General features: G+C 64.3%; 99 protein-coding genes and 5 pseudogenes (2 of these 104 running past the window's edge). 64 read left to right on the forward strand and 40 right to left on the reverse strand.

Features of this window, described 5'->3' with window-relative positions:
* A protein-coding gene (locus ABT392_RS10615; RefSeq protein WP_334275817.1) for a hypothetical protein crosses the window boundary here: on the reverse strand, positions 1–89 show its 5' end (the start). The gene continues 139 nt to the left of window position 1, outside the view; only the first 89 of its 228 coding nucleotides appear in the window; the start codon lies at positions 87–89; its stop codon lies off the left edge, out of view.
* A 33-nt stretch (positions 90–122) separates the two neighbouring features.
* The gene (locus ABT392_RS10620; protein WP_334275818.1) at positions 123–698 is read right to left on the reverse strand and encodes a 2'-5' RNA ligase family protein; all 576 of its coding nucleotides are present in this window, start codon (positions 696–698) and stop codon (positions 123–125) included.
* Positions 699–824: 126 nt separating this feature from the next.
* Between ABT392_RS10620 and ABT392_RS10625 the strand changes: the two genes are divergently transcribed.
* A complete protein-coding gene (locus ABT392_RS10625; RefSeq protein ID WP_334275819.1) occupies positions 825–2,072 on the forward strand; it encodes a nucleoside recognition domain-containing protein in 1,248 nt (415 codons plus the stop codon).
* Positions 2,073–2,086: 14 nt separating this feature from the next.
* Here the strand turns inward: ABT392_RS10625 and ABT392_RS10630 are convergent, their stop codons facing one another.
* Both ABT392_RS10630 and ABT392_RS10635 read right to left on the reverse strand, forming a co-directional pair.
* On the reverse strand, positions 2,087–2,650 hold the full coding sequence (locus ABT392_RS10630; protein WP_334275820.1) for a 2'-5' RNA ligase family protein: 564 nt from the start codon (positions 2,648–2,650) through the stop codon (positions 2,087–2,089).
* 365 nt (positions 2,651–3,015) lie between these two features.
* Positions 3,016–3,879: pseudogene (locus ABT392_RS10635) on the reverse strand (ISL3 family transposase).
* 34 nt (positions 3,880–3,913) lie between these two features.
* On the opposite strand from ABT392_RS10635, the gene ABT392_RS10640 reads away from it, so the two are divergent.
* The 7 genes and pseudogenes from ABT392_RS10640 (at position 3,914) to ABT392_RS10670 (ending at position 12,442) form a co-directional block, all read left to right on the forward strand.
* On the forward strand, positions 3,914–4,891 hold the full coding sequence (locus ABT392_RS10640; RefSeq protein ID WP_334275821.1) for a diguanylate cyclase domain-containing protein: 978 nt from the start codon (positions 3,914–3,916) through the stop codon (positions 4,889–4,891).
* 165 nt (positions 4,892–5,056) lie between these two features.
* The gene (locus tag ABT392_RS10645; RefSeq protein ID WP_395385788.1) at positions 5,057–6,154 is read left to right on the forward strand and encodes an ABC transporter substrate-binding protein; all 1,098 of its coding nucleotides are present in this window, start codon (positions 5,057–5,059) and stop codon (positions 6,152–6,154) included.
* A 13-nt stretch (positions 6,155–6,167) separates the two neighbouring features.
* Entirely contained in the window at positions 6,168–8,135 is a 1,968-nt protein-coding gene (locus ABT392_RS10650; protein WP_395385787.1) for a sensor histidine kinase, read from the forward strand.
* 40 nt (positions 8,136–8,175) lie between these two features.
* A complete protein-coding gene (locus ABT392_RS10655) occupies positions 8,176–8,952 on the forward strand; it encodes a hypothetical protein (protein ID WP_464970972.1) in 777 nt (258 codons plus the stop codon).
* Positions 8,953–9,003: 51 nt separating this feature from the next.
* Positions 9,004–9,150 (forward strand): annotated as a pseudogene (locus tag ABT392_RS10660) (IS3 family transposase); the annotation flags it as partial.
* A 707-nt stretch (positions 9,151–9,857) separates the two neighbouring features.
* Positions 9,858–11,768: a type IV pili methyl-accepting chemotaxis transducer N-terminal domain-containing protein gene (locus tag ABT392_RS10665; protein WP_395385784.1), complete on the forward strand. Its 1,911-nt coding sequence runs from the start codon at positions 9,858–9,860 to the stop codon at positions 11,766–11,768.
* Positions 11,765–12,442 (forward strand): response regulator, encoded by a 678-nt coding sequence (locus ABT392_RS10670; RefSeq protein WP_334275826.1) that lies wholly within the window; start codon positions 11,765–11,767, stop codon positions 12,440–12,442. Before ABT392_RS10665 ends, ABT392_RS10670 begins: the two co-directional genes overlap by 4 nt.
* A 319-nt stretch (positions 12,443–12,761) precedes the next feature.
* Here the strand turns inward: ABT392_RS10670 and ABT392_RS10675 are convergent, their stop codons facing one another.
* Complete coding sequence (locus ABT392_RS10675; protein ID WP_334275827.1) at positions 12,762–13,610, reverse strand: Crp/Fnr family transcriptional regulator; 849 nt, start codon at positions 13,608–13,610, stop codon at positions 12,762–12,764.
* Between the two features lie 251 nt (positions 13,611–13,861).
* Between ABT392_RS10675 and ABT392_RS10680 the strand changes: the two genes are divergently transcribed.
* From ABT392_RS10680 to ABT392_RS10715, 8 genes are read left to right on the forward strand one after another with little or no spacing between them, the layout of a single operon-like run.
* Positions 13,862–15,160: an MFS transporter gene (locus tag ABT392_RS10680; RefSeq protein WP_334275828.1), complete on the forward strand. Its 1,299-nt coding sequence runs from the start codon at positions 13,862–13,864 to the stop codon at positions 15,158–15,160.
* A 29-nt stretch (positions 15,161–15,189) separates the two neighbouring features.
* Entirely contained in the window at positions 15,190–16,842 is a 1,653-nt protein-coding gene (locus tag ABT392_RS10685) for an MFS transporter (protein ID WP_334275829.1), read from the forward strand.
* Between the two features lie 26 nt (positions 16,843–16,868).
* Positions 16,869–20,651, forward strand: coding sequence for a nitrate reductase subunit alpha (locus ABT392_RS10690; protein WP_334275830.1), 3,783 nt, complete (start codon positions 16,869–16,871; stop codon positions 20,649–20,651).
* Positions 20,648–22,171, forward strand: coding sequence for a nitrate reductase subunit beta (narH, locus tag ABT392_RS10695; protein WP_334275832.1), 1,524 nt, complete (start codon positions 20,648–20,650; stop codon positions 22,169–22,171). Before ABT392_RS10690 ends, narH begins: the two co-directional genes overlap by 4 nt.
* An 8-nt stretch (positions 22,172–22,179) precedes the next feature.
* Positions 22,180–22,884: a nitrate reductase molybdenum cofactor assembly chaperone gene (narJ, locus tag ABT392_RS10700; RefSeq protein ID WP_395385782.1), complete on the forward strand. Its 705-nt coding sequence runs from the start codon at positions 22,180–22,182 to the stop codon at positions 22,882–22,884.
* Entirely contained in the window at positions 22,881–23,600 is a 720-nt protein-coding gene (gene narI / locus ABT392_RS10705; protein WP_334275834.1) for a respiratory nitrate reductase subunit gamma, read from the forward strand. Before narJ ends, narI begins: the two co-directional genes overlap by 4 nt.
* Positions 23,601–23,619: 19 nt before the next feature.
* Positions 23,620–24,486: a peptidylprolyl isomerase gene (locus ABT392_RS10710; protein ID WP_395385781.1), complete on the forward strand. Its 867-nt coding sequence runs from the start codon at positions 23,620–23,622 to the stop codon at positions 24,484–24,486.
* Positions 24,487–24,497: 11 nt separating this feature from the next.
* Positions 24,498–25,202, forward strand: coding sequence for a carbonic anhydrase (locus ABT392_RS10715; RefSeq protein WP_334275836.1), 705 nt, complete (start codon positions 24,498–24,500; stop codon positions 25,200–25,202).
* 413 nt (positions 25,203–25,615) lie between these two features.
* Here ABT392_RS10715 and ABT392_RS10720 read toward each other — a convergent pair whose 3' ends face one another.
* From ABT392_RS10720 to ABT392_RS10735, 4 genes are read right to left on the reverse strand one after another with little or no spacing between them, the layout of a single operon-like run.
* Positions 25,616–26,323: an ABC transporter ATP-binding protein gene (locus ABT392_RS10720; RefSeq protein ID WP_334275837.1), complete on the reverse strand. Its 708-nt coding sequence runs from the start codon at positions 26,321–26,323 to the stop codon at positions 25,616–25,618.
* Between the two features lie 11 nt (positions 26,324–26,334).
* Complete coding sequence (locus ABT392_RS10725; RefSeq protein WP_395385780.1) at positions 26,335–27,549, reverse strand: ABC transporter permease; 1,215 nt, start codon at positions 27,547–27,549, stop codon at positions 26,335–26,337.
* Entirely contained in the window at positions 27,546–28,736 is a 1,191-nt protein-coding gene (locus ABT392_RS10730; protein WP_334275839.1) for an efflux RND transporter periplasmic adaptor subunit, read from the reverse strand. Before ABT392_RS10730 ends, ABT392_RS10725 begins: the two co-directional genes overlap by 4 nt.
* Positions 28,733–29,332: a TetR/AcrR family transcriptional regulator gene (locus tag ABT392_RS10735; protein ID WP_334275840.1), complete on the reverse strand. Its 600-nt coding sequence runs from the start codon at positions 29,330–29,332 to the stop codon at positions 28,733–28,735. Before ABT392_RS10735 ends, ABT392_RS10730 begins: the two co-directional genes overlap by 4 nt.
* A gap of 290 nt (positions 29,333–29,622) precedes the next feature.
* Here ABT392_RS10735 and ubiU point away from each other — a divergent pair, with 290 nt between their 5' ends.
* Genes ubiU through ABT392_RS10765 form a run of 6 tightly spaced genes read left to right on the forward strand, consistent with a single transcriptional unit; the run spans position 29,623 to position 36,500 of the window.
* On the forward strand, positions 29,623–30,642 hold the full coding sequence (gene ubiU, locus ABT392_RS10740; RefSeq protein WP_334275841.1) for a ubiquinone anaerobic biosynthesis protein UbiU: 1,020 nt from the start codon (positions 29,623–29,625) through the stop codon (positions 30,640–30,642).
* Positions 30,643–30,653: 11 nt separating this feature from the next.
* On the forward strand, positions 30,654–31,589 hold the full coding sequence (locus tag ABT392_RS10745) for a U32 family peptidase (protein ID WP_334275842.1): 936 nt from the start codon (positions 30,654–30,656) through the stop codon (positions 31,587–31,589).
* Complete coding sequence (gene ubiT, locus ABT392_RS10750; protein ID WP_334275843.1) at positions 31,582–32,028, forward strand: ubiquinone anaerobic biosynthesis accessory factor UbiT; 447 nt, start codon at positions 31,582–31,584, stop codon at positions 32,026–32,028. The genes ABT392_RS10745 and ubiT overlap by 8 nt, the downstream gene beginning before the upstream one ends.
* 29 nt (positions 32,029–32,057) lie before the next feature.
* Entirely contained in the window at positions 32,058–33,194 is a 1,137-nt protein-coding gene (locus tag ABT392_RS10755) for a DUF1513 domain-containing protein (protein WP_334275844.1), read from the forward strand.
* Between the two features lie 11 nt (positions 33,195–33,205).
* A complete protein-coding gene (gene ipdC / locus ABT392_RS10760; protein WP_334275846.1) occupies positions 33,206–34,840 on the forward strand; it encodes an indolepyruvate/phenylpyruvate decarboxylase in 1,635 nt (544 codons plus the stop codon).
* Positions 34,803–36,500 (forward strand): methyl-accepting chemotaxis protein, encoded by a 1,698-nt coding sequence (locus ABT392_RS10765; protein WP_395385777.1) that lies wholly within the window; start codon positions 34,803–34,805, stop codon positions 36,498–36,500. The genes ipdC and ABT392_RS10765 overlap by 38 nt, the downstream gene beginning before the upstream one ends.
* 329 nt (positions 36,501–36,829) lie before the next feature.
* On the opposite strand, the gene ABT392_RS10770 is transcribed toward ABT392_RS10765, so the two are convergent.
* From ABT392_RS10770 to ABT392_RS10785, 4 genes are all read right to left on the reverse strand, one after another.
* Positions 36,830–37,552, reverse strand: coding sequence for an anaerobic ribonucleoside-triphosphate reductase activating protein (locus ABT392_RS10770; protein WP_334275848.1), 723 nt, complete (start codon positions 37,550–37,552; stop codon positions 36,830–36,832).
* Between the two features lie 20 nt (positions 37,553–37,572).
* Positions 37,573–37,767 carry an anaerobic ribonucleoside-triphosphate reductase gene (nrdD, locus tag ABT392_RS10775; protein ID WP_334275849.1) on the reverse strand — a complete coding sequence of 65 codons (195 nt, stop codon included), beginning with the start codon at positions 37,765–37,767 and terminating at the stop codon, positions 37,573–37,575.
* Positions 37,768–37,826: 59 nt separating this feature from the next.
* Positions 37,827–39,857, reverse strand: a complete 2,031-nt coding sequence (locus ABT392_RS10780) for a ribonucleoside triphosphate reductase (RefSeq protein ID WP_464970973.1) — start codon at positions 39,855–39,857, stop codon at positions 37,827–37,829.
* 665 nt (positions 39,858–40,522) lie between these two features.
* On the reverse strand, positions 40,523–40,915 hold the full coding sequence (locus ABT392_RS10785; protein ID WP_334275851.1) for a ribonucleotide reductase subunit alpha: 393 nt from the start codon (positions 40,913–40,915) through the stop codon (positions 40,523–40,525).
* 166 nt (positions 40,916–41,081) lie between these two features.
* On the opposite strand from ABT392_RS10785, the gene ABT392_RS10790 reads away from it, so the two are divergent.
* The 10 genes and pseudogenes from ABT392_RS10790 (at position 41,082) to ABT392_RS10835 (ending at position 50,095) form a co-directional block, all read left to right on the forward strand.
* Complete coding sequence (locus ABT392_RS10790) at positions 41,082–41,507, forward strand: c-type cytochrome (RefSeq protein ID WP_395385775.1); 426 nt, start codon at positions 41,082–41,084, stop codon at positions 41,505–41,507.
* Between the two features lie 7 nt (positions 41,508–41,514).
* Positions 41,515–42,942: a cbb3-type cytochrome c oxidase subunit I gene (locus ABT392_RS10795; protein ID WP_334275853.1), complete on the forward strand. Its 1,428-nt coding sequence runs from the start codon at positions 41,515–41,517 to the stop codon at positions 42,940–42,942.
* Positions 42,939–43,745 carry a CbbQ/NirQ/NorQ/GpvN family protein gene (locus ABT392_RS10800; RefSeq protein WP_334275854.1) on the forward strand — a complete coding sequence of 269 codons (807 nt, stop codon included), beginning with the start codon at positions 42,939–42,941 and terminating at the stop codon, positions 43,743–43,745. The genes ABT392_RS10795 and ABT392_RS10800 overlap by 4 nt, the downstream gene beginning before the upstream one ends.
* On the forward strand, positions 43,738–44,727 hold the full coding sequence (locus ABT392_RS10805; RefSeq protein WP_334275855.1) for a 4Fe-4S binding protein: 990 nt from the start codon (positions 43,738–43,740) through the stop codon (positions 44,725–44,727). Before ABT392_RS10800 ends, ABT392_RS10805 begins: the two co-directional genes overlap by 8 nt.
* Before the next feature lies 1 nt (position 44,728).
* Complete coding sequence (locus ABT392_RS10810; RefSeq protein WP_395385774.1) at positions 44,729–46,567, forward strand: nitric oxide reductase activation protein NorD; 1,839 nt, start codon at positions 44,729–44,731, stop codon at positions 46,565–46,567.
* An 86-nt stretch (positions 46,568–46,653) separates the two neighbouring features.
* On the forward strand, positions 46,654–46,995 hold the full coding sequence (locus tag ABT392_RS10815) for a hypothetical protein (RefSeq protein ID WP_334275857.1): 342 nt from the start codon (positions 46,654–46,656) through the stop codon (positions 46,993–46,995).
* 91 nt (positions 46,996–47,086) lie between these two features.
* Positions 47,087–47,790: pseudogene (locus tag ABT392_RS10820) on the forward strand (Crp/Fnr family transcriptional regulator).
* A 169-nt stretch (positions 47,791–47,959) separates the two neighbouring features.
* Positions 47,960–48,670 carry a Crp/Fnr family transcriptional regulator gene (locus ABT392_RS10825; protein ID WP_334275858.1) on the forward strand — a complete coding sequence of 237 codons (711 nt, stop codon included), beginning with the start codon at positions 47,960–47,962 and terminating at the stop codon, positions 48,668–48,670.
* Positions 48,671–48,916: 246 nt separating this feature from the next.
* Complete coding sequence (locus tag ABT392_RS10830; RefSeq protein WP_464970974.1) at positions 48,917–49,672, forward strand: TonB-dependent receptor plug domain-containing protein; 756 nt, start codon at positions 48,917–48,919, stop codon at positions 49,670–49,672.
* An 18-nt stretch (positions 49,673–49,690) separates the two neighbouring features.
* A complete protein-coding gene (locus ABT392_RS10835; protein ID WP_334275861.1) occupies positions 49,691–50,095 on the forward strand; it encodes a SirB2 family protein in 405 nt (134 codons plus the stop codon).
* 206 nt (positions 50,096–50,301) lie between these two features.
* Here the strand turns inward: ABT392_RS10835 and ABT392_RS10840 are convergent, their stop codons facing one another.
* Positions 50,302–50,721 (reverse strand): putative zinc-binding protein, encoded by a 420-nt coding sequence (locus tag ABT392_RS10840; RefSeq protein WP_334276472.1) that lies wholly within the window; start codon positions 50,719–50,721, stop codon positions 50,302–50,304.
* Between the two features lie 154 nt (positions 50,722–50,875).
* Between ABT392_RS10840 and ABT392_RS10845 the strand changes: the two genes are divergently transcribed.
* Genes ABT392_RS10845 through ABT392_RS10875 form a run of 7 tightly spaced genes read left to right on the forward strand, consistent with a single transcriptional unit; the run spans position 50,876 to position 56,859 of the window.
* A complete protein-coding gene (locus ABT392_RS10845) occupies positions 50,876–51,133 on the forward strand; it encodes a DUF2249 domain-containing protein (RefSeq protein ID WP_395385772.1) in 258 nt (85 codons plus the stop codon).
* Between the two features lie 15 nt (positions 51,134–51,148).
* A complete protein-coding gene (locus ABT392_RS10850) occupies positions 51,149–52,342 on the forward strand; it encodes an NnrS family protein (RefSeq protein ID WP_334275863.1) in 1,194 nt (397 codons plus the stop codon).
* Between the two features lie 29 nt (positions 52,343–52,371).
* Positions 52,372–52,854, forward strand: coding sequence for an RrF2 family transcriptional regulator (locus ABT392_RS10855; protein WP_334275864.1), 483 nt, complete (start codon positions 52,372–52,374; stop codon positions 52,852–52,854).
* Between the two features lie 5 nt (positions 52,855–52,859).
* Complete coding sequence (gene ccoG / locus ABT392_RS10860) at positions 52,860–54,266, forward strand: cytochrome c oxidase accessory protein CcoG (RefSeq protein ID WP_334275865.1); 1,407 nt, start codon at positions 52,860–52,862, stop codon at positions 54,264–54,266.
* Positions 54,267–54,270: 4 nt separating this feature from the next.
* Positions 54,271–55,458, forward strand: a complete 1,188-nt coding sequence (locus tag ABT392_RS10865) for an NnrS family protein (RefSeq protein ID WP_395385771.1) — start codon at positions 54,271–54,273, stop codon at positions 55,456–55,458.
* Positions 55,459–55,462: 4 nt separating this feature from the next.
* A complete protein-coding gene (locus ABT392_RS10870; protein ID WP_334275867.1) occupies positions 55,463–55,792 on the forward strand; it encodes a metal-sulfur cluster assembly factor in 330 nt (109 codons plus the stop codon).
* Entirely contained in the window at positions 55,789–56,859 is a 1,071-nt protein-coding gene (locus ABT392_RS10875) for a hypothetical protein (RefSeq protein WP_334275868.1), read from the forward strand. Before ABT392_RS10870 ends, ABT392_RS10875 begins: the two co-directional genes overlap by 4 nt.
* On the opposite strand, the gene ABT392_RS10880 is transcribed toward ABT392_RS10875, so the two are convergent.
* Positions 56,821–57,825: an FAD:protein FMN transferase gene (locus ABT392_RS10880; protein ID WP_334275869.1), complete on the reverse strand. Its 1,005-nt coding sequence runs from the start codon at positions 57,823–57,825 to the stop codon at positions 56,821–56,823. The two genes, ABT392_RS10875 and ABT392_RS10880, sit on opposite strands and share 39 nt — an antisense overlap.
* A 16-nt stretch (positions 57,826–57,841) precedes the next feature.
* Complete coding sequence (locus ABT392_RS10885) at positions 57,842–58,231, reverse strand: c-type cytochrome (RefSeq protein WP_334276473.1); 390 nt, start codon at positions 58,229–58,231, stop codon at positions 57,842–57,844.
* Between the two features lie 567 nt (positions 58,232–58,798).
* Between ABT392_RS10885 and nosZ the strand changes: the two genes are divergently transcribed.
* Genes nosZ through ABT392_RS10920 form a run of 7 tightly spaced genes read left to right on the forward strand, consistent with a single transcriptional unit; the run spans position 58,799 to position 67,594 of the window.
* A complete protein-coding gene (gene nosZ, locus ABT392_RS10890) occupies positions 58,799–60,730 on the forward strand; it encodes a TAT-dependent nitrous-oxide reductase (protein WP_334275870.1) in 1,932 nt (643 codons plus the stop codon).
* A gap of 55 nt (positions 60,731–60,785) precedes the next feature.
* Entirely contained in the window at positions 60,786–63,422 is a 2,637-nt protein-coding gene (locus tag ABT392_RS10895; protein ID WP_334275871.1) for a 4Fe-4S binding protein, read from the forward strand.
* Complete coding sequence (locus ABT392_RS10900) at positions 63,419–64,684, forward strand: nitrous oxide reductase family maturation protein NosD (protein WP_334275872.1); 1,266 nt, start codon at positions 63,419–63,421, stop codon at positions 64,682–64,684. The genes ABT392_RS10895 and ABT392_RS10900 overlap by 4 nt, the downstream gene beginning before the upstream one ends.
* On the forward strand, positions 64,665–65,609 hold the full coding sequence (locus ABT392_RS10905) for an ABC transporter ATP-binding protein (RefSeq protein WP_334275873.1): 945 nt from the start codon (positions 64,665–64,667) through the stop codon (positions 65,607–65,609). The genes ABT392_RS10900 and ABT392_RS10905 overlap by 20 nt, the downstream gene beginning before the upstream one ends.
* Positions 65,606–66,433 carry an ABC transporter permease gene (locus tag ABT392_RS10910; protein WP_334275874.1) on the forward strand — a complete coding sequence of 276 codons (828 nt, stop codon included), beginning with the start codon at positions 65,606–65,608 and terminating at the stop codon, positions 66,431–66,433. Before ABT392_RS10905 ends, ABT392_RS10910 begins: the two co-directional genes overlap by 4 nt.
* The gene (locus ABT392_RS10915; RefSeq protein WP_334275875.1) at positions 66,430–66,969 is read left to right on the forward strand and encodes a nitrous oxide reductase accessory protein NosL; all 540 of its coding nucleotides are present in this window, start codon (positions 66,430–66,432) and stop codon (positions 66,967–66,969) included. The genes ABT392_RS10910 and ABT392_RS10915 overlap by 4 nt, the downstream gene beginning before the upstream one ends.
* Positions 66,970–66,982: 13 nt before the next feature.
* Positions 66,983–67,594 carry a nitrous oxide reductase accessory protein NosL gene (locus ABT392_RS10920; RefSeq protein WP_334275876.1) on the forward strand — a complete coding sequence of 204 codons (612 nt, stop codon included), beginning with the start codon at positions 66,983–66,985 and terminating at the stop codon, positions 67,592–67,594.
* 142 nt (positions 67,595–67,736) lie between these two features.
* Here the strand turns inward: ABT392_RS10920 and ABT392_RS10925 are convergent.
* The 8 genes and pseudogenes from ABT392_RS10925 to ABT392_RS10960 form a co-directional block, all read right to left on the reverse strand.
* Positions 67,737–68,595 (reverse strand): IS5 family transposase gene (locus ABT392_RS10925; protein WP_334275877.1). Its coding sequence is split into 2 segments (ribosomal slippage): positions 67,737–68,190 and positions 68,189–68,595, totalling 861 coding nucleotides; the frame shifts between segments, so codons are not numbered across the junction.
* A gap of 100 nt (positions 68,596–68,695) precedes the next feature.
* Positions 68,696–68,896 (reverse strand): annotated as a pseudogene (locus ABT392_RS10930) (aminotransferase class III-fold pyridoxal phosphate-dependent enzyme); the annotation flags it as partial.
* Positions 68,893–70,323 (reverse strand): NAD(P)/FAD-dependent oxidoreductase, encoded by a 1,431-nt coding sequence (locus tag ABT392_RS10935; protein ID WP_334275878.1) that lies wholly within the window; start codon positions 70,321–70,323, stop codon positions 68,893–68,895. The gene ABT392_RS10935 and the pseudogene ABT392_RS10930, both read right to left, overlap by 4 nt.
* A gap of 17 nt (positions 70,324–70,340) precedes the next feature.
* Positions 70,341–70,682, reverse strand: coding sequence for a cupin domain-containing protein (locus ABT392_RS10940; RefSeq protein ID WP_334275879.1), 342 nt, complete (start codon positions 70,680–70,682; stop codon positions 70,341–70,343).
* Positions 70,683–70,708: 26 nt separating this feature from the next.
* A complete protein-coding gene (locus ABT392_RS10945) occupies positions 70,709–72,124 on the reverse strand; it encodes an aldehyde dehydrogenase family protein (RefSeq protein WP_334275880.1) in 1,416 nt (471 codons plus the stop codon).
* The gene (gene speB / locus ABT392_RS10950) at positions 72,121–73,080 is read right to left on the reverse strand and encodes an agmatinase (RefSeq protein ID WP_334275881.1); all 960 of its coding nucleotides are present in this window, start codon (positions 73,078–73,080) and stop codon (positions 72,121–72,123) included. The genes ABT392_RS10945 and speB overlap by 4 nt, the downstream gene beginning before the upstream one ends.
* Positions 73,073–74,566 (reverse strand): purine-cytosine permease family protein, encoded by a 1,494-nt coding sequence (locus ABT392_RS10955; RefSeq protein ID WP_334275882.1) that lies wholly within the window; start codon positions 74,564–74,566, stop codon positions 73,073–73,075. Before ABT392_RS10955 ends, speB begins: the two co-directional genes overlap by 8 nt.
* Positions 74,567–74,571: 5 nt before the next feature.
* Positions 74,572–76,989, reverse strand: a complete 2,418-nt coding sequence (locus ABT392_RS10960) for a TonB-dependent receptor (protein WP_334275883.1) — start codon at positions 76,987–76,989, stop codon at positions 74,572–74,574.
* A 149-nt stretch (positions 76,990–77,138) separates the two neighbouring features.
* Here ABT392_RS10960 and ABT392_RS10965 point away from each other — a divergent pair, with 149 nt between their 5' ends.
* Positions 77,139–78,059 (forward strand): LysR family transcriptional regulator, encoded by a 921-nt coding sequence (locus tag ABT392_RS10965; protein ID WP_334275884.1) that lies wholly within the window; start codon positions 77,139–77,141, stop codon positions 78,057–78,059.
* A gap of 295 nt (positions 78,060–78,354) precedes the next feature.
* Positions 78,355–79,641, forward strand: a complete 1,287-nt coding sequence (locus tag ABT392_RS10970) for a serine hydrolase domain-containing protein (RefSeq protein ID WP_334275885.1) — start codon at positions 78,355–78,357, stop codon at positions 79,639–79,641.
* A gap of 277 nt (positions 79,642–79,918) precedes the next feature.
* Here ABT392_RS10970 and ABT392_RS10975 read toward each other — a convergent pair whose 3' ends face one another.
* Positions 79,919–80,086, reverse strand: coding sequence for a hypothetical protein (locus ABT392_RS10975; protein ID WP_334276496.1), 168 nt, complete (start codon positions 80,084–80,086; stop codon positions 79,919–79,921).
* A gap of 248 nt (positions 80,087–80,334) precedes the next feature.
* On the opposite strand from ABT392_RS10975, the gene hemP reads away from it, so the two are divergent.
* The 7 genes from hemP to ABT392_RS11010 all read left to right on the forward strand — a co-directional run bounded on the left by hemP (position 80,335) and on the right by ABT392_RS11010 (position 87,241).
* On the forward strand, positions 80,335–80,472 hold the full coding sequence (hemP, locus tag ABT392_RS10980; RefSeq protein WP_282823787.1) for a hemin uptake protein HemP: 138 nt from the start codon (positions 80,335–80,337) through the stop codon (positions 80,470–80,472).
* Between the two features lie 78 nt (positions 80,473–80,550).
* Complete coding sequence (locus ABT392_RS10985; protein WP_334275886.1) at positions 80,551–82,749, forward strand: TonB-dependent hemoglobin/transferrin/lactoferrin family receptor; 2,199 nt, start codon at positions 80,551–80,553, stop codon at positions 82,747–82,749.
* Positions 82,750–82,769: 20 nt separating this feature from the next.
* The gene (locus ABT392_RS10990) at positions 82,770–83,876 is read left to right on the forward strand and encodes a hemin-degrading factor (protein WP_334275887.1); all 1,107 of its coding nucleotides are present in this window, start codon (positions 82,770–82,772) and stop codon (positions 83,874–83,876) included.
* Positions 83,870–84,724: a heme/hemin ABC transporter substrate-binding protein gene (locus tag ABT392_RS10995; protein ID WP_334275888.1), complete on the forward strand. Its 855-nt coding sequence runs from the start codon at positions 83,870–83,872 to the stop codon at positions 84,722–84,724. The genes ABT392_RS10990 and ABT392_RS10995 overlap by 7 nt, the downstream gene beginning before the upstream one ends.
* Complete coding sequence (locus ABT392_RS11000) at positions 84,721–85,794, forward strand: FecCD family ABC transporter permease (RefSeq protein ID WP_334275889.1); 1,074 nt, start codon at positions 84,721–84,723, stop codon at positions 85,792–85,794. The genes ABT392_RS10995 and ABT392_RS11000 overlap by 4 nt, the downstream gene beginning before the upstream one ends.
* On the forward strand, positions 85,794–86,597 hold the full coding sequence (locus tag ABT392_RS11005) for an ATP-binding cassette domain-containing protein (RefSeq protein ID WP_334275890.1): 804 nt from the start codon (positions 85,794–85,796) through the stop codon (positions 86,595–86,597). The genes ABT392_RS11000 and ABT392_RS11005 overlap by 1 nt, the downstream gene beginning before the upstream one ends.
* The gene (locus ABT392_RS11010; protein ID WP_395385764.1) at positions 86,597–87,241 is read left to right on the forward strand and encodes an energy transducer TonB; all 645 of its coding nucleotides are present in this window, start codon (positions 86,597–86,599) and stop codon (positions 87,239–87,241) included. Before ABT392_RS11005 ends, ABT392_RS11010 begins: the two co-directional genes overlap by 1 nt.
* A 254-nt stretch (positions 87,242–87,495) precedes the next feature.
* Here the strand turns inward: ABT392_RS11010 and ABT392_RS11015 are convergent, their stop codons facing one another.
* Both ABT392_RS11015 and sucA read right to left on the reverse strand, forming a co-directional pair.
* The gene (locus ABT392_RS11015) at positions 87,496–89,799 is read right to left on the reverse strand and encodes a TonB-dependent receptor plug domain-containing protein (RefSeq protein WP_334275892.1); all 2,304 of its coding nucleotides are present in this window, start codon (positions 89,797–89,799) and stop codon (positions 87,496–87,498) included.
* 633 nt (positions 89,800–90,432) lie between these two features.
* Positions 90,433–90,957 (reverse strand): annotated as a pseudogene (sucA, locus tag ABT392_RS11020) (2-oxoglutarate dehydrogenase E1 component); the annotation flags it as partial.
* Positions 90,958–91,092: 135 nt separating this feature from the next.
* On the opposite strand from sucA, the gene ABT392_RS11025 reads away from it, so the two are divergent.
* Complete coding sequence (locus ABT392_RS11025; RefSeq protein ID WP_334275893.1) at positions 91,093–91,323, forward strand: helix-turn-helix transcriptional regulator; 231 nt, start codon at positions 91,093–91,095, stop codon at positions 91,321–91,323.
* A gap of 92 nt (positions 91,324–91,415) precedes the next feature.
* On the opposite strand, the gene ABT392_RS11030 is transcribed toward ABT392_RS11025, so the two are convergent.
* Entirely contained in the window at positions 91,416–92,234 is an 819-nt protein-coding gene (locus tag ABT392_RS11030; RefSeq protein ID WP_334275894.1) for an NYN domain-containing protein, read from the reverse strand.
* A gap of 136 nt (positions 92,235–92,370) precedes the next feature.
* A complete protein-coding gene (locus ABT392_RS11035) occupies positions 92,371–93,408 on the reverse strand; it encodes a hypothetical protein (protein ID WP_334275895.1) in 1,038 nt (345 codons plus the stop codon).
* Between the two features lie 301 nt (positions 93,409–93,709).
* On the opposite strand from ABT392_RS11035, the gene ABT392_RS11040 reads away from it, so the two are divergent.
* The 5 genes from ABT392_RS11040 (at position 93,710) to ABT392_RS11060 (ending at position 99,516) form a co-directional block, all read left to right on the forward strand.
* Positions 93,710–93,844, forward strand: a complete 135-nt coding sequence (locus tag ABT392_RS11040; RefSeq protein ID WP_334275896.1) for a rubrivinodin family lasso peptide — start codon at positions 93,710–93,712, stop codon at positions 93,842–93,844.
* 109 nt (positions 93,845–93,953) lie between these two features.
* Positions 93,954–94,682: a lasso peptide biosynthesis B2 protein gene (locus tag ABT392_RS11045; RefSeq protein WP_334275897.1), complete on the forward strand. Its 729-nt coding sequence runs from the start codon at positions 93,954–93,956 to the stop codon at positions 94,680–94,682.
* Positions 94,683–94,698: 16 nt separating this feature from the next.
* Entirely contained in the window at positions 94,699–96,495 is a 1,797-nt protein-coding gene (locus ABT392_RS11050) for an asparagine synthase C-terminal domain-containing protein (RefSeq protein ID WP_334275898.1), read from the forward strand.
* Between the two features lie 30 nt (positions 96,496–96,525).
* Entirely contained in the window at positions 96,526–98,352 is a 1,827-nt protein-coding gene (locus ABT392_RS11055) for an ABC transporter ATP-binding protein (RefSeq protein ID WP_334275899.1), read from the forward strand.
* Positions 98,353–98,613: 261 nt separating this feature from the next.
* Complete coding sequence (locus ABT392_RS11060; protein ID WP_334275900.1) at positions 98,614–99,516, forward strand: LysR family transcriptional regulator; 903 nt, start codon at positions 98,614–98,616, stop codon at positions 99,514–99,516.
* Here ABT392_RS11060 and ABT392_RS11065 read toward each other — a convergent pair.
* The gene (locus tag ABT392_RS11065) at positions 99,502–100,200 is read right to left on the reverse strand and encodes a glutathione S-transferase family protein (protein WP_334275902.1); all 699 of its coding nucleotides are present in this window, start codon (positions 100,198–100,200) and stop codon (positions 99,502–99,504) included. The genes ABT392_RS11060 and ABT392_RS11065 overlap by 15 nt on opposite strands.
* A gap of 360 nt (positions 100,201–100,560) precedes the next feature.
* On the opposite strand from ABT392_RS11065, the gene ABT392_RS11070 reads away from it, so the two are divergent.
* Both ABT392_RS11070 and ABT392_RS11075 read left to right on the forward strand, forming a co-directional pair.
* A complete protein-coding gene (locus tag ABT392_RS11070) occupies positions 100,561–101,157 on the forward strand; it encodes a DUF6088 family protein (protein ID WP_334275903.1) in 597 nt (198 codons plus the stop codon).
* A complete protein-coding gene (locus ABT392_RS11075; RefSeq protein WP_334275904.1) occupies positions 101,150–102,172 on the forward strand; it encodes a nucleotidyl transferase AbiEii/AbiGii toxin family protein in 1,023 nt (340 codons plus the stop codon). The genes ABT392_RS11070 and ABT392_RS11075 overlap by 8 nt, the downstream gene beginning before the upstream one ends.
* Positions 102,173–102,208: 36 nt before the next feature.
* Here ABT392_RS11075 and ABT392_RS11080 read toward each other — a convergent pair whose 3' ends face one another.
* The 5 genes from ABT392_RS11080 to ABT392_RS11100 form a co-directional block, all read right to left on the reverse strand.
* Positions 102,209–104,620, reverse strand: a complete 2,412-nt coding sequence (locus ABT392_RS11080) for an alpha/beta hydrolase family protein (RefSeq protein WP_334275905.1) — start codon at positions 104,618–104,620, stop codon at positions 102,209–102,211.
* Between the two features lie 101 nt (positions 104,621–104,721).
* Positions 104,722–107,748 carry a TonB-dependent receptor gene (locus ABT392_RS11085; RefSeq protein ID WP_334275906.1) on the reverse strand — a complete coding sequence of 1,009 codons (3,027 nt, stop codon included), beginning with the start codon at positions 107,746–107,748 and terminating at the stop codon, positions 104,722–104,724.
* Positions 107,749–107,821: 73 nt separating this feature from the next.
* Positions 107,822–108,889 (reverse strand): FecR family protein, encoded by a 1,068-nt coding sequence (locus ABT392_RS11090; RefSeq protein ID WP_334275907.1) that lies wholly within the window; start codon positions 108,887–108,889, stop codon positions 107,822–107,824.
* Between the two features lie 16 nt (positions 108,890–108,905).
* Complete coding sequence (locus tag ABT392_RS11095; protein ID WP_334275908.1) at positions 108,906–109,406, reverse strand: RNA polymerase sigma factor; 501 nt, start codon at positions 109,404–109,406, stop codon at positions 108,906–108,908.
* A gap of 443 nt (positions 109,407–109,849) precedes the next feature.
* A complete protein-coding gene (locus tag ABT392_RS11100; protein WP_334275909.1) occupies positions 109,850–110,092 on the reverse strand; it encodes a hypothetical protein in 243 nt (80 codons plus the stop codon).
* Between ABT392_RS11100 and ABT392_RS11105 the strand changes: the two genes are divergently transcribed.
* Entirely contained in the window at positions 110,091–110,876 is a 786-nt protein-coding gene (locus tag ABT392_RS11105; RefSeq protein ID WP_464970975.1) for a helix-turn-helix domain-containing protein, read from the forward strand. The genes ABT392_RS11100 and ABT392_RS11105 overlap by 2 nt on opposite strands.
* 129 nt (positions 110,877–111,005) lie before the next feature.
* Here ABT392_RS11105 and ABT392_RS11110 read toward each other — a convergent pair whose 3' ends face one another.
* From ABT392_RS11110 to ABT392_RS11130, 5 genes are all read right to left on the reverse strand, one after another.
* Positions 111,006–111,350 carry a DUF3223 domain-containing protein gene (locus tag ABT392_RS11110; RefSeq protein ID WP_464970976.1) on the reverse strand — a complete coding sequence of 115 codons (345 nt, stop codon included), beginning with the start codon at positions 111,348–111,350 and terminating at the stop codon, positions 111,006–111,008.
* 11 nt (positions 111,351–111,361) lie between these two features.
* The gene (locus ABT392_RS11115) at positions 111,362–113,416 is read right to left on the reverse strand and encodes an AAA family ATPase (RefSeq protein ID WP_395385762.1); all 2,055 of its coding nucleotides are present in this window, start codon (positions 113,414–113,416) and stop codon (positions 111,362–111,364) included.
* Complete coding sequence (locus ABT392_RS11120; RefSeq protein ID WP_395385761.1) at positions 113,413–113,883, reverse strand: hypothetical protein; 471 nt, start codon at positions 113,881–113,883, stop codon at positions 113,413–113,415. Before ABT392_RS11120 ends, ABT392_RS11115 begins: the two co-directional genes overlap by 4 nt.
* Entirely contained in the window at positions 113,876–114,802 is a 927-nt protein-coding gene (locus tag ABT392_RS11125; RefSeq protein ID WP_395385760.1) for a hypothetical protein, read from the reverse strand. The genes ABT392_RS11120 and ABT392_RS11125 overlap by 8 nt, the downstream gene beginning before the upstream one ends.
* 517 nt (positions 114,803–115,319) lie before the next feature.
* A protein-coding gene (locus ABT392_RS11130; protein ID WP_395386833.1) for a FecR family protein crosses the window boundary here: on the reverse strand, positions 115,320–115,343 show its 3' end. 699 nt of this gene lie beyond the right edge of the window; the window shows 24 of its 723 coding nt (coding positions 700–723); its start codon lies beyond the right edge, outside the window; the stop codon is at positions 115,320–115,322.

The following is a 115,343-nucleotide window of genomic DNA, read 5'->3' on the forward strand; positions in this document are numbered from 1 at the left end:
GGCAGCAACTGTTTGGCCTGGTTCTTCATCACAAACATGGCCACCGCAAACGCGATGACCAGGCCCAGAATGCTGAAAGCTGCGCGCATGGTTCTTGGTCCTTTGAATGGCAGTGATTGGATTCAGGCATGCAGGGGCCAGCGGCCCAGCACCACCTGCCTGGTCTGGCCGATCAGCCGGTCGATCAGCATGAACTCGGTGGCCGTCCAGCGCAAAGGCTCGATTGCCCGCAGCTCAATCAGCGCATCATCGTAGAGCAGGGTCAGGTGGGGCGTGAACCGGCCTTGCAATCCGGTGATGCCAGCCGACTGCAGGTGCACGCCCAGGCTGCGGTGAAATGCACGCAGCGGCTCCAGGGGCTCGCCCGCCAGCAGGGCCAGTGGGTTGTTCCTGCGGTTGGTGCGGCCGAAGCTGAGCAGCGCATCCAGGCAGATCGGCACCGCCGGCGCATGCACAGCCTGCGCAGCTTCCAGCAGGCGATGGACCAGGTCCGCCGGGAAGCTCTCGAAGTCACCGACGTGATGCAAGCTGATGTGAAGATGCTCGGCCAGGAGCGGTCGCCCCTTGAGCCCCAGCTCCTTGCGCAGGCCATCAAGTCGCCGGCTGACGGCCGCGACCGTGGCTGCATCCGGCCGCAGGGCGAAGAACAGACGGTCAGTGGGCCTGGCCGGCTTTGCTGCTGCAGGTGGGGCGGACATCGGCCGAGCCTAGCGCATGAGCTGTGGTGATGGCCAGACATCTGTTGGCGATGGGGCAGCGCCACCCAGCCTTGCCGCCAGCCTGAATAATCGCGGCTTCGCCGCTCCCCTCCACTCGGAACCGCCATGGTGCTCAACTACATCTGGATCGCCTTCTTTCTGGCCGGCTTCGGCGTGGCGCTGATACGCCTGATGCAGGGCGATCTGATGATCTTCAGCCAGGTGCTCAGCGGCATCTTCGACACCGCCAAGACGGGCTTCGACATCTCGCTGGGCCTGGTGGGCGTGATGAGCCTGTGGCTGGGCATCATGAAGATCGGCGAGAACGCCGGCGTGATCCAGCTGTTCGCGCGCGCCATCAGCCCGTTCTTCTCGCGCATCTTCCCCGAGGTGCCCAAGGGCCACCCGGCGGGCGGCTCGATGGTGATGAATTTTTCCGCCAACATGCTTGGCCTGGACAACGCGGCCACGCCGCTGGGCCTCAAGGCCATGAAGGAACTGCAGGAGATCAACCCGCAGAAGGACACGGCAAGCAACGCGATGATCATGTTCCTGGTGCTGAACACCGCGGGCATCACCTTGATCCCGACCTCGGTGATCGCGATCCGCCAGACCATCGCCATCGACCAGCACATCGTGGGCTTCAATGCGGCCGACATCTTCCTGCCCACGTTGATCGGCACCTTCATCAGCTTCGTGGCCGGCCTGGTAGCGGTGGCCTGGGTGCAGAAGATCAAGCTCACCAGCGCGCCAATGCTGGCCTTCTTCGGCGGCTTCAGCGCGCTGATGGCTGCGCTGTGGGGCTGGCTGCACAACTATCCCGCAGAGCAGATGTCGCGCTACATCGGGCTGCTGGGCAGCCTGGTGATCATGAGCATCATCGTCGCCTTCATTGCCGTGGGCGCCTGGCGGCGCATCAACGTCTATGAGAGCTTCGTCGAAGGTGCCAAGGAAGGCTTTGGTGTAGCGATCCAGATCATTCCCTACCTGGTGGCCATCCTGGTGGCGATCTCGGTGTTCCGCACAACCGGCGGCATGGACTACGTGGTGGGTGCCATCGCCTGGTGCGTGGGTGCCGTCGGCCTCCCGACCGACTTCGTGCCCGCCCTGCCCGTGGGCCTGATGAAGACACTTTCAGGCAGCGGCGCACGCGGCCTGATGGTCGACGTGATGAAGACCTATGGCGTCGACTCCTTCCAGGGCAAGCTGGCCGCCATCATCCAGGGCTCGACCGAGACGACCTTCTATGTGCTGGCGGTCTATTTCGGCAGCGTCAACATCAAGAAGACCCGCTATGCGCTGACCTGCGGCCTGATAGCCGACATGGTGGGCCTGGTGGGCGCCATCGTCGTCGGCTACTGGTTCTTCAAGTAGGCCGGCTCACTTGCTCATTGCTGGGCCAGGGGCCAGCGGCCCAGCACCTCATGCTCGGCAGTACCGAGCCGGGTGTTCACCAGCACGAACTCGTCAGCCGCCCAGCGGATCGGCTCGACAGGCTGCTGCTCGACCGCAATGGCGTCATGAAGCAGCGTCAGGTGCGGCGTGAAGCTGGCGTAGCGATACAGGTCCACGGCCTTGAGCGCCGCGGACAGTTGGCCGTGGAATGCCTTCAGCGCGGCCAGGCCTGCGCCGCCGGCCAGCAGCACACAGGGCTGGTTCTTGACGGTGCGGCGCTTGAAGCTCGCCGCCTGGTCCAGCGTGATCTCGAAGGCTGGCGCCGCGACGGTCGCAGCGGCAGCCATGGCCTTGTCAGCAAGCGCTGTCGGAAAGCGCACGAAATCGCCCAGGTGATGCAGCGTGATATGTAGGTCCTCGGCCTTCAGGGGCTGGCCCAGCAGGCCCTGCTCGGCCCGCAGGCGCTCACACGCGGCCTGGATGCTCGCCAGAGCTGCTGCGTCGGGGCGCAAGGCAAAGAACAGTCGATCGGTGAATTTGTCGGGGCGTTGTGACATGTCGAATCATTCCCACTCGATTGTCAAGTCCGCAGCCCCGCCTAGGCTTGGCGCGGGTCCAGGTGTCGAGAACGACTCGGCGTACCGTCGCGCGTGCCGTCAAGCCCGAGCGCCTTGGTTCCAAGATTCGGTCTCGCCATCGAGGTGCCTGCAAAGGGATTGCACGATCATCTTTGCAAGACATCACTGTGAAGCCCAAATTGAGAGAAAACTGCGGCCGCCCCTTCGGGCGACGACGGTATCAGACAAGGCTCGGGCCCAAGCGCTGACGGTATCACACAAGGGCACTTCCAAGGGGTTAGCGGTATCTACTCGGCAGCCCCCCCACCGCTTGGCAGTGGGGGGCGATCAGGGAAATTCACGGTTTATAGCCGATCTCCGGGGAAGGCAGCTCGCATCTTGAGGAAGAAGAAGGCGTCATCCCTGTAGCCGTAGGCCATGCGCTTGATGACCGTGATCTTGTTGTTGATGCCCTCGACAAGTTTGGTGCCCAGAATCCAGCGGCAGTGCGACAGGATGCCCGGCAGGTAAGCTTTGATGTTGCGAGCAGAGGTCTTGAGTGGGGCAATGTGGCTGTGCAAGGTACGGCTGTACCACTGCTTCCAGAAGCGTTCGCCGTGGCCGCTGTGGCGGTAGGTCCAGAGCGCCTTGAGGTCGTCCTTCATCACCTAGACGACGAACAGGGCGCGGTTGTTGGCAAGCAGCTCTCGTAGCTGGACCTGGTCTTCAGGCCGCGTGATGTTCTCGGGGTTGCTAGCCCGTAGCCCGCGAGAGGTCTTGACCAGCTCGCGGGCCGGGTTGTCATGGTGAAGCTGGTTGGCCTCGTCGGCACGAACTCGGTTAGTCACATGCCGGCCGTACTTGGCCATGACGTGGAAAAGGTCATAGACGATCTTGGCGGCCGGGCATTGCGCGCTCACCTCCTGTGCGTAGCCCTCATTTATGTTCATGGCCACGGCCTGCATGGATGCACGCCCGGTAGGGCCCAAAAGTTCGAAGAAGGGCCGCACATTCTGACGCCCTAAGCCCAGGCCGAGCCAGAGCACGCGCTTGGCCCAGCGGTTGATCTCGTTGACTACCAGGTTGAAGTCCTGATACATCGTGAACGACCAGAAGGCCTCGACCTTGGGGAACTGGTCCTTGCGTATGTACAGCTCGTACTTGCCTGCGCTGTTCAGGCGCTCGCCATGCTGGTCCACCGAAGCCCAAAGGTACCACTGGCAAATCATCGGGGTGCTGGTGGCAATGCTCCTGGAGTCCGTCTTGATCGCGGCGCTGATACATGCCCTGCGCACCAGCAAGAAGTCCCGCCAGCAATTGGCTGTCGAGCGCGACGTGCTGGACTTGCGGGTCCGAGAGCGCACCGTGCATTTGTCGGAAGCCATGGACTTCAGCGAGACCATTGTGCGAGCGTCTCCCTTGCCCATCGGGGTGTATGCCGAGGACGGCCAATGCGTGCGGGCCAACGAGGCTTATGCCACGCTGGTCGGAGGGACGCTCAAGTCCTTGCTGGCGCAAAACTTCGAGACGACCGCCTCCTGGAAAACATCTGGACTGCTGGCGACCTGCCATCGTGCATTGCAAAGCGGTCAACCCCAGCAACTGGAGCTGAATACTGTCACCACCTTTGGCAAGGAAGTCTGGCTGGATTGCCACATACTACCGACCATGCTGAATGGGAAAAGGCATGTGCTGGTGCAGTTCGTCGACCTGACCGAGCGCAAGAACCTGGAAAGCGACCTGCGCAACCTGGCATTTCAGGATCCTCTGACACGTATCCCCAACCGGCGCCTCCTGCTGGACCGCCTTGAACATGCCGTCCGTATGACCAAGCGACAGAACAGCCACGGTGCGCTGGTCTTCATCGACCTCAACAAGTTCAAGCAACTCAACGATACACACGGCCACGACGTGGGCGACCTGTTGCTGGTGGAAGTGGCCAAGCGCCTTCGCCAATTGGTACGGGACAGCGACACCGTGGCTCGGCTCGGTGGCGACGAATTTGTGGCGCTGTTTGAAGGTCTGGCCGCTGACCCGGCGCTGGCTCGGCAGCAGGCAGCCCGGATAGAGGCCAAGGTCCAGGCCGCATTGAATCAGGACTATGTGCTTGGCGACATCCACCACAAGGGTTCCGCCAGTCTAGGTACGGTTCTGTTCCAGGGCGACGCAGATGATGCTGACATGCTGCTCAGGAAGGCCGACAGTGCCATGTACTTCAACAAAAGAGGCCGGCCGGCTTAGCCGTTGGCGTCCGACACATCAAGAGGCTGAATGCACAGACATCACCTACAGCGGCTGCCTGCTTCAGCCAGTACCCGGCGGGCCCAAGGTCTGGCGGACGCGAAATGAAGATGCTAACTTCACGCCTCACAGAGATCGCTGAGCAGTCTTTCCCGAGGAACACTCATGAATGACACCACTGAACCGCAGCATTGGACCAAGGTGCTGAAGGCGCTTCTGCTCTTGATGCTGTCTTTTGCCCTGACCACCGCGGGAGCGGAGGAGTACTACGAGCGCTACGACTTGCGCCCGCAACCCGGTGTCATCCGCTTGGCTGTCCAACCGATGGCCTATCCGCTGGCCTTCATCAGCTCGGTCATGCAGCGCGACCGGATACTCGGCGGTGAACTCGACAAGGCGCAGTTGAAGCTGCAGGTGTTTGCTTTCCGCAAAGGCAATGACATTGTTCAGGTCGCCAGCGAAAGTGCCTTCGACATGGCCTTTGTCGGTGACATGCCGACGGTGAACCTGGCCGTCAGGATGCCCATCGCCATCGGCGGTCTGGGCAAGCGCAATTTTTCTTCGGTCATCTCGCGCGACTACGCTCGGCTGGAAGAGTTGCGTGGCCACAAGCTGGGTTACTCACCCGGCTCGTCTTCCCATCTGGTGCTGATGCATGGTCTTCGCTCGGCGAAACTCAGCGAGCGTGACGTGGAGTTGGTCGCGCTGGATCCCGCGCAGATGCCGGACGCGCTGGAAAGCGGTGCGGTCGATGCATTCTCCGCTTGGGAGCCGACGCCGTCGATTGCGCTGGCGCGCAATCCCAGGAATCGTGCCATCTTCAAGGGCATGAGCACCGACTGGGTGGTGCTGCGGCGCTCACTGACCACGAGTTCGCCCGCAGTTGCGCAATCCCTGATCGCAGCCTATGTCCGCGCCATCAATTGGATGCGCAGGTCGAAGTCCAATCTTGAACACGCAGCCAGCTGGGTTCTGCAGGACGGCCAAGCTTTCACGGGCGCCAAGTCAGCCATTACGGCGGAGCGGGCCATGGAAATTGCTCGCAAGGATCTGCTCGATGTGCCTGGTGCGCCGGCGACGCCGCCGCTGGTCGATGGTGCTCCGCCCCTGTCGCGCGAATTCGCCTTCCTGAAGGATATCGGGCGGATCGCGTCGGATCGCGACGACAAGCCCTTGCGTGAAGCATTTGCCTACCAGGGCCTGACGCAGGTGCAGGCTGACCCGAAGCGCTTCAGCCTGTTCCGCTTTGACTATGCCCGTTGACGGGCAGCGACATATGCAGATTCGCCTTCGCCTGCACATCTACTTCGGCGTGATCTCGCTGGCCGCGGCGGTCACGTTTGTCGTGTTGTGGATGTATGGCATTCCGCCACTGAACATTGACGGGATTCAGTCGGCCGAACACCGCCGGGCCGTGGCATCGCTTGAGAACCTTGTCGACAAGTCCCGGGATGCGTTTGAGAAGTGGTTTGTCGAGCGTCGGCGTGAACTGCAGCTCGTCGTTCGTGACGAAGCCTTTTCGAGACACGCGGGCGCCGCAAATGAGCACGACGATCGCAGCCGCTCTGCACATCGTGCGGCGCTTCAGCGGCGACTGGGCATGATTCAGGAGGTCAATCCCGGTGCGTATGACTACCTCTACGTGCTGGATCGACAAGGCAAGGTGCTCGCCGCATCGGACGCCGCCATCTTGACAGGCTCAGCCCTCGTTCAGTCTCACGAAGCCATCCACAAGGATGCGCTGCAGCCCGGTCTGACCGAGTTCGTGTACCTGATCCAACAGGCCGGTGAGCCGGTGTTGGTGGTCAGCAATCAAGTGCAAGGCCGCGATGCCGATGGGCTTCCGGACGGGGAGGTTCTGGCGGTCGTCGTTGCCGGGATCAGCTTGCGGGCACATCTCACGGACGAGGGAGGGGCAACAGAGCGGACCCAAGGCCATGGCGGAGCGCTGATGTTTGTAGGGCCGGATCGCAGGGTGCTGGGCAGCCCAGCGTCAGGATCCGGAGCTGCTGCGCTCGAGAAGGTCGTAAACCATGTGGACCCAGGCTCCGAAGGTTTCAAGGTGATCCCTATTGGCGATGGTCGCGAGATGCTGATGGCCTTCCGCCACCTGCACCTTGGCGCGTCGGAAGGTCTCAGCATGGTGGCGCTGCGAGACTCCGATGAAGCCCTGGCGTCGATACGCGCCACGTTTGCCCGCCTACTTGGACTGGGAATCATCTTCTTCCTGGCGGTAACTTCGCTGGTCGCCCTGGCTGCACGCTATATCGCACGAAGCGAGCACGCCATCCGGGAGTTGAACGCAACGCTAGAACAGCGGGTTCAGGACCGTACCAAGGAGCTCAACCAGGCCAACACCAAGCTTCTTGAGACGCTGGTGAATCTCGAGCGGGCCCGCGACGATCTGGTGCAAAGCGAAAAGCTGGCCAGTCTGGGCGCCTTGGTGGCGGGCGTGTCACATGAGCTGGGAACGCCCGTCGGCAATGCGGTTCTGGTTGCCAGTACGCTGAAGGATCGCTCGCTGGCGTTTGCACAAGAATCTCCTGGCAATCTGACGCGTGCTGCTCTGAAGGACTATCTCAATCTGAACGTCGACGGCCTGACGATGCTGGTGGCGAATCTGCAGCGCACCGTGGAGCTGATCAACAACTTCAAGCAGTTGGCCATGGACCAGACCTCGGACCAACGCCGCAAGTTCGCCTTGATGTCACTGGCGCAAGAGGTCCTGACGGCGATGAGGCCAAGGTTGAAGGTGCTCCCCTATCAATTGGTACTCGACATTCCTGACGACTTGGAAATGGACAGCTACCCCGGTCCGCTGTCGCGCATCATCATCAACTTCATCAACAACTCCCTGCTGCACGGCTTCGAGGGCCGCTCCGCCGGCACCATGAAGCTGAGCGCAACGCTCATAGGGTTGGACCAAGTCGAAATCCGCTTTGAGGATGACGGCATAGGCATGCAAGAGCACGTGGCCAAACGTGCCTTCGATCCCTTCTTCACCACCAAGCTGGGTCAGGGCGGCAACGGCCTCGGCCTCAACATTGTGTACACCGTGACGACGACCATATTGGCGGGTCGGGTTGAACTGCAAACAGCCGTGGGCGGAGGCGCGTGTTTTTGCCTGACCCTGCCGCGCGTTGCGCCTGTTGTCCAACAAAGTGGGCAGGACCGCACCGTCAAACTGAGCGACAACTCGGGTGGCGAAAGTCTTGAGCGACTTGCATGCGTTCCCGAGGAGTGAGACCTTGCCCAGGACTGAACCGACCCCTCAAACGCGCGCCGTGACCACACTTCGCGACGCAGCTATATGTGCCAGCCTCATGGCCCTCTGCCAGACTGCTTTTTCTCAAGCCGACGTGCCACGGGTCTGGCGGGTCTGTGTGGGCGATCAACCTGTCCCCCCCTATGTACTCAATGACCCCAAGCACCTCGGCCGCGCGGAGCGCCTGCTTGTCGAGGCTGGCCGCTCAATCGGGATGAACGTCATGTTGCAGCGCTATCCGAACAAGCGCTGCCGTGCGTCCCTCAGTTCAGGCGACTCAGACATGACATTGGGCGGCCCTACGCCTGAGAATCTGGCCGAATGGCGCTTTCCCATGAAGGCTGGCATCCCTGACCCAGACCAAGCCGTCGCCCACATCAACCTGATTTGGGTGCGACGCTCGGACAGCCAACTGGACTGGGATGGCAAACAATTGACCGGGGCACCAGCCGGCAAAGCGCTGGTCGTCGGTACCCGCGCTGGACAACTTCTGGCGACCAATGCCCTCCGCCATCTGTCGGTCCAGGTAGACGATACCGCCCACACTCCCAAGCAGTTGCTGCGCAAGCTGGTAGGAAATCGCGTCGATCTGGTCCTGGGTCTGCAGGAAGAACTGGAGGTGGCGCTCGCCGACCCCGAAGTCCAGTCTTCAGTCGTGCTGCCGCGCGCGCTGCGGCGCAATGACTACTTCGCGGTGATCTCGCAGCTTCATCTTTCTGCCAACTTCGCTACTGCCGAACGTCTGTGGGCAGCAATGGGCAGGATGCGAAATTTGCCCGAATTCCAGCGCGACTGAGTCGAGTCGTGCGAGTGAGCTGCTCCCTCCCTGCCGTACCAGCGCAAAAGATACCCGGCGGCGGTGAGGACCGACAACGGGCCGGAGCTCACCTGCCGGGCCTTCATTGCCTGGGCCCAAGCCCATAGCGTGCGGCACATCCTGATTCAGCCTGGGAGACCCATGCAGAACGGATCCGTCGAGAACAAAATTGGCGAGGCTTGGCATCGATTGGTTCGTCGCAGAACGCGCCCTGAGCCACAAGCTGAAGGGCGTGGAAGGCATCTACGATCGCCATGACTACTACTTCGAACGACTGTCCGCGCTACAGGCCTGGGCTGACTTGCTTGCCGCGCTGGCCGGAGGGACGAAGGCCAAGGAGCTCATCGGCCCAAGCAAACGCCACAGGGATGCGCCATAGAAGCGATGCCGCGTCTTGCTCGAGGCCCCTGGTTTGCAATCCCCCTCAAGGCCCCGTCGTCTTGCTGGAAAACCTGAGGAGCTCCGCGACAGCCCCGTCCAAGCTTGCGCCAGCTTGCCTTCGCCGAGCTGTGCCAAATGCGCTGCGAAGTTAGAGGTTCAGACTGCGGCTGCGGCTGCGGCTGCGTGCGGCGTGCATGTGCGCACGTGCCCCGCCGCGCCGATGAGTTAGGCTGAATGGCGCTTTGCGGTGGCGGGCGTACGCCGCAGTCACATCGCCTGAACCGTCGTTGTTTGCTAGTGAAGCTATGTCCGACGCGGTGTGAGGCACGGTATGCAGGTATCGCGCCGACCAAATCGTGCAGCGTTTTCCGGAGCTAACTGCGTGACATCAACGCAGCAAGCGCTTGTCGGGCGCAAATCTGCGCGCGTATTGGATAGCCAGCATGAGTCGAGGCACGTTGCTACCAAGCCGCCCGCCCCCTTCGTGAGAATAAGATTGAACTATGAGCTACTACCACCTCCGCAGCCTCGTAGGGAAGCTGGCCTTGATACAGACCGGCTTCCTCGTGGTTGCCCTGGCCTCGATCGCCTTCACGCTATGGGTGTCATGGCAGCTGGAGGGCGGCGCTGGCGCGATCAACGAGGCCGGGCGCATGCGCATGCTGAGCTATCGCATGGTGCTGTCGCACGCTGATGCCACGCCCGCCGCCTTGCAGCGCGATTTGCAGGAGTTCGACGCGATGGTGCATCGCTTGCGCGTCGGCGATTCGCAGCGGCCCCTGTTCGTGCCAGACACCGAGGAATGCAGCGAGCGGCTGCTCGATGTGGAGCAGAATTGGCCCACATTGCGTGCTGCGCTGCAGGCTCCGGGACCTGGACTGCGGCCCCAGGTCGACAGCTTCGTGGCCACCATCGATCAGCTGGTGGGCGCCATCGAACGCACCATCGCCGCACGCACTGCCATCCTGGGAGGCTTGTGTTTCAGCCTGGTAGTGCTGGTGGTGGCGGCCTCGGTGGTGTTTGTCTCGGGCACCTATGTCTGGATCGTCCAGCCGCTGCAGCGCCTGCGCGATGGCCTGCTGCAGATGGCAGCCGGCAAGCTTGGGGTGCGGGTCGACGAAACCAGTTCGGTGGTCGAGTTCAGCAGCCTGGCCGAAGGCTTCAACCAGATGGCGGTTGCCTTGGACGAGGCCCATCAGAACCTCGAAGGCAAGGTGCGGGACAAGACTGCCCATTTGGCCCAGCAGAACGAGCGGCTGGAAGCGCTGTTTGACGTGGCACTGATGGCGGGGCAGGCGGATGCCAGCCTCGAATCGATGTCGCACTCCTTTGCGGCCAAGGTGGCGCGCATCGCACGGGCCGACGCCAGCGCCGTGCGCCTGGCCGCGCAGGACGAGGAGCGTTGGCTGCTGATGGGCCAGAACCGCATGCCCCAATCCATGATCGACGCCGAGCGCTGCCTGCGCAAGGGCGACTGCGCCTGCGGCAACGCCACACCCGGCGCGCCTGGCGCCCGGGTCATCACCATCCGCAGCCTTGAAACCCCGAAGCTGAGGCACTGCGAAGCGGCAGGCTACCAAAGCATCATTTCGGTGCCGATGCGGACCGGTAGCCGCTTGCTCGGCGAGGTGGAACTGTTCTTCTACAGCGAGCGCAGCCTGGTCGAGGCTGAGCGCCTGCTTCTGGATGCGCTGGTGGGCCAGTTCGCTATCCAGGTCGACAACGTGCGGCTCGCCGCGCGCGACCGCGAGATGGCGGTGTCCGAAGAGCGCAATCTGCTGGCGCAGGAGCTGCACGATTCGATCGCCCAGGTGCTGGCCTTCCTGAAGATCCAGGTGCAGCTGCTGCGCGGCGCCTTGGCCCGGCAGCGGCCCGAGGAAGTGGCGCGCAGCCTCGACGAGATCGATGCGGGCGTGAAGGAGTGCTACACCAACGTGCGCGAGTTGCTGGTGCACTTCCGCACCCGGCCGGGGCATGAAGACATCGAGCATGCGCTGCGCAGCACGCTGGCCAAGTTCGAGCGTCAGAGCGGCTTGAGCACCCATCTGCGCTTGCAGGGCGATGGCCTGCCCCTGCCGCCCGATCATCAGGTGCAGGTGCTGCACATCATCCAGGAGGCCTTGTCCAATGTCCGCAAACATGCCGAGGCCGACCATGTCAGCGTCAGCGTTGATCAGCTGCCGCGCTGGCGCTTCGAAGTGCGCGATAACGGGCGCGGCATCGAGCCTGCCGATGTCGGCAGCGGGCAGACCCATGTGGGCCTGCAGATCATGCAGGAGCGTGCCCAGCGCATTGGTGCCCAACTGCAGGTCAGCCGCGCGCCGGAGGGCGGTACCCTTGTCAGCCTGACGCTACCCCTGCTGAGTTCACTGCAGGCCACAGAACCGACATTGCAAAGTGCCCAGTACTCATGAAAGAGCTCATCACCATCCTGGTCGTCGATGACCACACGCTGTTTCGCCGCGGCCTGATTTCCTTGCTGGGACAGGAGGACGGCGTCAAGGTGGTGGGCGAGGCAGCCGATGGCAGCGATGCGCTGCGTATCGCCGAGGCGCTGCAGCCCGATCTGATCCTGCTGGACAACCACATGCCCGGCGTCACCGGCGTGGCGCTGCTGCCGGCGCTGCGCCAGGTGGTGCCGGCGTCGCGGGTGCTGATGCTGACCGTCAGCGAGAACGAGGAAGACCTCAGCGCGGCGCTGCGCAATGGCGCCCAGGGCTATCTGCTGAAGACCATCGACGGCGAGGACCTGGCCGCGGCGCTGATACGCACGATGCGCGGCGAGTCGGTGGTCAGCCCGGAGATGAGCCACAAGCTGCTGAACGCGCTGCGCAATGCCGGCGGCGCGGCCAGCCCGGCCAAGCCGGAGCCGGAGCCGGAGCCAGACAAGGACGCCCCGCAGCTGTCACCCCGCGAGATTGACATCCTCAAGCAGCTGACGCGCGGCGCCAGCAACAAGGAGATCGCCCGCATTCTGGGCATCGCCGAGCCCACGGTAAAGATTCATGTGCAGCACATCCTGCGCAAGCTCAATCTGAGCTCACGCGTGCAGGCCGCCGTCTGGGGCAACGAGCAGGGCATGGGCTGACTTCCAGGCGGGTTTCGGAATTCCCAGACGAGGCAAACGAGCCACCCTTCCGCCAGCTGCTAAGCGAAGTCCGGTCGCCGGAGCTGGCCCATGCCCTGCGCTTGCAAGCGCATAGGCCGGCCACTGCCAACTCCCGATCAGCTGCTGGGTCGGGCTGACCCAATCGAAAGGTGTGCGGCGCACTGCCCCCACTTGTTGCTCCGTAGCGGTGCGTCTGGATCTCATCCGCAATTGACCCGTGAACGCTTGCGCTGAGCGCCAAAAAAAAACGCGCTACCGACGCGAGACCCGATCAAGGCACTGGCGGCGCCTCTGCTCCTCAGCGCATATAGCGAGGCGGCTCGCGCTCGGCGAGCTCGCGCATCTCGCCAACGTTTGTGAGGCACATCCGGTAGCCGTCCATCTCGAGCAGCCCTTGCTCCTGCAGCTGGCGCAAGCAGCGGGAAAGTGTTTCCGGCGTGATGCCCAGCTGCGAGGCGAGATCCTTCTTTTGCTGTCGCAGCAGGAACTGCTGGCCGTGGTCGCAACCCTGAGCCTGGCAACAGTCCAACAGCCAGGCAGCCAGGCGCGCACGTGTGTCCTTGGTCAGCAGCGCCTGCTTCTGCAAGGTTGCGCCACGCGCCTGGGCCGCCACGCAAGCCAGCAGCACGCGCACCAGCGCTGCATCGTTGAGGCAGTGCCCCACCACCTCCTCGACTGGAAACTCATGCACCCTCACGGGGGTCAATGCGAGCGCGGTCTCTGGATGGCTTTCTCCCATCCAGGCGCTTGACACGTCGATCCATTCGCCCGCGCTCAGGCCCTGACTCTGCCACCAACGGCCGCCAGCGTCTCGCTTGCCCAGGCTGATACGCCCGCGCACCAGCAACCAAAGGCTGCTCGCCGGCAAGCCGCCGGCGGACAGCACCTGACTTCGCGCCCGGTAGCGATGTCCCTGCCCCAAGGCTGCCATCTCGGCCACCGACCAGTCGCTGAGCGCATAGGGTCGGCATGCTGACGCGATGGCCTCGCGCACGCTTCCGCGATACGCATTGATGGGCGGTGCCGGGGCCGGCGTCGGCTCCCCGCGCACCATCCACTCCGGCGGCGGCGCTGGCGGCGACGTCAACAGCGTAAGTGGCGCGGCTCGAGCAGCACTGCGTGGCAATTCGAAGGCTTGAGCGGTCATGTGGGCACCCCAATAGGTGTTACGGAATGCGCGCTGATGGCGCATGCAGAAGGCCGCAGTCGAACATCGCGGAGTCCTGTGTGGATTTGATCTGCAACAAACTCCTGCGCATCAAACGCCTGAATAGTTCTTTGGTACTAGTCAAGCTGTGGCGAGCTAGTTCTTTTGCCGCGCGGCCTGCAGGTCCAGAAGAGGATGTTGCGCGGGCGGCTAACTTCCTAAAGTAAACGCATCAACAACGGAGTGCGTTCATGAGCGCCAACAACCCAACAACGACAAACGGCTCGAGTTCCGGCAAGGCCCTCTCGGTGCTGATCGTCAGCACCCTGGCCTTCACTGTGTGCTTCATGGTGTGGATGATGTTCGGCGTGATCGGCATCCCGATCAAGAAGCAGCTGGGCCTCAATGCCACCGAGTTCGGCCTGCTCACCGCCACGCCGGTGCTGACCGGCTCGCTGATCCGCGTGCCACTGGGCATCTGGACCGACAAGTACGGCGGCCGCATCGTGTTCTTCGCGCTGATGCTGGCCTGCGTCATTCCGATCTGGATGATGAGCTACGCCACCGCCTACTGGCACTTTCTGGTGATCGGCCTGTTCGTTGGCCTGGCCGGCGGCAGCTTCTCGGTGGGCACACCTTATGTGGCGCGCTGGTTCCCGAAGAGTCGCCAGGGCTTCGCGATGGGTGTGTTCGGCGCCGGCAACTCGGGTGCGGCGGTCAACAAGTTCGTCGCCCCCGGGCTGGTGGTGGCTTTCGGTTGGACCATGGTGCCGCATGTCTATGCCGCAGTGCTGCTGGGCACTGCCATCCTGTTCTGGTTCTTCAGCCACTCGGATGACAAGCATCTGGTGGTCAGCAATGCGAGCTTCATGAGCCAGCTGCAGGCGTTGAAGGACCCCAAGGTGCTGAAGTACTGCCAGTACTACAGCATCGTGTTCGGCGGCTATGTGGCGCTTAGCCTGTGGATGGTGCAGTACTACGTCGGCGAGTACGGCCTGGACATTCGCGTGGCCGCGCTGCTGGCGGCTTGCTTCTCGCTGCCCGGCGGCGTGCTGCGCGCGATCGGCGGCTGGATGAGCGACAAGTACGGCGCACACAGCGTCACCTGGTGGGTGATGTGGGTGAGCTGGATCTGCCTGTTCCTGCTGTCCTACCCGCAGACCGACTTCACCGTGATGACGGTTAACGGCGCCAAGACCTTCCACATCGGCTTGAATGTCTATGCCTTCACCGGCCTGATGTTCATCCTCGGCATCGCCTGGGCCTTCGGCAAGGCCAGCGTCTTCAAGTACATCAGCGACGACTATGGCCAGAACATCGGCGCCATCAGCGGCATCGTCGGCCTGGCCGGCGGACTGGGCGGCTTCGTGCTGCCCATCATGTTTGGCGCCCTGATGGACCTCACCGGCGTGCGTTCCAGCGCTTTCATGCTGATGTACGGCGTGGTCTGGGTCTCGCTGATCTGGATGTACTGGACCGAAGTCCGCAAGACCCACGTGATGGGCAAGGAAGCGCCTGAAGGCCCCTTCAGCCGCTCCTTCCAGCGCTGAACAACGCAACTCAACCGGAGTTTTCACTCATGAATACCAGCACCGCCGGCGCCCGCACGTCCGGCCCGCAAGGCGCCGGCGATATCGCCGACTGGCGCCCCGAGGACGAGCAGTTCTGGGAAAACACTGGCAAGAAGATCGCCTACCGCAATCTATGGATCTCGATACCCGCCCTGCTGTGCGGCTTCGCGGTCTGGGGCATGTGGGGCATCATCACCGTGCAGATGCTCAACCTGGGCTTTCCCTTCAGCCAGGCCGAGTTGTTCACGCTCACGGCCATCGCCGGCATTTCGGGTGCGACCATGCGCATTCCGGCCAGCTTCCTGATCCGCATGGCTGGCGGCCGCAACACCATCTTCCTGACCACGGCCATGCTGCTGGCACCGGCCATCGGTACAGGCTTCGCGCTGCAGCACCCCGAGTGGCCGCTATGGGTATTTCAGCTGATGGCACTCTGGTCAGGCGTGGGCGGCGGCAACTTCGCTTCGTCGATGTCCAACATCAGTACCTTCTTTCCGAAGCGTCTGCAGGGCACGGCGCTGGGGCTGAACGCGGGCCTGGGCAACTTCGGCGTGACGACCATGCAAATCGTCATTCCTCTTGTGATGACGGTCGGACTGTTCGGCGCGCTGGGCGGTGAGTCGAAGTCACTCTTGAAGGACAGCGGCTGGATCTTCGGCAAGATTGCCGCCGGAACGCCCACGTGGATTCAAAACGCTGGCTTCGCATGGGTGCTTTCGCTGGTGCCCTTGTCCATCCTTTGCTGGTTCGGCATGAACAACCTGAAGACGGTGACGGCCGCCGCCGGTTCACCGATCAGCGCTTTCCTGAAGATCGTCTACCTCTACTCGCTGGCCTTCATCCCGTCGATCGGGATGCTCTACCTCTACCTGCCAGCACCCACGGGCCTGGGCCTGCTGAACATGTGGGTGGCGATCCCACTGGACATCATCGCTGCACTGCTGGTGATGAAGCTGGCTGCCTTCGGCACGATGAAGGAAAACGTCGCCAAGCAGTTCGAGATTTTTCGCAACAAGCACACCTGGGCAATGACGGCGCTCTACGTCGTGACCTTTGGCAGCTTTATCGGATTTTCGATGGCCCTGCCGCTGGCGATCACGGTGATCTTCGGCTTCATCCACGCGCCTGACGCAGCCGGCGTGATGCAGCACACGGTCAAGAATCCCCACGCGCCATCGGCCCTGACCTACGCCTGGATCGGGCCCTTCGTGGGCGCTGCAGTGCGGCCCATCGGCGGTTGGATTTCCGACAAGGTCGGCGGGTCCATCGTGACCCAGATCATCTCGGCCATCATGGTGTTCGCCTCGGCAGCCGTGGGCTACGTGATGATGCAGGCCTACGGCTCGGCCACACCCGAACAACACTTCCCGCTGTTCATGGGCCTGTTCGTTCTGCTGTTTGCCGCCAGCGGCATCGGCAACGGCTCAACCTTTCGCAGCGTCGGTTTCATCTTCGACCGCCAGCAAGCTGGCCCGGTGCTGGGCTGGACCTCGGCAGTGGCTGCCTACGGCGCCTTCATCGCACCGGTGCTCATCGGCCAGCAAATCAAAGCCGGCACACCTCAATTCGCCTTCTACGGCTTCGCGGTCTTCTACGCCGTGTGCCTGATCCTGAACTGGTGGTTCTATCTGCGTGCCAATGCGTACGTGAAGAATCCCTGATACCCGAGAAGACAAGGAAGCAAACCATGAGTCACTTTCTCGACCGCCTGAGCTACTTCGCTCAACCGAAAGAGGACTTCGCCGACGGCCACGGCCGCACCACGGGCGAAGACCGAACCTGGGAAGACGCGTACCGGGCCCGCTGGGCACACGACAAGATCGTGCGCTCCACCCACGGCACCAACTGCACGGGCTCCTGCTCGTGGAAGATCTATGTGAAGGGTGGCATCGTCACCTGGGAAACCCAGCAGACCGACTATCCGCGCACCCGCCCGGACCTGCCCAACCATGAGCCGCGTGGCTGTGCCCGCGGGGCCAGCTACAGCTGGTATCTCTACAGTGCCAATCGCGTCAAGTACCCGATGGTGCGTGGCTCGCTGCTCAAGCACTGGCGCGCCGCGCGCGCTGTGACCAAGACGCCGGTGGACGCCTGGGCAAACATCGTCGAGAACACGGAGCAGCGCCGCGAATGGCAGCAGGACCGCGGCCTGGGCGGCTTTGTGCGCTCCAGCTGGGACGAGGTCAACGAGATCATCGCCAGCGCCAATATCTACACCGTCAAGAAGCATGGGCCGGATCGCGTGATCGGCTTCTCGCCGATTCCGGCCATGTCGATGATCAGCTATGCCGCCGGCAGCCGTTACCTGAGTTTGCTCGGCGGCGTCTGCATGAGCTTCTACGACTGGTACTGCGACCTGCCGCCGGCCAGCCCGCAGATCTGGGGCGAGCAGACCGACGTGCCCGAGAGCGCCGATTGGTACAACAGTAACTACATCATCGCCTGGGGCTCCAACGTGCCGCAGACGCGCACACCGGACGCGCACTTCTTCACCGAGGTGCGCTACAAGGGCGCCAAGACGGTGGCGATCACGCCCGACTACGCCGAGATCTCCAAGCTGGCCGACATCTGGATGCACCCCAAGCAGGGCACCGATGCGGCGATCGCGATGGCCATGGGCCATGTGATCCTGAAGGAGTTCTACTTCGACAAGCGGTCCACGTATTTCGACGACTACGCGCGCCGCTACACCGACCTGCCGCTGCTGGTGAAGCTGAAGAAGCAGACCACACCGGACGGCCGCGCTCTGCTGGTGCCTGACCGCTATCTGCGCGCCAGCGACTTCGGCGGCAAGCTGGGCCAGGACAACAACCCCGAGTGGAAGACCGTGGCCTTCGATGCCAGCGGCAAGGTGGTGCTACCGAACGGCTCGATCGGCTTCCGCTGGGGCGCGGGCGAGCGCCCCGACCTGGGCAAATGGAATCTGGAGTCCAAGGAAGCGATCCACGACGGCGATGTGAAGCTCAAGCTCTCGGTGCTCGAAGATGGTGCCCAGGCACATCAGGTGGACGAAGTGGGCTTCCCCTACTTCGGCGGAATCGACACACCGAACTTCAAGAGCAACAAGCAGCAAGACGTGATCTCGCGCCGGGTGCCGACTGTCAGCCTCAAGCTGGGCAAGCATGAAGACGCCGAGGAAGTGCTGGTGGCCACCGTGTTTGACCTGCAGGTGGCGCAGTACGGCATCAGCCGTGGTCTGGGCGATGACGCGCCGAACAGCTACGACGACAACAAGCCCTACACCCCGGCCTGGGCCGAGAGCATCACCGGTGTGAAGCGCGAGCAGATCATCACCGTGGCGCGCCAGTTCGCCGACAACGCCGACAAGACGCATGGAAAGTCCATGGTGATCATCGGTGCGGCGATGAACCACTGGTACCACGCCGACATGAACTACCGCGGCATCATCAATATGCTGATGATGTGCGGCTGCATCGGCCAATCGGGTGGCGGCTGGGCGCATTACGTGGGCCAGGAGAAGCTGCGCCCGCAGACCGGCTGGACAGCGCTGGCCTTTGCGCTGGACTGGATCCGCCCGCCGCGCCAGATGAACTCCACCAGCTTCTTCTACGCCCACACCGACCAGTGGCGCTACGAGAAGCTGGACGTCGCCGAGGTGCTCTCGCCCCTGGCCGACAAGGCCCAGTTCGGTGGCAGCCTGATCGACTACAACGTGCGCGCCGAGCGCATGGGCTGGCTGCCTTCGGCGCCGCAGCTGCAGACCAACCCGATGCAGGTGGTCAAGGACGCACAGGCCGCCGGCATGGACGCCAAGGACTATGCGGTCAAGGGCCTCAAGGACGGCTCGCTGCGCATGAGTTGCGAAGACCCGGACCACCCGGCCAACTGGCCGCGCAATATGTTCGTCTGGCGCTCCAACATCCTGGGCAGTTCGGGCAAGGGACATGAGTACTTCCTCAAGCACCTGCTGGGCACCACCAATGGCGTGCAGGGCAAGGACCTCGGCAAGGACGACGCCAAGCCGCAGGAAGTGGAATGGCACGACAAGGCGCCGGAAGGAAAGCTGGACCTGCTGGTGACGCTGGACTTCCGCATGAGCACCACCTGTCTGTACTCGGACATCGTGCTGCCCACCGCCACCTGGTACGAGAAGAACGACCTCAACACCAGCGATATGCATCCCTTCATCCACCCGCTATCCACGGCGGTGGATCCGGCCTGGCAGGCGCGCAGCGATTGGGAGATCTACAAGGGCTTCGCCAAGAAATTCAGCGAGCTGTGTGTCGGCCATCTCGGTGTCGAAAAGGAGATCGTGCTGACGCCGCTGATGCACGACAGCCCGGCCGAGCTGGCCCAGCCCTTCGGCGTGTCCGAATGGAAGAAGGGTGAGTGCGAGCTGATCCCCGGCAAGACCGCGCCGCAGATCGCGGTGGTCGAGCGCGACTACCCCAACCTCTACAAACGCTTCACCGCCCTTGGCCCCTTGATGAACAAGGTGGGCAATGGCGGCAAGGGCATCGGCTGGGACACCAAGACCGAGGTCGAGCAACTTGGCGACTTGAACGGCCTGGTGCGTGACGAAGGCGTCACGCAAGGCATGCCCAAGATCGAGACGGACATTGACGCGACCGAAGTGGTGCTGCAACTGGCTCCCGAGACAAACGGCCACGTGGCCGTGAAGGCCTGGGAGGCTCTGGGCAAGCAGACCGGGCGGGACCATACCCATCTGGCGCTTCACCGCGAGGACGAGAAGATCCGCTTCCGCGACATCCAGTCGCAGCCGCGCAAGATCATCAGCTCGCCGACCTGGTCAGGTCTGGAGAGCGAGAAGGTCTCGTACAACGCCGGCTACACCAATGTGCATGAACTGATTCCATGGCGCACGCTGACGGGCCGCCAGCAGTTCTACCAGGACCACCCCTGGATGCAGGCCTTCGGCGAGGGCTTCAGCAGCTACCGCCCGCCGGTGGACTTGAAGACCCTGGTCGAGGTGCAGGGCATCAAGAGCAATGGCAACAAGGAGATCGCGCTCAACTTCATCACGCCGCACCAGAAGTGGGGCATCCACAGCACCTACAGCGACAACCTGATGATGCTGACGCTGAATCGTGGCGGCTCGGTGATCTGGCTCAGCGAGGACGACGCGGCCAAGGCCGGCATTGTCGACAACGACTGGGTCGAGCTGTTCAACGCCAACGGCGCCATTGCGGCCCGCGCGGTGGTGAGCCAGCGGGTCAATCCGGGCATGGTGATGATGTATCACTCGCAGGAGAAGATCATCAACACCCCGGGATCCGAGATCACCGGCACGCGCGGCGGCATCCACAACTCGGTGACCCGCATCGTCACCAAGCCCACGCACATGATCGGTGGCTACGCGCAGCTGAGCTACGGCTTCAACTACTACGGCACCATCGGCACCAACCGCGACGAGTTCGTGCTGGTGCGCAAGATGGCCAAAGTGGATTGGATGGATGAGGAAAGCGCAAATCAAGGAGCACACGCATGAAAGTCCGCGCGCAAATCGGCATGGTGCTGAACTTGGACAAGTGCATCGGCTGCCACACTTGTTCAGTCACCTGCAAGAACGTCTGGACCAACCGTCCGGGCATGGAATACGCTTGGTTCAACAACGTCGAGTCCAAACCCGGCATCGGCTATCCCAAGGAGTGGGAGAACCAGGACAAGTGGCATGGTGGCTGGATCCGCAAGGCCAATGGTGAGATTGAGCCGCGGCAGGGGGGCAAGTGGAAGCTGTTGATGCGCATCTTCGCCAACCCTCACCTCCCGCAGATCGACGACTACTACGAGCCCTTCACCTTCGACTACGACCATCTGCAGTCTGCGCCGAAATCCAAGGCCGCACCCACTGCGCGACCGCGCAGCCTGATCACTGGCCAGCGCATGCAGAAGATCGAGTGGGGCCCGAACTGGGAAGAGATCCTGGGCGGCGAGTTCGCCAAGCGCAGCAAGGATGCGAACTTCGAGAACGTCCAAAAGGACATCTACGGTCAGTTCGAAAACACTTTCATGATGTACCTGCCCAGGCTGTGCGAACACTGTCTGAATCCGGCGTGCGTGGCATCGTGCCCCTCGGGCTCGATCTACAAGCGCGAGGAAGACGGCATCGTGCTGATCGACCAGGACAAGTGCCGCGGCTGGCGCATGTGCGTCTCGGGCTGCCCCTACAAGAAGATCTATTACAACTGGCAGAGCGGCAAGGCCGAGAAGTGCATCTTCTGCTATCCGCGCATCGAGGCCGGCCAGCCGACCGTGTGCTCGGAAACCTGCGTCGGTCGCATCCGCTATCTGGGCGTGCTGCTGTATGACGCCGACCGCATCCAGGAGGCCGCCAGCGTCAAGGACGACAAGGACCTCTATCAGGCCCAGCTTGACATCTTCCTTGATCCGAACGACCCGCGCGTAATCGAGCAGGCCCGCAGGGATGGTATTCCTGAAGCCTGGCTGGAGTCGGCCCGCAAGAGCCCGGTCTACAAGATGGCGGTGGACTGGAAGGTGGCCCTGCCGCTGCACCCCGAGTACCGCACGCTGCCGATGGTCTGGTATGTGCCGCCGCTGTCGCCGATCAGCTCGGCCGCCAACGCCGGCCATATCGGCGTGAACGGCCAGATCCCGGACGTCAAGCAGCTGCGCATCCCCGTGCAGTACCTGGCGAACATGCTCACCGCCGGCGACGTGAAGCCGGTGGAGCGGGCGCTGGAGCGCATGCTGGCGATGCGCGCCTACCAGCGCGGCAAGCATGTGGACGGCGTCGAGGACAAGACGGTGCTGGACCAGGTGGGTCTCTTGAAGAACGAAGTCGAGGACATGTACCAGACCATGGCCATCGCCAACTACGAGGACCGCTTCGTCATCCCGACCACGCACCGCGAATACGCCGAAAACGCCTACGACCTGCGCGGCGGCTGCGGCTTCAGCTTCGGCAACGGTTGCTCGGACGGGCAGACCGAGACCAGCCTGTTCGGCGGCGCCAAGAAGCGCACCATCCCGATCAAGACCACGGTCTGAGGAGAATCATGATGAGTTCAAAGAACCACCCGATCTCGCTCAGTTGCCGCGTGCTGGCGCGCCTGCTCGACTATCCCAGCGACGAAATGCTGGCTGTGCTGCCCGAGTTGCGCGAAGCCCTGCACCAGGAAAGCGCATTGAGCCCGGCGCGGCTGGCCGAACTGGATGCACTGGCTGCAGTGCTCGCACGCGGCGAGAGTTACGCGGTGCAGGCTCGTTATGTCGAGAGCTTCGACCGCGGCCGTGCCACCAGCCTGCACATGTTCGAGCATGTGCACGGCGACTCGCGCGAGCGAGGGCCTGCCTTGGTTGACCTGGCCAAGACCTACGAGCAGGCGGGCGTCTTCTTCGATGCGAAGGAGCTGCCCGACTACCTGCCTGTGGTGCTGGAGTTCGCCTCCACGCAGCCGCCGGCAGTGGCGCGCGAATTTCTGGCCGAGATGGCGCACATCCTCAATGCCATCCACAGCGCCTTGATCAAGCGCGACAACCTGCCCTATGCCGCTGCCATCGGTGCGGTGCTGGAGCTGGCCGGCGAGAAACCGCAGGCCGTCAGCATCACCGTTGACGAGCCGCTGGACGAGGCTTGGCTCGAGCCTGCCGCCTTCGACGGCTGCTCCAGCAAGGGCCAGAGCAAGCCCGGCGCGCCGCAGCCCATCTACATTGTCAGGAAGACCGCGTCTTCCGCAGCTTCCCAAGGAGTGCGTCCATGAACTCGCTCAATTTTGCCTTGTTCGGTCTCTATCCCTACATCTGCCTGGCCGTGTTCCTGCTCGGCAGCTTGATCCGCTTCGACCGCGACCAGTACAGCTGGAAGAGCGACTCCTCGCAGCTGCTGCGCGCCGGCTCGCTGCGCTGGGGTTCCAACCTGTTCCACGTCGGCATCCTGGTGCTGTTCTTCGGCCATACCGTCGGCATGCTGACGCCGCACTTCGTTTACGAGCCCTTCATGAGCGCCGGCGCCAAGCAGCTGATGGCGATGATTGTGGGCGGCGTCGCTGGCGTGTTGGGCTTCATCGGTGTCAGCCTGCTGCTGCACCGTCGCCTGTCGGACGAGCGCATCCGCCGCAACTCAAAGACTAGCGACATCGTGCTGCTGCTGCTGCTGTGGCTGCAGCTGGCCCTGGGCCTGGCCACCATCCCGCTGTCGGCCCAGCATCTGGACGGCGGCATGATGATGAAGCTGGCCGAGTGGGCGCAGCGCATCGTCACCTTCCGCGGTGGCGCGGTGGAACTGCTGGCGGAAGCCGGCTGGATCTTCAAGCTGCACATGTTCCTGGGCATGAGCATCTTCCTGGTCTTCCCCTTCACCCGTCTGGTGCATGTGTGGAGCGGCTTCGGCACGTTGGCCTACATCGTCCGCCCCTACCAGATGGTGCGCAGCCGGCGAATCAATCTGCCCGCCAATCACACGCAATCGCAACGCTAAGAAAAAAAAGGAGCTCATCATGGGACAACAAGGTGGATGCGGAAGCGGCAGTTGCGGTTGCGGCGGATCGAGCCAAAGCAGCGACACCGCCACAGCGCTGATGGAGGAGGCTGCTGCCTCAGTGCTCGCGACAGTCAACGGCGTGCCTCTGCACGGCGCTGGCGAGTCGCCCGACCCTGAAGCGCTGCGACAGCGCGCCTACAGCGAGTTGCTCCGCCAGACTGCGCAGCGCTCAGGGCTTCTGGCGGTGGGCGACCTGCCGGCGCTGGATGGCGTGCTCAGCGAAGCGGCCTCCCAGGCCATTGAAAAGCTGTTGGCCAGGGAGTTGCAGCTACCCCAAGCTGACGACGCCGCCTGCCAGCGCTTCTATGAAGCGCATGCGGCACGCTATCAACTGGGCGAGCGCACGCTGGCCAGCCACATCCTGTTCGCCGTCACGCCCGGCGTAGACGTGGACGCCCTGCGTCGCAGAGCCGAAGGACTGCTGGTGAGCCTGCGCTGCGGCAGCAGCGAAGACTTCGCACGCGCTGCCGCTGAGCAGTCGAACTGCCCCAGCGGCGCCGAAGGCGGCGCCCTGGGCTGGCTGGGCCGCGAGGACTGCGCGCCGGAATTCGCCGCCGCGCTGTTTGCTCAAGACGAGGCGAATGCGCATGTGGGCGTGCTGCCGCGCCTGATCAGCACCCGCTTCGGCTTCCACATCGTCCGGGTCGACGAACGCCAACCCGGTGTGCAGCAGCCCTTCGAAGCGGTGCGTGGCGCGATTGCCCAGACGCTGGCCCAGCAGGCTTATGTGACGGCGCTGCGCCAGTACCTCAATCTGCTGGCCGGTGCAGCCAAGATCGAAGGCTTGGCGCTCGAAGGCGCCGACTCGCCGCTGCTGCAGTAACCGAGGCCGCAATGCCCGACGAACTGCTGTCCCGCCTGCGGCGTTTCAATACGGACTTCTTCCCGCAATACCAGGACCGTTTCAAAGACCTCGTCGAGCAGGGACAGCACCCAACCACCCTCTTCATCGGCTGCTCGGACTCACGCCTGGTTCCATACATGCTCACGGGCGCCGGCCCAGGGGAGTTGTTCCTGGTGCGTAATGTCGCGGCTTTCGTGCCCCCGTACGATGGCTCGGCCGGCCACCACGGCACGGCAGCCGCAATCGAATATGCGGTGCTGGCGCTGAATGTGCAGCACATCATCGTCTGCGGCCACAGCCATTGTGGCGGCATCCGTGCTCTCTATGGCGAGGTGCCTGACGAAGCCAGCAACCTGAAGGCCTGGCTGGAACTGGGCCGGGAGGCCTGCCTGCCCGTGCAGCTCAGCGACGAAGCGCTACACCGCACGGAAGAGCGCTCGGTTGTGCTGCAACTCGAACGCCTGATGGACTATCCGATGGTGCGCTCGCGCGTCGAACGCGGAGAGTTGGCCCTGCACGGCTGGCACTATGTGATCGAGGCCGGAGAGGTGAACGTCTTCGACGTGCATCAGGGTCGCTTCGTACCGGCATCAAGTTCAGAGCACAGCGGAACAGGCCCGTACAGCCTGACTCCGGTGCACGATGGCGTGAGTCCGATCTTCAACGAAATTGACGAGGCATGGCGCCCCCGATAGAAGTCGATTTCTTGGAACCGGACCATCACAGATGGCCTGCCAGGTTCTCGCTCTCACACAACCTTGGCAGGAACTCAAGCTGGCTATCATCGTGTCCGGACGTCCGTCGCTAACGTGCGGTCCTCGGCTAAGCTCCGGGCCGTCGAGGAACCGCCTGGGAGACATATGCGGCCTAAGCAAGAGCCCTGAACCATTTGGCCACCTGGTATGGTCAGCCGCGTCTACTTCCAACCGGTCTCGGCCGCCGTCGCGCCACGCCTAGAGGCTTGCGTTGTAGGCTGGTTCAACGCAGGCGCCCATGCCCGACAACAGATCAAAGCGCACGGTCTGCGGTTTTCACTCGCAGCTTTTACTTGCAGGTCTCGCTAGGACGTCTCCACGCGCGATATTTGGGCTCATCAGGGCAATCCTGATCAAAGGCTCAGCCCTTGCCCAGCCTCTTCGTCAGTTCGGCCGTCCCGGATTTGATAAATCCGCTTGAAGGTGGGGATGATCTTCTCATCGTGCGTCACCACGATGATGGCGGTATGGAACTGCGTCGCCATCTGGTTGAGGATGCGAGTAACCGCCAAGGCCCGCTCACTGTCCAGAGGAGCCGTGGGCTCATCAGCGAGGATCACCGGCGGCCGGTTGGCCAGAGCCCGCGCGATCGACACACGCTGCTGTTCGCCGCCCGATAGTTCGGACGGTTGCGCCTTGGCGCGGTGCCCAACATCCAGCGCCACAAGCAGTTCGAGTGCTCGCGCGCGAGCCTCACTGTTCGAGCAACCAGCCAGCATCGGCAACAGGGCAACGTTGTCGGTGACGTCCAGGAACGGAATCAAGTAAGGTGCTTGAAACACGAAGCCGATACTGTCGCGGCGCAACGCTCGAAGGTCGGGGATCTTCCAGCCATGGTCATAAATGGTCTGCCCGCCCAGGATCATGCGCCCCCCCGTCGGCTCGATGACGGCGCCCAGGCATTTCAGCAGGGTGCTCTTGCCCGAGCCCGAGGGGCCGATCAGTCCCACGACCTCGCCGGGCGCTACGACCATATTGACGTCTTTCAGCGCGTCAACCGCCGTGTCGCCTTCACCGTAACGCTTGCGCAGACCTTCTATGCGGATGCCGGTTTCGCTCACATTGGCCCCTTTCACCCGCCGATGGCCGCAGCCGGATCGACCTTGAGCGCCGCGCGGATCGCCAGCGTGCTGGCCAGCGCGCAGATCACCATCACCGCGCCGAACCCGAGCAGTGCATCGTTCACTTCTAGCAGCACATACTTTGGGAAGATGGGCGCCCAGAACGTGGCGGACACCTTGCCGACGACGAAACCGATCAGGCCCAGCCCAAGTGCCTGCTGCAGGATCATGCCGGCGATGGTTCGGTTGCGGGTGCCGATGAGCTTGAGCACCGCGATTTCGCGGATCTTTCCCAAGGTCATCGTGTAAATGATGAAGGCAACGATCGCTGCACTGACGATGGCCAAAATGACCAGGAACATACCGATCTGCTTCGCCGAGGTGGCGATCAGCTTTGCGACCAGGATCTCCTCCATCTGCACGCGCGTGTAAGCCTCCAGATGCTTCCAGCGCCGGATCGGCTCGGCCACGGTCTGCGCTGACACACCCGGCTGGACTTGCACCAGTACCGTGTTGACATTGCGATTGGCGACCTGCGAGGCCTGGATCGCCTCAAGCAGCCCGGGCACCCCCGGCCGATTCAGCGCCGGGTTTGCAGCGGTGCGGGCGCGGTCGTTCAGGATAGCGTCGTTGTCCTTCAGGAACTGTGCCTCCTGGGCATCCTTGAGCGGGATGAAAACCATGGGGTCACCGCCCGACGACACCATGCGCTGCGTCAGACCCACCACCATGTAGTCGTGGCGTCGGATCCGGATGAGCTGACCCAGCTTGTAGCCGGTCCGCACGTCGACCACTGCCTCGTAATGGCCGCGCGTGATGTGGCGGCCGGCCACCAGGTAGCCGGGCTCCCCCGGTTGGCCCGGCTCGAACCCGACAATCATCGCGCGCACCTCTCGGGCTTCGACGCGCATTGGGCTTGCGCCTTCGCGCACCTGCATCGTCAAGTAGGTGACATTTGCGGCTCGCGCCACGCCCGGTAGGCCCAGCACACTGCGCACCACGTCATCGCGCAAGCTCGACGACTCCGCGTATGGCCCTTGCGTGCCCTGCTGCACCACCCAAAGATCGGCTCCGCTGTTGTCGAGTAATGCACGTGCGTCATCGACCATGCCACGGTAGACCCCTGCCATTGTCAACGTCACGCCGATCAGCAGCCCCAGGCCGACCCCTGTAAGCACGAACTTTCCCCAGGAGTGGAGTATGTCGCGGCCGGCCAAGCTGATCATGGCGTGCTGCCGCGGAGCTGATCGACGACCTTGACGCGAGTGCTCTGTGTGAGCGTCTTCTCGCTGTGGACGACCACCTCGTCACCAGCCTTGAGGCCTTCAAGCACCTGCACTCGCCCATCAAGGCTGGTCAATCCAAGACGCACAGGCGTGAACTTCGGCTGGCTGCCCTCAAGTCGCCACACACCGACCTGATCGGCTCGGCGTTGAATCGCAGGATTCGGCAGCAACAAGGTTTCGGCTGTGGCAGGCAGCGTCAAGGTGACCTCGGCCATCTCGCCGGCAGACAGACCGCGAGGTAGTGTGTCCAGCGACACCAAGGCCACGCGCTCTTCAGTAACGCTGTCGCTGCTGCTCTCGACTCTGGCCACTTTGCCGGACAGGCGCGTCGACGGATCGGAGCGCAGCACGACCCACGCCGGCAGCTCAGTGCGCAGACCAGCCGAGCGCCCCTGGTCCAGCCGTACCCGAATCCAGAGGGACGAGGGCTCGATGAGACGCAAAACGGCCTGTCCAGCAACCACGGTCGATCCCACCTCGGCGTCACGACTGACTACGACGCCTTGTGCAGGCGCGAGCAATCGCACGTTCTCGCGCTGCTGACGCAGGGCGGCGCGTTCTGCCGCCAGACGCTGGGTGTCCTGGCGCGCGGCGGCCAGGTTCGCGTCAGCGGCTGCCGACGCAGCTTCGGCCGAGGCTTGCTCCTGCTGCTTGGCCTCGACAGCGCCAGCGCTCATGAAGTTCTGTGCGCCTAGTTCGACAGAACGGCGAGCCATCACAGTCGCGAGCTCGCTGCGTGCCTGAGCGTCGTGTCGCTGCGCTTGCGCCGCAGCGACCACGTGCGCTGCACGTGCGATCGACGCGTCCAAGGCCTTGACGCGCTCTTCTAGGTCAACCGGATCCATCTCGGCCAGTAGTTGGCCCGCCTCGACCGCATCACCGACATCGACCAGTACCTTGCTGACCCGTCCAGCCGTGGTCGGGCCGATCAGGTAAGCGCGGCGAGCCTCAACAGTGCCGATGCCAAATAGAGATGGCGACAGGCTGCCGGCGGTGACATGGTTCACTGTCACGCGGACAGGCGCCAATGGGCCTGATCGCATGACCACATAGCCGAGTGCAGCGATGAGAATCACCCCCAGCAGGCTCAGACCGAGCCGGCGCGACCAGTTTGATGGAAACTTCATGCCGCCGCCTGAATGCCGCGAAGGTACAGGTTGAACACAGCTTCAGCTTGCGCCTTCATCACTGAAGCTTTGCCCGCCAGCATCGATTGCATGACCAGACCTTGGACGATGCCAACAAAGAGCGTAGAGGCGGCTTCAGAGTCCAGCCTCGTCGGCAACGCTCCCGACTTCTTTCCTGCATTGAAATGCTCTAGCAGCAGCTGTCGATAGGCCTGCAGCAGCGCCCTGACTTCCGCTTTTATGGGAGAGTCTGCGGGCCGCTGCAGCTCGTGAAAAATGACCCTAGGGACGCCGGGATGGGCGATCACGAATGCCACGTGGGCATGGAACGCCGCTTCGAGAGCGAGCGCGCCCGGGCATGTTGCCCGCACGGCTTGCTCCAGCTCAAGCAGCAAATGCTCGCGCACCCACTTCATTGCCGCCAGCCAGATCGCGTCCTTGGTCGGGAAATGCTTGAACAAGGCGCCCTGCGTGACACCAACGGCGCTGGCAATGTCACCGGTGGTGATTGCCGCTGGACTGATGTCCCGGGCGAGATTCAACGCAGCCATGACGATTTCCGCCTGGCGCTGCTCGGTGGGCAATCTGGTCTGCATGTTGAGGGCTTTCGCTGACTACGTATGTAAGTAATCCAATACTTACCATGATACACGTTTACGTTTCTCTGTGCGCAGTGATTTCAGGAATTGAAGCAACGGGTAGTGCACGCTGGGCCGCAGTGCGGCAATCCACCGCAAGCCAAACCTCACCAGTCCAAAAAGATGGCCGCAGTCGTCAGGACCGATCAGTCACAGCGCCCCAAGGGCCTGCGTCTTTGCGTCAAGGCAAAACCATGCCATTGACTCAGTTCTAGATTACGACGCTTCGCTGGCCATCCACTGGGCTCATGTCAACTATCGAATCGGTTCCACACCTCGTTTGCCCGGCAGGGTCTCTGCGCGCCCTGAAGCTCGCTGTAGATGCCGGGGCAGATGCCGTTTACCTCGGGCTAAAGAACGCCACCAATGCCCGCAACTTTGCAGGCCTGAACTTTGATGATGCGCAGGTTCGCGAGGGCGTTGCGTATGCCCACGCCCGTGGCCGACAGGTGCTGATGGCACTTAACACCTACGCCGATGCGCGCGACGAAAGTCCCTGGAAGCAGGCGGTGGATGCTGCCGCCACGCTGGGTGCCGATGCCTTGATCGTGGCAGACACCGCTGTGATGGCGTACGCGCGGGACGAGCACCCGGGGCTGCGCTTGCATCTCTCCGTTCAAGCTTCAGCGACCAGCTACGAGGCCATTGAGTACTACCGCCAGCGCTACGGCATCCAACGCGCGGTGCTGCCGCGCGTGCTGACGCTGCAACAGGTGCAGCACGTCATACGCAACACGACGGTGGAAATCGAGGTCTTCGGCTTTGGCAGCCTGTGTGTCATGGTGGAAGGGCGCTGCGCCCTCTCCTCCTACGCGACCGGCCAGTCACCCAATACCGCGGGTGTGTGCTCACCACCCTCGGAAGTGCAGTGGCGTGATACAGCATCTGGTGTGGAGGCGCGTCTGGGCGGCGTGTTGATCGACCGCTATGGCCCGGAGGAAGGCCGCGCCTACCCGACCCTTTGCAAGGGGCGCTTCGATGTAGGCACTGCACTGAAGCACGATTACGCGCTCGAAGAGCCGACCAGTTTGAACACCCTGGCGCTCCTGCCACAACTTGCAGCCAGCGGCGTGAAGGCCATCAAGATCGAAGGTAGGCAGCGCAGCCCCAGCTATGTGGCCAGCGTGACGAGGGTCTGGCGTCAAGCCCTGGACAGCTTGGCCGAAGGCAACCGTTTTGTCGTGGCGCCGGCATGGCAAAGCGAACTTGCGCGCTGGGCCGAAGGCCAGCAGCACACCCTGGGCGCCTATGACCGGCCCTGGAGATGAAAGACCAGCACATGAAAACCACCCACCCGATCACACTCACGGTTGGTCCCCTGCAGTACTGGTGGCCACGCCAGCAACTGACGCAGTTCTACGCCGAGCTGGCTGAAGGCCCGGCCCAGACCATAGTGCTGGGCGAGGTGACCTGTTCGCGCCGCAATGAGTTCAGCTTCAACGATTGGCTGGCCCTGGGCCGCGACTTGCAGGCCTGCGGGAAGACCGTGCGCCTGGCAACCATGCCCCTGCTGATGAGCGAGGCCGAGTTGCGCACGCTGCGCCGCAGCGTAGAACAAGAGGAGTTCGAGATCGAGGCTGGCGATGCTGCAGCCTTGCAGGCATGGAGCCGACTCCCTATCACTCAGAGACGGCCACTGGTTCTGGGTCCGCACCTCAATATTTATAGCGCGAGCGCGCTGCAGGAGCATCTGACGGAGCACGGCATCAGCGCCTGGGTACCAGCCATGGAGCTCTCGCTGGACGCCATCGCTCGCATCAATCCGCCGGGACTCGGGCAGACAGTTCCGACCGAGGTTTTTGGCTTCGGCCGTATGCCCCTGGCGTTTTCAGCACGCTGTTTCACCGCGCGCCACCACCGACTGAGCAAGGACCAATGCGAGTTCCGATGTCGGGACGATGCCGATGGCCTGCTGCTGCGCACCGGCGAGGGGCAGCCATTTCTTGCACTCAACGGGATTGCGACACAGTCCGCGACGATGCAATGTCTGATCGCGCAAGGGCCAGAACTGCGCAACGCAGGCGTTACTCGCCTACGGCTCTCACCTTGCAGCCGGGGCTTTGCCGAGGTGCTGCAGCAGTTCGACGCGGTATTCAATCAAGGCGCTTGCGCCGCCGCCACCTTGGAGCAGCTGCAGGCGCTGCCACTGCCTGGCGCCCTGGTTCATGGATTCGCCCAACGTCAACCTGGCATGCTGGAGGTCGCCCATGTCTGAAACCTCTGCTGTGCGGCGTTTGCTGGCGACGGCACGCTCTCTGGTTCGGCGCCTGCCCGCGGAGCCCCCCTCCTTTCTGGCTGCGCGTGCGCTGGACCAGCTGCTATGGCCACGTCTGGACGCAGCACAACGCCAGGCCCTGCAGGGCCGTGTCGTCGAGCTGGAGTTGATCGAGCCAGGGCTGCGGCTGAGGCTCCGGCTCGGGCCACAAGGATTTCGAGTCGCACGGGCCAGGGACGGCACCACAGCGCTTACCTTGCGTGCACGCAGCGAGGCCATCTGGCGCCTGCTGCGAGGTCAGGAGGACGCAGACCGCCTTTTCTTCGAACGCGCCCTCGTGATGGAGGGCGACACTGAGTATGGGCTGATCCTCAAGAACACACTGGATGCGATCGGCCCCCTCATCAAGGACTGGCCGGCAAGCGGCCTGCACCAGTAATCAGGCGACAGATGCAAAGACGTGTTTTCATGAGCGCACTGACTGCGCTGAGCTCGACCCTTACCCCGGCTCAAAGCCGGGCTTCCAGCATCTCAGAGGCGTCATCCCAGGATCTGGCCCTGGCATGGCGCAGCGGCAGCGCCCTGAGCGACAGCCAGCCTGACGCAGGCAGTGCCGATCATGTGGGACTGGTCAGGCTGGACTGGCAAGCCAAGCAGATCAGCTTGCTGCGAGCCCTGCGCGTGCCAGGCCGTGCCCATGGCCTGGTGGCTGACCGCCGCGGCGGCTTCTACGCTGTGGCGACGCGGCCTGGCACCTGGCTCATTCATGTCGATGCGGACGCCAATCGTCCCCCGCGATTGCTGAACCCAATCAGTGACGAGTCCTCGTCGCGAACCCTGAACGGTCACCTGCTTCTCAGCGCTGACGGACGCTGGATCTACAGCACGGAGACTGATGCGCGTAGCGGTCTAGGCTGGATTGTCCGGCGCGACGCGCAAAGCCTGCGTTGCGAGGAGGCATGGCCCAGTCATGGCATGGACCCGCACCATCTGCTGCTGGATGAGACGGACGCCAGCCTGCTGGTAGCCAACGGAGGCATCCCGCGCGATGCGGCCGGACGCAAGCATTCACTGGACGTGATGGACCCAAGTCTGGTGCGGCTGAGTACCGAGGATGGGCGCCTGCTCGGCCGCTGGCAGCTGCCCGACAAGCGGCTGAGCCTGCGCCACATGGCCTGGTCGCGGGGCGGCGAACGCCGCCTGCTGGGCATCGGCTTGCAGGCCGAGCACGACAGCACCGAGGCGCGCCGCTCGGCGCCGCTGCTGGCGGTTTTCAATGGCCAGCAGCTCAGCCTGCCGAGTTGGGCTGCTGATGGTGCGGGCTATGCCGGAGACATCGCCGCTGGCCCAGGCGGCAGCTTTCTGCTCAGTGCACAGAAGGCCGGCCGCGGCTTGCTGTGGCATCCAGACGCACCGACCGATCTGCTTCGTTTGGCCGAATTGCGCGAAGTCTGCGCGCTGGTCAGCTGGTGCAGTCAAGCCGGCGAAACCGGCCTGCTGATGGCGGCGGCCTCTGGCATTGCGCGCTGGCAAGGCAGCGGCGCACGCATGCTGGCCTGGCCCGTTGCCATGGCACCCGACAACCATGCAGCGCTGATCCTGTGAGTGACAAACCGATGAGCACTGCGATGAACCTGACCCAGCAACTGCTGCTGGCCCTGAAGGCACGTGGCGCCACTGAGGTCTTCGGCATTCCCGGCGACTTCGCACTGCCACTGTTCGGCGCGATCGAGAAGGCCGCCATCCTGCCCCTTCACACGCTCTCGCACGAGCCAGGCCTGGGCTTTGCGGCAGACGCTGCAGCTCGAGTTGGCGGCGGGCTGGGCGTGGCTGCAGTCACTTATGGCGCCGGTGCGTTGAATATGATCAATCCCGTCGCCAGCGCTTACGCCGAGCGGGTGCCGCTGGTGGTGATATCGGGGGCGCCGGCCGCCCATGAGGCAGCCAGCGGCTTGCTGCTGCACCACCAGGTGAAGACCCTGGACTCGCAGTGGCGGCTTTTCGAGGAGGTGACAGTGGACCGAGCGCGGCTCGACGATCCCGCTACCGCTCCAGCCTTGATTGCACGGGTACTGGACAGCGCGCTCCACCGCTGCGGCCCGGTGTATCTGGAGATTCCGCGCGACTGCCCCGAGCGCGAATGCGGCCCGGTGCCGGAAGTGGCGCCGGTGCTCGTGGACCGCGAACGACTGGACGCCTGCGCTGACGAGTTGCTGGCGCGGCTGCGCCAGGCGTACCGACCGATGCTGCTGGTTGGTGTAGAAATTCGCCGCTTCGGCATCGAAGCTCAGGTGGCTGAACTGGCGCTCCGGCTGGAAATTCCCGTGGCCACCACGCTGATGGGCCGCGGCCTGCTGAACGGCTCGGGCTGCCGTCTGGCCGGCACCTATCTGGGCCTGGCCGGCGATGCGGCATTGACTGAGCAGGTCGAAAGCTCAGACGCGCTGGTGCTGCTGGGCGCTATCGTCAGTGATACCAATTTCGCAGTTTCAGCCAGACGCATCGACTTCCGCCATGCGATCCGGGTCTGGCAGGGTCAGGTCGAGATGGGTCACCATATCTACCCAGAAGTGCCGATCTCTGCACTGGTCGAAGCCCTGCTTCAGCGGCTCCCGACCCGAGCACCCAAGCCCGAGTCAACCCCGACGCCATTTGCCATTGCGCTGCCGGCGCCTGAGGAGCCGGTGACACCAGCGGCGATCGCCGCCGCTGCCAATGCGCTGATGCTCGCCCATGGGAGCATGCCTGTCGCCTGCGACGTGGGTGACTGCCTTTTCACGGCGCTGGACTTGCTGCCCACCGACCTGATCGCACCTGGCTACTACGCCACCATGGGATACGGTGTGCCCGCAGCGTTGGGCCTGCAGGTAGCTACCGGTCGACGCCCCCTGGTGCTGGTGGGCGACGGCGCCTTTCAGATGACGGGCTGGGAGCTGGGCAACGCGAGGCGCCTGCGCTGCGATCCCATCGTGCTGCTGCTCAACAACGCGAGCTGGGAGATGCTGCGCACCTTCCAGCCCGAGGGCGGGTACCACGACCGCGGCGACTGGAACTTCGCCTCGATGGCCTCCGGCATGGGAGGCACCGGCTACCGGGTCGAGACAGTGGGCCAGCTGCAAGAAGCCCTGTTCTGGGCCCAGGCACGGCGCGGGAGCTTCCAGCTGATCGATATCCGGCTGGCACCCGGTGTGCTTTCGCCTAAGTTGCAGCGCTTTGTGGCAGCAGTCAAACGTCTGTCGATGCCGACTTGAGCTCTTTCAAGGGACAGGTCTGGCTGGCCGTGGTCCAGCGCAAGCACACTCCCTATACGACCTAACGCGGCAAGAGAGCTGCGTCACCTGCCAGCCGCCTAACAGGGAGAAGCAGATGCCAACAGTTGAGAACTTGACGATCGGTGCCCGGCTGACGCTGGGTTTTTCTGCTGTGATCGCACTCCTGCTGCTGATCGCGGTCATGGGCAGTCTGGGTGCGCGAAGCATTGCGCAAAGTGGCAGCCATATCTACGAAGACCGCGCGGTGCCGCTGCAGCACCTGGCCCGGGTCAACTCGTTGATGTTGCAGAACCGCGTTTTGGTTGCCGAAATGATGGCAGAACCGGCCAGCTTGAGCGGGCTGGACTCGAGGCTGCGCGCGAACATTGAGCAGGTCGCAGCGGCCTGGAAGTCCTACGCCGCTTCGACCATGACCGCCCAGGAATCTACGATGGCAGACGCTTTCCTCGCGGTGCGGACTCGCTATGTGAAGGATGGGCTGCTGACGGTGCGTGACGCTGTGAGGGACAGGTCCATGGACATCGCTGCACGTACCTACAAGTCGGTGGTCGTGCCGATGGGCGCCGATGCCCAGCAGGGTGTCGACGGACTGATCAAGCTGCAGATCGACGAGGCGGCCAAGGAGTACACCGAATCCCGGCAGCAGGAGCGTCAGGTGTTGATGCTGAACATCGTGGGCACACTCGTCGCCATTGCGCTGGGCGCTTGGCTAGCCTGGCAAGTGAGTCGCTCCATCACTGGCCCGATTCGCCAGGCCCTGGGCTTGGCAGAGCAGGTCGCCGCCGGTGATCTGAGCGCCAGCATACGGGCCAGCGGCCGCAACGAGATGGCTCAATTGCTGCAAGCCTTGGGTCGCATGACCGAGAACCTGCGCGTCATCGTGAGCCAGGTGCGAGACAGCAGCGAGAGCATCAGCACCGGATCCAGCGAGATCGCGACAGGCAACGCCGACCTCAGCGCTCGCACCGAGAGTCAGGCCAGCAATCTGCAGCAGACCGCTGCGACGATGGAGGAACTCTCCAGCACCGTGCGCAACAACGCACAGACAGCCGCCCAGGCACAGCAACTGGCTGGCGGAGCCAGCCAAGCCGCGAACCGTGGCGGCGAGGTGATGAACGAGCTCGTGAGCAGCATGCACGCGATCTCAGTGTCGTCGAACAAGATCGTCGAGATTATCGGTGTCATTGACAGCATCGCCTTCCAGACCAATATCCTGGCGCTGAACGCAGCGGTGGAGGCTGCGCGCGCCGGCGAACAGGGCCGCGGCTTTGCCGTGGTGGCCGGCGAAGTCCGCAGCCTGGCTCAACGCAGCGCCGAGGCGGCCCGCGAGATCAAGAGTCTGATCGGCAATAGTCAGCGCCAGGTCGAGGACGGCAACCGGCTCGCCGAGCATGCCGGCGGCGCTATGCAGAACATCGTGGCCGAGGTTCAGCGGGTCAGCACGTTGATCAGTGAGATCGCCAGCGCCAGCAGCGAGCAGTCGCGCGGCATAAGCCAGGTCGGCGAAGCAGTTGGCCAGCTTGATCAGGTAACACAGCAGAACGCAGCGCTGGTGGAGCAAAGCGCTGCCGCAGCCGAAAGCCTTCGCAACCAGGCGCAGCAACTGACTGAGCTTGTCGCGAGCTTCAAGCTGCGTTGATTCAGCAGCCCACAGCTCCACACCATTACACGCGGCTCTTCGGTCTGTGCGATGCAACACATGCTGCACTGATCAGTAGGCGCTTCTTGAGCGAGCATCGATGCTGCCGAACACGAGCGGCCATCTGATCTACCGGCTTCGGCTTGCTGGAGCCTGTAGCGCCCGTCAACAGCAAAGGCGGCAAGATGGCGACGGCTCGGACGAACGGAGAATTTTCGTCGTCCGCTGACTGTGCAAATTGGGCACGCGGAGAAGGGAATTGATGTGTGCAGCAGCAAGGCGGAGTGAACGCGAGGCCACCACAAATGGTGGGCATAAACCCCGCGCGCTCACGCCACCGCCGCTGGTCGCAAGACCAGACTGGGAACGTGCACCTTGAGCAGATCCAGCAGCCACGACAGCCTGTCGAAGCTTGACGTCAGATGTTGGGCCGGCTGCCAATGCTGTGTCGCCCGGGCTTCCTGCAGCACCCAGTGCTTCACGCCCCGGGCGGCCAACTGGGTTCCGGTCCTCAGCAGCTGAGGTTCATCGATCCACTCTGGGTGATAGGTCGTGCGGCACTCATAGCTGAGGCCTGTGCGGTGATGCGCTTCCACAATCAGGTCCAGGCACTGCAGCACGGGCCGATGGGCGCCTTTGGCCCCCGTCACCCGGCTGTAGCTGCCTTGGGCATCGAGCGAAGCCTTCAGGTCCAGCCCGACCCAATCGAGCAAGGGCAGGATCTGCTTCAGCTTGGCCGGATAGATGCCAGCAGTATGCAGTCCTGTCGCGAAACCCAGATTGCGCACCTGCTCAAGCGCGCTCGCTAGGCTCCTATCGATCAGAGGTTCTCCGCCGCTGAACACGACGCCGTCGAGCAGGCCCCGACGACGTTTCAACCATGCCAACAGTGTGCCGCCATCAAGCTTGGCTGCCGATCGCTGCTGCAAGTCCTCGTTGTGGCAGTACGTGCAGCGCCAGGGGCACCCCTGCACGAACACCACAGCAGCCAGATGTCCCGGCCAATCCGACGTGCTGAACGGCGTCAGCCCGCCTACGCAAAGATCCTTCATCTGGCTGCCCTTCCCTGTGCTCAGCGTCCCGCAGGCACACGCGACTCCTCGAAGTGCAGCCGCTCGCGAAACTCACCTTGCTTTCCTGTGTTGAAGGAACTGACCGGGCGGTGATATCCCATAACCCGCGTCCATACCTCGCAGCGCTGCCGCTCCTCATCGCGCAACAGCGGAGACTGGACTTGATTGAAGGACTGGTTCTGTTGTCGTTGCATGGTGCTTGGCCTCCTTGGGCCTGGTTGTGGAGAGTAGAGATCGGGGAATGTGAGGTTCTTCAGGCGCAGGCAGCTTCGCTGCAGGCCAGCAACTCACCGTCGCATCTGGGGCAAAACTCGTGATGCCCGCTCAGATAGCCATGCTTGGGGCAGATCGAAAAAGTTGGCGTGACAGTGATGTAGGGCAGGCGGAAGCTCGACAAGGACCGGCGCACCAGTTCGCGGCAGGCCGCGCTGCTTGACACCGCCTCGTTCATGTACAGGTGCAGCACGGTGCCTCCCGTGTACTTGCGCTGCAACTCGTCCTGGCGCTCCAGCGCCTCGAAGGGATCATCGGTAAAGCCCACCGGCAGTTGCGAGCTGTTCGTGTAGTAGGGCTGCTCTGGTGTTCCCGCCTGCAGGATTCCTGGGAAGCGCTTGCGGTCTTCCTTCGCGAAGCGGTAAGTCGTTCCTTCCGCCGGCGTTGCCTCCAGGTTGTAGAGATGCCCGGTCTGTTCCTGGAACTCCACCATGCGCGCACGGACATGGTCCAGCAAACGCACCGCCATGGCATGGCCGGCTGGCGTCGTGATGTTCTCCCGGTCCGCGCTGAAGTTGCGGAGCATCTCGTTGACGCCGTTGACTCCCAGCGTCGAAAAGTGGTTGCGCAGAGTTCCCAGGTAGCGCCTCGTGTAGGGGAACAATCCCTCATCGATCAGACGTTGGATCACCTTGCGCTTGATCTCCAAACTGTCGCGCCCTAGTTCCAGTAGGCGATCCAGTGCGGCCAGCAGTCCAGACTCATCACCGGCGTGCAGATGGCCCAGGCGCGCGCAGTTGACAGTCACCACCCCCAGGGATCCGGTCTGCTCGGCAGAGCCGAAAAGGCCATTGCCCCGTTTGAGCAACTCGCGCAGGTCGAGCTGAAGCCGGCAACACATCGAGCGCACCATATTCGGCTGCAGCTCGGAGTTCAGGAAGTTCTGGAAATACGGCAATCCGTAGCGCGCCGTCATCTCGAAAAGAGCCTGCGAGTTGGGACTGTCCCAATCGAAGTCCCGGGTGATGTTGTAGGTGGGGATCGGAAAAGTAAAGGCGCGCCCCTTGGCATCCCCGGCCATCATCACGTCGATGTAAGCACGGTTGATCAGGTCCATCTCGACCTGTAGATCGCCGTAGCAAAACGGCATCTCCCGCCCGCCGATCATCGGCACCTGCTCTCGCAGGTCGTCCGGACAAGTCCAGTCGAAGGTCAGATTGGTGAACGGCGTCTGCGTGCCCCACCGCGAAGGGACGTTGAGGTTGTAGATCAGCTCCTGCATCGCCTGGCGGACCTGCGCGTAGCCCAGAGCATCCTTGCGCACATAGGGCGCCAGATAGGTGTCGAAGCTGGAGAAGGCCTGTGCGCCCGCCCACTCGTTTTGCAAGGTGCCGAGGAAATTGACGATCTGCCCGACCGCGCTGCTCAGATGTTGGGGCGGGCCGGCTTCAACTTTTCCGGGAACACCGTTCAGCCCCTCGTTTAGCAGCGTACGCAAGGACCAGCCGGCGCAGTAGCCACTCAGCATGTCGAGGTCATGGATGTGGATGTCGGCCTCCCGGTGGGCCTGGCCGATCTCAGGCGGGTAGACCTGGTCCAGCCAGTAATTGGCCACAACCTTTCCGGATACGTTCAGAATCAGCCCGCCCAGGCTCCACCCCTGGTTGGCATTGGCCTTGATGCGCCAATCCTGCTGACCCAGGTACTCGTCCATCGTCGCCTGCACATCGACCAGGGTCTGCCGAGCCTTGCGCAGGCTGCGGTGCTGTTCCCGGTAGACGGCATAGGCGCGAAGTGTCCGGCGGTACCCGGCGTCGAACAGCGCCGCCTCAACCAGATCCTGCACCGCCTCGACAGACGGCCTGCAGATCTGCTGTGCGGCAAGCGAAGGCAAGACCTGCTCGTAGGTGAGGCGCCGCGCGCCGCCAGCGTCGAGTTCATCGCAAGCAGCACCCGCCCGGACAAGAGCCTGAACGATCTTCTCGGGATCGAACGCCAGCTCACGCCCATTGCGCTTGCTGATCAAGGAAGGCAGTCCAGGCAATGAATCGGTCTGAGCAGGGATTTTCATGGACATGTTGTGTCTGCCGCTGCGGCGGCGTCTGGGCAAAGAAGGGTAGGTCTCTGATGCGCGCACATGGCACTTCTCTTCAGCGGCAAGCCGAATGAAACACACACATTTAGTGTTTCGATTCGATGTCGGACACTATATGTAGTGCCAGGAGGCGAATACCGAAAGACTGCTCAGAGTTTGCGCCGGCGCAAACCCGGTGCGCTGCCAGCTGAAAACACCGATGCGGGAGACGACATTGCGCGAGCATCGTTCTGAACTGACCCAGGACAAGTCCCACATCAAGGCCAGAAGTGCTCCACGACATATGGCGTTAGGGCATGACGGGTTGTTCGAGGCTCGGCTGCGTTCAACAGGCCGGCATGCAAGCCGCTCGACGCGCTCGCTGAATAGCGCAGACCTCAGCGCAGGAGTCGCCTATCACCGCGTCGTGCAGGGTGACCCGACCGGTGGCTGAAACGCGGAATTCGGCCAGTACCGCGGGCGCGACTGCGCTGCAGCGGGAACACCTGGCCGACACAGGGCAGCCCCCCTGAGGCCCCTCTGGCGGTGTAGCGTCTCAGCCAACGCCGAGTCGTAGCGCCAAGCAGACCATGCCGAAGGAGACGCCCGAAAACGCCTGCTTGCCCCAAGGCCCTGGGGCGCAGCGGCTCAAGTCGGCCGCATCAGCGAAGCATCACTGCCTGCCCTTCGCGATTGAAGACGGCCAAACTTTGCACTTGCCCGACACGGACCGACTCAACCAGTTTGCGCAGCGCCGTGTCGACTTCACGCGCCTCGGCTGCGGCAGCAATTGCCCCAGCAAAAACCAGCACCCAGGCTTGCGCCATGGTGTCAGCTTCGCCGGCCAGAGATGCAAAGTCGGACAGCTCCGTCACGCACTTGTCGACGCACATCAGAGGAGTAATCTCGCCGCCGGCTCCCTGCTCGAAGGCTGCGCGCTCGGCTTGGCTGGCCTCCTCGCCAAGGCTTGCGCCAACAAAAACCATCAGCAGACGCTGAGGCTCCGCTTGCTGGCGAGCAGCCAGCAAGAGTTCATCAAATGAGGAAATGTTCATGCAGATCAGTGTACGAGGGAGCAGTCCCCGAGCGCAGTTCTGCAGCGTAGCCGCCACGCAGGGGATCCCAAGCGACGCAAAACTTGGATTTCTTATACAGCTTCAAGGAAATTCCCGAGCGTTTCCCTAGGCTGTCGGCATCCCAATCTATCCCCGGAGGATGACCATGAGCCGAGGCTTCACCAGCCAGATGGCGCGCAATATTTTCTACGGTGGCACGGCATTCTTCGTGTTGCTGTTTGCCGTGTTGATCTTCGACACCGAGCAACGCATCCCGGCGCGCTCGAAGTCGGGCGACATCACCCCGGCCGTCGTGCGCGGCAAACACATCTGGGAAACCCGCAACTGCATCGGTTGCCACACGCTGCTGGGCGAAGGGGCGTATTTCGCCCCCGAACTGGGCAATGTCTACACGCGCCGCGGCCCGGACTTCATCAAGGCATGGATGAAGGCCCAACCCACCCAGGCACCAGGCCGGCGCCAGATGCCCCAGTTCCATCTGACGGATGCCCAGCTTGACGACATGGTCGAGTTCCTGAAATGGACCAACGGCGTGGACACCGAGAAGTGGCCGCCCAATATCGAGGGGTAAGCACGAAATGAAAACCGCTACGCTCAAATTCAAGTCGCAGTCCGTCGCTCGCCTGTATTTCATCGGCGCGATCGGGTTGTTCATCGGTCAGATCGTGTTCGGCATCACGCTGGGCCTGCAATACCTGATCGGCGATCTGTTCTTCCCCTACATCCCCTTCAACATCGCCCGCATGGTGCACACGAACCTGCTGATCGTGTGGCTGCTGATGGGCTTCATGGGCTCGGCCTACTACCTGGTGCCAGAGGAGGCCGAGACCGAGCTTTACAGCCCCAAACTGGCGATCGCGCTGTTCTGGATCTTCCTGGCCGCTGGCGCAGCCACCATCCTGGGTTATCTGCTGGTGCCCTACGCCACCCTGGCGCAAGCCACCGGCAATGACATCCTCGCCACCATGGGCCGCGAGTTCCTCGAACAGCCGCTACCTACCAAGCTAGGCATCGTGGTGGTGGCGTTGGCCTTCCTGTTCAACATCAGCATGACGGTGCTCAAAGGCCGCAAGACTGCGATCACCCTGGTGCTGCTGATGGGCTTGTGGGGCCTGGCGTTGATGTTCCTGTTCAGCTTCGTCAACCCCAGCAATCTGGTGCGCGACAAGATGTACTGGTGGTTCGTCGTTCACCTCTGGGTGGAAGGCACCTGGGAGCTGATCATGGGCGCGCTGCTGGCCTTCGTGCTGGTGAAGACCACCGGCGTGGACCGCGAGGTGATCGACAAGTGGCTGTATCTGATCATCACGATGGCCCTGGTCACCGGCATCCTGGGCACTGGCCATCACTTCTTCTTCATCGGCCTGCCGGGCTACTGGCAGTGGGTGGGCAGCGTGTTCAGCGCGATGGAGCCCATACCCTTCTTCATGATGACCTTGTTCGCCTTCAACATGGTGCAGCGTCGCAAGCGCGAACATCCCAACCAGGCAGCAGTGCTGTGGGCAGTGGGCTGTGCGGTGATGGGCTTCCTGGGCGCGGGCCTGTGGGGCTTCATCCACACGCTGAGCCCGGTGAACTACTACACCCACGGCAGCCAGATTACAGCGGCACACGGCCACCTGGCTTTCTACGGCGCCTATGTGCTGGTCGTGATCGCAGTGATCAGCTATGCCATGCCCATCCTGCGCGGTCGCGAGGCCAATTCCAAGCGCGCCCAGGCCTGGGAAATGTGGAGTTTCTGGATCATGAGCATCGGCATGGCCGTGATGGTGCTGGCACTGACCGGCGCCGGCATCCTGCAGGTCTGGCTGCAACGCATCCCCACCGAAGGCGCAATGGGCTTCATGGCCACGCAAGACCAACTGCGTTTCTTCTATTGGGTGCGGGTCGCCGGCGGCGTGATGTTCCTGGCCGGACTGCTGACCTATCTGGCCGCCTTCTTCGTTGGCCCTGGCCGCGATGAGGACGAGCGGATTGCCGGCAACGCAGCGCTGAGGACGGCATGAACATGCTGGCCCAGGCCTGCGAGACGGCACCGTTCTACGCGGCCCAGGGCCGCGAGTGCGAACTGTTCGCGCAGGCCCATGCGGCGCGGCTGCCACTGCTGATCAAGGGCCCGACCGGCTGCGGCAAGACGCGGCTGGTCGAGCACATGGCGGCGCGGCTGAACCGTCCGCTGATCACAGTCAGCTGCCACGACGACCTCAGCGCCGCCGATCTGGTGGGCCGCCACCTGATCGCCGGCGGCGACACACGCTGGTGCGATGGCCCGCTGACCCGGGCGGTGCGCGAAGGCGCGATCTGCTATCTGGACGAGGTCGTGGAAGCGCGCAAGGACACCACCGTGGTGCTGCACCCGCTGGCCGACGACCGTCGTGTCCTGCCCATCGAGCGGACCGGCGAGCAGATCGCCGCCGCGCCAGGTTTCATGCTGGTGATCAGCTACAACCCTGGCTACCAGAACCTGCTCAAAGGCTTGAAGCCCAGCACGCGCCAGCGCTTCGTGGCGCTCGCGCTGGACTACCCGACGCCCGAGATCGAGGCCCGCATCGTGCAGGCCGAGAGCGGCTGCACGGCTGACATGGCCGCGCAGCTGGTATGGCTGGCGCAGGCGCTGCGCCGCCTAACCGACCACGATCTGGAAGAAAGCGCCAGCACCCGGTTGCTGGTCATGGCTGCTCGCCTGGCAGTGGCAGGCCTGCCGCTGGCTGATGCGGTGCAGGCCGCGGTGATCGCCGCTCTGAGCGACGACGGCGAGACCGTGGCCGCCCTGGCCGAGGTGGCGGCCGCGGTGCTCGGCCATGCCTGATCCGGCCCGCGCTGCCCTGTTCCAGCGCAACGACGCGCTGCCACTGGCGCGTCTGCAGCGCCAGCGGCGCCTCGCGCAGGCGGCCTTCTTCGCCTTGTTCCTCCTGGCACCGGCGCTGAACCTGCTGCGCTTCGATCTCACCGAGACACAGCTCTGGGTGTTGGGCCTGCGCTGGAGTCTGGGGATCGACGCGCTGGCGCAGCATCAAGTCACGCCCACCGAGGCCGCGCTGGCGCTGATCATGCGCGGCATCCTTCCAGCGCTTGCGCTGGTGGGCGGCTTTCTCTATGTCGCCTGGCGCTGGGGCCGGCTCTACTGCGGCTGGCTGTGCCCGCATTTCTCGCTGGTGGAAGGCTTGAACGCGCTGCTGCACAAGGCCAGCGGCCGCTTCAGCCTGTGGGACCGGCAGCGCACGCTGCGCCCGGGCGAGGCGCCCGATGCGCGCTGGTGGCCGCTGTTCTTCATCAGCTGCGCCTTCTTCGGCTTCCTGTGGTCGATCACGCTGCTCACCTATCTGCTGCCGCCGGTGCGGGTCTGGAGTCATCTGCTGAGCGCCTCGCTGACGCCGGCCGAGGCCCGCTTCATCCTGATCGCTGGCGGCGTCTTCACTGCCGAGCTGCTGTTGGCGCGACATCTGTTCTGCCGCTTCGGCTGCGCGGTCGGCCTGTTCCAGAGTTTGGCCTGGATGGCCAACCCCAAGGCCTTGGTGGTGGCATTCGACCGCCGCCGCGCGCGCGACTGCCGCGGCTGCGAGACCGAGCAGGCCCCGCAAGGCAGCGCCTGCGACGTGGCCTGCCCGATGCGCTTGAACCCGCGCAACATCAAACGCATGATGTTCTCCTGCGTGCAGTGCGGCCAATGCGTGACCGAGTGCGAAAGCTCGCATGCCGCGCGGCCCACGCCAGGCGTCAACCTGGAATGGAAAGTCGGCCTGGAGGCAGTGCGCGAGACGCTGCGCCAACGCCGCGAGGAGCAGCGCTGAGATGGAAGAGTGGATCGGCGAACGCTGGCATCGCTTCATCACGCGCGTGGCTGACTCCAGCCATGCGCAGGCCGCCGTCACGCTGGCCGAGGTCGAGCGAAGCGCCGGCCTGCTGTTCCGCGCCGCTGGCGGGCCGCCGGGGGTGCGCCTGGTGCCGGCCGGTGCAGCCCGCAGCGGTGGCACACGCGACTGGCTGCAACGCCTGGCCGGCAGCGGACTGCGCGCGGAGCGCCCGCAGCTCGATGCCGACACGCTGGCCCTGCCGCCGCGCATTGCCGTGCACGCCGAGCTGCAGCTCAACCGCGATCTGTATCTTTGGCTGGCCGCACTGGCCGCCGCCTACCAGCCCAGCCACGGCTGGATCGCCGACAACCTGGCCGCCAGCGCGCGTGCGTTGCAGCGCTGTCCCGGCCTGCGTCCGCGCTGGGAGCGCCTGCGACATGCCGAACTGGCACTACGGCCAGCGCCGCGCAGCGGCCGGCCGCTGGACGCCGCCGAAGCCGCAGTTCATGCGGCACTGCGCGACGGAGATCAAGCGCCGCCGGAAGCTGCCCGTGCCGACCCAGTCAACGTGGCGACAGTCTGGATGTGGCTGGAGGCCGTGAACACACCGGCCGCAGCAAGCGCTGGCAAGCGCAGCGATAGCCAGGCCTCGCAGCGCGCAACGGCGGCTGCCAACGGTGGTGCCACCCGCAGACGCAGCCGACAGGCAGATCCCGACGCGCAGCTGCGCGCGCCACTGCTGCTGGCTTCCAAGCTGGAATCCATCATGACCTGGAGCGAGCGTGCCTCGCTGGACCGCGGCGAGGACGACGAGGACGACGGCAATGCCAGCCGCGCCGCCGACGACATGGAGCGCCTGACCCTCAGCCGCAAGGGCCAGACTGGCGCCTCGCGCATCAAGTTCGACCTCGACCTGCCCAGCGCCGCACAGGACGATGTGCCCTTGGGTGCACCGCTGGCGCTGCCCGAATGGGACTGGAAGCGCAAGCGACTGCTGCCCGCGTACTGCGCCGTGCACACCTTGCAGGCGCGCCCTGGCACCCTGTTCGAGCCGCCGCCGGCCTTGCGCGCGACCGCCCGGCGCATGCGGCGCCGCCTCGAGGTGCTGCGCGCCGCACCGCAATGGCAGCGCGGCTGCACCGACGGCGAGGCGCTGGACCTGGATGCGTGGGTGCGCCACGCCTGCGGCAGCCAGGGCGACCGCCGCGGCGCCGAGCCGGCGGTGTTCGCGCGCCGTGCCCGCGGCGAACGCCAGCTGGCCAGCCTGCTGCTGGCCGATCTGTCGCTGTCCACTGACGCCTACTGCAGCAACGAGCAGCGCGTGATCGATGTGATCCGCGAAGCGCTCTATGTGTTCGGCGAGGCGCTGGACGGCTGCGGCGATGCCTTCGAGATGCTGGGCTTCTCTTCGGTACGGCGCAGCCATGTGCGATTGCAGCTGCTCAAGGCCTTCGACGAGCGCTGGAGCGCGGCGGCGCAGGCCCGCGTGGGCGCCATCAAGCCCGGCTATTACACACGCATGGGCGCCGCCCTGCGCGCTGCTACCGAGCGCCTGGCGCAGCGCCCAGAGCGCCAGCGCCTGCTGCTGATCCTGACCGACGGCAAGCCCAACGACCTGGACGTCTACGAAGGTCGCTGGGGCATCGAGGACACGCGTCACGCCGTGGCGCAGGCACGTGAGGCCGGGCTCACGCCTTTCTGCCTGAGCATCGACGAAGAGGCACATGCCTACCTGCCGCACTTGTTCGGCCGCCAAGGCTGGGCCCAGGTGCGCCAGCCCACCCAGCTGCCACAGCGGCTGACGGCGCTCTACGCCCAATTGGCGCGCCAGGGCTGAACCGGCGTCGCGAGACTCTCCACCCTGCTCACACATTTGGCACGGTGGAGCGCCCCTGCGACAAGAGAACGGAAGGACGTCCATCCATGCGCTCGATGTTCAGCGGCGGAGACATGCGCCTCACCCCCGCCGATGTGGACGCGCCTGACGAACCCCTGCCCTGTCCGAAGACTGCTGTGATGGGTGTGCAGCACGTGATCGAGAGGTTCAGCGACACCCGCCATGCCGACTCGGACACCCGCGCCAATCCAGGCCGGGCGCTGGGCGGCATCGGCACCGCCACCTTCGGCACCATCCTGCGGTGGGTCTTGCTCGGCCGAGACGTATTGCGGCCGAAGCAAGCGCCAGGTGCGCGGAATTCCCTCTCCTCCCCAGGAGATTCATGCTCCACACCATATCAGGGGCAGCCTGAACTGCTGCACCCTTGATCGGCTTCGGACTTAACCGGAGTCAAGGCAGCACAGACGCAAGATCGACACAATCGCAGCAGGCCGTCCCCTGGGCGGTGGAGCCTTTCCAATGGACGCCCGCAGCTTTGACCTTCCTCGCTATCTCTCGGTACTGCCGCTGTTCATCGATCTGTCGCCTACGGAGTTGGAGCGCTTGTCCGGCGGTTGCCGGCTCTTGCGGGTGGCGCGCGGCGAAACCATCTTCCGCGTCGGCGAGCCTTGCGAGGAGTTCCATGTCACGGTGACGGGGCAAGTCAAGCTCTATGCGATCTCACCCGCCGGGCAGGAGAAGGTGATCGAATTGGTCGCTCCCGGCCACAGCTTCGCCGAAGCGCTGATGTTCACCGGCAAGCCCTACATCATCAATGCACAGGCCCTGACCGACACGCTGCTGCTGAGTGTCAGCAAGCAGGCCGTGCTGACCGAGATTGCGCACGACCCGCGCTTCGCGCTGCGTATGCTGGCCGGCATCTCCAGGCGCCTCCACGGCCTGGTGCATGACGTTGAGGCCTACGCGCTGCACAGCGGCGTGCAACGCGTCATCGGCTACCTGCTTCGTGACCAACAGGCTGAGGATTGCGTCAGCGGCGAGGTGATAACGGTTTCACTACCTGTCAGCAAGGCCACGCTGGCCTCGCGCCTGAGCCTGACGCCGGAATACTTCTCCCGAGTGCTGCACGAACTGGAGGCCGCACGCCTGATCGAGATCGACAGCGCGACATCCGCATTCTCGATGTGCAAGGCCTGTCACACTACCCTGCACGTCCTGTATAGCTGCCGTGACGCTGAGCCTGCGGCCCGGCTTCGTTCGAACGGACGAGGGTAGATCCTGTCGACATAGTTCTCTCGAACTAGTCGCCGCTCAGGCTTGATGCTAGTCAAACTCGCTGGCGCCGCTGGCCGAAGAATCGCGCTCTCAAGAAGTTTCCCGGGAGAGCGCACCATGACAACCACTTTCGATCTCGTCCGCTATCTTTCCGTGCTGCCGCTGTTCAGCGAGTTGCCGGCGCAGGACCGTGAGCGCATCGCCCGTGACGGCTGCAGCCTACAGCGCCTGGAACGCGGCGAAATGCTGTTCGCGGCCGGCGACCGCTGTGACGCCTTCCATCTGGTCGTCACCGGCCACCTGAAGGTCTACTCGGTGGCTGACAACGGCGCAGAAAAGGTGTTTGAGCTGGCCGGTCCGGGACAGCCCATCGCCGAGCTGTGCGTCTTCAATGAGCACAGCCACGGCTTGAATGTGCAGGCGCTGACGCCTGCCCTGCTGGTGCGTGTGCCCAAGACCGCCGTCACCGCGCTGGTACTGAAGCATCCAGCCTTTGCACTGCGGATGCTGGCCGGGGCTTCGCAGCGCATGCAGGGGCTGTTGCGGGACGTGGAATCCTATTGCCTGCACAGCGGGCTGCGACGCGTGGTGGGCTATTTGCTTGATCAAGCGGACGAAGTCCCCTCGAAATGCAGCAGCGGCAGGCCGCTGACGGTTTCCCTGCCAGTGAGCAAGGCGGCCATCGCGGCCCGTCTTTCGCTGACGCCAGAGTATTTTTCCCGGGTGCTGCGTGAGCTGGATGAGGCGGGCCTTATCCGGGTGGACAAGCGCGACATCCACATCCCGGACACACGCCGGCTGGCGCATTACTCGCAGGCTGAGGCTTGAATCAAGGCTCCAGCAACAGCCATCGCCGGGTGTCGAGGCGCTGCCGCCTTTGACCCTCACCGAAGACCAAAACCCGCACACCATCCGGCGTGAACTGCAGTCGCGCCGACAGCGCATCGGCTGCTGGCACCCTGGCGATAAGCCGGCGTGCGTCCAGATGAATCAACACGGCATCCGCTCCCTGCTGCGCCACCAGCCAGGGTTGCCCTTCGACCAGCTGCGCAGCGCTCAGCGGCAGGTCCAGCGGTGTGCGTCGGCACCCAGCTGAGCCCACGCTTGTATGCCGTCTGGCGCGCTGCGCCCGGCTGGACGCTCAAAGGTGGCTACAGCACAGGATTCAAGCCCCCGACACTCAAGCAGATCACGCCCGGTTTCACTGAGGACGAAGGTCCCTACACCTATGTCTCCAACCCCGCGTTGCGCCCCGAGAGCAATCGCTCGGCCGAGCTGGGCCTGGCCTGGGACAGTCGCGACGCTGGCGTGCAGGCCATGCTGTTCGACAACCGCGTGGAGGACTTGGTTCTTTCCACGCTGATCGGCAGCGCCGGCACGCGCCAGACCCTGCGCTTTGACAATGTTGAGCATGCCCGCCTGCGCGGGCTGGAGCTCGGCGTGCGCCACAGTCTGGGCACAGGCTTCGCGTTGCAGCTGAACTACCAGTATCTTGACGCGCGCGACGGCGCCGGGCTGCGGCTGGAGAAGCGCCCTCGCCACAGCCTGGGCGCCAGCCTCGACTGGGTGCATGGCGCCTGGCGTGCCAGCCTGCGCGCCGACCATTCGGCCGGCATGGTCTTGACCACGGGTGTCACCGGACAAGCGCCGCAGCGGGTGCCGGACATCACAGTAGCCGCCTTCAGCGTCGGCTATGCGATGAGCCCCAAACTCGACCTGGACTTCGGCGCCAGCAATCTGGGTAACCTTGACCTGGCCCAACGTTCCGCGCTCTACACCTGGAGTGAGGCGCCTCGCACCTGGCGCTTGGCGCTGCGCGGGCGCTTCTGATGCTGAGATGATCGGATCATGAGCCCGACCCTGCTGGACCATTACATGACGCTCCGCAACAGTCATATCGGGCTGGTCAGCGCCAGCGGTGCGCTGTTTGCCGCTCGCGGCTTGGGCGTGCTGGCTGGCGCAACTTGGCCGATGGCTGCCTGGGTGCGGCGCCTGAGCGTGGCCATCGACGTGTTGCTTCTCGCAGCTGGCCTCACTCTCTGGACGATGCTGGGACTGAACCCGGCGCGAGAGCACTGGCTAGGCACCAAGCTGGTCCTGCTGCTGCTCTATATCGTGCTGGGCTCGCTTGCGCTCAAACGTGGCCGTACGCGCAGGCACAAGGCACTGTTCTTCGTACTGGCGCTGGTTTTGTTCGGCTTCATGGTCACGGTCGCGCTCAAGCACAGCCCAGCGGGCCTGCTGGCAGCTTAGGGCAACGCTGAAAAAGTCCCTCGCGCACTGCGCATCCCTGCTTTGGGCGATCTGCTGCGTTGCAAATTCTCGCCGTAGCCGCAAGCTACGTCTGCGGTTCGTGCCTTGCAGCTCATCCCGAACCAGGGCGCGCCCTATCGCGGGGACTTGTTCAGCGTCGCCTTAGAGCACCGCTGTGGCTCTGCACCTGAAGTCAGCGCCCAGGCTCAGACCGCGCTTTGACTGCTTCGATCAGAGCAAGGCGCTGGCGCAACAAGCGACACAGCGATGTCAGCTACCCTCTGAAACAGTTGGTCCGCTTGCCCGGCATCGAAATCTGCGTGGTAGTGCTTGCGCACACCCATTTCATGCAGGCGCAAATGCTGGCTCGGTGTCAGTCCTTGCGCGCCGAGACAGGCGCGGGTGCAGGCCAGCACACACCCGTCCAGCGCCAGAATCTTCCTGCCGGATTCGGCCGCTTCGCGCGCCTTTCGGACCAAGTTCGGCACGCCGCCGCCGACCCCGGCAATGCAGGACATCTCCGCCAGCCCGGCGCGGTCCAGGCGCACCGCCAAGTGATTCGCGAGTTGCGCGGCATCTGAACATCCAGAGCAGCTGTAGACCAGCGGAATGACAGAAGTCTTCATTCCCGCATGCTCCACTGCGCGGGCGAGCATGGGCTTGAACCAGATCAAAAGCTGCATATAAAAAGTTGCATTTACCGGTCAAGCACCCCACAATAGCTTCATCTTACATACACCTTTAGAGTGAAGCATGAACACAGCCCAGATGCCCCACGGGATGCCCCTGATCGATGTGCGCCTGATCGCACCCCGCGAACGCCACGCCCGCATCTTCGCGACCTTCGAACAGCTGCCGGTGGGTGGCTGGATCGATTTGCTGAGCGACCATGAGCCGCTGCCGCTTAAGGCACAGTTTCAGGCGCAATGGACCGGGCAGTTCGACTGGGAGGTGATGCAAGCCGGACCTCTCGAATGGCGCACCCGAATCGGCCGTCGCCCGCAGGCAAAAACCTGCTGCGGCAGTTGCGGCGGCTGAGCACTGGACCCCGCCATGAACAGCCTCTTCATTCCCTTGCAGGAGCCTCGCCCCAGTGCGCAGGGCGGTATCGCGCTGTGGCAACTGGGTTTTCGGCCTTTTTATCTGCTGGCGGCCACGCTAGCACTGCTGACGGTGCCGCTGTGGGCGCTGCAATTTTCCGGACTTCTAGACCGCGCCTGGCTGCGCGGCGCCGTGTGGCACGGACACGAGATGGTGTTCGGCTACGCGCTTGCCGTGATCATCGGCTTTCTGTTCACTGCCGGGCGCAACTGGTCGGGGCAGCCCACGCCCACCGGGCGTCCGCTGATGGCGCTTGCCGCGTTGTGGATTGCCGCGCGCGTCCTGGTTCTGACGCCGTATGCCGAGGCAGCGGCACTGCTCAACGTGGCCGTGCCGTGGCTCGCGGCCTGGGGCTTGTGGCGCGCGCTGCGCGCTGGTGGCAACCGGCGCAACTATTTCTTTGTCGCTCTCCTGCTGATGATGGGCGCGGCCAGTGGTGCGCTGCACCTGAGCTTGCTGGGCTGGTTGCCGACGGCGCCGGGATCGTTCCTGCCACTGGCGCTGGACATCGTGCTCTTCATGGTGGCGGTGATGGCTGGCCGGGTGGTGCCGATGTTCTCCAACAACGGAGTGCCGGGCATGCAGGCGCAGCGTGAGCCGCTAGTCGAGAAAGCGGCCTTGGGCAGCGTGCTGCTGCTGATGCTGCTGGACGGTCTTGGCATCGATGGCGTTCCTCTGTGTATCGTCCTGCCGCTGGCGTTCGGCGCCCATCTGCTGCGCTGGTGGCTGTGGCAACCGTGGAAGAGCCTGCGCAACCCGCTGGTATGGGTGTTGCATGCCGCGTATCTGTGGCTACCGATCCATCTGGCGCTACGTACCGCCGCCAGCCTAGGCTGGATCGTTGCCGGCCCCGCCACACATGCTCTGACGGTCGGCGTGATCGGCCTGATAACGCTCGGCATGATCACCCGCACTGCATTGGGTCATACCGGCCGGCCGCTCAAGGCTGGGCCTTTCGAGCAGGCAGCATTTCTGGCGATGTTGGGAGCCGCCCTGGTGCGCGTGTTCTTGCCATTGGCCATCCCTTCAGCGCTGATGCTAAGCGTGCAGATGTCGGCTGCGCTATGGAGCTTGGCCTTCGCCTTGTACCTGTGGCGGTATACACCGATACTGCTGCGCCCGCGTGCCGATGGACTGCCGGGATAGCCACTGGTCCAGCAAGCAAGGAAATCGCGATGCGACTGACTACGATGACTGACTATGCGCTGCGCCTGCTGATCTACCTGGGACAGCATCCTGAGCGCCTGTGCACAACCGCCGAGGTGGCGCAAGCCTATGGCATCTCAGAGGCGCACCTGACCAAGATCACCCACCAACTGGGGCTGGGCGGCTGGATCAACACAGTGCGAGGCAAAGGTGGCGGAATGAAGCTCGCGTTGCCGCCCGAGGACATCATGCTCGGAGAACTGGTTCGTGCCGTGGAGCCTGATTTCTACTTGGTCGAGTGCCTGGGCCAGAACAACGCCTGCGCCATTACCGGCGCCTGCGCGCTGACCGGCGTATTCAACGACGCGCTGGCTGCCTTTCTTGAACAACTTGACCGACACAGCTTGGCTGACATGCTGCGACCTCGGCGCGCGGCTGCAACGCGCGGCAAGGTGATCGCACTACCGAAGAATGGGCAGCGTGCCACGCCCAAGCGCAGTCTAGAAGCCTGATCTCCATGCCTCCTGATTCCGCCTCGGCCGCCCGCCAGGTCAGCTCTCTCTACGCCGCCGAGGCCAAGGTCTACCCGCGCTCGGTCAGTGGACGTTTCACCAATTGGCGCTGGGCCATGGTCTGGATCACCCAGCTGTTCTTCTATGGCATGCCCTGGCTGCAGTGGAACGGCCGCCAAGCCTTGCTTTTCGATCTGGAAGCACAGCGCTTCTACGTGCTCGGCCTGGTGCTGTATCCACAGGACTTCATCTTCCTTGCTGCACTGCTGGTGCTCAGTGCGCTGGCGCTGTTCTTCTTCACCGCGCTTGCCGGCCGGCTGTGGTGCGGCTACAGCTGCCCACAGACTGCGTATACCGAGCTGTTCCTGTGGATCGAACGCCATACCGAAGGCGATCGCCAAGCCCGCATCAAGCTCGATGCTGCCCCCTGGAGCGCAGCCAAGCTGGTCCGCAAGAGCGCCAAACATGGTGCCTGGATCGGATTGGCGCTAGTCACCGGTTTCAGCTTCGTCGGCTATTTCACGCCAATCCGAACGCTGGCATCAAGCCTGCCCACCCTCGGCCCCTGGGAGCTGTTCTGGGTGCTGTTCTACGCTGGCGCAACCTACGGCAATGCCGGCTGGCTGCGTGAGCAGATGTGCAAGTACATCTGCCCTTACGCGCGTTTCCAGAGCGCGCTGATCGACGCCGACTCGCTGATCATCAGCTACGACGCCCGGCGCGGAGAACCGCGCGGCGCCCGCTCCAAGAAGAGTGCCGAGTTGCTCGCACAGGGCACGGGCGACTGCATCGACTGCACGCTCTGTGTGCAAGTCTGCCCGACCGGCATCGACATCCGCAAGGGGCTGCAGAATGAATGCATCGGCTGTGCCGCTTGCATTGACGTGTGTGACCAGGTGATGGACAAGATCAGCGCGCCGCGCGGCCTGATTCGCTACGCCACAGAAAACGGCGTGGCCGGCGGCTGGACACGAGCACAGATGATGCGCAGGGCGCTGCGGCCGCGCGTGCTGATCTACGGCTCAGCACTCGCGGCCATGCTGATGGCTTTCGGCTGGACTCTGACGCACCGGCAGGACCTGGTGATCGATGTGATCAAGGACCGAAACACGCTGGCACGCCAGGTAGGCGACGGCGAAACTGAAAACGTCTACCGACTGCAACTGATCAACCGCACGGAGCGGCCGCTGCGCCTCACACTGAGCGCCAGCGGCCTTCCGGGTCTGCAGTTGCAGACAGTCGGCACGGTGACAGTGCCTCCGGCAGCCATTGTGGCGCTGCCGGTGCAGTTGCGCCTGCCTCACAGCCCGGCGCTGGCGTCGGGTGCTCACGAAGTGCGGCTGCAAGCCCGTAACCAAGAGCAACTCAACACCACGTTCGAAGCCAAGGCGAGCTTCTACCTGCCGCACTAGCACCATGCGTGCGGATCCTCTGATCGCACCACACCGTCCGCTCTTTCTAGTCGGCGGCCTTTTGTGGGTAAGCAGTACGGTATGGTGGATGGTGCAGCTATGGGAGCCGACCTCTACGCCACTGGACGTCACGATCTTGCACGGCTTGCTGATGGGTTTGAGCTTCATGCCCTGCTTCATCGCCGGCTTTTGCTTCACGACGGTACCGCGTTGGCTGGGCTTGCCCCCGGTGGACGCACGCCGACTGAGCGCCAGCGTCACGGCACTCCTGCTGGGCTGGCTGCTGGTGCTGGCGGCGGCTGGCCCGCTGGCGAGCATGACGCTGCTGACCTGGGGGCTCGCGTTGGCAGCCCTGGGCTTGGCCGGACTCTCCGGCCAACTGCTGGGCCTGTGTCGCCGGGGCGCAGCTGGTGATGCTCATCATGCCTATGCCGTGACGTCCGGCCTGGCCGTGTGCGCCCTGGCCTTGGCACTGGCAGCGGCCGGCGCAGCGCTGATGCAGCCACTGTTGATTCGCCAGGCTGCGCGCCTGGGCCTGTGGTTCGGTGTCGCCACGGTGTTTGCCGTCGCCTTGCAACGACTGAGTCCCTTCCTGCACCAGCAGGGCAAGCGCGCACCGTGGCTGTTGATACTACTGCTGCTGGGAATTTGGCTCCGCGGTGGGCTGGATCTGGCAGCGCCCTGGCTCGCCGCGCCGCCGGCGTGGATGACCATGCCAGCGGCACTGGCCTGCATGGGCCTCGCGGCTGTGCTGCTGAAGGCAAGCCTGCGTCGAGAGCTGGCTGCTGCACTAAGGACACCGCTGCTGGCCCAGTTGCATCTGGGAATCCTGTGGCTGGCCCTGAGCTTCGCACTGGAAGCCGCGGCGCTGCTGCTGACCAGCTTTGGCCAGGCCGGTCGGCTGGGACTGCTGCCACTGCACGCGCTGAGCCTGGGCTTCATGGGAACCACGCTGCTGGCTATGGTCAGCCGGGTCAGCGCCGTCCAGCACGGCCGAAGCATTGCGGTGGATGCGCTGCTGTGGGCCCTGCAGTGCCTGCTGCAGGCCTCGACGCTCGCCCGCATGCTCGGGGCCATGGCCCCCGAGATGCTGGGGCCAGCGGCCGGCGGATTCGCGCTGCTCGCGGTGGGATGGACCCTACGCTACGGCCCCTGGCTGCTGCGCGGCCGAACGAAACCAGCAAAGGACTGAAATCATGAACGAGATGGCGCTGAGTGCATTGCACATCGAGGCCATGCGGGCGCTCGGCCAGGTGGCCGATCCAGAGATTGGAGAAAGCATCGTGGCGCTGGGCCTGGTGGAGCGCTTGACACTGACCCCGGGCCGGGCAGAGCTGATCCTGCTGCCCACAAGCGCCACTTGCCCGATGGCCGACCAGCTGATCGACGATGCTGGCTGCGCGCTGGAGCGCCTGTGCCCCGCCGGCTGGGTCATTGAGGTCGACATGGACTGGGACGGCATCTGGACGCCAGAGCGCATGACGCCTGAGTTGCGCGCCCGCTTCGGATGGACGGGTAGGCCATGAATATCTCGGCGCGTCCACCGCGACTGGCGCTGGCCGGCTGCGCCTTACTCGCCGTGCTGAACCTCATATGCGGTCTGGGCGGCGGCCTGCAGCGCCTGGGCAGCCTCAGCATCGAAGGTCCACTGGCCCGCCAGGCCCTGCTGATGCATGGAGCGCTGATGATGGCCGGCTTCTTTGGAAGCGTGATTGCACTGGAACGGGTGGCGGCGCTGCGACGCGGACTCTGGGTTCCGCTCACAGCCTCGCTGGGGGGGGTGCTGGCCCTGTCAGGAGCTTGGCTGCCGGCACAGATCGCCTGGGTTGTCAGCGCGACTGGCTTGTGCGGGCTGTATCTGTGGGCCGGTCACACGCGCGCCTGGTCGTTGCCCCTGGCGGTGGAAGCCAGCGGCGCGCTGGCGCTGCTGGGCGCAGCACTGACCCTGAAGTGGGGAGAGCTCGAGGCGGCGCGCTGGGGCTGGAGCCTGTTCCTGGTTCTGACCATCGCCGGCGAGCGCCGCGAGCTGATGCGCTTCATCGCACTGCCTGCCTGGGCTAGCCGGGCCTTCCTTCTGGGCTGGGCTTCGTTCGCGACCTTGCCGCTGCTGCTGTGGCTGGCGCCGGAGCACGCAGCGAAGCTGGGCTGGAGTCTGTTGGGTCTGCTCGGTTTGTGGCTGCTGCGCTTCGATCTGGCGCGCCTGCAGTGGCGCGCGCCCGGCTGGGCTGGGCACACGGCAATCTGTCTGTTGGTCGGCTATGGCTGGCTGCTGGCGGCTGCTGGTGCCGGTCTGGCAAACCTTGGCATCGCCTGGCATCTGCTGTGGCTGGGCTTCGTGTTCGCGATGGTGTTCGGCCATGCGCCCCTGATGCTGCCACCTCTGGCCGGGCTGCGGCCCCGGCACAGCCCTTGGGCCTTGCTAGCGCTGGGCATCATGGGCCTGAGCCTGGCCCTGCGCACAATGGCGACGCTGCGCGGCTGGCCGTCCGCCTTGGCTCTCGCCGGCGCCGGCCATGCCTTGGCACTGCTGGTCTTCGGACTGACTATGGCGCGTCTATGCCGACGCCAGCCGGCCGCGCAAGCCTGGCGATAGCCACAGGCCCTGCGGGCCAGCCAGCATGGCCTCTACGCCCGGCATGGCCGCCAACCAACGCCTTGCCATCGGCGCGCCTGCCACCATCATGGCTGCGCCCCAGCCATTGACAGCCTCGACATCCCGCGCCACCAGCGCCAGGCCTTGCAGGCCCTGGCTAGGCTGGCCGTTGCGCGGGTCCAGGATGTGGTGGTAGCGACGACCGCCCAGGTCAAAGCCGCGCTCGTAATCGCCAGAGGCCGCAACCACGCCGCCGGACAGGCTCAGCACACCCAGCAACTGAGCCGGCTCGCGCGGGTCGCGCAGACCGATGCGCCAGTCGCGCCCCTGCAGCTGGCCGCTGCACAGCACATCACCACCGCCGTTGATCAGGGCGTCGCGAATACCCATGGACTGCAGGGAGCGAAGCCCGGCCTGCAGAATCGGAAGCTTGGCGATGCCGCCCAGATCCAGACGCATGCCGGGACGGCGCAGGCGCGCGCTCAAGGTCGCGCTATCGAGCTGCAGATCGCGGTAGTCCACCAGGCGCTGCTGACGCCGCAAGGCGCTGGCTTCGGCCATGTGCGCCTGCCCCGGCTCAAAACCCCAGTCGGCATAGGCGCCGACCGTGAGGTCGAAATGTCCTTCGCTGTCACGCGCCAGCTGCTGTCCGGCCAGCAAGACCTGCATCAACTCCGGCGCCACTGGCACGGCCGCAGTTCCAGCGGCGCGCGCCAAAGCTGACACCTGGCTGGCGCTGCGATAGCGGCTCATCATCTCGCTCTGGCGCAGCATCTCGCGCCAAGCCGCGCCAAGCGCCTGGCGGCGCAGGTCAGCATCGGGGTGCGAGACGGTGATGTCAACCTGGGTGCCCAGCAGCGGTGCCGAGGCGCGCTGCACGGATCCGCCGTTGGCCATCACCTGGCGCGGCAGCAATGCCACCGCCAGCAGGCCGAGGACCAGCGGCCGACGCCGCAACATCATCATCTGCCCGCTCATGACATCAGCGCGACAGCGCCACCATGTGGTCGACTGCGGCCTTGACTTCATCGTCGCTGAGCGTGGCGCCGCCGCCGCGCGCAGGCATCATGCCCTTAGCGCCGGTGAAGCCCTCGATCGCGTGCTTGTAGAGCACATCGTTGCCTTGGGCAAAGCGCGGACCCCAGTCGGCCTTGTCACCCGGCTTTGGGGCTCCGGCCACGCCAGCAGCGTGGCACATGGCGCAAGTCTTGCCATAGACGCTCTTGCCCAGCGCGTTTTCGGCCACTGGAGCCGGCGCGGGCACTGCTGCCGCGACCGGCGCGGGCGTCGCCGTCGGGGCAGATTCCTGTTTTCCACAGGCGGCAAGACCCAGCAAGGCCAGGCCAAGGAAAGTGGTGCTGATGATCTTCATGTGGGAACTGACGCTCAGTTGAAACATGCGCGGATTCTGCGAGCTAGCGAACTCCTGCACCAGCACATTGTTATATCAACGATACATATTATTGGATTAATTGCGAATCTTGAACTGCTTCAAGGACAGCTTCACCGTCGGTAGCGAGGATGCGCCCGTCTCCTGCCCTTGCACTCCAGTTCCCAACATGCGCACCCTACAGCTATCGCACTTGCGCAGACCTTGTGTCTGCCGCTGGCTGCTTGGCTGCCTGCTGTTGAGCTGGTGCTTGGCTTATGCCGCGCCGCTGATCCATCCCGCGGCGCTGGACTTGGTCTGCAGCAGCGCGGGCGGCCTGCGTCTGGTCGATCTGTCGACCGGCGAGGAAGCCTCCTCGTCCATGCCCGACTGCGCACTCTGCCTCACAGGCGGGGGCCCGCCTCCAGCCTCAGCTTGGCTGCCAGATTTCATTCCGCCGGGCCCGCCCACGCTGGGCCTTAGACAGCGATTCACCCTCACCGTTGCCAGCGCCGCGCCGCCGCCAGCGCGCGCGCCCCCCCTGTTCTCTGAAATTTTCCCCCGAGAGGTATGACCATGAAAGAAGACAAGAAGACCGTCATCGACACCGTGCCCGCAGGCATGGCCCGCCGCCGCTTCATCAACACCGCAGCACTGACCGGCCTGACGCTGGGGGTTGCAGCCTGCGCAGAGAAGAAGCCCGAAGCTGGCGCGCCAGCGGCAGCCGGCTCGGCACCCGCCGCGGCACACGGAGCGAATAGCACGCACCTGAAACCTGGTGAGCTGGACAGCTATTACGGCCTGTGGAGCGGTGGTCATACCGGTGACATGCGCGTTCTCGGTCTGCCCTCCGGCCGCGAGCTGCTGCGTATCCCCTGCTTCGTTCCCGATGCACTGGTGGGCTGGGGCCACACCAACGAGTCGAAGAAGATCATGGGCACCAAGGCCGACGGCTCGCTGCGCTACTCAGTCGGCGACACCCACCACACGCACGCCTCCTACAAGGACGGTAACTACGACGGCCGCTACGCCTGGATCAACGACAAGATCAACAGCCGCATCGCCCGTATCCGTTTGGACTACTTCGTCTGCGACAAGATCACGCAACTGCCCAATGTGCAGGGCTTCCACGGCATCTTCCCGGACAAGCGCGACCCGGTCGATCCGGCGATCAACTACACCACGCGTGTGTTCTGCGGTGGCGAGTTCGGTATCCCGCTGCCCAACGCAGGCACTGAGGATTCGAGCAAGTACCGCTCACTGTTCAGCTGCGTCGATGCGGAGACCATGCAGGTGCGCTGGCAAGTGCTGATCGACGGCAACTGCGACCTGGTAGCGACTTCCTATGACGGCAAGCTGGCAGCGTCGAACCAGTACAACACCGAGATGGGTGCCAAGTACGAGGACATGATGTCCGCCGAGCGCGACGCCTGCATCTTCTTCAACATCGCGCGCATCGAAGAAGCAGTGAAGGCCGGCAAGTTCAAGACCTTCGGCAACTCCAAGGTGCCGGTGGTGGACGGAACCCATGAAGCCAACAAGGATCCGAAGAGCGCCCTGACTGCCTATGTGTCGGTGCCCAAGAATCCGCACGGCGTCAACGCCAGCCCGGACCAGAAGTATTTCATCTGCGCCGGCAAGCTATCACCCACCGCTACGGTGATTGAGCTGGCCAAGGTGCTGGAGTGGTTCGACGGCAAGCTCGAGAAGATCGACGGCGCGATCGCCGCCGAAGTCGAGATCGGCCTGGGCCCCCTGCACACGGCCTTCGACGGCCGCGGCAACGCCTACACCACGCTGTTCCTCGACAGCCAGATCGTCAAGTGGAACGTCGAAAAGGCGATCGCCTTCCACAAGGGCGACAAGAACGCCAAATACGTCGTCGATCGTCTGGACGTGCAATATCAGCCGGGCCACATCAACGGCTCGCAGTCCGAGACCATCGCCGCCGACGGCAAGTATCTGGCGGTGGGCTGCAAGTTCTCCAAGGACCGCTTCTTGCCCGTGGGTCCGCTGCACGCTGAGAACGAGCAGATCATCGACATGTCGGGCGAGAAGATGGTGCTGCTGGCCGACCACCCGGTGCGTGGCGAGCCGCATGACTTCATCATCTTCAAGCGCGATCTGGTCAAGCCCAAGCAGGTCTATGCACTGGACGACTTCCCGAACGCGGTGAAGGATCCGAAGGAATCCGGCGTGGTCCGCAACGGCAAGAAGGTCACCGTGAAGATGACTTCGCAGGCGCCAGCCTTCTCGCTGCGCGAGTTCAAGGTCAAGAAGGGCGACGAGGTCACGCTGATCCTGACCAATCTGGACAAGATCGAGGACTTGACGCACGGCTTCGCCATTCCGAACCACGACGTCAACTTCATCGTCAATCCGCAGGAGACGGCCTCGGTCACCTTCACAGCCGGTGAACCCGGCGTGTACTGGTGCTACTGCACGCACTTCTGCCATGCACTGCACCTTGAGATGCGCACTCGCATGATTGTGGAAGCCTGATGAGGGAGCGGCCGCGTCCCGTTTCGAGCACGGGGCGCGGTCCGAGGACATAACAATGCCGGTAGTTCGACAGTTCGCGGCCAGCCTTCGGGTCTTGGCCGCGCTTTTTCTTGCACTGCTGCTGCAAATAGGCGCGCAGTCCGCGATGGCCCAGGCCTACGAGGCCCATCTGCCAGCCGACCTGGCCACTGCCGCCGATCTGTGCGCGCTGGTGCCCTGCGCCGAGGTCTTTCCCGGCGCCAGCAGTTTTTCGCCGCGCAAAGGGCAACCGCCCTATGTCGAGGCCTATGGCGCGGCCGATCCGCAGCAGCCCGGCAAGAAGCAGTTGCTCGGCTATGTGATGCTGTCCACCGACATCACCGACACGCCGGCCTACTCCGGCAAGCCAGTGGTGACTCTGATCGGCATGGATGTGCGTGGGCGCTATGTGGGCGTCAAGGTGCTCAAGCATTCTGAGCCCATCCTTCTGCTGGGCATTCCCGAGTCCACGCTGATCAAGTTCAACAACCAATACCTCGGCAAGTCAGTCACCGACCAGATTGAGGTGGGGCCTTCGCGCCCGGACGAGAACGTGCTGGGCGTCGACGCCATCTCGGGCGCCACCGTCACCGTGATCGCGCAGAATCAGGTGATGCAGCTCTCCGGCGCCGCCGTGGCGCGCCAGGTCGGCATCATCGAACCGACCCGCCGCGATGCCGCGCGCTTCGCGAGCAGTGGCCGCCACTACCGTTGGGACGAACTGGTGCAGGTCGGCGCCGTGCAGCAACTGCGCGTGATGCCGGAGCAGCTTGGCCTTGAGCGCAGCACCGAGCCCTTCATCGAGCTGTGGTTCGGCGACCTCAACCATCCGGACCTGGGCGAAAGCCTGCTGGGCAAGAGTGGCTTCGCCACGCTGCGCTCGCGCCTGAAAGAGGGCGAGCAGGCGCTCTTCGTGCTGCGCAGCGCCGGTGCCGAGTCCTTCAAGGGCTCGGGTTTCGTGCGCGGCGGCATCTACGACCGAGTGCAGGTCAAACAGGGTGCAGATGCCTTCACCTTCCGCGACCTGGACGCCTACAACCTCTACGGACTGGAAGCAGAGGGGGCTCCGGCCTACACCGAGTCGGCGATCTTCGTGATCCGGTCTGACGCCTTCTCAGCCGCCTATCCATGGAAGCTGGCGTTTTTGGGCAACCGGGTGGATCGCGCCACGGGACAGCGCAGCTTCGCAGTGTTCGAGAGCAAATACTGGCTGCCAGGCGCATGGCTGGAGGGCGACCGCCCGCAGGTGATCGAGCCTGATGCCCCCTGGGTGCGCATCTGGAAGAGCCGCGCGCTGGAGATCGCGTTGTTCAGCGCGCTGCTGATCGCCGTGACGGTGGTCTACGCGCTGCGCGAGCGCCTCACGCGCCTCTCAACCCACAAGAACAAGTGGCCGGTCAACGCCTTCAAGTACAGCGCCTGGGCACTGTCCATCGTCTTCGTCGGCTTCGGCGTGATGGCCCAGCCCTCGATCACCCAGGTGCTGACCTGGTTCCACAGCCTGCTGTTCCAGTGGACCTGGTCCTTGTTCCTCAGCGACCCCTTCATCTTCGTCTTCTGGATCTTCATCATCGTCACGGTGTTCCTGTTCGGCCGTGGCCTGTTCTGCGGCTGGATGTGCCCTTTCGGCTCACTGTCGGAGGCGATCTTCAAGATCGCCCGAAAGATCGGCCTCAAGCGCTGGCAGAAGCCGGTGCCGCAGGCGCTACACGACAGGCTCAAATGGCTGAAGTACGCCATCTTCCTGGGTCTGCTGGCGGTCTCGATGTTCGACATGGGCCGCGCCGAGATCCTGGCCGAGGTCGAGCCCTTCAAGACCACATTCCTGGTGGGCATCGGCAACCGGGCCTGGCCCTATGGCCTGTTTGTCGCGCTGATCCTGGGCCTGTCGATCTTCATCGAGCGCCCCTACTGCAAGTACATCTGCCCGCTGGGCGCTTCGCTGGCCATGCCCAGCACCTTCCGCTGGTTCGGCCTGAGGCGCAAGCAGGACTGCAACAGCTGCAAGGCCTGCGCGGTCGGCTGCGGCGCCCAGGCGATTGACGCCGCCGGCCGCATCGACCATCGCGAATGCCTGCACTGTCTGGACTGCATGGTGCTGTACACCGACCAGATGGGCTGCCCGCCGCTGGCCAAGGAGCGCAAGCGCCGCGAACGCGACGGGCTGCTGATCACGCCCATCGGCCGTGACGGCTACTTCATCCCGATCGACGCCGTGCCGGCCGTCAGCGCCAAGGCGGCACAAGGGCCGGACCCGCGCATGCCGACTGAGCCTGCAGCGCCGTATCACAAGGCCGGCCGCAGCGGCCTGGGCTGGCTGCTTCTGGAACTGCGCGACCATCTGCTGCCCTGGAGCCGCGAAGGTTGGCAGTCACAGCGCGCGCTGCAGATCGCAGGCATTTCACTGGCTCTGGCAGCCACGCTCGCCTGGCTGCTGGCTGCCAGCGGTCGCCTGTCGTCCGCTGCCATCATCGGCTGGTGGTTCGGATGGAGCGCCTACGAGGTGCTGATCCGCATGAACGGCCGCCGCTATGTGAAGGACGGCCCCTGGTGGCGCGCCAACTACCGGGTGGCCGGCTGGATGGACATGATCAGCTACGTCGCGTTCAAGAACCTGCTGATCGGCGCCGTGCTCTTCCTGACGCTGAAGGCCCTGGGGCGGTTGGTCGCATGAGAAGACGCATCGCCATTGTGCTGTGCCTGCTGCTGGCCGGCCCCGGCTGGGCCGCCACCTGGCGCGTCATGCCTGGCGAGGACCTGCAGGCTGCGGTGACGCGCGCGGCCGCCGGCGATGTGGTGGAAGTCGAGCGAGGCTTTTACGACACCAATCTGCACATCGCCAAGCCACTCACGCTGCGCGGCCGAGGCCGGCCCACCCTCAGTGGCGGCCAGCGCGGCGACACGATACGCGTGGCCGCACCCGACGTGACCATCGAAGGCCTGATCGTGCGCGACTCCGGCCACGGCCTGAAGGAGCAGCACGCTGGCATCTACATCCAGCCCGGCAGCCACCGCGCCGTGGTGCGCCACTGCGACCTGGTCTACAACCTGTTCGGCCTGTGGATCGAGAAGGCCGACGACGTGCGCATCGAGAACAACCTGATCACCGGCCTGCGCGACGTGAATTCCTCGCAGCGCGGCAACGGCATTCAGCTCTACAACACCCGCGGCGCTCGAATCAGCGGCAACAACGTCAGCTTCGTGCGCGACGCACTCTATGTGGACGTGTCCCACCACGCGGAGTTCCGTCGCAACAAGCTGCACCACAGCCGGTACGGCACGCACTACATGAACTCCTACTACAACCTGTGGGAGGACAACGACAGCTACAACAACCGCGGCGGGCTGGCGCTGATGGAGGTGCGCGACAACATCGTTCGCAACAACCGAACCTGGGGCAATTCGGACCACGGCATCATGCTGCGCACGCTGCAGGACTCGGTGATCGAAGGCAATGTCGTCGCTGGCAACAACCGCGGTTTCTTCATCTACGACGTCGAGTACGCGACCTTGCGTGGCAACCTGGTGGTGGACAACCATGTCGGCGTCCACCTGTCGGCCGGCTCCACGCGCAATACCGTGCAGAGCAACGACTTCATCGCCAACCGCGAGCAGGTGCGCTATGTGGGCGCACGTGACGAGCGCTGGGGCGCTAGCAAGCCCGGCAAGGGCAATCACTGGAGCAACTACCTGGGCTGGGACCGGGACGGCGACGGCGTCGGCGACCTGCCCTACGAAGCCAACGATCTGGTGGACCGCCTGCAGTGGCGACACCCCTCGGTCAAGCTGCTGCTGGGCAGCCCGGCGGTGCAGGCACTGCGACTGCTCGGCCAGCAATTCCCGGTGCTGCGCGTACCGAGCGTCGTGGACGCCCATCCGGCCATGCTGCCGCAACACAAGAACTGGAGCGAATGGCGTGACAAGCAATTCCGCTGATGCCCTGTACCTCGAGGGTGTCACCAAGCAATACGGCAGCGCACGCGCGCCGCTGCTGGCACTGGACGGCGTGGACCTGCGCGTGCCGCGAGGCCAGCTGTTCGGTCTGATCGGCCACAACGGTGCCGGCAAGAGCACGCTGTTCAAGCTGGTCTTGGGCCTGATCACGCCCAGCAGTGGGAGCCTTCGCGTCAACGGCTGCGAAGTCGGTGGTCGCGACTTCCGCGAGGCGCGCCGCAGCATCGGCTATCTGCCTGAGAACCTGGTGCTCTACGACAACCTCAGCGGCCTGGAGACGCTGCAGTTTTTCGCTCGCCTCAAAGGCGCCCCCGCCAGCCAGTGTGAGCCGCTGTTGGCGCGCGTCGGCCTGCGCAGCGCTGCACGCCGCGCGGTGCGCGAATACTCCAAGGGCATGCGCCAGCGCCTGGGCTTTGCCCAAGCCTTGTTAGGCAGCCCACGCCTGCTGCTGCTCGATGAGCCCACCACCGGCCTGGACCCCAGCGCCATCCGTGACTTCTACGCCCAACTCGACGCGCTGCGCGCCGAGGGCGTGACGATGGTGATCAGCTCCCACATCCTGGCCGAGCTTCAACAGCGCATCGACGCGCTGGCGATGCTGGGCAACGGCCGCGTGCTGGCCTTGGGCAGCGTGCAGGATCTTCGCGAACGTTCGGGCATGCCGCTGACCGTACTCGTCAGCGCTCCACCCGAGAAGCTGGACGCCCTGGCGCAATCGATCCCGACCGCCTTGCCCGGCTCCGATCTCCGGCTGGAACGGCGCGGCCCCGTCGAGTTGCTGGTGCGCTGCCCGCGCCAGCACAAGATGCCGCTGCTCGCCTTGCTGGCGCCAGCCGGCCTGCACGATCTGCAGATCAAGGAACCCACATTGGAAGACGTGTACTTCGACCTCAGGGAGGCCTCATGAGCGGGCGCGTGCAACTCAGCCAGATCACGGCCCTGGGCACCAAGGAGTTCCGCGACCGCCTGCGCAATCGCTGGGTGCTGGCGGTGGCGCTGGTGTTTACGCTGTTCTCGCTGGCCATCACCTATTTCGGCGCAGCTGCCCAGGGCCAGATCGGGCCACGATCGATCGAGTTGACCATCGCCAGCCTGGTGTCCCTGGTGATCTACCTGATCCCGCTGATCGCGCTTCTGCTGGGCTTCGACGCCATCGTCGGAGAGCGCGAGCGTGGCTCGCTGGACCTGCTGCTGGCGCTGCCAATTACGCGACTGGAACTGCTGCTGGGCAAGTACCTTGGTCTGGCTGCGGCACTGACGCTGTCAACGCTGGCTGGATTTGCGCTGGTGGCCGTGCTGCTGTTCCAGCGCTTCGGAAGTGCCGGGGTCTACCACTACGCCGGCTTCGTGCTGAGCTCGGTGTTGCTGGGCCTGGCCTTCCTGAGCCTGGCCCTGCTGCTGTCGGTGCTGGCACGCGACCGCACCCGCGCCTCGGGCCTGGCCATCGCGCTTTGGTTTGCGATGGTGCTGGTGTTTGACCTGCTGCTGCTGGGCCTGCTGGTAGCCAGCGGCGGCGCGTTGGGTGGCGATAGCTTCGCCTACCTGCTGTTGCTCAATCCCGCGGATGTATTCCGCATCCTCAATGTGTTTTCGCTGGACGATGTGCGCCGCCTCTACGGTCTGGCCAGCATCGTGCCGCCCGCGCTGGGACAGCCCTGGCTGATGGGCAGCGCCATGTTGACCTGGATCGTCGGGCCGCTGGCTCTGGCCTGCTGGAGATTCAAACCATGAACGAGAAACACAACCAAGGACGTCGCCGCCTGCTGTGCGGCTGCGCAGGTCTGGCCGCACTAGGCCTCGCCGCTTGCGGCCGCAAGGACGACACAGCGAGCACCGGGCCGCAAGACTTTGACGCCCAGGCAAGCTGCTCGCTGGACGGCATGCTGTTGGCTGAGTACCCCGGCCCCAAGGGGCAGCTACGCTATGCGGATGAGGCGCAAACGCAATGGTTTTGCGACACCGTGGAGCTGCTGTCCACGCTGTTACGGCCCGAACAGGTGCGCGCGCTGCAATCAGCCCATGTGCAGGACATGGCCCTGGCGGACTGGGAACAGCCACGCGGACACTGGATCGATGCCCGCAGCGCCTTCTACGTGCTGGGGAGCAAACGCCGCGGCTCGATGGGCCCAACCGCCGCTTCGTTCGCCCAGGAGACCGCGGCAAAGTCCTTCGCGCAGCAATGGGGCGGCCAGGTGCTGCGCTATGCCGAGCTGAAGCCTGAATTGGTTGACCTGAGTGGCGGCGCCCTGCACGACACTCGGATGTGACGCGAGTATCGACATGAGCCTCCCCCGTCGCACTCTGCTGCGCGGCGCCCTGCTGATTGCGCTGCCCTCACTGGCTGGCAGCGGCTATCTGGCGACACGGGTCCGGGACAGGCCTGCGGCAGCCGTGCCTGTTCCTGACGACGTGTGCATTGTCGCGCCCACCTTTGCATACGACCCGGCCAGTGGCCTGCCGCCGTTGGCGGCGCGCGAGGTGCCGTCTCAGGCACGCTGCCCGGTATGCGGCATGTTCCCGGCACGCCAGCGGCGTTGGGCGGCGCAGGTGATTTTCAGCGATGGCCATGTGCAATTCCTTGATTCACCGCTAAGCCTCTTTCACTACCTGCAGCAGGTCAGCCGCTACACGCCAGGACGACAGGCGGCGGAGATCGCGAAGGTCTATGTGAGTGATTACGCCAGCGGCATCTGGCTGCCGACCGAACAGGCGCGCTTTCTGCAGGAATCCAGCCTGCTGGGGCCAATGCGTGCCGGCAACTTGCCGGCCTTCGAAAGCGAAGCTGCCTCGCTTCCCTTCCGGGCCCGCCACGGAGGCACGCTAACGAGCGCTGCAGAGCTGCGCGTTCGTTTGCCGAAGGATCTGCAGCAGCTAGCGCCCCACCGCCACTGAGCACCTCACGGAGCCAGCGACACGGGCGAACGTCAGCGCGAATTGAGTGATAGATGCTGTCTTCTTGACGCCCGCGCCCAGCGTCAGCGCATTGATACGCTGGGCCAGCGCCACGTAGGAGGCATAGGGCACGACTTAGAACTTATCCGTAAATAATGTTCGTCGCGAACTTGATCTTCCGAAGGGTCATGATCGCGGCGGCCAAGTGATTGAGGGCAAGGAAGCTGCGGTCCAGCTTTTCATATCGAACCAAGAGTTTGCGGAATCGGTTGAACCAGCTGTGCGCCACTTCGACGACCCAGCGCTTTGCCGTTGAGCCCGGCTTTCGCTTGAGTTCTTTGGCTTCCTGGCCTCGTCCTTTGACATGCGCGATGTAGCCACGCTCTGTCATGGCTTTCAGTGCTGGCGCTCCGGTGTAGCCTGCGTCAGCGCAAAGATGCTTGCTACGCCGTCGAGGTGGACTCGGACGATCAACCATGACTGCATCCAATACTGCCGTCAGTTGAGAGACATCATGCCGATGCGCTCCGGTCACGACGAGCGACAACGGGACGCCACGACCGTCCACCAGTAGATGGCGCTTGCTCCCGTTTTTTCCCCCGATCCGTCGGATTGGCCCCTACGCTCTGCTGTGCAAGTGGCGCTTTCATCATCGCGCCGTCAATGCTTTGCCATCGCCACGCGATGCCCTCGAATTCGTCGTACTCCGCCAGGCCCAATTTCCACAGCGCCTCAAAGACACCAGCCTTTTTCCACTCAAGAAATCGAGCGTGAATGGCACTGGCGCTACCGTACCGTTCAGCGGGCAGCGCCTTCCATTGGCAGCCTGTCCGCAGAACGTAAACGATCCCTTCAAAGACAAGGCGTGGATCCTTCGGCTTGCGGCCGCCGCCAGCGCTTCGGGCGTAGTTCTGATCGGCTGGACGTTGCCGAACCGGAATCAGCGGCTCCACCCGCTTCCAGAAATCATCCGTGACTTCCCAAGCCTTGGCTTTTGCCATCGCCGCTCCAAACGCGGTCATCGCGCATGGGAAGTCATTATTCCTTATTTACGGATAAGTTCTTAGTAGGCCGTGTGGTGGAAGGCATCGAGCTGGGCGGCAAGCGAGGTTGGCGGTGGCCGGTGTTGAGCACAGCGATGCCGCTGGCGAAGTCGATGTAGCGCCGACCTTCGACGTCCCACGGCTCGGCGTTGAGCGCGCGGTCGGCGAAGAAGGGCTGCGCAACGGCGATGCCGCGGGCGGTTGCGGCCTGGCGGCGCGCCAGCCAATGGGTGTTGTGGTGGTCAGTCATGAGGTTCACATCGGAAAGCCCAGCGCCTTGATGCCGCGGATCCAGGCGCGCTTCCAGCCGCCCTCCGCGTCGGCGCCGTCGAAGGCGTGAAAGGTGATGCGGGCGCCCAGCCAACGAAGCGGCTCGGGCGGGATCCAGCTCGGACTCAGGCGGGCGATGTCGAGCTGGCGCTCGGGGCTGGCGCGGTCGAACAGCATGTTGAGGCCCATCAGCGCGCCGAAGCGGCTGGCGCCGATGCCGAAGCCGGTGTAGCCGGCAACGAACACAGCCTTGCCGCCGAGGTAAGGCTTGGCAAACACCGAGCCGCGCGAGCAGTAGTCAATGGGGCCGCCCCAGGCGTGCGAGAAACGCAGGTCAGCTAGCTGCGGAAAGGTGCGGTAAAAGGCCGCGGCAAGGCGGTGGTAGGTCTCCTTGTTCCCGTCCACGGCCGGCTCGCCCTGGCCACCGTAGTGGTAGCTGACGAGACCGCCAAAGATGATGTTGTTCTGCTTGGTGAGCCGGAAGTAGTTGAGTTGCGTGCGGGTGTCGTAAATGCCCTGGCGACGCGCCCAGCCCAGGCGGGACAGTTGCTCCGGCGTCAGCGGCTCGGTGGCCAGCACGTGGTCGCGCACGGTCAGCACGCGGCGGTTCATGTCGGGCACGCCGACCTTGGCCGTACCGGTGCCGAACAGCACGCGGCGGGCGGTGATGGCGCCGTTCGGCGTGAGCACCTCGACCCGGTCGCCGCGCTCGTGGATGGCCGTGAGTGGGGTGTTTTCGGACAGGCGCACGCCCAGCGAGATCGCAGCACGGCGCAGGCCCCAGGCCAGCTTGGCCGGATGCACGGTGCCGCTGCGCTGGCGCGACCACAGGGCACCTGCGAACAGCGGTGAGCGGATGTGCTCGGCCGTCTGCGCACGATTCAGTAGCTCGACGCGATGGCCATAGCGACGGTGCAGCTCGAAGTCCGCGCGCAGCGTGGCAAGGTGTGCGTCGTCGACGGCGACCGTCATCTCGCCACCCCACTCGACATCGGCATCGATGCCGTAACGTGCCAGTGCGGCCTCGAAGCCGTCGAGATTGGCCTGGCCCAGGGCTTCCAGCCGCTCGATGTCTTGGGGGAAGACACGCTGGGCATTCGGCAGGCCGTGCATGATGGACGTGGACACGATGCCACCGGCCCGGCCTGACGCGCCATGCGCCACGCGGCCCGCATCGATCAGGACAACGTCCAGCTCGGGCATCAGCTCCTTGGCCTGGATCGCGGCCCACAGGCCCGTGAACCCGCCGCCGACGACGAGCAGGTCGGCCTCGGTGGACTCCAGCAGCGGCGGCGTAGGCGCAGGAGCGTCGGGCGTGTCCAACCAGAACGGCATCAGCCGGGTGTGCTCGAAGGCGGCGGCCAGCCCCACCGGACCTGCGGCGGGAAGTGCGTGGAAGTCCAGGGCCTGAAGCATGCGAACTACCTTTGCCTTCAGGCCTTGTCCAGCAGGACGTAGAGCTTTTTGGCGTCCTCCAACGTCTCCCAGCGCCCTGCGAAACCAGCCGGCAGGCGGTAGCTGTCGCCCGCGCGAAACTCGATGCGGCCGCCGGCCTGGTCGATCAGCGCGATGCGACCTTCGGCGAGCCAGACGATCTCGTCGGCCGTCGTGGCGGGGAAGTCCACCGCGCCGACGCGGCCCTCCCACCAACCCACCGTGTAGCCACTGGCCGGTCCGCGCAGCGCGCACCAATCGTCCTCGTCCATGCCGTAGTTCAGCGCCGTGTGCGCGCCCACGCCGGCACCCAGCCGGGTGATGTCGGCTATCAGTTTCATGTGCTTCTCCGGAAAATGGTTGTCGTTCAGGCGCGCCGTACGCCCACCGCGTGGCGCAGCTCCTGGTAGGCACGCAAGCCGGCCAGGCCCAGCTCGCGGCCCAGGCCGCTGGCTCCCAGGCCACCCCAGCTGACCTGCGGAAAGATCAGCTGCGGCGTGTTGACCCACACCAGGCCGGCGCGCAGGTCGCGCTCGTAGCGAGCCGCTGCAGCCTCGCTGCGGGTGACGACGGTGGCCACCAGGCCGTAGGGGGTGTCATTGGCTGCGGCCAACGCCTCGGCGTCGCTGTCGAAGGTGCGCACGCAGGCGACGGGGCCGAATATCTCGTCGCGCCATAGCGGGTTGTCGGGCCCGCAGGCCAGCAGCAGCGGGGCCATGAAGTAGCCGTCGCCGGCGCGGCCGGCCAGGCGGCCACTGCGCAGCACGTTGGCGCCGGCCTCCAGACCCTGACTGACCAGCGCCTGAACGCGTGAGCGGTGAAGGCTGGAGATCAGCGGCCCGATGGTCAGGACCTCGACCGCGTCGCCCAGTGCAGTCAGGAATGGCTGGTGGACTCGCTGGTCGACGAGGATGCGCGCCGTGGCCGAGCACATTTGGCCGGCGTTGGTGAAGGCCCCGCTCAGCGCCAGACTGACGGCCAGGTCCAGGTCGGCATCGTCGCGCACGATAAGGCTGGACTTGCCGCCCAGCTCCAGTGTCACGCGCTTGCACTGCTCGGCCGCCACGCGGCCGACCTGTCGGCCCGCCGCGGTACTGCCGGTGAAGGAGATCTTGTTCACGCCCGGGTGGGCCACCAGCGCCGCGCCCACGGCCGCGCCGCCATTCACGCAGTTGACGACACCGGCAGGCACGCCTGCGTGAGCCACCAAGTCCAGCAGTGCCAGCTCGGCCGGCGAGGTCAGCTCCGAAGGCTTAAGCACCACGGTGCAGCCTGCCGCCAGCGCAGGCGCGAGTTTCCAGGCTGTGGTCACCATGGGAAAGTTCCAGGGCACGACCAGGGCGGCCACACCCACCGGCTCATGGCGCCGCTGTGCCACCACGCCGGGATCACCGACATCCAGCAGCTCGGCATCGAACGCCTCGCCTTGCTCGCACATCCGTGCATAGAAGTTGAAGCAGGCAACGACGTCCGCGACGTCCGCTTCGGCCTCGGCCGCCAGCTTGCCGCTGATGTGCTGCTGCAGCCCGGCCAGCGCCTCGCGGTGTTCGTGTACCCCGCTAGCGACGGCCCGCAGCATCGTGCCCCGCTGGGCCGGCGATGTGTCGCGCCAGGCCGGCAGCGCGGCACGGGCCGCGGCCACAGCAGCGTCGATGTGGCCCGGCGTGGCCGCTTCCTGCCAGGCGACCAGCGCACCGTCGCCGGCGGCGTAGATGGGCGTGGCCTCGTCGGCGCGGAGCAAGTTGGCGCCCAAGAGAGCGGCAGGATGGCGGATCGTCGTCATGCCCGGACCTCCACGCCCGGCAGCACGCACAGCATCTCGTACGCGAGGTTGGCGGCCAGCAAGGCCGTGGTGCCCGTGGTGTCGTAGGGCGGCGAGACCTCGACGATGTCGGCCCCCACCACATTGAGTCCGCGCAGGCCTCGGATGATTTCCAGGGCCTGCGGCACGCTCAGCCCGCCAATCTCCGGTGTGCCGGTGCCAGGGGCGAAGGACGGGTCGATGCCGTCGATGTCGAAGCTGAGGTAGACCGGCGCATCGTTGACGCGCTCCCGCACCTCGGCCATCAGCGGCACCAGGGACCGATGCCAGCAGTCCTCGGCCTGCACGACGGTGAAGCCCTGGCGTCGGCACCAGTCGAAGTCGTCGGCGTGATAGCCGGTGCCGCGCAGGCCGATCTGGGTGACGCGGTCGTTCAGCAGCAGCCCGTCCTCCACAGCACGACGGAAGGGCGTGCCGTGGGCGATCTTCTCGCCGTTCATCGCGTCGTTGACGTCGGCATGGGCGTCCACGTGCACGACGGCCACACGGCCATGCCGGGCCTTCAGCGCACGAAGGATGGGCCAAGCGATGGTGTGGTCGCCGCCAAGCGTGATGGGGCGGCAACCGTTCGCGACGATGTCCGTGTAGGCGGCCTCGATGAGGCGCACCGAGTCCTTCAGATCGTAGGGGTTGAGGCGGACGTCGCCGACGTCGGCCACCTGCAGCGAATCGAAGGGTGCCGCTCGCGTGGCCATGTTGTAGGGGCGCAGCAGCACGGACTCGGCACGGATCTGCCGCGGGCCGAAGCGAGCACCAGGTCGATTGGAAGTGCCGATGTCCAGCGGCACTCCGACGAAGCAGGCGTCCAGGCCAGCAGTCGTCGCGGCTTGGGGTAGCCGCATCATGGTGGCAATGCCGCCGAAGCGCGGCATCTCGTTACCGCCCAGTGGCTGGTTGAAGCGATGAGGGTCAGGCATGGCGATGCAGGGCGGAAGGAAGGCGACGCGGTCGCGGCAGCAGCGCCGGGCCGCGCGGGCCGTAGACGGCCTCGGGTTCGGGGAAGGTCCGCAACAGAGCGAGGTAGCTGAGGCCACCGGCCAGCAGTGATACCGGTGCGCTGAGGTCCAAGTCGCCCAGGCGGGCGCTCAGTGGACCGGTGAACAGGCCTGGCACATGGGCGCATAACAAGCCGAGGCCGGTGCCCACCGCCCAGGCGGCCAGAGCGCGCAGATTCCAGCCGCCGGTGAACCAGTAGTGGCCACCGCGCTGGCCGCGGTTGAAAACCTGCAGGTCAGCAGGCAGATAGTGGCCGCGTCGCGTGACGAAGCCGATCACCATGATGGCCAGCCAGGGGCAGCTGGCCGCGGAGATGACGGCGGCGAAGGTGGAAACGCTCTCCAGCAGGTTGAAGACAAAGCGGCCGACGAAGATCACGGCCATCGACAGCAGGCCGACGGCCAGCGTGCCGCCGGCGCGGGAGAACCAGCGCGGGAAGATGCTGGCCATGTCCAGCCCCGTGCCGTACAGCGCCGTGGTGCCGGTGGAAATGCCGCCGACGATGGCGATCAGGCAGACCGGCAGCAGGCACCATCCGGGCGAGATAGCCAGCAACCCTCCGATGTAGTCGCTGGCCTGCACATAGCTGGGCGCCTGCGTAGCCATTAGCGTCGCCGTGATCAGGCCGAAGCCCAGCGGCAGCAGCGTGGCCGCCTGGGCCGCCAGCACGGCAGCCATCAGCCGCCAGCGCGACGTGCCCTCGGGGATGTAGCGGCCCCAGTCGCCCAGCGTGGACGAGAAGGACAGCGGATTGCTGGCCGCCACGGTGGCCGCTGCCACCAGCGCCGGCCAGTAGCCGGTGTCGCCAGCATGCAGCGTGCCGGCATAGCTCCCGTCGAAGGCGCCGGCAAAAGCCGGCACGGCGACCAGGAACAGCCCGCTGGCCGTCCACACGGCGATCTTGTTGACCCACAGCATGAGCCGGAAGCCGTAGATGCAAATGGCCACCACCAGTGCCGCGAAGAAGGCGTAGGCGCTTCCCAGCATCAGCGGCGTGGCCGCCAGGCCCAGCAGCGCATGCGCGCCGCCCACCAGCGCGTCGCCCGAACTCCACACCGCCAGCGCGAAGAAGCAGATGGCGGTGAGCAGCAGCAGGAACGAGCCCACCAGCCGGCCGTGGATGCCGAAGTGGGCGCCCGAGGACACAGGATCGTTGGTGCCGTTGCGCGGGCCGAACAGGCTCATGGGCGCCAGCAGGACACTGCCGATGCCCAGTCCCACCAGCAGCGCCAGCACGCCGTCGCGCAGCGACAAGCCCACCAGGATCGGAAAGCTACCCAGCGCCGACGTCGAGAAGGTGTTGCACCCACCGAACAGCAGACGGAACAGATCCGCAGGCCGCGCCAACCGGTCGCGGGCAGGGATCTGCTCGAAGCTGTGGGTCTCGATGTCGGTGAGCCGGCTCATGGCGGTCAATGGAAGCGGTAGCTGGCCGACAGTCCCACGGTTCGCGGCGTCAGGTAGATGGCGCGCAGGCCCACACGCTGAGCGACCGCAGACGTTCCCTGGAAGGACACCAGGGGTCGCGTGTCGGTCAGGTTATTCACCCAACCGCTAAGGTCCCAGTTTCCCCAGCTCAGGCCGCCTCGCAGCGACAGCGTGTTGTAGGCGGGGTAGGAAAATACCGTCTCGTCGGGGCTGTCGCCTCGATCGCTGGCCTTGTTGGCGATGCGGCGGGCGTTCAATGCCACCCACCAGTCCAGTCCGTTGTCCGTACCCCCACTCCAACGCACGCCCAAGGTGTGCTTCCAGGGCGCCGTGCCGCCCAGCTTGCCGCCCTTCTCGTAGGTCCGGCACTCGGTGTTGGCGGCATACAGGCAGACGGTCTTGGTACCGTCCCACTTGGCCTCCGAGTAGGTGGTCGCTGCATTGAGCTCAAGGTCTGGGACGACGCGCCAGCGCGCTTGCATTTCGAAGCCCTGCGAGTAGGCCTTGGGTCCATTAGTGGTGCCCCACACAGGGAAGCCGTTGACGTCTTGCGAGAAGTACGTCTGCGGGTCCTTCCAGTTGAGGCGGTAGACGTCGGCCTGCAGGTAGACCGTGCGATCAAGCAGGAATCCCTTGAACCCCACCTCCAAGTTGTCGGTGCTGTCTGGCAGGTAGCGTCGCGTCTCGGGTGCAACGGTCTGCCCCCCCTGGGCGCGGAATCCATTCGCGCCGCCCCGTCGGAATCCTTGCGAGAACGTGGCGTACGTCAGCAGATCGTTCGTGAGCTGGTAGGCAGCGTTGAACTTGTAATAGCTCTTGCCGTTGCCCTTCTCATTGTTCTGGATGTTGCCCGTCACGAGGTCGAAGGCGTAGTCCTCCACCTGGGTGTCGGCGCGATCCTTGTAAGCGAACACGCGCGCACCTGCCGTCAGGGTCAGGCGGTCAAGGGCCTTCCAGTTCAGTTCACCGAACAGGGCGCTCTCACGGTAATGGCTGCTCTGCGTCTCAGAGTAGCCCTCGTCGGTACGACCCCGTCCGGGCGTCTTGAGTGGCTCCAGGCCAGGCATCCACTCGGAGAACTGCTGACTGCGCTTCTGCTCAGCCAGGTACAAGCCTGCAACCCAGCTCCAAATCCCAGGATCGGAGACCAGACGGGTCTCATGCACGGTGCCCCGGTATTGGTTGTTGTAGGTCATGTAGGCGGTGTTCCCAGCCCAGCTTCCGCTACCCAGCCTGAAACGCGAGTAACCGAGGTCACCATAGAAGAACGAACCGGTGCCCAGGTAGTCGCCCTGCCCGACGCGGCTGTCGCTGTAGCCTGAGGTGGCGGAATGCAGCCGGGCGCCCGGCAGCCGCCAATCGATCTCCAGCGTGGTCAGATCAATCTTGCGGTCGGTGTACTCTGGATAGGGAGACAGAACGGTCTGGTCGTCGAACGCCAGCGGGGCGTTGTAGCGGCCGGGATTGCCGGTCGCGGGCAAGAGCTGGGCCCCGCTGCTGCCATGCGCCAATTGCGACTGGTTGGCATAGGACAGCTGGAAGCTCAGATCCGGTGAGGCCTGCCACAAGAGCGCCAGGCGACCGGTGTTGGTCTTTTGCCAGTCGTCATCCTTGTAGAGGCATTGGCTGGCGTCTGGCTTGGCCTTCCATGGCGACGCCGAAAGGTAGGTCGGCGTGCACGCGTAGCGATCCGTCACGCCTTTTTCGTCGAGCCGCGCGAACGAAAATCGAAGAGCCAGGGCGTCGCCCAACGGAAGGTTGACCACGCCGTCGGTGTCGTTGGAGATGCCACCGCCTCGGGTCTGATAGATGCTGGTCGACAGGCGCGCATGGGTTCGGTCAAGCTTGGGCCGGTTGGTGATGTAGCGCACCGTCCCCCCGAGTGCGCCGCCACCGTAAAGCGTTCCCTGTGGTCCCAGAAGTGTCTCCACGCGCGCCACGTCCTTGATGCGAAGGCCGATGTCAGGCAGCGGCGTATCGTCCAGGTAGTAGGACAGCGTCGAGCGGGTAAACCACTCAACATTGTTCGCGCTGACCGAAGAAATGTTCAGTCCACGCACGGTGACGGAGTCCGTGAAGCGGGCACTGTTGCCGGGGGCATCGATACCAGGGCTGGCCGCAATCAGCGACTTCAGGTCGGTGATGTTCTCCTCGCGCAGCTTCTGCTCCGACATCGACTCGATGTTGATCGGCAGCTTGTGGGCCGCTTCCTCGCGCTTGCTCGCCGTAACGATGACCGTGTCGAGCTTGGTGCGGTCGTTCGAATCCTTGTCGGAGGGCTTGGCGGCCCTGGGGGCCGACGCCGCGGCATCCGGCGGCGCAGCGGTCTGCGCATGAGACAGGCCGCTGCCGATCAGGAGAAGGCTGGCGGCCAGCGGGTGCAAGGCAGGGCGTTTTTTCATCGCATCTCTACTTTCCGTTGATGTGGATAGGGCCAGCCAAACCGGCTCGACCCGCATCTTCTTGGTCCGCGGCACTCAATAGCGGTCGCAACTGGAAAGCTGGTCTTTCCCGAATTGGCGGCAGCAGTGGAATCGGAGACCATGCATCAATGCCCTGCGATGCCCTGAATCCCCTTGAAGTGCTTCTCCAGTTGCAGCAATGCGGCAGCCTCGCCCAGGCAGCCAGTCGCCTGCATCGAACGCCGTCGGCCTTGTCAAAGATCATCAGGAGTCTCGAAAGTGAGGTCGGCCATGCCCTCGTGGAACATGCAGCCCGTCCGCTGCGCCTGACCGACACAGGACGCGTTTACGCCGAAGTCGCACGGGAAACGCAGCGCAACCTCCGCGAGGCCCAGGACCAAATCGCAGAGCAGTCCGGTCGCATCAGTGGTCGGCTGCGCATCACCGCGTCGGTGCTCCTGGGCCATGCCGTGCTGGCAGCCTACGTCGTGCAATTTCGTCGGCAGCACCCGGAAGTCGAGATCGACGTCGAGCTCAGCGATATCGACCTGGATCCCATTCGGCACAGCTTTGACCTGGCTGTCCGCCACGAGCAAGGCACGGCTGCCGGCCTCATTGGCCGTCCACTTGGCAGCAACCGTGTGCACCTGGTCGGCTCACCCACCTATTTCGAGCGGCATGGCCGTCCGCAATCGCCCGCCGCGCTAGAAAGACACATCTGCCTGGCGTTCCGGTGCGCTCCGCTGGATGCGCGATGGCGCTTTCACCGCGGCGACGAGGCCCATGTCATCGTTCCCCGCGGCCCCGTCATGGCCAACAGCGATGAATTCCTGCTGGCCAGCGTGCGCGCTGGTGACGGCCTGCTGCCCTGCTTCGACTGGCTGGTGGGATCGGAGCTTCATGCGGGCGCGCTACAGACCTGCCTGGAAGACTGGCGCTTCGAAAGCGATGCCTACGGAGCGGCCGAGTTGTGGGCGGTCTATCCGCAAGGACAGCGTGGGCGACGCAAGCTCACGCTGTTCCTCGACGGCCTGGTGGACCATTTGGCACACTGCCGCGCCGGTCGCTGAGCGACTGCAGACCTTGCAGCCCTGGACATTTGCGCGCGTTAAAGCGGTCTTGCCCACCGAGTCTTCAGGGAATGCCCTGTGCGGGTTGCCACTCGGCATGTCCTTGGGTTATGAGCCCCCCCACAGAACTTCAGCCTGTTGCGCAGAGAGTGCCCACTAGGATTTGATGGAACCGATGTCGCAGCGCGCTTTGCGGTGCCCGTCACGCTCGCTCGGACATCAGCGTCCCAGCCACCATCAACGTCGGCAACTACCGAGATGAACTGCGGAAGTGCCGATTCCAGCAGGATCGTTCATGTCCATTGATTCCACTTTTCCACCGGGCTTGCGCCGCCGGGACCTGATCGGTCTGCTGGCGCTGCCCAGCACGCCCTCCATGGCCCGCCCTGCCACGCTCGATCAAGCCCTCCATGCGCTCGTGAACGATCGGCAGTGCCCTCTCACCGGCCTGTCGGTGCTCGTCAGGCGGAACGGACGCGTGGTCTATGAGGCGCAGTTCGGTTGGCGTCATGTGGGCCCTGACTTGCCCGTCACGCGCGACACGATTTTCCGTATGGCATCTGTCACCAAGCTGGTGGTCGCCATCGGGGTGATGCGCCTCGCGGACGCTGGCAAGCTCGACCTGGACGCCAACTTGGACGAACTCCTCGGCCACCGTCTGTTCAAGTCACTATGCTTGCGGCACTTGCTTAGCCATCGCAGTGGACTCACTGACCGCGGCACCGACTACACCGACCCCGCGGTTGACCTGCGGCAGCTGCTCAGCCAATCCGGCCCCACCTGGAATGGCCATGAGCCCGGCAGTTGGTTCGAATATGCCAACATCAACTTTGCCGTGGTGGCTGCGGCCATGGAGCGCGCGACCGGCTCGCGGTTTGATCAGCTGATGCAGAGGCTGGTTCTGGATCCCCTCTCGATGCAGGGCGGATTCGATCCTGCCAGCCTACCGGTCAAGCAACTGTCCCAGGTCGCCACGCTCTACCGGAAGGCGCCTGACGATGATGGCCCTTGGGACACCGCGGGTCCTTGGGTGCCCCAAGCAGACGACTTCCTTGTCACCCCGCCACGCCCAGTCCTCGAGGATTCAGCCGGCTATGTTCCGGGATCGCGGGGTGCGGCGTTCGGCCCCCAGGGGCGACTTCGTACCCGTGTTGCCGACCTCGGAACGCTGCTGGCGGTGCTGGTCGATGGGGGCAATTACCGAGGTCAAACCTTTCTCAAGCCGGAAAGCCTTCGAACCTTAATGTCAGAGACCTGGCGATCTGACGGGAACAACGGAGACGACGGGGCCGGCATCTTCCAGGCCTGGGGCGTCGGGATGCAGCATTTCATCGATCGAGGACGCGAGGGGTGGGGCGATCGACTGCTACACAACGGTGGCCTTCATGCCTGGGGACATCTGGGCTTCGCCTATGGCTTGGTGTCGGCCTTCCTGATGGTGCCCGAGCGCCAGTGTGGCATTGTGTATGCCATCAGCGGTACGGGCGCCAACCCTTCGATGCACCCTGGCCAACGCAGCAGCTTTCCAGCGTGGGAAGAGCAGCTCCAGGACTTGCTTTGGAATGAAGCCTTGCGAGGCTGAATGTTCGGGAGTTCAGAGCGCAATCGCCGAATCGACCATATCTATCAGGCATGTCCGGTGGGCTGCCAGCGCTACATACGTCCGTGGACCAAGTTCCGATTGACAGATGCATCAACAGATCAGACGTGTGCATTCCCTTGAGCTGCCGCCGCTTCAGTGGACCTGCGGATTGCGCAGAAGACAGTAGCGCTGCAAATGCGTAGGTTACCGTCCAGCGATCTGGGGCCGAATCACCGAAAGACCCACGCTCAGGTCGTCTTGAATTCTTCAATGCGGATCAATATCGCTTGACCCTTGTTGACGCAGCCAGCGAAAGTGCCAGCAACACGCAGATCAGGCCGAAGGCCAGTTGGTAGTTCTTGTTGATGTCAAACAGCACGCCGGTTGCGAAGATGAAGCACGCGTTCATCGAGCGCCACGAGCGTGAACACAGCGTGCGGCGCATGTGTCAGGTCATGAAGGTGCATCCCAGCGGCTACTAAGCCTGGAAGGCCGAGCCTGCGAGTCCTCGCGCCCAGGATTGTCTCGGTTTGGGCGCAAATAGTCCCGATTCCGCCCTTCAGCAACACTCACGCGGTCTTTGACGCCCGCCGCGAATCGTGTTGCAGCCTCTTCATTGCATTGCAATTGCGACTCATTCTCATTTATAGTGACTGCATGTCCACTTCAATCCCCGCCCCAAGCCCTTGGCCGATGGCGCCTCCTGCAACGGCACCGCGCCTGAGCAGCCAGGCCCTGTTGCAGGGCCGCCGCGAGGTCGAGATCGAGCATGCCGGCCAGGTCTATCGCCTGCGCCTGACCACCCTGGGCAAGCTGATCCTGACCAAGTAGCCCTTCGCCTTTCACCTGTCATCACCGCACCAGCCAGCCCGCGCCAGCCCGTGCCAGTCACCTCACAAGGACTCGCCCATGCTGTCGCGCAAGACTCCGGTCGCGCTGGCGCTCGTCGCCCTCTTCGGCTCTGCACAGAGCCAGACCGCTCCCACCACCACGCCCGCTGCTGCTGAACCCGCTCGCCTGGGCGAACTGACGATCAGCGCCACCCGCACCGAACGCAGCACCGACGCCGTGCCGAGCACGGTGACGGTCTACGACAAGAAGCGCCTGCAGCAGCGCGAGGGACGCGACCTCAAGGACCTGCTGGAAAACGAGGTCGACGTCGCCATGCGCGCCGTCGCACCGCGCTTCACCGCCGCCGGCGCCTCGACCGGCCGGGGCGGCAACGAAGGCATCAACATCCGCGGCCTCGAGGGCAACCAGGTGCTGATGATGATCGACGGCATCCGCATGCCGCAGAGCTTCAGCTTCGGCGCCTTCGCCAGCGGCCGCGCCGACTATCTGGAGGTCGACATGCTGGCCGGCGCCGAGGTGCTGCGCGGCCCGGCCTCGGCCCAGTTCGGCAGCGACGGCCTCGGCGGCGCCCTGAGCCTGCGCACGCTGTCGCCGTCCGATCTGCTGGTGAACGGCAAGCAGCAGGCCGGCTTCCTCACCCTCGGCACGCTGAGCACCGACCGCTCGAAGAAGGCCACCGCCGCCTTCGCCGCCGCCTCGGGCGACTGGGAAGGCTTGCTGATGGCCACGGTCCGCAACAGCCATGAGACCAAGAACCAGGGCGAGAACGAGGCGCAGAACAGCACCCGCACCACGCCCAACCCGACCAACATCTCGACCGAGACCCTGATGGGCAAGCTGGGCCTGAAGCTGAACGGCAGCCAGCGCCTGATGGCCACACTGGAAGCGCGCCGCCGCAAGATCGACACCGATGTGATCACGGCCCGCGCCGCGAGCTTCAGCGCCGCCACGCCGACGGCCGTGGTCTCGCTGCTGGCCAACGACAAGCTCGACCGCCAGCGCTTCTCGCTCGAGCACCGCTACGAAGACCTGAACGCCGAATGGCTGCAGTCGCTGAAGACCACGGTCTACATGCAGGACAGCCAGACCCGCCAGTACGCCGCCGAGGACCGCTATGTCTCGGCCGACCGCACGCGCGACGGCTACTACAAGGAGAAGCTGATCGGCCTCTCCAGCATTGGCCAAACTCAACTCAGTCAGTTGAGCGGCCAGCGCCTCAGCTACGGCCTGGACCTGAGCCGCAACCGCATCTCCGGCCTGCGCGACGGCAGCGTGCCGCCGGCCGGCGAGACCTTCCCGAACAAGCCCTTCCCGGACACCGACTACCTTCTCGCCGGCGCCTTCGTGCAGGACGAGATCGAGGCCGGCGACTTCAGCCTGATTCCGGCACTGCGCTTTGAGCATTACTCGCTCAGACCTAAGGCCGACGGCTACACCGGCGGCACGGTCGTGGCACTCTCCGACCAGGCCGTCACGCCGCGCCTCGGCCTCATATGGCGCGCCTCGCCAGGCTTCCAGCCCTATGCGCAATGGGCCCAGGGCTTCCGCGCACCGACGTCGGATCAGGTCAACAACGGCTTCGCCAACCCCACCCAGGGCTATCGCAGCATCGGCAACCCGGACCTGAAACCCGAGCATGCGAACAGCCTGGAAGTCGGCCTGCGCGGCAAGCTGGCCGAGACGTTGCACTGGCAGCTGAGCGCCTACGACAACCGCTACCGCGACTTCATCAGCCAGGAAGTGGTGAGCGGCGCCGGCACCACCAGCAATCCGCTGGTGTTCCAGTACGTCAACCTGGCCACCGCCCGCATCCGCGGCACCGAGGCGCGCCTGATGTGGCAGCCGCTGGCCGGCCTGAGCTTCAGCGGCGCGATCTCGCAGACGCGCGGCCACAGCGAGCGCGCCGGCGTGCAGACGCCGCTGGACACCGTGCAGCCAACCCGCGCCAACCTCGCCGCTCGTTGGGAAGTTGGCGACTGGGACCTGCAGGCCTCCTGGCTGCACAGCGCGGCCAAGCAGGCTTCGCGCAGCAGCACGGCCACCAACTTCCTGCCGCCGAGCTACGACGTGCTCGACCTGGGCGCCAGCTACCGCATCAATCCCTCGCTGCGCCTCGCCGCCTACGTCACCAACCTCACCGACAAGAAGTACTGGCGCTGGTCCGACGTGCGCGGCATCGCCGCCACCAGCACCGTGCTCGACGCCTACACCGCTCCCGGCCGCCAGCTGCAGCTCTCGCTGCGCGCCGATTTCTGATCGAGGAAAGGAACCCGACCATGCAAGCCAGCTTTGACCACATCCGCCAGGCCTTTGCCACTGCCCGCCAGCCAGCCCAAGACCAAGCCCAGGCAGGGCCCGCCCGCCACCGCGACATCGCGGCACAGCTGGACCTCTCCGAAGGTGAACTGATCGCCGCGCACTGCGGTGAATTCGCTGCCGGGGAATCGCCGCTGCAAGCCCGCCGCCTGCGCGAGGAATGGAGCCTGCTGATCGAATCACTGGAACCGCTGGGCGAGCTGATGGCCCTGACCCGCAACGAGTCCTGCGTGCACGAGAAGGTCGGCGTCTACGCCCATGCCAGCACGCAGCATGGCGTGGCCCTGGTGCTGGGCGGCGCCATCGACCTGCGCGTGTTCTATGCGCAATGGGCCCATGGCTTTGCGGTCGCCGAACGCCTCGCCGACGGCGCGATCCAGCGCAGCCTGCAGTTCTTTGATCCCGCCGGCCAGGCCGTGCACAAGATCTTCCTGCGCCCGGGTACCGAGGTCGCCGCGTTCGAGTCGCTGGTCGGGGTGTTCCTGGCCGAAGACCAGCAAGCCGGCATCGAGTTGGGCGCCGCCTGGTCCGATGCTGCCGAGAAGCTCGACGCGGAGGTCGACGTCGCCGCCTTCCGCGAGGCCTGGGCTTCGCTGCGCGACACGCACGAGTTCTTCGGCATGCTCAAGCGCTTCGGCGTCTCGCGCACCCAGGCCCTGCGGCTCGCCGATGCCGGCTTCGTCCAGCCGCTCGCGGCCGCCAGCGCCCAGGAGCTGCTGAGCCGCGCGGCCCAGGAAGCCGTGCCCCTCATGTGCTTCGTCGGCAACCCCGGCATGATCCAGATCCACAGCGGCCCAGTGAAACGCGTGGCCGTGATGGGCCCCTGGCTCAACGTGCTGGATCCGGGCTTCAACCTGCACCTGCGCGAAGACCACATCGCCAGCGCCTGGCTGGTGCGCAAGCCCACCAGCGACGGTCTGGTCTGCTCGTTGGAACTGTTCGATGCCAGGCAGCAGCTGATCGCCCAGTTCTTCGGCGAGCGCAAGCCCGGCCAGGCCGAGCGCTGCGACTGGCGCGAGCTGCTGGAAAGCCTGACCGACACCACCCCGCTGGAGGCCGCATGCTGAGCCGCCGGCAACTGCTGGCGCTGGCGCCGGCCGCGCTGGCCCTGCGGCCCGCCGTGGCAGCGCCCGCCCAGCGCGTGGTCAGCGTCGGCGGCTCGCTGACCGAGGTGGTCTATGCGCTGGGCGCTGAGGGCTCGCTGGTCGGTGTGGACAGCACCTCGGTCTACCCGAGCGCGGCCCGTGCCCTGCCCGATGTCGGCTACATGCGCACACTGTCGGCCGAGGGCCTGTTGGCGCTGGCGCCCACGCTGATACTGGCCACCGAAGACGCCGGCCCGCCGCCCGTGCTGCGCCAGCTGGAGCTGGCCAAGGTGCCGCTGCACATCCTGCGCTCGGAGCACAGGTTCGAGGGCCTGCTGGCCCGCATCGAGCGCGTTGCCGAGCTGCTCGGTCGCGCGCCGCAGGCCAAGGCCCTGGTCGAGCGCATGCGCACCGACTGGGCCGCCGGCCAGCAGCGCGTGCAACAGCTGGGCCAGGCCGGCAAGCCGCCGCGCGTGCTCTTCGTGCTGGCCCACAGCATGGCCCAGCTGCGCATCTCCGGTGAGAGCACGGCCGCCGATGCCATGCTCGGCTATGCCGGCGTTCGCAACGCGTTGGCCGGCGTCAGCGGCTACAAGCAGCTGACGCCCGAGGCCGCCATCGCCGCCGCGCCGGACGTGATCCTCACGACCAATGAAGGCCTGCAGGCCGCCGGCGGCATCGCGCCGCTCCTGCAGGCACCGGGCCTCGCGCTGACGCCGGCCGGCCGCGCTAAACGCGTCGTGTCCTTCGATGCGCTGGAACTGCTGGGCTTCGGACCGCGCCTGCCGCAGCTGCTGCCCAAGCTGGCCGAGTCGCTCTACAAGGCATGAAGCAAGACCTGACGCTCGGCGGCCCGGTCCTGCCCTCGCGCAGGCTGCCCCGCCCGTCGCCGGTCGTGGTGATGGGGCTGCTCACCCTGCTCGCGGCGGTGGTCTGCGCCCAGCTTGGCGCTCTGCCGATCCCGCTCGGCGACTGGCTGCTGCCGCCCTGGGTCGAGAGCGAAGGCTTCAGCGGCAGTGTCCATGTGCTGTGGCAGCTGCGCCTGCCGCGCCTGGTGCTGGCCCTGGCGGTGGGCGCAGCGCTGGCGCTGGCCGGCTCGCTGGCGCAGGCGCTGTTCCGCAACCCGATGGCGGACCCGGCCTTGCTCGGCGTCAGCAGCGGCGCGGGCGCGGCCGTCGCGCTTTCGCTGACGGTGTTTGCCAGCCTGCAATTCGCGCTGCCGCCGCCCCTGCGGATGTGGCTGCTGCCGGTCGTGGGCTTCGTCGGAGCGCTGGTGGTTTGCTTCGCCCTGGAGCGCATGGCGCGCTGGCTGGCGCCGGGCTCGATAGCCGGGCTCTTGCTGACCGGCCTGGCCTTGCAAGCCATGTGCTTCGCGCTGATCGGCCTGTGCAGCAACCTGGCCAACGACGAGCAGCTGCGGGCGATCAACTTCTGGACGCTGGGCTCCCTGGCCGGCGCCAACTGGATCATGGCGGGCGTGATGCTCGTGGCCCTTGCCTTGGGCGGCTGGGCGGCGCTGCGCATGGCGCAAAGGCTCAACGCGCTGGCCCTGGGCGAAGCCGCAGCGGCCCATGTGGGCATCGAGGTGCAGGGCCTGCGCGTGCGCGCCATCGCCCTGCTGGCCCTGCTCAGCGCGCTGGCCGTGGCCTGGTGCGGCAGCATAGGGTTCATCGGCCTGATGGCACCGCATCTGGCACGCCAGTTCGTGGGCGCCGACCAGCGTCGGCTGATCCCCATGGCCATGGTCAGCGGCGCCCTGCTGCTGCTGGTCGCCGACACCCTGGGCCGCACCGTGGCCGCACCGGCCGAAGTGCCGGTGGGCGTGTTCAGCGCACTGATAGGCGCGCCCTGGTTCCTTTGGCTGCTGCGCGGCGCGATGCGCCGAACGGGGAGTGCTTAGTGAGTGCCCTATTGCATGTGAATGATGCGGCGCTGCTGCTTGGCCAGCAGCGCTTCGGCCCCTTCCAGCTGCGGCTGCAGCCGGGTGAGCGCGTGGCCATCCTCGGGCCCAGTGGTGCCGGCAAATCCACGCTGCTGAAGCTGCTGGCGCGTGAGCTCCCGCCGGCCAGCGGCGAGCTGGTCTTCGAGGGCCGTGCCTTGCAGGACTGGCCGGTGGCCGCGCTGGCGCGCCGCCGCGCCGTGCTGCCGCAATCGCATGCGGTCGCCTTTGGCCTGCCGGTGGAACTGGTCGTGGCGCTGGGCCGCGTGGCACTGGGTCACATGGCACGGGGTCACGATGGGCAGCAGGCCCGCATCGTGGAGCTCGCGCTGGCGCAGGCCCAGGCTGCGCACCTGAGCGGCCGCCGCTTCGACAGCCTCTCCGGCGGCGAGCAGGCCCGCGTGCAACTGGCCCGCGTGTTCGCGCAGACCTGGGACCAGCGCGGCGGCCTGCTGCTGTTCGACGAGCCCCTGGCCGCGCTCGACCCCGGCCTCACGCTGGAGCTGATGCAGGCCATGCAGCGTTTCGCCAGCGAGCGTGGCCATGCGCTGGTGGCCGTGCTGCACGACCTCAACATCGCGCTCAATCATTTCGAGCGCCTGTGGCTGCTGCGCGAAGGCCGCATCCTCGCGGACTGCGATGCCGTGCCCGCCTGCCTGCCTTTGCTTGAGCAGCTTTACGGCGTGCGCCTGCGCCTGCTGCGCGACGCCGAAGGCATCGCCGTGCTGGCCAGCTTGGGCCGCGCGATGGCGCAGGCGGCGTGATGAACAAGACCGGGCTAGTGCTGACCCTGGGCGTGCATGGCCTCATGCTGCTGCTCGTCATGTCGGGCAGCCCCCTGCAACCCAAGGCGCAGGCGGCCGTGCTGACAACGCGCTTGATTCCGGCAGCGGCTGCGCCGGTCTCCTTGCTCAAGCTGCAGGAGCCGGCGTTGCCGATGCCGGCCCTGTCCGCGCCGCTGCCGACGCCTGAAATCCAGATCAACGCCAGCGCCGAACCGGCTGCCGCGCAAGCTGCGCCAGCCGCATCGCCAGCCGTCGCCATCGTGGCAAGGGCAGCAGCGACAACAGCGCCCAGCATCGCCACCGCCGATCCGCCGCCGCCCTCAAGCAGCTACCAGCCCGCCTCGCTGCCGCCCGAGCATGGCAGTTGCAGCGCACGCGGTGTCGAGCGGTACTACCCGGCGCTGCTGCGCGAGCGCGGCGTCCAGGGTCATGTCTTGCTGCGCGTGCAGGTCGATGAGCAGGGCCGCGCGGCCGAGGTCCTGGTGCAAGGCGGCAGCGGCTGGCGCCTGCTAGACGACGCGGCCCGCCAGATCGCGCTGGCCTGCCCGTACCTCCCGGCCCGGCGTGGCGAGCAGCGCCTGCCGGCCTGGGTCGAATACCCAATCCGCTTCGCCCTGCATTGAGCAGCAATTGATTCCCGAAAGGAGGAATGCCATGTGCGACAAAGAGAAGAACAACAGCAGCCACATTTTCAGCCGCCTGCCCCTCGAAGTCGGCGGCCCCAGCGCCCCTTGCAGCTGCCCGTGCCCACGGCTGTGAGCCTACTCGGCTCGCGCCGGCGTCGGCTGTGGGAGCGGCGCCTGATGTGCGACGACACATTGAGCTCTATCAAGGTCGGTTGCTGGTGCGCCGGGGTCTATGAAAGATGCGCAACTGGCTAGAGCTTCATCTCCAACCTCAAGGTCCAGATGGTGTAGGTGCGCCCCCAACTACGGCCATTGACGATCTTGTCCGGGGTAGTGGTGAAGCTGTCGTTCTGATAGTCCAGGGGCGCAAGATTGGCTGCTGAGAGGCGTAGCACTGTGTTGGTGTCGAAGCTCCAACTGGCGTATCCGTCCAGCACCTGCTTCTTTGAGTTGCGGGACGCAACTTGCTGTGTCTGTTGCAGTGTTGTCAGTGGCGTGTAGTTGAGACTCGCGCCCAAGCTGAGCGGCAAGCCCTTCAATCGGTAGTCGCCGCCAAGATTCGCGACGAAGCGTGGCTGTTGAGCCAGGCGGTTGTGCGGACCAGGGATGCCATCGACCGATGACTTGTAGAGGCTTAGATTGCTGCGTACGTTGACGGGCAAGGCGTCTGCAATGAACTGGTCAAGGCGGAACTTGGCTTCGAGCTCAAGACCTGCCGTCACTGCTGAGCTGATGTTGCGTGGGCGGGAGACCCAACGCGGAGCATCGGACCAAGCCACGCCGTTCTCCAACTCCGTCATTCGGCGCACCAAGTTGCTAATTTGGCGCAAGAAAATGTTGGCACTTAGCAGCCCACCTTTGCTTAGGTACTGTTCGTAAGCGACGTCAATACCGGTCGCCAGTTCGGGCTTTAGCAGCGGATTGCCTGCGAAATCTGCGTAGATAAACTCGTTGCTTGTTTGGCAGCGCCCGCCGGATGGGCAAGGGTATAGCGAGTTGACTGTGGGCCGGGCAATCATGTCGTTCAGTTCGGGCGCGCGGTAGCTGCGCGTGAGACTCAAGCGGATTTGATCTCGGCCCTTCTTGGGATCGTCGCTGAACTTATAGAGTGCATGGAACAAGGGCGTGAACACCCGAGAGGTGTTGCTGACGTCATAGTTCTTTGCTGTGCTTTCCGTGTTGATAGCCTCCCAGCGAATGCCCGCATAGAACGACCACTGCTTACCCACGTTCCAATCATCTTGGGCATAGACAGCCAAGCGACGACTGCCTGCGTCGAGCTGATCGCCGAAGTCGAGCAGGTAGTCGCAGGAAAGTCCGTTCTCCGTACAACGGCGGTCCTGTTTCATGCTCCGCCCCTCAGTCTCTATTCCGGCGACGAAGCTGTGGTCCTCCATCAGCGGTTGAGAGAACTTACTGCGCAGGCTCCAATTGCCATTGTTGGACTGGCTACGATCTTGACGCGCAGTCACTAAAGTGGCGCCTTTGAACTCGCTGGTGTCGTTCGTGAGTGTGCTTCCGAAATGCCCCAGGGTCGCGCTTGATTCCAACTTGCCGTCGCTCCCAATGCCGGTGTGCCATTGACCGCCCAGGCCCGCGCCAGAGAAGTTGTTCTTAAAGGTATTGCGATACCGATCAAAGCGCGATAGTGGGTCGCCAGGGAGCGGCGTAGGAGTCTGCGTTCGCAGGTATTCCCCTGCTCCTTTGCCATCGCCAGCATTGAGAAAGGGAGATATCGCCAGCAACTCTCGGTTCGACGGCTTCCACTGCAGCCTGCCACTCACGTTAAGCCCGCGACTGTGGTTCTCGTTCCGGCCTTGAGTCTCTATTACGCTGTCTTGACCGTTGCGCAGGTCGTGTACATCGCTGCGCCCATGGTTCTCGTTGCTGAAGTCCGATTGCTGGGCGTTGACGGTGAGGTTGTAGGTCTTGATGCCCCTATCGTCGAGCTTGTCGTTTCGGCTCCAGTTGAGCGTCGGCCTCAAATTTCCATTCTCTGTAGACACGCCCAATCTAAGCTCATTGACTAGGCGCGGCGGTGCCTGACGGAGCACCACGTTGATAGTCCCTGCGATGGCCTGGGCACCATATTCAGCCGTTGGCGCTCGCATTACTTCGATGCGCTCAACTTGCTCAGGAGGCAGTCTATCCAGAGACATACCTGGTGGCATACGTTCGCCGTTGACGAGGATCTGTGTATAGCCGCCTGCCATGCCTCGCATCCGGATATCTCCTCCGCGGCCAGCCACGCCGCCTGTGGTGACGCCGGGCAAACGCTTCATCAGCTCACTGACCGAACTGTCCCCGTACCGTAAGAGCTCCTCGCGACCGATGACGATCTTGGCCGCCGTGGAAGCGCGACGCGCGTCGTCGTCATTCGCATTCCCAGAGACATTGACGCGATCAAGCTTCTGAGGCTCTGACTCAGGCTTGGCCGCCGTCTTGGGGGGCGCCTTCTCATCTGTCGACTCGGGCTTCCTTGGCTGCTGATCTTGCGCTAAGGCAGGCAATGTCAAGCAAAGAGAAATGCAAGCAATCGACAGAACGGGCGTCATGGGCATAGCAAGTAAGCAAACCAGTGCGCAGGTTGAGGCGTGCGGATATTAGCGTGGAGATCTAGAGCTAATGCTCCAAATGAGCCTTCTCAAGACTGCATGCAGGGTTCCACCTGATGTAAGACCTAACAGGTCGGGTTTGTGGGTAGGTTTGTAAATATGTGCGAATTGCGCTCAAAAAGTGATCTACGAAACGAGGATGCCGATTTGACCAGTGAGCGCTAAGTCCATGGAAAACCTAAGAATAACTGCTGCTGGTCGACGACCGCTCTTGAAATCGACGCTGCGTCAAGCGCGCGCTACTCGCCCAAGTCCGCGGTTCGGCGTAATCCCTCTCAGCAGGATTACGGATGACTTCGACTGCGCAGATCGTTAACGTGATTTTTGAACGGCACGAAGTCGTCAAGCGGGATCACTAAACAACCAATAGCTGCATGACTCAGGCGACAAGTAGCTTGACGCGCGCCGGACGCTTGCCGTCCCACTCTGGAGAGTCTTGCCCGCCAGCGAGGCAACTCCGCGGGAAGTGGACCTTGTGTTGGTACCCATGAAAGCTCCCTCGAATCTCAAAAATAGGACTGTCTTTTTATACAGTAAATACTGTATGCAGTGCCTCGAACGCCGTCAATACGTCAGCGTCACCGGGTCGGCCAGTGCATAGCCGTACTCGAATGCAAGCACCGCCTCTTCGGACAAGATCGAGTCGATGACGACGAAGGGTGCCTGCCCCTCGGCCACATGCTGCAGCGGGATGTAGCAGCCTTCCTCGGACTTCTCGCGGTTTTGGTCGTGCAGCACGGCATGGCTGTGGGTGAAGGTGCCGCGACCGCAGCCTTCACCGGAAAGGCGCACCGGGTAATCGCTGGCCACGAGGGAGGCGAAGGCCATGTGCTAGCCCATGTCCCAGTCGATGTTGACCTCGCCCCGGCCCATGGCCGCGCGAGCGGCCAGGACCCTTTCGACCAACGAGTGGACCTTGAAGGTAGAAGGCAGGGTGGTGATCTTCTCGGCCAGGCGCTTGAACTCGGCCACCGGCAGCGCGGTGTCGCAGCTGGCGGTCCACTTCTTGCCCAGGTACGGCGACCAGTCAGTGGCGTACTTGCTCTTGAAGTTGGTCAGCACTGGGGCGACCGTGTGGCGGCCTTCGTCAGTTGTGGCCAGTGCCTCCACTTCCCTGGCTGCTTGACGGCCACCTCCCCTGATGGCCGTCGACTGATTATTGATAGAAGTCATCGTGCGCTTATCCGCCAACCGGGCCTACGCTTGAAACAACATCACCGATGGAGTCTGGCCATGAGTGCTCTCCCCGTCCCAAGCGATGCCGGTGGCGTTGATCCGCAGGCATCGCGCTTCGTCCGAATTGCAGCGGTCCGGCAGATGACTGGGCTCGGCCGATCAACAATCTATCGGCTTGTGGCTGCTTGCCAATTCCCCCCGCCTGTGCAACTGTCCAGCCGGGCCGTTGGATGGCGGCTATCGGACCTGGAACAGTGGAGCCGTGCACGCAAACCAACTTCACACTAGGGCCGGGATGATCGGGACCAGACCGCCTCGCCATCCGGGCATTTTCAGCGTCTCGCCAAGTCGCGAAATCTACGTCCACGGGTGTCGGCTTCCTATCTGAGGCGAACAATGTGATCCGAGTCGCCCTTTCGCACTTCCACCAAGGCATCCAAGGCTTTCACCATTTCCGCGAAATTTGCGTGACCATGGTCCTTGGGATCAAACGTCGAATCCAGCCGCTTGACCATGTGCCAGACCGATCCCTTGTTGACCCAAGGCTCCCCCTTGGTCTCAGCAAGCAGACGAATGGCTCGCTTCAGGATTTCGGCTGCGGGGTCGGCGGGTGGTAAAGGCGGAGCGGCGGGACCAATGTTTGGCTTGGCAAGCGACTCGGCGACGTCATCCTCAACCAAGTTCTCGTAATACCTGAACTCATGACAGCTCTTTGCCCAATGGCGGTTGGTGTTCCTGCGCGTGCCGACGCCGATCAGGATCTTTCCAGCAGCCTTGATCTTCTGCGCCACGGGCATGAAGTCGCTATCGCCACCGACGATGATGATCGTGCCGACATGCCCGAAGCGGCTGATGTCCTCCGTCGCATCGAGGCAGAGCTTGATATCCGCACCGTTCTTCGCGGACGCGCCCGGCGGGAACAACTGGATGAGCTCAACTGCGCTTTGAAGCAAAGCATCCCGATAGCGGCCGTAGAACTGCCAGTTGCAGTAGGCCCTGTTGATTGCGATGGGGCCGAAGGAGGCACTCAACTCCGTCACCGCCTGGACATCGACGAGCGGCTCCTGCGGCTTGAACCTGGTGTCAGGTTTAGCGTAGTAGCCCTCGCCGAACTTCGCCTCCGCCAAGCCCGCATGCAAGTTCTCGAAGTCCCAATAGAGCGCGACCGATCGATTCTCCTCGCGATCCCCGTAGGCCATCTTGTTCTCCCAAAGCTCTCAGACGCAGCATCCTACTGTGCTGATGCTCTGCAATGGCAACCTGGCTTGATCTTGGCCCGGGCCACGGCCATCGGGCCATGTCACGTCAAACGTCCTCGTCCGCGACAAGCGGCGATCATTGCCGGTTGCACGCGCAATGCCGTTGACTGCCATCCGAGGCGCGCAGAGCAGCCGATTCTTCGAGGATGCGGGAAAGGGGTGTTGCAAGGATCAGCCGATCTGCGTGACGTGATCGACACGCTTTCATCTGCTCGCTCAGCGTGCCCTTCGCCCGTTCAAAATGTCGAGCCACAAACGCTGCTGAGCAAAGTCCGTGGCTGACAGCCAGACAGGCAACCAAAGCACGCCCTCGGACAGTCAACATGCTAGATCGATTGGCATGGCCCATGTTGCGACCTGGATGAATCTTCGCTGTCACCCACGCCTCGAGCAGACGGAGTGCATCATCGATGCGAAAGCTCCCTCCAGCCACAATCAAGGATGCCGCGACGACGCCGAGCGGCTTGGTCACCACCTTGACCTGCTCAGATCCAACATGCTCCTCCGGCAGTTCAAGCCCGCGCATCAGCTCCCAGACCCGCCACTCATCGTCCGTCGGCGCCCTGCGAATGCAGCGTCGGATCGCAGCGCGCGCCTCGGCCTTGGACTCTCCAAATACTGCGCGTAACGGCCCGGCATCAAAGCCTTCGCCGGCCTTGGCCCCCAGGGCAACCCGAAGTGCCGCATGCGGGTAATGCGTGGCGATCTTGCATGAGGTCCGTCTCACCGGTCGCCATGCCAACATGCGGATTTCACTGCGCAGGGCCGCCTCGGACATGATGGGCTCGATATGGCAGGGTCCGGCGAACACTGGACCTCGCATGGCCTGCGCTTCGCGCACCCATCGCGACAAAACGTGGCTGAATGAGCGGGTAATGCTTGCGACCGATTCGCCGCCATCGATCCGCGCGACGGCATGGATCTCCGATGGCAGCATGACAAAGTAGAGGAGCACCTTGCTGGGTGACCGATGCGCGCGGATCAGGCGCTCTCGAATTCTCGCAATCAGATTCTTGCTCGCGAGAAAGTCGCGGCCAGCTATCGACTGCCAGGTCAGACTCCATACCGTCGCCCCGGCGCCCTGCGCGCCCTCCGCTGATTTTTCAACTCCCATGCATGTATGACGATGCCGTGAGTCAAACCCTCACCTAACTGGCTATGCGATCAGCAGTTTTCATAAAAACTCCACTGCAATGATCGAAACAGCCGAACAAGTACAGGGTGCTTGGCATGCTGTAGGCGCCTGGGATTTGTCTCCGCTGACCCAGCGTCAGGCCCCGGGATCGGCAGCCGAACGATCCATATCGCAGCCTCGCATCCATCGACCGTGTCGGCAGCTTGGACTAACTTCAGGTCGCCCGATGGCAATCCGGCCAAAGGGCATCGGACTCAACCGAAACTTGAAGGAGTTCATCATGAACGAGCAATCACAAGCGGCACTGGAGCCGCAAGTCGTCGACCTCGGCGATGCCAAGGCACTGACCATGGGCTTCCCGGATGTGATCTACGCCGAGGAGGATCTGTCGATCCCCGGGCGCCTTGAGCCCTGACAGATCTAGGCGCGAACCGCGATCCGCAGTTCGTGCCTAGCACCCTGTACGCCGCCGCGAGCCTCACCCGCGGCGGCACCGATGGGCCCTACCTTTGGCAGAGGGATCGATGCCAGACGCCATATCCCCGGATCGACTGAGACTCGCATCCCATATCCGCGCATGCAATTGCGGCCGCGGCGTCATCCTGCTCGACCTGCAACGCGACCGCTACCTTGGTGTCACTGAATCGGTATCGCGGGCGCTGGCTGGCCGCGTCGACGGTTGGCCGGTACACACCGGGATGGCCGAAGACGCTGAGACGCGGCAAGACGCATTCGCTGACGGTGCGCGCAGTCTCCTCTCCCAAGGAATTCTGACCAAGCATCTGTCCGACCCACCACCGATGATCAACCTCGAGGACGCGACAGCGTCGATGGATGTTGAGGTCTCGCCAGCGTTTCGCAACTTCGGCACGCGACGCCTCCTCCAGTTCACGACCAGCGTCGCGATCGCGGCGTGGGGATTGCGATACCACTCTTTGCAGACGGTCGCCCGTTCGATTGCCGCTCGCCGTGCGCAGCTGCTCATGCCAGAGGCTGAATCGCTTCAGGGCATGAGGTCAGGGGTGGCTGCCTACGAGGCGCTCCGGCCCTTTGTCTTCACAGCGCGAGAGAAGTGCCTGCTGGACTCACTGACGCTCGTCACCTTTCTTGCCAAAGAGGGATTCGCCCCACGCTGGGTCATTGGGGTCAAGGTAGGTCCTTTCGGCGCGCACTCATGGGTGCAATGCGGCAAAACCGTGTTGAACGATCAACACGCGTACGTTCGTCAGTTCCGTCCGATCCTTGTTGTATAGCCCGAGCGTTGCCAGCATGTTCAGATATGTCGCCCTCGCCTGGAAAGAGTCGTCGCCAGAAGCTGCTGCCGTGGCTCAGCGCTTCAGCCTAGGGTGGCAGCAGAACGCCGACTGGAATGCCGCCCTGCTGCGACCGGGCCTTCATGTTTTCGCGACGGGAACAAGGCCAGGCATCAACGAGGTTTGGCCGCTGCAAGGCGGGCTGGGGGTGGTTTTCGGCAAGTTGTTTCGACGCGCGGAGCTCGATTCGACCGCAGCGCCCAGCGCAAGCATCAACTGCACGGACGCGGCCAGCATTCTCGAAAGCAGCGGCCGCGTCCTGGTGGACCGCTACTGGGGCCGCTACGTGGCACTTCTTCGGAATGCCGCAGGGGACAACCTGGTCATGCGAGATCCGAGCGGGACCTTGCCCTGCTTCCGGTTCCGATATCAGGGCGTCTCGATCGTCTTCTCCTGGCTTGAGGATGCCTTGCAGATGCTTGGTCCCTCGGAGCGCCCCACTGTCAATTGGAATGTCCTGACGGCTCAGATGCTACGTGGCCCGCTGGGTGGTCGTGAGACAGCACTGGCCGGCATTTCGCAAGTCCTCCCCGGCGAGATTCTCGACCTCGACACGGATCGATCGGTCCTGCTTTGGAGCGCCGTGGATATCGCCCGAACGCCGACAAGGTACGACATCGCCGAAGCGAGCCACCTGCTGGGTCAGGCCGTGCGGTCCTGCACGCGTGCGTGGGCGTCGTGCTACGACAGCCTGCTGCTTCGCCTGTCCGGCGGCGTCGATTCGTCAATCCTTCTCTGCTGCCTGGCCCCTGGCAGCACGCCTGCCGACGTGATCTGCGTCAACTACCACTCGCCAGGCGCCGACAGCGACGAACGTCCCTATGCGCTGATGGCCGCGAGCCGGGTCGGGCGCGACCTGCTGCTGAGCGAGCGCAACCTGGGGTTCCGGATCGAGCGCGTACTGCAAATTGCCCGCATGCCGAACCCGGTCACCTATGTGGGCGGCATGAACACCGCCACTGACGCAAGGCTGGCGTCCGCCCACGCCGCAAGCGCAATGTTCACCGGCGCGGGAGGCGATGCGCTGTTTTATGAGTTGCCCCGCTGGTGGCCTGCAGCAGACTACCTGCACGACAACGGCCTTGATGCTGGGTTGCCGGCTGCCGCACTCGACGCAGCCCGGCTGGGAAAGTTGTCCGTTTGGCGCACGCTTGCGCTGGCTGTGCGAGAGCGCATGCGCCCCGATCTGTCGGCGAGGTTGCCAAGAATGCAGCACCCCTTGCTGGATCGCGACTGGATATCGGCACACGCGGATGACCAGCGCTACATGCATCCAGCACTGCCCGAGGGGGCCCTCCTCCTGCCGATCGGCAAGTACATGCAGACCGTGGCGCTGATGCATCCCGTCGGCTACTACGACCCCTTCGAACAGGCATTGGCGCCGGAACTGGTCTACCCCCTGCTTTCACAGCCACTGGTGGAGCTGTGCCTTCGACTGCCGACCTATGTGCTGGCGCACGGCGGACGGGGACGGGCCCTGGCCCGGACCGCGTTCGCGGCGGATCTGCCACCGCAAATCGCCAACCGCCGCTCCAAAGGCGGGATGGAGGAACACATCAAGGCCGTGCTGGACACCAACATCGATCTCGTGAGGGATCTGCTGCTTGAAGGTGAACTCAGCCGCCGCGGCATCCTTGACCGACGCAAGGTAGATGAGCTTTTGTCCGGTAGACCGACGACGTTGACCTGTTCTCCCAGCCAGATCCATGGCCTGGTCGCCGTCGAGGCCTGGCTCTCCCGCTGGACGCAGTAGCGAAGCCGTCCCCACCGGAAAAGTGCCGTCATGCCGTCACTGAAAGAGTTCTGCTCCGCCCTTCGGCTGCTGTTCGATGGAATGAATCCGGGCATGGTCCGACGCATCGCTGCGGCTAACGCAATGGCTCTGGCAGGCGGCGTCCTTGCCGGCATTGCGCCGCTGATGCTCAAGCAGATGATTGATACCGCGAGCGGTGGCGGCAGTACTCAGGCGCCCCACACCACCTTGACGGGACTTGGCATCGCAGGCTTTGGCTTCGCATACCTGCTATGTCTCAGCATCGGCCGCCTCGTCACCGAAATCCGCCCCCTGCTCATCGGGACTGTGGAGCAAGGCCTCTACGCGGGGCTGCGCCTGCGCTACTTCAAGCACCTGCTCGACTTGCCCTTGAGCTTTCATCTGGCCCGGCGAAGTGGGGCCTTGGGACACAGCCTGCTGCAGGCCGTTTCAGGCTATCAGATCATTCTCTCCAGCCTCGTCAATGGCGTCGTGCCCGTGATGGTCGAGAGCGTGACCGTCGCGCTCGTACTGGTCTCACTCGGCCTTCCCGCAATGACGGCAAGCTTTGCAATGACCGCGGTCGCGCTCTCGATCGCCATCAGCCTGCGCATGGCCCGGCTGCGCGCAACCGCACGTGCCGTTTCGCAGGCAACCATCGACGCCCACTCGCATCTGGCCGACAGCTTGATCAACTACGAACCCATCAAGTGCTTCGGCGCCGAGCGCAGCACCGTCGATCGCTTCGCGCAACTCTCTCGCGCCCTGGAAGCGTGCTGGATGCGCCTGCATCGGACGCGCACGGCCATAGGTGTCGCGGTCACTGTGATCTTCACCCTGAGCCTGGCCACATCCCTCGCCATCTCCGTGCACGCGGTGTCCCAAGGGACGCTCACAGTTGGGGGCTTCGTGCTGGCCAACCTCTACATGCTGCAGATGGTTCGCCCACTTGAGATGCTGTGCAGCGCGGTGCGCGACGTGTCCCAAGGACTCGCCTTCGTCCGTCCCCTGATCGAGATTCTTCAAACGCCAACTGAGGCAATGCAGGAGAGGCAGCACGCAGTCGACACTGACTCCCGTTACGGCGATCACGCGATTGATGACCCGGAAGCTGGGCGCCGAGCTGTGACCGTGAGTTTTCGGGGCGTCCGACTGGCGTTCGACGGTGGCCGACCGGTGTTGAATGACTTCACTCTGGAAGTGCCGGCGGGCCGATCCATCGCCGTCGTCGGCGCGAGCGGTTGCGGCAAATCGTCCCTTGTGCGACTCCTGCTCCGACTTTGCGAACCCGACGCCGGCAGCATCGCGCTCAACGGCATTCCGATCAACACCCTTCCAGTGGCCCAGCTTCGATCAATGATTGCCGTCGTGCCGCAGGACCTGGCGCTGTTCAACAACTCCATCGCTGCAAACATCGGTCTTGGCCTGGAAAGCGCAACGCCTTTGCAGATCGAGAATGCCGCGCGTCTGGCCGGCCTGCACGGCTTCGTTGCCGCCCTCCCCTGTGGCTACAACACGGCCATTGGCGAGCGCGGACTCAAACTCTCAGGGGGCGAGCGCCAGCGGATTGCGATCGCGCGCGCGATCCTGAAAGACCCGTTGGTGTATGTGTTCGACGAGGCGACTTCGATGCTCGACGGCCCGACGGAACGCGCGATCCTGCAGAACATCAAGGCGATCTCAGTCGGCCGCACCACAATCACAATCGCCCACCGGCTCACGGCGATCCAGCATGCCGATGAGATCGCCGTACTGGCAGAGGGCAGGATCGTCGAGCGAGGCGACCACGCACGGCTGCTCGCCCGCGGCGGTATCTACGCCTCAATGTGGCATGGACAGCAGACAACCTGTTGCTGAAAATGTCCATGGCGGCCCAACTTAAACCAAATGGCCTCCACGAAACCCGGGGCAATTCAGTCCAGTTGCTACCGAATTAGATGGGCACGAGCGCCCGAAACACGCAATAGGCGAGAGCATGTAGCGGCTACGGCCATTGACTACGTCGAGCTGACTGACGCCAGCCGCTTTCATTGCGGACTTTGTTTGCAGAGCCGAGCGCTTGCGCGGTCCGCGAATCGGGAGTCAACATCTCGGATGCGTGCAGCGACAATGGCAGCCATGAGCCGCACCTCCGCTTTTGATTGGGACGACCTGCGTATTGCCCTCGCCATCATGGAGAGTGGCACCTTGTCCGGCGCGGCTGCCACGCTGCATGTCAGCCATCCAACGCTGTCGCGCCGTCTGCAGCTGATGGAGCGGCGGCTCGGAACGCGCTTGTTCGAGCGCACCCCGGGTGGCTTGAGGCCGACAGAGGCGGGCGAAGAAGTCAGGGCGCTGGCGCTTCGCTTTCGAGACGAGGTCGCCAGCCTGGAGCGTCGTATTGGCGGGCGCGACGAGGGCCATGACGGGCCGGTGCGCGTCACGGCGCCGGATGCGGTCTCCGAGTACCTGCTGCCCGACGTGCTGGCCGCCGTCTGCCGGGCGCATGCCGGGCTGCAGCTTGAGCTGCATGTGTCGAACGACGTGATCTCGCTGGCGCAGCGCGAGGCGGACATCGCACTTCGCGTGACCCGGGCGCCGCAGGAGACGCTGCGCGGACGCGAGGTGGGCACCGTGGCGATGGCGGTCTATGCGCCGCGTCAGTTGGCCGGGACGCGCGATGCGTCGACGCCGCCGGCCCGTCTGCCCTGGGTTGGCTTCGACGCAGGCCTGGCCTGCAGTGCGCCCGGAAGCTGGCTGGCGCGCAACGTCGCTGCCGACGAGGTGCGGTTTCGCGCGAACACCTTGCTCGGCGCCGCGCAGGCGGCGCGCGCGGGAATCGGCTGCGCCGTGTTGCCCTGCTTCGTTGGCGGGTCGATCCCGGAGCTGGTACGGCTCGGTCCGCCGCTGGACGAGCTGGCACAGCCGCTGTGGCTGTTGATGCACGAGGATGTCGCTCGCGTGCCGCGCATGCGCCGTGCGAGCGCGGCGCTGGCCGAGGAGATCGCGCGATCGTCCCGGCTGATGTCAGGCCTCAACTGAGGTCGACTCGACGGCGGCTGCCGCGAGTCGTGCCATGTAGGAACCCCGCCCGGCCAGATAGCGCAGGAAGACCTGCCCGTAGTCGGGCACGACGGCCGCGTGCACGCTCGGCCTCGCTGCCAGCTGGAGACGATAGGCGGCTGTTGCAGGCAGCCCTTGGAGAAGCCGAAAGTCCGCCAGCAGATCAAAGGTCTCCAGCAGCCGGAAGATGGGCGCGAATGCGGCGTCGACCAGGCCGAAGCGTTCGCCATCGAAGTACGGCCCCGCGCCAGCCAGCTGGCTTTCGAGCCGCGCAAAGCGCCCGGCGAGCTCCGCACGCTTGCGCTCGAAGGCGGCCTCGTCCGGGGCCATGTAGAAGCCGAACACGTCGGCGATCACGGTCGAGGCGAACTCGGCCCAGGCGCGGTGGCGAGCGCGATCCAGCGGCTGGGCCGGCCACATGGGCGCCTGGCCGATGGCCGCCTCTTCGATGTACTCGCAGATGACGGCCGTTTCAAAGACAGCGGTGCCGCCCACGCGCAGCACCGGCACCTTGCCCAGCGGCGAGAGCTGGATGAACCAAGCCGGCTTGTCGGCGAGATCGATGTAGGTTCGCCGGGCTTGCAGGCCCTTCTCGGCGAGCTGGATGGCCGCCCGCTGGGTGAACGGGCAAAGGATGTTGCTGATGAGTTCAAAGTGGTGCATGCCAGGTCCTTGTGGATGAGCACACGACCTTACGCACCGCCTGCACGTGGCACCATCGAAAGCTTGTGCAGGCCACTGTGCGAAAACTTGCAGTGGCTGGCGCGCGCTCACGTGCGACGACTGGAAGAGGTGCCCATTGACCATCCGGAGCAAGACATGGCCCGCTTCTCCAGCGCAGTGGCAAGCGAAATCCTTGCCGTGACCGCAGGCCGACGACAACGTATCCAGGCATGGCAGGGGCCGCAGCACCACATCTGTCAATTGCGATGCAAGCTGGATGCAATACCAGCCCCGCCATCCGCAGCCGCTTGAAAACTGTCAGAAACTCGTTCATACTTCTACCAGTTGAAAGCCATCCCCATGCAAACCCTCGCCAAACAGGTTCTGGAGCACGCCGCCGGATTGCCGGAAGGCACCCCCTTGGTCGCGAAGGAACTGCTGCATCTGGGAAGCCGGGCCGCGGTGGACCAGGTTCTGTCCCGCCTTGTGCAACGCGGCACACTGCTGCGCGCTGGCCGCGGCATCTATGTCCTGCCGATTGAGAGCCGGTTCGGTTCCAGGGCCCCTTCGACCGCCAAGATGGTCGAAGGGCTGGCGAGCCAGCGCGCGGAAACCATCGTGTCGCATGGTGCGGCGGCGGCCAACGCACTGGGCCTCACCACCCAAGTGCCGATGCGGGCCGTCTACCTGACGTCCGGCCCCAGCCGCCGCTTGAAGCTGGGCGCCCAGACGGTGGAGCTTCGGCATGCGCCGGTGTGGCAGTTGATCTTTCCTGGCCGAGCCGCCGGCGACCTGGTGCGGGCCCTGGCCTGGCTGGGGCCGGAGAAGGCCGGCGAAGCGCTGCGGGCATTGCGCGCCAAACTGCCGCCGTCCGAGATGAAGGAAGTGGTAGCTGCACGTGCGCGCCTGCCGACGTGGATGGCGCAGGAGGTCAGCGCCCTGGTACAGCATGGTTGAGTTCTTCCAGCTCTCGGCCAACGAGCGCCTGGAGGCACTCGCGCAGGCCGCCGATGCGTCCGGCCGCCCTCCCCACCTCCTTGAAAAGGACGTTTGGGTCGTGTGGTCGCTGCGACATGTCTTCGCCGCGCCCTATGCGCCTCACCTTGTCTTCAAGGGTGGCACCTCCTTGTCGAAGGCCTATGGCGTCATCCAGCGGTTCTCAGAGGACGTGGATCTCACCTATGACATTCGCGCCATCGCCGGCGATCTGATCGGCGATGCGGGCACGCCGCTCCCGGCCACCAAGAGTCAGGAGAAGAGGTGGAGCAAGGAAATACGCACCCGCCTGGCCCACTGGGTGGCGGCCGAAGTCGTCCCGCGGCTGCAGCAGGACCTGCAGCAGCATGGCCTGCCGGCCACAGCCCGGGCAGAAGACGACAAGGTGTTCATCGACTACACGCCACTGGTCTCGGGAACGGGCTACGTGCCGCCGGCCGTCATGCTCGAATTCGGCGCTCGATCCACGGGCGAGCCGTCAGAGCAGCGCGCCGTTGTCTGCGATGCCGCCGCTCATTTGCAGGGCGTGAAGTTCCCCGAGGCGACGCCGCAGGTGATGCGCGCCGAACGGACCTTCTGGGAGAAGGCCACAGCGATTCACGTTTTCTGCGCTCAAGGGGTTTTTCGGGGCGGCGACCGGTTCGCCCGCCACTGGCATGACGTGACCCGCTTGGACGCCGCAGGTATTGCAGACCTAGCCATCCAGGACACCGCGCTGGCGAAGGCGGTGGCGGATCACAAGAGCATCTTCTTCGCAGAGAAGGGTCCGGACGGCCAGTCGATCGACTACCAAGCTGCGGTCTCGGGAGGTCTGAAACTCGTCCCCGACGACAGTGCCTTGGCCAAGTTGGCCACCGACTACCAACACATGGTTGACGACGGCCTGTTTCTCGATGAGGTCGAGTCCTTCGATGCCCTCCTCCATCAATGCCGAAGCATTCAAGAGAAAGCGAACGCGGCAAGCCGCCAGCTGTGAACGCCTGATACGCCGACATGGCCGAAATCTCAGGCCCTAATTGCGGGACGCGACACGGTCGCACCGCGGCGCTGCATCGGCAGCCTCCTTCATCGGCAGCATCTGGTCCCACCGTGCGTACTGCTCCTTCAGGCTCTCGGCAGTCTCCGAGGGAATGACCAGCTCGGAGCGCCTCTCCCCCTTCAGCCAGAAGCGGTACCAGTCCACGTTCCCCTGCAGCGAGATCATCCGTTCGCTGGGGCGCGACAGTGCATGGGCGCCTTCCGGGAACTTGATCAGTTCGACGGGCCGGTACTGCCGGCGCAGCAGCGCATAGATGTCCCAGTTGTTCTTCGGCTCGACGCTGTAAGACTCGATCCGCAGCGCCGCCCGAACGCAGTCGGTGTGCAACGAGGGGTCATTGCGAATCCAGCGTTCCCGGGATTCACCGAACGGCCCGCCCTGGTTCGCGTTCTCCTTCATCGCCTGGATCCCATCCGTCACCGCATAGGTGATCGTCATCGAGTAGAGCGTGTTGGAATCACCGTCCATCATCGTGGCCGCGCGGATCGGCACATCGGTGAAGGTGACCAGGTTCAGCACCCGAACCCCCGTGGCACTCCAACCCAAGATGCCTACCCGCTCACGGTCCACCAGGCCCTCGGCGACCAGGGCCTCGATGGCCGCGCGCACGCCATCGCCGAACGCCACGATGGACCCGTGCTCGTCGCTCGGTGCGCCGCTTGAGGCTCGCCACGGCAGCGCCAGCACCAGCAGGCCCTCGCGCAGGAATGCGCGGCCGGCAAAGCCGCTGGTGAAACCGTCGTAGATGTTCGAACCGTCCCGATAGAACCGCGTCGCCGAGAATCCATAGCTCTGGATCACCAAGGGGTACTTGCTGCGGGGATTGAAGTCGGCAGGCACCATCAAGCCGCCGTCCCACCTCCTGCCCTTCGCGTCCGTCCAACTGAACTCCTTCATCGTGCCCCATTGCGCGGCAGAGAACTGCGGATTCAGCGCGGTCAGGCGCACCTCCTGGCCGGATGGCCCCGTCGCGACAATGTCAGGCGGCAGGTTCAAGGCCTGCCGTACAAGCACGCGCCAGGACTGCGGTGCGTCCAGGCGTTGGGACTGTCCGGACGCCGCTTCCGAGGCCTCATGCCAGCCCCCTTTCGGGTCACGCTTGAAGACGCGCCGCTGGTCGCCATCGATCGCGATGAAGTCGCCCTCCGTGCCGGCAATGGCGTGCGCGTTCTGCAAGCGTTGCTTGAGCACCGCGATGGATTTCCACTCGCCGGAGGCTGGCCAGTACTCGATGATGTGCGAGGCCGCGTCGTTGGCCGCCCCGGCACCACCGCCTTGAGGCAGGTAGGTACCAGCAATGACCACCGACCGACCGCCGTCCAGCCACAAACGATCGGTGCGCTGCTGATTGCCGCCCCGCGAGTCATCCGGTGCGTCGATCACCGCACGCTCCTGGCCATCGGAGAGCCGATACACCATCATCTGGCGCGTGACGTAGCTCGCCGGCCGCGAGTAGTAGCCCAGAGGATCCCGCATCAAGGAAGGGCTGTCCTGCTTCGATGCTTCGGCGACGGGCGGATACAGCTTGCCCCAGGCGAGTTGGCGATCCGGTCGGTACTTCGGCAGCAGCAGCCAACGGCCGTCCGGCGAAATGCTGGCCCTCGGTGTTCCATTGCTACTCTCCGCGAACGAGGTGCCGAGCGCACGCGCCGGCGTGCGCGATCCCGCCTCCGCCAGATAGAACTGGTATCGCCGGAGCTGCGCCTCCAGGTTGTCCTGCTGACTGTGAACACTCCAGAACGACTTAGCGCCGGCAATGACGCTACGCGAACCGGGCGCAATGGCGGGATTGGGCTCATAGGTGAGGTAGATCACCCGGCGCAGATCATCCGGCACATCGAAGGCAACGACGCCCAGCGGCGCATAGGTCAGTTGCGAGACCTTCCTCGTGAGCACGTCCACCCGGTACACCTGGTACGGCTCATCGTTCATCCGAGCCCGAAAGACGATCGTCCGGTTGCCGACCCATCGAGCATCCCGCAAGGAAGGATGCGCATCGGCCTTGTCATGAACAGCATCCACCGACACCAAACGCGTGGGCGCCGGGGGCAGCCCCTTCAGGGCCGCGAGCCGCGCGGGCGACACCTCCATCAGCAAGATATCGAATCGGTTCCTGTCGGTCGCCACATCCGCCTTGCGAGTGACGATGAACAGCTGCTCGCCGTCCGGCGAGATCTGGGTCTGCAACGTGTCGTCGTCGAGCTTGACAGGTTGAATGATCCGAGTGAACTCGATCACTTCCTGCACGCTCGGGCCGACGCCTGCCATCGATGGCCTGGCCAGCCCCACGGTGAGCGCCGGCAGGAGCACCAGCAGAAGCGCCCTCGGAACACAGAGCCAAACCCTGCCCGCAAGAAGCGTATTGAAGAGATTTTTAGACAGCATGGCGCAATCTCGGCACAGGGCCGGGACAGAGAATGAGGGGGTAGGAAGCCAGTACGGAATGCAGGCGGTCGCAACTACCGCCCCGGGGCAGCGCGTTCGTGCTACCAGCTCAGCGACACACGCAGCGTCGTGTAGCGCCCGCGCCAGTCCGCCTGGGTGACGTCGTAGTACGGAGAGGTGCCAACGTACTCGGGCTGGCGATCGGCGACGTTGGCAATCGCCAAAGAAAGGCGCGCTTCCCTGAGGTTAGAGACGCCAAGGCCGAAGCGCTTCAAGTCCAGGGAGGCCGACAGGTCATGAACCCAGTAGTTGCCGAGGGCCCGCCCGTCCGGCGCCATGTCCCGGTAGGCCCCCAGGTAGCGACTCGTCAGGCCCAGACCCCAGGCACCTTGCTCGACCCCTGCCTGAATCCGGCCTTTCCACTTGGGCGCCCAGTAGTCGACTGCACGCAGGCTCAGGCGCTGAGTCACCGCCGCTCCTGGCGCCAGCGCGACGTCGTACTTGCTGGTGCGGGTGGCACTGGCCGATGCAGTCCACTTCGCGCCCGCAGTCTTCCAGGCATGCGCGATCTCCATATCGACGCCGGCGGTGTCCACCTTCCCGAAATTCACTTCGGCATAAAGCACGCGAGTGATCGCGCCGGGTACGCCGCCGACCGTCGGTGCGCGCGTAACGAAGCCGGGAAACAGCGCCTCGTTGTCCACTGCAGTCTGCGGCCACAGCAGCGAGATCAACCCATTGATCCTGACCTGCCAGGCGGACAGGCCGAGCCGGGTACCTGCGGCAGACTCGGGCTCCCACACCGCGCCGAGCGACATGGCCCGACCCATCTCCGGATTCAGGTTCCTATTCGTCGTCCGCAGGACTTCGCCGCCCGTGATCAGTGCATTGCCTCGCCGGGGATCCCTGAGGGCATAGGCGTCCGTGGTCAGCGACACGTCATTGACATTCGTCTGCAGCAGCGTGGGCGGCTTGAAAGACGTGGCCGTGGACGCGCGCAGCAGGCTGCCTCGCGTGGGCCGAACTTCGATCCCTGCCTGGTAGGTGTTGGCGCCACCGAAGTCACTGTAGACGTCCCGGCGCGCGGCCACCGTGAGCGCGGCCAGATCCCGCGCAGGACCGGCAGCAGCGTCGGCCCTCCACAGCGGTATCCGCGCCTCGCCGTAGACCGCGCTGTTCGAACGGCTACCGCCCACGCTGTTGCCGCCTCGGATGGCGGAGAGGTAGCGGTCATGTGCCGTTTCTGCGCCGACGATGACGTCAACGCTGCCTGTGGGCAAGGTCAGCGCCGATCCGCGGACGAACACACTGGCCTGGTCCTTGCGACCACGCCCATCGCGATTCGAGTCCTGCCAGATCGCCTGCAGCACCTCGTCGCTGGCCGCACGACCAGCGGTAAACGGATTGAGCGCGGTGGCCGGCGTCGAAGACGCCAGCGCGGCGGTGCGCGCGGCCACATTCGCGGTGGTGTTGGACAGGGTATTGAGTCCATCGTCCCGCGTGGTCGAGGCGGTCGCCTCCAACTCCCATCCCGGCCCCAGATCGCCGCGAACCCCCAACAGGATGCGCTTGAAGTCGGTCTCGCGGTGCAAGGTTTCCGCACCGTTCTCCAATCCAAGCCGGCCGTTGACGCGCACCGCCACACCGAAGGGGTTGTAGGGATTGGTCGCCGGTACCAGGACGTTGTTGAGCAGCAGGCCGGCCTGCTCGGCATGGAGCCGCTCACGCGCCAGCGTCACTTCGCCGAACGCTGTCCAGGCCTCACTGAGATGACGCTCGCCACCGGCATGCAGGCCGAAGGTCTCGAAGCCATGGACCAGCGCACTGCCGTGGCCATTGGCCATCGAATTGCACAAGTTCGCTTGGCCCGATGTCGCCGCAAAGCTGGCGACGGTGAGCGGCTGCCCCGCTACAACCGAAGGGATGCCAGCGAAGGTGCTGTTCAAACCCGGCAGATTCGCGGCGGTCGAACTGCTCACCGTGCCTGGCGTGCAAAACCGCGTCCGACCATCCACGCCCCCGAAGCGGCGGTAGTCCCCATCTGAAAAATACCCGCGCTCGGACATCGTCAGCGGGCTGGCCTTGCGGTAAGAGCCCAGCACCAGGAACGAGCCCGTTTCATCGGTGCCGCCCGTGCCCAGGGACACGCTGCCGTCGCCAACGCCTCTGGCAGAGCCCGCCCGCGCGTCGAGCACGATGCCATCGATCTGCTTCTTGAGAATGATATTGACCACGCCTGCCAGCGCATCACCGCCGTACACGGCAGACGATCCGACAGGCACGATCTCGACCCGCTCAACGGCCGCCATGGGGATCACGCTGAGATTGAAGAAGTTGCCCGGCGACGACCCCGCTGCCTGCAATCGACGGCCGTTGACCAGCACCAGCGTCGATCCCAGCGGCAGCCCGCGCAATTGCACCGAGCCTTGCCCGTTCGTCTGGCTTGATCCGCCCTCACCCGGGTTCATCGAGACCTCGTTCAGTCCGCTCAAGAAGCGATCCAGCGTCGGTTGACCGCTGCGCTCGATATCCGCCCGGGTGTAGACATTGACCGGCGTCGGACCCTCCGCGTCGATGCGCTTGAGGCGGGATCCGGTGACCTCGACACGCGTGAGCGACGTCGGGGCTGCAGCGGTGTCGGCGGCCCTCCCGCGCGCAGCATCGGTCAGCGTTGCAGGAGAAGCCTGCGCAAGGACCGCAACGGGAGCGGTGCCAGACTCTCCCGCGCGCCCTGGCTTGCCGGCCGGAGTCGATGGACGGGGAGCAGAGGCTGGCGAGGTCCTCGCAGCCCGGATCACGATCGGACCGTCCGGCATCACCGTCAACACCAGGTCTGAGCCCTCCAAGGCCCGCGCCACCGCCTCCTCTGCCGTCAGTTGTCCCGACACTGCGCGAGCGCTTCGTCCGTTGACCTTGTCGGGATCGAAGATGACGGAGATACCGGTTTGCCGGGCGATGGCGCGCAGCGATTCAGCCAGTGGCTGCGAAGGCTGATCAATGCGATGGCGCACTGCATTGACGGCATCCGCCGCGCAGGCCAGGCCGCAACAGAGGATCAGTGCGATGACCGTGCCATCCCGAAAGTGATTGCTGCTCAGGCGCGCGCCATGGAAGATCTTGCGAATCATTCTTGCCTCTCGTCTTGTTGTGGGGTGATAACAAGATGACGAGAGCACCGAATGATTTCCGTCAGGGCTACTCCTAATGAGTGGTGGCCAGCTCAAGACGTCCCGCATGTTCATGGACCTGCAGTCCATGAAGCGCGGCGATAGCCCGCGCGAAGGCGGGGCTGTCGCTGGTTTGGTACAGACCGCTCACGCGCAGCGCGGTCGCATCACCGATCAACACCATCGGCGTGCGCGTGTAGCGATTCATCTCGGCCACCGCCTCAGGCAGTGGGATGTTGTCGAACACGATCTCACCGCGTTTCCATGCGACCAGGCGGTCGAGATGAGGTCGATCCAGATGCTCCATCGCAGGAACGCCGGGCCTTCCTTGAGTACCGACCAGCAGCATGCGATCACCCGCCTGCATCGTCACCGGCTGCGCCGAAGCTACGCCCTGCCCCGCGTCGCCGACGGCGGAGCGCACGCTGATTTGCCCTTCGATCAAGGTCACCGCCACCGGTTCATCGCGGTGATCTGTGCTGCGGCCGGGCAGGCGCACCGCAAAGACGGTGCCAATGGCACGCACTTCGCTGTCGGCCACGCGCACAACGAACGGGCGATACGGGTCCTTGGCGACCTCGAAGATCGCTTCGCCCCACTCGACGCGCACTGATCTTCGAGCAGAGTCGATCTCCACGCGGACCTGGGTGTCCGTGTTCAGGGACAGGCGGGTGCCGTCCTCCAGCAACAACAGCTGCTGCTCGCCAACCTTGGTGGCGTAGACATCCACGCCCCACCACCGATGCGCCGCGAATGCTGCCGCGGCGATCAACACCGCCAGCAGGCCCGCCAGCGGCCACCGCATGCGTGCCCACCTGCGTTCGCCCGCCAGGGCGGCATTCAATGACCGGGCCGCAACGCCGGCGTAGACGTCCGCCACGCTGACGCCCTCCACCTCCTGCCAGACATCGGTGCATTTCTCGAAAGCGTGGCGATGGGCGGCGGAACGCGACAGCCACTCGCGCAGCTCCTGTTCCATCTCAGGCGACCTGCTGGGACCGTGAAGACGGGCGATCCAGGTCGCAGCCTCTGCAGCGATCTTGCGCGTCACGACGGGCGCAGGATCGCCGCCCGTGCTATCCGACCCGTCCAGGCTGTTCATGCCACCGGCTCCCATCTCACCAGCCCTCCATCCACTGCATCACCGCCATCGTAGCCTTGGCCATATGCTTCTCGACGGCGCTGACGCTCATCCCGTGGTGCTGCGCAATCTCCGGATACGTCATGCCGTCCAAGCGATGCGCCAGGTAGATCCGGCGCGTCTTGACGCCGACGTCCATCAGACTCTCGGCGAGTCGTGCCAGCCGCTCTTTCGCCAACACAGTGGCCTCGGTGGTCGGCACCGGGTCGGCCCGCACCAACTCGTCGAGCGTCATCTCTTCAAGCAGCACCAGTTCGCCGCGATTTCGCTGCACCCGATAGGCGTCGATCGCCAGGTTCAGCGCCGTTCGCATCAAAAAGGCATCGGGCTTCATCACCGTGTGCTTGAGCTCGTAGCACATGAGCTTCAGGTAGGCTTCCTGAGCCAGGTCATCGGCGTCGTCGCTCGTGCAACCACGGTGCATTAGCGCAGCCTTCACGCGCGAGAACAGGGCTCGCCAATCCTTGACCGTTGCCATGGAACCTCCCGTTCCAGCCCGAAGCCATCGGAGTTGATCGCCACGATCTTAGGCCAGCGGCCCTGAGCGGGAAACCCCACAGCGCCAGCCACATTCGGCGTGAGCACCGAGAGCCGAACGAATACCGCCACGTTCGAAGGCCAGCCAACAGCTTCCGGCCGACTGTTTCATCTGGCCGCACGCAGCACCGTCACGAGCTAACAACCTCGGATCCAGACGCCATTGCCCAGGAAGAACGCTTCGTTGCGGCAAATCGAAGCGGCGTGGAGACGCGCACCACGTCAAGTGCGGATTTTCCGAACGGCGGAATTCAAACCCTCATCAGCTCTTGAAAGCACACACAGACATCAACATCATTCCGTACGCGCAAGACGCAGTCAACGCACTGAGTCAGCGTCTGCAGGGAGCACACCGTGACGCACCGAAACACAGCCAACATCGCGTCAATCACCGGAGAACACGCGGGGAAACTCCCGCAACATGTCGCGCCCGCTGCCCGGCTCCGCCTGATCGCTGTGCCGTCCGGCGTGGCGGCAAGTCGGACCCGGCGGGTCCATGGCAACGCCCATGCGCAGTCCTGGACCTTGTTCGCCACACGCGAGCAATTCGACGCATTCCTGGCCACCGATCCGCTGCGCTTCGACGACCCGATCCGCTTTGCGCAGCTCAGAAAGGAGTTCGCCCATGTCTTTGACAGTCCCACTTCGCATGAGCATTCGGGAGCGCGCGCGAACGGCGAACTACCCAGCCCAAGCCTTGGACGCCATCGTGCAGATCCCTGCGGCGACAGATCCGCCGGAACTCCTCGTCAGGTTGGTCAATGCCACGGCGGCGATTGGCGCCAGCGCGAGCCTGTTTTCCGCGGCCATCCCAGAGGGCGGCCCTGAACCCTCCTGCCTCACCCTCTTCGCCTGCCACCCAGACTACGCGCCTGCGCAAGACGGCCTCGGGCCCATCCTGACGCACCCCTGGTTCCGATTCGCACGCACGCACACGATCCCCGGCACCGACCGCCAGGTGAGGATCGAAGAAGGCGCAGACCAAGAGGCCATCAATCTCGCAAGCCAGTATGGATTCCGTTCCTGCTTCATCGTGCCAACGCCAGCCGGCGCCAACCTCAACCGAATCGAAATGCTCTGCCTTGGCAGCGACGAAGCCGATGACTTCGAAGGCGCCGAAGCCCAAATCGTGCGCACACTCGCCCGGTCGCTCGCCGCCGAACTGCACGACTGGCTGACCCGCTACCTCCAGCAGCGATTGCGAACGGCCGCGAAGCTCAAGGGATCGGACGTGGACCTGCTCGCGATGGAATGGCGAGGCCTCGGCACCAAAGAGATCGCACAGCTGACCGGCCTGAGCATCGCCTCCATCGACTCACGTTTTCAGCGCATCAACACCCGCCTGCACTGTGCAGGAAGGAAGGCCTCCGCAACCCGGGCTGCCGCCTACGGACTGCTGGAGGAAACTTAGCCTCAGGCGTTCGGTCGGCGTCCCGACCAGAAGCCGCAGACTCGGCACCGAACTGGAACTCACGCCGTTCCCACGCGCTTCAAGCAGGCGTCGTGAAGACCGCTCTGCAGCGTGCCGCTCGCAAGCCTGTCAGCCCTCCTTGGAGCCGGCGACGTCTAGCGCGCGTCGGGTACTGAAGTCGATACTCGTTCCATCAATGCGCACGACGAAGAAGCAGGACGTATGACCGGGGTGATCTCGGTCCATCCGCCGTTCGAAGTGTGAGACGCCCAGGCCAGCCTTTGTGGGCTCGTCGGCACTGAGCACTGAGTCATAGACTTGAAGCAGCGCCGCAAGGTCACCGTGGTCGTTGGAGTCAACAACCCGAGCCCCATCCGAGTGCCGGGCGAGCATCGCCTTAAAGTGGTCCACCGCGTCACCCTTTTTCGGCCAATATCGACCGTTTGGTAAGCTGATGGGCACGACTTTCCCCATGATGACACCCTTCAAGTCAGCGGCTGAATGACCTTGCCATCCCAACGGATGAGCTCGAATTTCAGGCCAGCGGTTGCTTCAAGAAATACCGATTCGTTCTCGTCGAACGACGCTGCGACGATGGATTGCAGGCCACTCTGACCACTCAACAACTGCAGAAGTGCATGCTGACTGATGGAACGCATCGAGTGTTGGCCCGGTTCGTCCATCAACAGGATTCCGGGGTGATGCCCTTCAAAGCCTCGCATCACAGAGGTTTGGTGGAGAGCCAGGAGGTAGCTCCAAATTAGCCGTACAAAGTCGCTGGCACTGGAGTCAGCGGTAAGACTCGTCTGCCCCTTCGTCTTGATAATCTGCCTGAGTTCAATCTCTGAGAGGATGGGCGTCAGCGTGTCGAGACTAATGCGAATATCGTTAATAGCCGCACTCTCATACCCGAATGAGCTGGCGTTACTCCGGAAGTACTTCTCGAACAGCGAGATGCGAGACATATCTGCGGGACTGTAGGTCTCTTTGGGAAGTTCGCGCCGCGCCGCTTGGTTGCTAGAAAGACGATCAGCAACCTCTCCAAGAGTGGCCAGCAAAGATGCGGCCAGAAGTTCAAAGGCCTTGAGGTTGGACAACTCCAGTTCGATCTGGATTTGCCGGCGCACAATGGCGCGGGACTCCGCGACGCCATTGCTGACGTCTCCCCGTAGCGAATTGCGATAGTCATGTGTTGCTGCGAGCCGCGCCGCGACGTCCGCTACCGCGATTTCGGATTGCCGAATCTCCTCCAGAGCACCGTTGATCTGGCTCTGGAGCATCAGCCGCTGGCTGTCCAGGTACTTGATGTTCGTATCCAGGTCCATCTGCGGACCCGAGACGATTCCCGAGAGAAGAGTGTCTTCAACCGCTTGGTGACAAGTAGGGCAATGATCGGTAGCAACTTCGAGCTCCAACTGAGCTCCCAAGACGCGCAACTTGAGAGCCGTCTTGTTTCGCTCCAAATCCTCGCTGGCTTCCGTGAGCAGTTGCCGCAACTCTGCCAGGGACGCCTTCTGCAGAGTGAGGTTTGTCGTGGCGCGTTCATGCAGCACGCTCAGCCGTTGGAGTTCGGCCGATGCCGAATCGAGCTCCTGTAGAGCCTCCGCGCCGGAAGCTTTTCCATATGCTTCCGCCTTCGCCCCAAGTGAGGCGTGATCAGTCCGCATTGCGCTCACATGGTCGGCGAGCGACGTCTGGGTCTTGCCGTTCGACTTCACGAGCCGAACCGTCGAGGCATCGAACATCGCCGTCGCGGAAGACGAAAGCCCTTCGACAACAACTCCATTGGCGGTCGCTGCCTGCCGCAGCGTGTCGTACGCCTTCCGCCAATCCGAGTCTATTGTGACCGACTCAGCATCCAGCTTCGCACGCTGCGCTTGGCGCTCGAACACGCTCAGGCCCAGCAAGAACTCGGTCACCCGGATGCGTGCATCTCGAATCCCGAAGAAGGGAACGTTCGCTATGTAGTCCGTCCAGCCTCGCTTCTGCTCCACAGCCAGCGCAGCGAAGATGGTCTGCAGATAGAGCTTGGCCATGCCCCCGGCCGTTGTTGGCACCAAGGGGAGCTGGTAGCCCATAAACTCTTCGAGGAAAAGGAAGAACCCTTCTTCCTTCTGCGCACTGCCTGCGTCAAAAAGGTATGTCGGGCGAGGCGCTCCCAGCACAACACCGGCCGTCAGGTGTGCGCCCTCGAACACTTCAACGAGTTTGGGATGGCGGACGGCATCACGAATCGCGCGGCGCAGAGTAACGATTCGGCCGCTGGCGTTCTCCAGCTCGAGGAGTACCTCCGACATGTCAACCTGAGTTCGCGTCTCGCCCTGCAGGAAGTAGTCTTTGACGGCGTAGTTGAGGACTTTCTCTCCTTTTCCACCAATGAGCTCCTCCATACCTAGCCCATAAATCAGGCAGTTGAAGAGCGTACTCTTCCCGCTAGAGTTACTGCCACGGATGACGGTCAGGCCGCGGCCAAACTGGAACTTGAAGCCGAACTCGCCTTCGGCGGTCGCGATCCTCAGCTTGATTGCACGGATGTTCATGCCGACTCCCATCCCTTTGCTACCTGGTCGACCATAGCTTCGGTTATGTCTTTACCAATCTGCGTCAGTAGGGCCCGTTCCTTCGCAAAGGCGTCGGAGTCCTTGAGAACTGCAGCGATGAAGACCTTGCCCTTATCTGACATCTGGTACCCGGTCGATGTCGGGCGCAATAGATCCTCCGCAAGAGCGAGCCGAATGGCAATGGCGAGTGCTGGGTCGAAGCCCCAGGCAGTCATGTGCAGGACCTTTGCTTTCGCCGCGTCCACAAGCTTTTGGATTCGATCGGTCCTCTTGAGAGCCCAATTGAACAGATGCAGCCGCGGCAAAGTGGACTTACCACCGCGGGAGGACATCTGAAGTACGAGTAGCAGTTGGGTGATCTTGTATAGCGGGCGGTGCTCCACCAGGACTGGAGATGGCCGGCGCACGAAGCGTAGGCGACGCATTTCGACGGCGAGCTCAGCCATAGTCGACCTCGCACACGGCGATCCACCTGGAGACCATTAGTCTTGCGATTTGCGCGGCGCCCGTTTCGTCAATGGCTGGCGCCAGCTCCCTGACGATGCGTTCAGTCAGGCCATTTCGAATTTTGTCGGTCAGTTCCTGAGGCGTGCCCTCCCAGGTGGAGCAAGCCTCGACCACGTGTGCCTCGTATCCGTTGATGAGCCTCGCAAGGCGCGAGTGAACAGAGGGGGCCTCTTCATTGATCCGTCGAAAGTGGGCGTCGTGCTCGAGGAATTCCTTCAGCGTCTGCTGAGCAAGCTTCTCGGCCAGCGTCCCGACCTTCCCCGATGCAACTCGACCCTCAAGTCGGGCCCGTGTCTTTCGAATGACGTTCGCTTCGTACTCAGCCGCACTGCCTTCCAACGCAGGGAGCGTCGTGGACAGCCCGCCGAAGTCCATGGCCTTGCCCGTCGCCAGCAGCATCTCCTGAATTTCGGCCGCATAGTGGTCGCCGTCATGGACCAGGACTTGGAAGTCCGACTCAAGGATCGATAGGCCCCACCCCCTGACTTCAGCCTCTTTTGCTTGAGCATGCTTCAGCAGGTCGTTGTGCGCGATGGTTGGCGTGACCAAATACCACCTGCGCAACTTCGTTGGCCCCAAGACCTTTGCCAGGTCAGCCTCGTTGGTCTGGAGCTTTTTCAGGTCCGCCGTGATCTTGTCGCGCTGTTTCTCGTACAGGTCTTTGGCGGGGTAAGCTTTATCTGGGCAGTAACACTGATAACCACAGCCCGAGCTCTTGGTAAAGCCCTCAAGACCGTAGTCACCCGGTGTGGCCGGAATGTTCAGATAGCCATCAGCCGCGAACTTCCGCTTGAATACCAACTGGCAGAGCCGCTCCCAACTGTTTCCGTCGAACGGGCCATAGGGGGTATGAAACACGGTAGCGTCGTCGCTAGCGCTTACCTGGCATCCCGGGACGGGATACCCCCAGCTACCGTCTTCAATAGATGCGGTGCGGGCGTGATTCGGCGAACGCCGATAGAAGTGGGTAGCCAAATGCGCAAGCGGTTCTCCCATATCGCCACCGATGCGGACGCTGCGCAAACCTGCCGCACGGTGTTTAGTTTGCGAGCATTGTTCGATACATATGGTTGCTTGTAAAGCGGGCTCCCTCCGAGCGCGCATTTCGGACTTGGCAAAGAACGGAGCATGAGGCGCCGCGTCGGATATGCCGAACGTTCTAGCAAGCCGGAGGGGAGCATGAGTGGCAGACACACGCATACTGTACACAAATACAGTGCAATTTCTTTTCTAGTGCTCGGAATTTTCCCGTTAGCGCTCAGATTGCGAGGTCTGCACCCAGTCTGGATCAAGCCGTACGCCCCTCGATGGCTGCGACCGAGCATCCTACGTTTGTTGGCCGCAGGCCCTCGCACAGCCCTTGCATAGACAAGCGCTACCTCGGCGCAAGCTCCAGCCG

Origin of the sequence: Paucibacter sp. JuS9 (assembly GCF_044043925.2) — a bacterium.
In the GTDB taxonomy this organism is placed as follows: Bacteria; Pseudomonadota; Gammaproteobacteria; order Burkholderiales; family Burkholderiaceae_C; genus JAUASW01.

Coding starts and splice junctions, on each gene's coding strand:
- ABT392_RS10620 (WP_334275818.1), bottom strand. CDS start 698: ATGTCCGCCCCACCTGCAGCAGCAAAGCCGGCCAGGCCCACTGACCGT.
- ABT392_RS10625 (WP_334275819.1), top strand. CDS start 825: ATGGTGCTCAACTACATCTGGATCGCCTTCTTTCTGGCCGGCTTCGGC.
- ABT392_RS10630 (WP_334275820.1), bottom strand. CDS start 2,650: ATGTCACAACGCCCCGACAAATTCACCGATCGACTGTTCTTTGCCTTG.
- ABT392_RS10645 (WP_395385788.1), top strand. CDS start 5,057: ATGAATGACACCACTGAACCGCAGCATTGGACCAAGGTGCTGAAGGCG.
- ABT392_RS10650 (WP_395385787.1), top strand. CDS start 6,168: ATGCAGATTCGCCTTCGCCTGCACATCTACTTCGGCGTGATCTCGCTG.
- ABT392_RS10665 (WP_395385784.1), top strand. CDS start 9,858: ATGAGCTACTACCACCTCCGCAGCCTCGTAGGGAAGCTGGCCTTGATA.
- ABT392_RS10670 (WP_334275826.1), top strand. CDS start 11,765: ATGAAAGAGCTCATCACCATCCTGGTCGTCGATGACCACACGCTGTTT.
- ABT392_RS10675 (WP_334275827.1), bottom strand. CDS start 13,610: ATGACCGCTCAAGCCTTCGAATTGCCACGCAGTGCTGCTCGAGCCGCG.
- ABT392_RS10680 (WP_334275828.1), top strand. CDS start 13,862: ATGAGCGCCAACAACCCAACAACGACAAACGGCTCGAGTTCCGGCAAG.
- ABT392_RS10685 (WP_334275829.1), top strand. CDS start 15,190: ATGAATACCAGCACCGCCGGCGCCCGCACGTCCGGCCCGCAAGGCGCC.
- ABT392_RS10690 (WP_334275830.1), top strand. CDS start 16,869: ATGAGTCACTTTCTCGACCGCCTGAGCTACTTCGCTCAACCGAAAGAG.
- narH (WP_334275832.1), top strand. CDS start 20,648: ATGAAAGTCCGCGCGCAAATCGGCATGGTGCTGAACTTGGACAAGTGC.
- narJ (WP_395385782.1), top strand. CDS start 22,180: ATGATGAGTTCAAAGAACCACCCGATCTCGCTCAGTTGCCGCGTGCTG.
- narI (WP_334275834.1), top strand. CDS start 22,881: ATGAACTCGCTCAATTTTGCCTTGTTCGGTCTCTATCCCTACATCTGC.
- ABT392_RS10710 (WP_395385781.1), top strand. CDS start 23,620: ATGGGACAACAAGGTGGATGCGGAAGCGGCAGTTGCGGTTGCGGCGGA.
- ABT392_RS10715 (WP_334275836.1), top strand. CDS start 24,498: ATGCCCGACGAACTGCTGTCCCGCCTGCGGCGTTTCAATACGGACTTC.
- ABT392_RS10725 (WP_395385780.1), bottom strand. CDS start 27,549: ATGATCAGCTTGGCCGGCCGCGACATACTCCACTCCTGGGGAAAGTTC.
- ABT392_RS10730 (WP_334275839.1), bottom strand. CDS start 28,736: ATGAAGTTTCCATCAAACTGGTCGCGCCGGCTCGGTCTGAGCCTGCTG.
- ABT392_RS10735 (WP_334275840.1), bottom strand. CDS start 29,332: ATGCAGACCAGATTGCCCACCGAGCAGCGCCAGGCGGAAATCGTCATG.
- ubiU (WP_334275841.1), top strand. CDS start 29,623: ATGTCAACTATCGAATCGGTTCCACACCTCGTTTGCCCGGCAGGGTCT.
- ABT392_RS10745 (WP_334275842.1), top strand. CDS start 30,654: ATGAAAACCACCCACCCGATCACACTCACGGTTGGTCCCCTGCAGTAC.
- ubiT (WP_334275843.1), top strand. CDS start 31,582: ATGTCTGAAACCTCTGCTGTGCGGCGTTTGCTGGCGACGGCACGCTCT.
- ABT392_RS10755 (WP_334275844.1), top strand. CDS start 32,058: ATGAGCGCACTGACTGCGCTGAGCTCGACCCTTACCCCGGCTCAAAGC.
- ipdC (WP_334275846.1), top strand. CDS start 33,206: ATGAGCACTGCGATGAACCTGACCCAGCAACTGCTGCTGGCCCTGAAG.
- ABT392_RS10770 (WP_334275848.1), bottom strand. CDS start 37,552: ATGAAGGATCTTTGCGTAGGCGGGCTGACGCCGTTCAGCACGTCGGAT.
- nrdD (WP_334275849.1), bottom strand. CDS start 37,767: ATGCAACGACAACAGAACCAGTCCTTCAATCAAGTCCAGTCTCCGCTG.
- ABT392_RS10780 (WP_464970973.1), bottom strand. CDS start 39,857: ATGAAAATCCCTGCTCAGACCGATTCATTGCCTGGACTGCCTTCCTTG.
- ABT392_RS10785 (WP_334275851.1), bottom strand. CDS start 40,915: ATGAACATTTCCTCATTTGATGAACTCTTGCTGGCTGCTCGCCAGCAA.
- ABT392_RS10790 (WP_395385775.1), top strand. CDS start 41,082: ATGAGCCGAGGCTTCACCAGCCAGATGGCGCGCAATATTTTCTACGGT.
- ABT392_RS10795 (WP_334275853.1), top strand. CDS start 41,515: ATGAAAACCGCTACGCTCAAATTCAAGTCGCAGTCCGTCGCTCGCCTG.
- ABT392_RS10800 (WP_334275854.1), top strand. CDS start 42,939: ATGAACATGCTGGCCCAGGCCTGCGAGACGGCACCGTTCTACGCGGCC.
- ABT392_RS10805 (WP_334275855.1), top strand. CDS start 43,738: ATGCCTGATCCGGCCCGCGCTGCCCTGTTCCAGCGCAACGACGCGCTG.
- ABT392_RS10810 (WP_395385774.1), top strand. CDS start 44,729: ATGGAAGAGTGGATCGGCGAACGCTGGCATCGCTTCATCACGCGCGTG.
- ABT392_RS10815 (WP_334275857.1), top strand. CDS start 46,654: ATGCGCTCGATGTTCAGCGGCGGAGACATGCGCCTCACCCCCGCCGAT.
- ABT392_RS10825 (WP_334275858.1), top strand. CDS start 47,960: ATGACAACCACTTTCGATCTCGTCCGCTATCTTTCCGTGCTGCCGCTG.
- ABT392_RS10835 (WP_334275861.1), top strand. CDS start 49,691: ATGAGCCCGACCCTGCTGGACCATTACATGACGCTCCGCAACAGTCAT.
- ABT392_RS10840 (WP_334276472.1), bottom strand. CDS start 50,721: ATGAAGACTTCTGTCATTCCGCTGGTCTACAGCTGCTCTGGATGTTCA.
- ABT392_RS10845 (WP_395385772.1), top strand. CDS start 50,876: ATGCCCCTGATCGATGTGCGCCTGATCGCACCCCGCGAACGCCACGCC.
- ABT392_RS10850 (WP_334275863.1), top strand. CDS start 51,149: ATGAACAGCCTCTTCATTCCCTTGCAGGAGCCTCGCCCCAGTGCGCAG.
- ABT392_RS10855 (WP_334275864.1), top strand. CDS start 52,372: ATGCGACTGACTACGATGACTGACTATGCGCTGCGCCTGCTGATCTAC.
- ccoG (WP_334275865.1), top strand. CDS start 52,860: ATGCCTCCTGATTCCGCCTCGGCCGCCCGCCAGGTCAGCTCTCTCTAC.
- ABT392_RS10865 (WP_395385771.1), top strand. CDS start 54,271: ATGCGTGCGGATCCTCTGATCGCACCACACCGTCCGCTCTTTCTAGTC.
- ABT392_RS10870 (WP_334275867.1), top strand. CDS start 55,463: ATGAACGAGATGGCGCTGAGTGCATTGCACATCGAGGCCATGCGGGCG.
- ABT392_RS10875 (WP_334275868.1), top strand. CDS start 55,789: ATGAATATCTCGGCGCGTCCACCGCGACTGGCGCTGGCCGGCTGCGCC.
- ABT392_RS10880 (WP_334275869.1), bottom strand. CDS start 57,825: ATGATGATGTTGCGGCGTCGGCCGCTGGTCCTCGGCCTGCTGGCGGTG.
- ABT392_RS10885 (WP_334276473.1), bottom strand. CDS start 58,231: ATGAAGATCATCAGCACCACTTTCCTTGGCCTGGCCTTGCTGGGTCTT.
- nosZ (WP_334275870.1), top strand. CDS start 58,799: ATGACCATGAAAGAAGACAAGAAGACCGTCATCGACACCGTGCCCGCA.
- ABT392_RS10895 (WP_334275871.1), top strand. CDS start 60,786: ATGCCGGTAGTTCGACAGTTCGCGGCCAGCCTTCGGGTCTTGGCCGCG.
- ABT392_RS10900 (WP_334275872.1), top strand. CDS start 63,419: ATGAGAAGACGCATCGCCATTGTGCTGTGCCTGCTGCTGGCCGGCCCC.
- ABT392_RS10910 (WP_334275874.1), top strand. CDS start 65,606: ATGAGCGGGCGCGTGCAACTCAGCCAGATCACGGCCCTGGGCACCAAG.
- ABT392_RS10915 (WP_334275875.1), top strand. CDS start 66,430: ATGAACGAGAAACACAACCAAGGACGTCGCCGCCTGCTGTGCGGCTGC.
- ABT392_RS10920 (WP_334275876.1), top strand. CDS start 66,983: ATGAGCCTCCCCCGTCGCACTCTGCTGCGCGGCGCCCTGCTGATTGCG.
- ABT392_RS10935 (WP_334275878.1), bottom strand. CDS start 70,323: ATGCTTCAGGCCCTGGACTTCCACGCACTTCCCGCCGCAGGTCCGGTG.
- ABT392_RS10940 (WP_334275879.1), bottom strand. CDS start 70,682: ATGAAACTGATAGCCGACATCACCCGGCTGGGTGCCGGCGTGGGCGCG.
- ABT392_RS10945 (WP_334275880.1), bottom strand. CDS start 72,124: ATGACGACGATCCGCCATCCTGCCGCTCTCTTGGGCGCCAACTTGCTC.
- speB (WP_334275881.1), bottom strand. CDS start 73,080: ATGCCTGACCCTCATCGCTTCAACCAGCCACTGGGCGGTAACGAGATG.
- ABT392_RS10955 (WP_334275882.1), bottom strand. CDS start 74,566: ATGAGCCGGCTCACCGACATCGAGACCCACAGCTTCGAGCAGATCCCT.
- ABT392_RS10960 (WP_334275883.1), bottom strand. CDS start 76,989: ATGAAAAAACGCCCTGCCTTGCACCCGCTGGCCGCCAGCCTTCTCCTG.
- ABT392_RS10965 (WP_334275884.1), top strand. CDS start 77,139: ATGCCCTGCGATGCCCTGAATCCCCTTGAAGTGCTTCTCCAGTTGCAG.
- ABT392_RS10970 (WP_334275885.1), top strand. CDS start 78,355: ATGTCCATTGATTCCACTTTTCCACCGGGCTTGCGCCGCCGGGACCTG.
- ABT392_RS10975 (WP_334276496.1), bottom strand. CDS start 80,086: ATGCGCCGCACGCTGTGTTCACGCTCGTGGCGCTCGATGAACGCGTGC.
- hemP (WP_282823787.1), top strand. CDS start 80,335: ATGGCGCCTCCTGCAACGGCACCGCGCCTGAGCAGCCAGGCCCTGTTG.
- ABT392_RS10985 (WP_334275886.1), top strand. CDS start 80,551: ATGCTGTCGCGCAAGACTCCGGTCGCGCTGGCGCTCGTCGCCCTCTTC.
- ABT392_RS10990 (WP_334275887.1), top strand. CDS start 82,770: ATGCAAGCCAGCTTTGACCACATCCGCCAGGCCTTTGCCACTGCCCGC.
- ABT392_RS10995 (WP_334275888.1), top strand. CDS start 83,870: ATGCTGAGCCGCCGGCAACTGCTGGCGCTGGCGCCGGCCGCGCTGGCC.
- ABT392_RS11000 (WP_334275889.1), top strand. CDS start 84,721: ATGAAGCAAGACCTGACGCTCGGCGGCCCGGTCCTGCCCTCGCGCAGG.
- ABT392_RS11010 (WP_395385764.1), top strand. CDS start 86,597: ATGAACAAGACCGGGCTAGTGCTGACCCTGGGCGTGCATGGCCTCATG.
- ABT392_RS11015 (WP_334275892.1), bottom strand. CDS start 89,799: ATGACGCCCGTTCTGTCGATTGCTTGCATTTCTCTTTGCTTGACATTG.
- ABT392_RS11025 (WP_334275893.1), top strand. CDS start 91,093: ATGAGTGCTCTCCCCGTCCCAAGCGATGCCGGTGGCGTTGATCCGCAG.
- ABT392_RS11030 (WP_334275894.1), bottom strand. CDS start 92,234: ATGGCCTACGGGGATCGCGAGGAGAATCGATCGGTCGCGCTCTATTGG.
- ABT392_RS11035 (WP_334275895.1), bottom strand. CDS start 93,408: ATGGGAGTTGAAAAATCAGCGGAGGGCGCGCAGGGCGCCGGGGCGACG.
- ABT392_RS11040 (WP_334275896.1), top strand. CDS start 93,710: ATGAACGAGCAATCACAAGCGGCACTGGAGCCGCAAGTCGTCGACCTC.
- ABT392_RS11045 (WP_334275897.1), top strand. CDS start 93,954: ATGCCAGACGCCATATCCCCGGATCGACTGAGACTCGCATCCCATATC.
- ABT392_RS11050 (WP_334275898.1), top strand. CDS start 94,699: ATGTTCAGATATGTCGCCCTCGCCTGGAAAGAGTCGTCGCCAGAAGCT.
- ABT392_RS11055 (WP_334275899.1), top strand. CDS start 96,526: ATGCCGTCACTGAAAGAGTTCTGCTCCGCCCTTCGGCTGCTGTTCGAT.
- ABT392_RS11060 (WP_334275900.1), top strand. CDS start 98,614: ATGAGCCGCACCTCCGCTTTTGATTGGGACGACCTGCGTATTGCCCTC.
- ABT392_RS11065 (WP_334275902.1), bottom strand. CDS start 100,200: ATGCACCACTTTGAACTCATCAGCAACATCCTTTGCCCGTTCACCCAG.
- ABT392_RS11070 (WP_334275903.1), top strand. CDS start 100,561: ATGCAAACCCTCGCCAAACAGGTTCTGGAGCACGCCGCCGGATTGCCG.
- ABT392_RS11075 (WP_334275904.1), top strand. CDS start 101,150: ATGGTTGAGTTCTTCCAGCTCTCGGCCAACGAGCGCCTGGAGGCACTC.
- ABT392_RS11080 (WP_334275905.1), bottom strand. CDS start 104,620: ATGCTGTCTAAAAATCTCTTCAATACGCTTCTTGCGGGCAGGGTTTGG.
- ABT392_RS11085 (WP_334275906.1), bottom strand. CDS start 107,748: ATGATTCGCAAGATCTTCCATGGCGCGCGCCTGAGCAGCAATCACTTT.
- ABT392_RS11090 (WP_334275907.1), bottom strand. CDS start 108,889: ATGAACAGCCTGGACGGGTCGGATAGCACGGGCGGCGATCCTGCGCCC.
- ABT392_RS11095 (WP_334275908.1), bottom strand. CDS start 109,406: ATGGCAACGGTCAAGGATTGGCGAGCCCTGTTCTCGCGCGTGAAGGCT.
- ABT392_RS11105 (WP_464970975.1), top strand. CDS start 110,091: ATGTCTTTGACAGTCCCACTTCGCATGAGCATTCGGGAGCGCGCGCGA.
- ABT392_RS11100 (WP_334275909.1), bottom strand. CDS start 110,092: ATGGGCGAACTCCTTTCTGAGCTGCGCAAAGCGGATCGGGTCGTCGAA.
- ABT392_RS11110 (WP_464970976.1), bottom strand. CDS start 111,350: ATGGGGAAAGTCGTGCCCATCAGCTTACCAAACGGTCGATATTGGCCG.
- ABT392_RS11115 (WP_395385762.1), bottom strand. CDS start 113,416: ATGAACATCCGTGCAATCAAGCTGAGGATCGCGACCGCCGAAGGCGAG.
- ABT392_RS11120 (WP_395385761.1), bottom strand. CDS start 113,883: ATGGCTGAGCTCGCCGTCGAAATGCGTCGCCTACGCTTCGTGCGCCGG.